85 protein-coding genes (1 of these 85 only partly in view) are annotated in these 92210 nt (G+C 70.7%); 39 read left to right on the forward strand and 46 right to left on the reverse strand.

Annotation, left to right across the window (positions count from 1 at the left end; translation table 11 throughout):
* From ASG87_RS00720 to ASG87_RS00765, 10 genes are all read right to left on the reverse strand, one after another.
* Window positions 1–136, reverse strand: partial view of a DUF2884 family protein gene (locus ASG87_RS00720; RefSeq protein ID WP_055999310.1) — the 5' end (the start) only. 680 nt of this gene lie to the left of the window's left edge; only the first 136 of its 816 coding nucleotides appear in the window; the start codon lies at window positions 134–136; its stop codon lies off the left edge, out of view.
* A gap of 116 nt (window positions 137–252) precedes the next feature.
* Window positions 253–1455 (reverse strand): low temperature requirement protein A, encoded by a 1203-nt coding sequence (locus ASG87_RS00725; RefSeq protein ID WP_055999313.1) that lies wholly within the window; start codon window positions 1453–1455, stop codon window positions 253–255.
* A gap of 47 nt (window positions 1456–1502) precedes the next feature.
* Complete coding sequence (locus ASG87_RS00730) at window positions 1503–1826, reverse strand: DUF2845 domain-containing protein (protein WP_055999316.1); 324 nt, start codon at window positions 1824–1826, stop codon at window positions 1503–1505.
* Window positions 1827–1938: 112 nt separating this feature from the next.
* Window positions 1939–2211, reverse strand: coding sequence for a DUF2845 domain-containing protein (locus ASG87_RS00735; protein WP_055999319.1), 273 nt, complete (start codon window positions 2209–2211; stop codon window positions 1939–1941).
* Window positions 2212–2251: 40 nt separating this feature from the next.
* Window positions 2252–2824 carry a DUF924 family protein gene (locus tag ASG87_RS00740; RefSeq protein ID WP_055999321.1) on the reverse strand — a complete coding sequence of 191 codons (573 nt, stop codon included), beginning with the start codon at window positions 2822–2824 and terminating at the stop codon, window positions 2252–2254.
* Window positions 2825–2839: 15 nt separating this feature from the next.
* Complete coding sequence (locus ASG87_RS00745) at window positions 2840–3274, reverse strand: PA2169 family four-helix-bundle protein (protein ID WP_055999324.1); 435 nt, start codon at window positions 3272–3274, stop codon at window positions 2840–2842.
* Between the two features lie 134 nt (window positions 3275–3408).
* Window positions 3409–4161 (reverse strand): DUF2884 family protein, encoded by a 753-nt coding sequence (locus ASG87_RS00750; protein WP_055999327.1) that lies wholly within the window; start codon window positions 4159–4161, stop codon window positions 3409–3411.
* 91 nt (window positions 4162–4252) lie between these two features.
* Entirely contained in the window at window positions 4253–4732 is a 480-nt protein-coding gene (locus ASG87_RS00755; RefSeq protein WP_055999330.1) for a hypothetical protein, read from the reverse strand.
* Window positions 4732–5262 carry a peroxiredoxin gene (locus ASG87_RS00760; protein ID WP_055999333.1) on the reverse strand — a complete coding sequence of 177 codons (531 nt, stop codon included), beginning with the start codon at window positions 5260–5262 and terminating at the stop codon, window positions 4732–4734. Before ASG87_RS00760 ends, ASG87_RS00755 begins: the two co-directional genes overlap by 1 nt.
* Before the next feature lie 97 nt (window positions 5263–5359).
* A complete protein-coding gene (locus tag ASG87_RS00765; RefSeq protein WP_055999336.1) occupies window positions 5360–5815 on the reverse strand; it encodes a hypothetical protein in 456 nt (151 codons plus the stop codon).
* Window positions 5816–6048: 233 nt separating this feature from the next.
* Here ASG87_RS00765 and ASG87_RS00770 point away from each other — a divergent pair, with 233 nt between their 5' ends.
* The 3 genes from ASG87_RS00770 (at window position 6049) to ASG87_RS00780 (ending at window position 8608) form a co-directional block, all read left to right on the forward strand.
* Entirely contained in the window at window positions 6049–6471 is a 423-nt protein-coding gene (locus ASG87_RS00770) for a universal stress protein (RefSeq protein ID WP_055999338.1), read from the forward strand.
* Window positions 6472–6609: 138 nt separating this feature from the next.
* Window positions 6610–7431 (forward strand): ferritin-like domain-containing protein, encoded by an 822-nt coding sequence (locus tag ASG87_RS00775; protein ID WP_055999341.1) that lies wholly within the window; start codon window positions 6610–6612, stop codon window positions 7429–7431.
* A gap of 118 nt (window positions 7432–7549) precedes the next feature.
* A complete protein-coding gene (locus tag ASG87_RS00780) occupies window positions 7550–8608 on the forward strand; it encodes a serine hydrolase domain-containing protein (RefSeq protein WP_162258286.1) in 1059 nt (352 codons plus the stop codon).
* Between the two features lie 33 nt (window positions 8609–8641).
* On the opposite strand, the gene ASG87_RS00785 is transcribed toward ASG87_RS00780, so the two are convergent.
* The 3 genes from ASG87_RS00785 to ASG87_RS00795 all read right to left on the reverse strand — a co-directional run bounded on the left by ASG87_RS00785 (window position 8642) and on the right by ASG87_RS00795 (window position 10461).
* Window positions 8642–9094 carry a DUF6491 family protein gene (locus ASG87_RS00785; RefSeq protein ID WP_055999349.1) on the reverse strand — a complete coding sequence of 151 codons (453 nt, stop codon included), beginning with the start codon at window positions 9092–9094 and terminating at the stop codon, window positions 8642–8644.
* A 60-nt stretch (window positions 9095–9154) separates the two neighbouring features.
* The gene (locus ASG87_RS00790; RefSeq protein ID WP_235499531.1) at window positions 9155–9889 is read right to left on the reverse strand and encodes a hypothetical protein; all 735 of its coding nucleotides are present in this window, start codon (window positions 9887–9889) and stop codon (window positions 9155–9157) included.
* A gap of 269 nt (window positions 9890–10158) precedes the next feature.
* Window positions 10159–10461 (reverse strand): DUF3247 family protein, encoded by a 303-nt coding sequence (locus tag ASG87_RS00795; RefSeq protein ID WP_055999355.1) that lies wholly within the window; start codon window positions 10459–10461, stop codon window positions 10159–10161.
* Window positions 10462–10609: 148 nt separating this feature from the next.
* On the opposite strand from ASG87_RS00795, the gene ASG87_RS00800 reads away from it, so the two are divergent.
* Complete coding sequence (locus ASG87_RS00800; RefSeq protein ID WP_055999358.1) at window positions 10610–11881, forward strand: MFS transporter; 1272 nt, start codon at window positions 10610–10612, stop codon at window positions 11879–11881.
* Between the two features lie 127 nt (window positions 11882–12008).
* Window positions 12009–12344 (forward strand): hypothetical protein, encoded by a 336-nt coding sequence (locus tag ASG87_RS00805; protein WP_055999361.1) that lies wholly within the window; start codon window positions 12009–12011, stop codon window positions 12342–12344.
* Between the two features lie 72 nt (window positions 12345–12416).
* Here ASG87_RS00805 and ASG87_RS00810 read toward each other — a convergent pair whose 3' ends face one another.
* The 7 genes from ASG87_RS00810 to rsgA all read right to left on the reverse strand — a co-directional run bounded on the left by ASG87_RS00810 (window position 12417) and on the right by rsgA (window position 22374).
* Entirely contained in the window at window positions 12417–12917 is a 501-nt protein-coding gene (locus ASG87_RS00810) for an OmpA family protein (protein WP_157510819.1), read from the reverse strand.
* 170 nt (window positions 12918–13087) lie between these two features.
* Entirely contained in the window at window positions 13088–13939 is an 852-nt protein-coding gene (locus ASG87_RS00815; RefSeq protein ID WP_162258287.1) for an OmpA family protein, read from the reverse strand.
* A 204-nt stretch (window positions 13940–14143) separates the two neighbouring features.
* The gene (gene aceE, locus ASG87_RS00820; RefSeq protein WP_055999370.1) at window positions 14144–16864 is read right to left on the reverse strand and encodes a pyruvate dehydrogenase (acetyl-transferring), homodimeric type; all 2721 of its coding nucleotides are present in this window, start codon (window positions 16862–16864) and stop codon (window positions 14144–14146) included.
* A 236-nt stretch (window positions 16865–17100) separates the two neighbouring features.
* Window positions 17101–19392 carry an NADP-dependent malic enzyme gene (locus ASG87_RS00825; protein WP_055999373.1) on the reverse strand — a complete coding sequence of 764 codons (2292 nt, stop codon included), beginning with the start codon at window positions 19390–19392 and terminating at the stop codon, window positions 17101–17103.
* A gap of 104 nt (window positions 19393–19496) precedes the next feature.
* Entirely contained in the window at window positions 19497–20771 is a 1275-nt protein-coding gene (locus tag ASG87_RS00830) for a flavohemoglobin expression-modulating QEGLA motif protein (protein WP_055999376.1), read from the reverse strand.
* The gene (locus tag ASG87_RS00835; protein ID WP_055999379.1) at window positions 20768–21256 is read right to left on the reverse strand and encodes a hypothetical protein; all 489 of its coding nucleotides are present in this window, start codon (window positions 21254–21256) and stop codon (window positions 20768–20770) included. Before ASG87_RS00835 ends, ASG87_RS00830 begins: the two co-directional genes overlap by 4 nt.
* A 62-nt stretch (window positions 21257–21318) precedes the next feature.
* Window positions 21319–22374, reverse strand: a complete 1056-nt coding sequence (gene rsgA, locus ASG87_RS00840) for a ribosome small subunit-dependent GTPase A (RefSeq protein WP_055999382.1) — start codon at window positions 22372–22374, stop codon at window positions 21319–21321.
* 163 nt (window positions 22375–22537) lie between these two features.
* Here rsgA and ASG87_RS00845 point away from each other — a divergent pair, with 163 nt between their 5' ends.
* The 5 genes from ASG87_RS00845 to ASG87_RS00865 all read left to right on the forward strand — a co-directional run bounded on the left by ASG87_RS00845 (window position 22538) and on the right by ASG87_RS00865 (window position 30254).
* Entirely contained in the window at window positions 22538–23785 is a 1248-nt protein-coding gene (locus tag ASG87_RS00845; RefSeq protein ID WP_055999385.1) for an aminotransferase class I/II-fold pyridoxal phosphate-dependent enzyme, read from the forward strand.
* Between the two features lie 169 nt (window positions 23786–23954).
* Complete coding sequence (locus ASG87_RS00850) at window positions 23955–24560, forward strand: SGNH/GDSL hydrolase family protein (RefSeq protein WP_055999388.1); 606 nt, start codon at window positions 23955–23957, stop codon at window positions 24558–24560.
* 91 nt (window positions 24561–24651) lie between these two features.
* A complete protein-coding gene (locus ASG87_RS00855; protein WP_055999391.1) occupies window positions 24652–25509 on the forward strand; it encodes a UDP-2,3-diacylglucosamine diphosphatase in 858 nt (285 codons plus the stop codon).
* Window positions 25510–25643: 134 nt separating this feature from the next.
* Window positions 25644–26567, forward strand: coding sequence for a Grx4 family monothiol glutaredoxin (gene grxD, locus ASG87_RS00860; protein WP_055999394.1), 924 nt, complete (start codon window positions 25644–25646; stop codon window positions 26565–26567).
* A gap of 603 nt (window positions 26568–27170) precedes the next feature.
* Window positions 27171–30254, forward strand: coding sequence for a TonB-dependent receptor (locus ASG87_RS00865; RefSeq protein WP_055999397.1), 3084 nt, complete (start codon window positions 27171–27173; stop codon window positions 30252–30254).
* Between the two features lie 172 nt (window positions 30255–30426).
* Here the strand turns inward: ASG87_RS00865 and ASG87_RS00870 are convergent, their stop codons facing one another.
* Complete coding sequence (locus tag ASG87_RS00870) at window positions 30427–31218, reverse strand: AMP nucleosidase (protein ID WP_055999399.1); 792 nt, start codon at window positions 31216–31218, stop codon at window positions 30427–30429.
* Window positions 31219–31404: 186 nt separating this feature from the next.
* On the opposite strand from ASG87_RS00870, the gene ASG87_RS00875 reads away from it, so the two are divergent.
* From ASG87_RS00875 to ASG87_RS00885, 3 genes are all read left to right on the forward strand, one after another.
* Entirely contained in the window at window positions 31405–33822 is a 2418-nt protein-coding gene (locus ASG87_RS00875; protein ID WP_082582668.1) for an acyl-CoA dehydrogenase, read from the forward strand.
* A gap of 69 nt (window positions 33823–33891) precedes the next feature.
* Window positions 33892–34833, forward strand: coding sequence for a DegV family protein (locus ASG87_RS00880; RefSeq protein ID WP_235499532.1), 942 nt, complete (start codon window positions 33892–33894; stop codon window positions 34831–34833).
* 43 nt (window positions 34834–34876) lie between these two features.
* On the forward strand, window positions 34877–35518 hold the full coding sequence (locus tag ASG87_RS00885; protein ID WP_055999402.1) for a DUF4124 domain-containing protein: 642 nt from the start codon (window positions 34877–34879) through the stop codon (window positions 35516–35518).
* Between the two features lie 333 nt (window positions 35519–35851).
* Here the strand turns inward: ASG87_RS00885 and ASG87_RS00890 are convergent, their stop codons facing one another.
* A complete protein-coding gene (locus ASG87_RS00890; RefSeq protein WP_055999405.1) occupies window positions 35852–36634 on the reverse strand; it encodes an SDR family oxidoreductase in 783 nt (260 codons plus the stop codon).
* 105 nt (window positions 36635–36739) lie between these two features.
* Between ASG87_RS00890 and ASG87_RS00895 the strand changes: the two genes are divergently transcribed.
* The 3 genes from ASG87_RS00895 (at window position 36740) to ASG87_RS00905 (ending at window position 38892) form a co-directional block, all read left to right on the forward strand.
* Window positions 36740–36958 carry a hypothetical protein gene (locus ASG87_RS00895; RefSeq protein ID WP_055999408.1) on the forward strand — a complete coding sequence of 73 codons (219 nt, stop codon included), beginning with the start codon at window positions 36740–36742 and terminating at the stop codon, window positions 36956–36958.
* Between the two features lie 69 nt (window positions 36959–37027).
* Window positions 37028–38062: an oxidoreductase gene (locus tag ASG87_RS00900; protein WP_055999411.1), complete on the forward strand. Its 1035-nt coding sequence runs from the start codon at window positions 37028–37030 to the stop codon at window positions 38060–38062.
* Entirely contained in the window at window positions 38059–38892 is an 834-nt protein-coding gene (locus tag ASG87_RS00905) for an ATP-binding cassette domain-containing protein (RefSeq protein ID WP_055999414.1), read from the forward strand. The genes ASG87_RS00900 and ASG87_RS00905 overlap by 4 nt, the downstream gene beginning before the upstream one ends.
* Window positions 38893–38947: 55 nt before the next feature.
* Here the strand turns inward: ASG87_RS00905 and sppA are convergent, their stop codons facing one another.
* Both sppA and ASG87_RS00915 read right to left on the reverse strand, forming a co-directional pair.
* Window positions 38948–40843: a signal peptide peptidase SppA gene (sppA, locus tag ASG87_RS00910; protein ID WP_055999417.1), complete on the reverse strand. Its 1896-nt coding sequence runs from the start codon at window positions 40841–40843 to the stop codon at window positions 38948–38950.
* Window positions 40840–42270 carry an MATE family efflux transporter gene (locus ASG87_RS00915; protein WP_056000204.1) on the reverse strand — a complete coding sequence of 477 codons (1431 nt, stop codon included), beginning with the start codon at window positions 42268–42270 and terminating at the stop codon, window positions 40840–40842. Before ASG87_RS00915 ends, sppA begins: the two co-directional genes overlap by 4 nt.
* A 125-nt stretch (window positions 42271–42395) precedes the next feature.
* On the opposite strand from ASG87_RS00915, the gene ASG87_RS00920 reads away from it, so the two are divergent.
* The 3 genes from ASG87_RS00920 (at window position 42396) to tal (ending at window position 47223) form a co-directional block, all read left to right on the forward strand.
* Window positions 42396–43610, forward strand: coding sequence for a DUF3667 domain-containing protein (locus ASG87_RS00920; protein ID WP_082582669.1), 1215 nt, complete (start codon window positions 42396–42398; stop codon window positions 43608–43610).
* A 442-nt stretch (window positions 43611–44052) separates the two neighbouring features.
* The gene (locus tag ASG87_RS00925) at window positions 44053–46221 is read left to right on the forward strand and encodes a primosomal protein N' (RefSeq protein ID WP_055999420.1); all 2169 of its coding nucleotides are present in this window, start codon (window positions 44053–44055) and stop codon (window positions 46219–46221) included.
* Window positions 46222–46269: 48 nt separating this feature from the next.
* Window positions 46270–47223: a transaldolase gene (gene tal / locus ASG87_RS00930; RefSeq protein ID WP_055999423.1), complete on the forward strand. Its 954-nt coding sequence runs from the start codon at window positions 46270–46272 to the stop codon at window positions 47221–47223.
* Between the two features lie 444 nt (window positions 47224–47667).
* Here the strand turns inward: tal and rpoH are convergent, their stop codons facing one another.
* Window positions 47668–48525: an RNA polymerase sigma factor RpoH gene (gene rpoH, locus ASG87_RS00935; RefSeq protein ID WP_055999426.1), complete on the reverse strand. Its 858-nt coding sequence runs from the start codon at window positions 48523–48525 to the stop codon at window positions 47668–47670.
* A 542-nt stretch (window positions 48526–49067) separates the two neighbouring features.
* Between rpoH and ASG87_RS00940 the strand changes: the two genes are divergently transcribed.
* Window positions 49068–49742 (forward strand): Fe2+-dependent dioxygenase, encoded by a 675-nt coding sequence (locus ASG87_RS00940; protein ID WP_055999429.1) that lies wholly within the window; start codon window positions 49068–49070, stop codon window positions 49740–49742.
* Window positions 49743–49757: 15 nt separating this feature from the next.
* On the opposite strand, the gene ung is transcribed toward ASG87_RS00940, so the two are convergent.
* From ung to ASG87_RS00965, 5 genes are all read right to left on the reverse strand, one after another.
* Window positions 49758–50471 carry a uracil-DNA glycosylase gene (ung, locus tag ASG87_RS00945; protein ID WP_055999432.1) on the reverse strand — a complete coding sequence of 238 codons (714 nt, stop codon included), beginning with the start codon at window positions 50469–50471 and terminating at the stop codon, window positions 49758–49760.
* Window positions 50468–51310: a response regulator gene (locus tag ASG87_RS00950; protein ID WP_055999434.1), complete on the reverse strand. Its 843-nt coding sequence runs from the start codon at window positions 51308–51310 to the stop codon at window positions 50468–50470. The genes ung and ASG87_RS00950 overlap by 4 nt, the downstream gene beginning before the upstream one ends.
* Before the next feature lie 141 nt (window positions 51311–51451).
* Window positions 51452–52450, reverse strand: coding sequence for a permease-like cell division protein FtsX (ftsX, locus tag ASG87_RS00955; protein ID WP_055999436.1), 999 nt, complete (start codon window positions 52448–52450; stop codon window positions 51452–51454).
* Window positions 52447–53142 (reverse strand): cell division ATP-binding protein FtsE, encoded by a 696-nt coding sequence (gene ftsE, locus ASG87_RS00960; RefSeq protein WP_200948957.1) that lies wholly within the window; start codon window positions 53140–53142, stop codon window positions 52447–52449. Before ftsE ends, ftsX begins: the two co-directional genes overlap by 4 nt.
* Before the next feature lie 98 nt (window positions 53143–53240).
* A complete protein-coding gene (locus tag ASG87_RS00965) occupies window positions 53241–54953 on the reverse strand; it encodes a DEAD/DEAH box helicase (protein ID WP_055999440.1) in 1713 nt (570 codons plus the stop codon).
* A 441-nt stretch (window positions 54954–55394) separates the two neighbouring features.
* Between ASG87_RS00965 and trxA the strand changes: the two genes are divergently transcribed.
* From trxA to ASG87_RS00980, 3 genes are all read left to right on the forward strand, one after another.
* Entirely contained in the window at window positions 55395–55721 is a 327-nt protein-coding gene (trxA, locus tag ASG87_RS00970; protein ID WP_055999442.1) for a thioredoxin TrxA, read from the forward strand.
* 152 nt (window positions 55722–55873) lie between these two features.
* Entirely contained in the window at window positions 55874–57604 is a 1731-nt protein-coding gene (gene rho / locus ASG87_RS00975) for a transcription termination factor Rho (RefSeq protein WP_055999445.1), read from the forward strand.
* Window positions 57605–57830: 226 nt separating this feature from the next.
* Window positions 57831–59198 carry a glutamate--cysteine ligase gene (locus ASG87_RS00980; protein ID WP_055999448.1) on the forward strand — a complete coding sequence of 456 codons (1368 nt, stop codon included), beginning with the start codon at window positions 57831–57833 and terminating at the stop codon, window positions 59196–59198.
* A gap of 211 nt (window positions 59199–59409) precedes the next feature.
* Here ASG87_RS00980 and dcp read toward each other — a convergent pair whose 3' ends face one another.
* The 4 genes from dcp to ASG87_RS01000 form a co-directional block, all read right to left on the reverse strand.
* Complete coding sequence (gene dcp, locus ASG87_RS00985) at window positions 59410–61614, reverse strand: peptidyl-dipeptidase Dcp (protein WP_055999451.1); 2205 nt, start codon at window positions 61612–61614, stop codon at window positions 59410–59412.
* A gap of 107 nt (window positions 61615–61721) precedes the next feature.
* A complete protein-coding gene (locus ASG87_RS00990) occupies window positions 61722–62072 on the reverse strand; it encodes a hypothetical protein (RefSeq protein WP_055999454.1) in 351 nt (116 codons plus the stop codon).
* A 44-nt stretch (window positions 62073–62116) separates the two neighbouring features.
* Complete coding sequence (gene bioD / locus ASG87_RS00995; RefSeq protein ID WP_055999457.1) at window positions 62117–62809, reverse strand: dethiobiotin synthase; 693 nt, start codon at window positions 62807–62809, stop codon at window positions 62117–62119.
* Window positions 62806–63486, reverse strand: a complete 681-nt coding sequence (locus tag ASG87_RS01000) for a TMEM175 family protein (protein WP_055999460.1) — start codon at window positions 63484–63486, stop codon at window positions 62806–62808. Before ASG87_RS01000 ends, bioD begins: the two co-directional genes overlap by 4 nt.
* A 59-nt stretch (window positions 63487–63545) precedes the next feature.
* On the opposite strand from ASG87_RS01000, the gene ASG87_RS01005 reads away from it, so the two are divergent.
* Window positions 63546–64037 (forward strand): GAF domain-containing protein, encoded by a 492-nt coding sequence (locus tag ASG87_RS01005; protein ID WP_055999463.1) that lies wholly within the window; start codon window positions 63546–63548, stop codon window positions 64035–64037.
* Between the two features lie 7 nt (window positions 64038–64044).
* Here ASG87_RS01005 and yihA read toward each other — a convergent pair whose 3' ends face one another.
* The gene (gene yihA, locus ASG87_RS01010; RefSeq protein WP_055999466.1) at window positions 64045–64674 is read right to left on the reverse strand and encodes a ribosome biogenesis GTP-binding protein YihA/YsxC; all 630 of its coding nucleotides are present in this window, start codon (window positions 64672–64674) and stop codon (window positions 64045–64047) included.
* A gap of 107 nt (window positions 64675–64781) precedes the next feature.
* Here yihA and ASG87_RS01015 point away from each other — a divergent pair, with 107 nt between their 5' ends.
* The 5 genes from ASG87_RS01015 to ASG87_RS01035 all read left to right on the forward strand — a co-directional run bounded on the left by ASG87_RS01015 (window position 64782) and on the right by ASG87_RS01035 (window position 68612).
* Window positions 64782–65576: a c-type cytochrome gene (locus tag ASG87_RS01015; RefSeq protein ID WP_055999468.1), complete on the forward strand. Its 795-nt coding sequence runs from the start codon at window positions 64782–64784 to the stop codon at window positions 65574–65576.
* 70 nt (window positions 65577–65646) lie between these two features.
* Complete coding sequence (locus ASG87_RS01020; RefSeq protein WP_055999470.1) at window positions 65647–66537, forward strand: thiol:disulfide interchange protein DsbA/DsbL; 891 nt, start codon at window positions 65647–65649, stop codon at window positions 66535–66537.
* A gap of 110 nt (window positions 66538–66647) precedes the next feature.
* The gene (locus tag ASG87_RS01025; protein WP_055999473.1) at window positions 66648–67301 is read left to right on the forward strand and encodes a thiol:disulfide interchange protein DsbA/DsbL; all 654 of its coding nucleotides are present in this window, start codon (window positions 66648–66650) and stop codon (window positions 67299–67301) included.
* 97 nt (window positions 67302–67398) lie between these two features.
* On the forward strand, window positions 67399–68205 hold the full coding sequence (locus ASG87_RS01030; RefSeq protein WP_055999476.1) for an endonuclease/exonuclease/phosphatase family protein: 807 nt from the start codon (window positions 67399–67401) through the stop codon (window positions 68203–68205).
* Window positions 68202–68612 carry a hypothetical protein gene (locus tag ASG87_RS01035; RefSeq protein WP_055999480.1) on the forward strand — a complete coding sequence of 137 codons (411 nt, stop codon included), beginning with the start codon at window positions 68202–68204 and terminating at the stop codon, window positions 68610–68612. The genes ASG87_RS01030 and ASG87_RS01035 overlap by 4 nt, the downstream gene beginning before the upstream one ends.
* Here the strand turns inward: ASG87_RS01035 and ASG87_RS01040 are convergent.
* Window positions 68526–70136: a hypothetical protein gene (locus ASG87_RS01040; protein WP_055999483.1), complete on the reverse strand. Its 1611-nt coding sequence runs from the start codon at window positions 70134–70136 to the stop codon at window positions 68526–68528. The two genes, ASG87_RS01035 and ASG87_RS01040, sit on opposite strands and share 87 nt — an antisense overlap.
* 632 nt (window positions 70137–70768) lie before the next feature.
* Between ASG87_RS01040 and ASG87_RS01045 the strand changes: the two genes are divergently transcribed.
* The 3 genes from ASG87_RS01045 (at window position 70769) to ASG87_RS01055 (ending at window position 76172) form a co-directional block, all read left to right on the forward strand.
* On the forward strand, window positions 70769–72817 hold the full coding sequence (locus tag ASG87_RS01045; protein ID WP_055999486.1) for a transglycosylase SLT domain-containing protein: 2049 nt from the start codon (window positions 70769–70771) through the stop codon (window positions 72815–72817).
* A gap of 3 nt (window positions 72818–72820) precedes the next feature.
* The gene (locus tag ASG87_RS01050) at window positions 72821–74044 is read left to right on the forward strand and encodes a multifunctional CCA addition/repair protein (protein ID WP_055999488.1); all 1224 of its coding nucleotides are present in this window, start codon (window positions 72821–72823) and stop codon (window positions 74042–74044) included.
* A 97-nt stretch (window positions 74045–74141) separates the two neighbouring features.
* Window positions 74142–76172: an LTA synthase family protein gene (locus tag ASG87_RS01055; protein ID WP_235499533.1), complete on the forward strand. Its 2031-nt coding sequence runs from the start codon at window positions 74142–74144 to the stop codon at window positions 76170–76172.
* A 54-nt stretch (window positions 76173–76226) separates the two neighbouring features.
* Here ASG87_RS01055 and ASG87_RS01060 read toward each other — a convergent pair whose 3' ends face one another.
* The 4 genes from ASG87_RS01060 to ASG87_RS01075 form a co-directional block, all read right to left on the reverse strand.
* Window positions 76227–76649 (reverse strand): VanZ family protein, encoded by a 423-nt coding sequence (locus ASG87_RS01060; RefSeq protein WP_055999490.1) that lies wholly within the window; start codon window positions 76647–76649, stop codon window positions 76227–76229.
* Window positions 76650–76651: 2 nt separating this feature from the next.
* Window positions 76652–77845 carry an SAM-dependent methyltransferase gene (locus tag ASG87_RS01065; RefSeq protein WP_055999493.1) on the reverse strand — a complete coding sequence of 398 codons (1194 nt, stop codon included), beginning with the start codon at window positions 77843–77845 and terminating at the stop codon, window positions 76652–76654.
* Window positions 77846–77951: 106 nt separating this feature from the next.
* On the reverse strand, window positions 77952–78446 hold the full coding sequence (locus tag ASG87_RS01070; protein WP_055999496.1) for a DUF2938 domain-containing protein: 495 nt from the start codon (window positions 78444–78446) through the stop codon (window positions 77952–77954).
* Window positions 78447–78556: 110 nt separating this feature from the next.
* A complete protein-coding gene (locus tag ASG87_RS01075) occupies window positions 78557–80731 on the reverse strand; it encodes a TonB-dependent receptor (protein WP_056000218.1) in 2175 nt (724 codons plus the stop codon).
* Between the two features lie 193 nt (window positions 80732–80924).
* Between ASG87_RS01075 and ASG87_RS01080 the strand changes: the two genes are divergently transcribed.
* Window positions 80925–81737: a hypothetical protein gene (locus ASG87_RS01080; protein WP_055999499.1), complete on the forward strand. Its 813-nt coding sequence runs from the start codon at window positions 80925–80927 to the stop codon at window positions 81735–81737.
* 74 nt (window positions 81738–81811) lie between these two features.
* Window positions 81812–82558 (forward strand): pteridine reductase, encoded by a 747-nt coding sequence (locus tag ASG87_RS01085; protein WP_055999502.1) that lies wholly within the window; start codon window positions 81812–81814, stop codon window positions 82556–82558.
* A gap of 61 nt (window positions 82559–82619) precedes the next feature.
* On the opposite strand, the gene ASG87_RS01090 is transcribed toward ASG87_RS01085, so the two are convergent.
* From ASG87_RS01090 to tsaD, 5 genes are all read right to left on the reverse strand, one after another.
* Window positions 82620–83468: a DUF6159 family protein gene (locus ASG87_RS01090; RefSeq protein ID WP_055999505.1), complete on the reverse strand. Its 849-nt coding sequence runs from the start codon at window positions 83466–83468 to the stop codon at window positions 82620–82622.
* A 602-nt stretch (window positions 83469–84070) separates the two neighbouring features.
* Entirely contained in the window at window positions 84071–84556 is a 486-nt protein-coding gene (folK, locus tag ASG87_RS01095) for a 2-amino-4-hydroxy-6-hydroxymethyldihydropteridine diphosphokinase (RefSeq protein ID WP_056000222.1), read from the reverse strand.
* 4 nt (window positions 84557–84560) lie between these two features.
* On the reverse strand, window positions 84561–85838 hold the full coding sequence (locus ASG87_RS01100; protein ID WP_082582670.1) for a mechanosensitive ion channel domain-containing protein: 1278 nt from the start codon (window positions 85836–85838) through the stop codon (window positions 84561–84563).
* Window positions 85839–86007: 169 nt separating this feature from the next.
* A complete protein-coding gene (gene folB, locus ASG87_RS01105; protein ID WP_055999508.1) occupies window positions 86008–86376 on the reverse strand; it encodes a dihydroneopterin aldolase in 369 nt (122 codons plus the stop codon).
* 186 nt (window positions 86377–86562) lie between these two features.
* Window positions 86563–87627 carry a tRNA (adenosine(37)-N6)-threonylcarbamoyltransferase complex transferase subunit TsaD gene (gene tsaD, locus ASG87_RS01110; protein ID WP_200948958.1) on the reverse strand — a complete coding sequence of 355 codons (1065 nt, stop codon included), beginning with the start codon at window positions 87625–87627 and terminating at the stop codon, window positions 86563–86565.
* Between the two features lie 69 nt (window positions 87628–87696).
* Between tsaD and rpsU the strand changes: the two genes are divergently transcribed.
* The 3 genes from rpsU (at window position 87697) to ASG87_RS19030 (ending at window position 88816) form a co-directional block, all read left to right on the forward strand.
* Window positions 87697–87912 carry a 30S ribosomal protein S21 gene (gene rpsU / locus ASG87_RS01115; RefSeq protein ID WP_055999514.1) on the forward strand — a complete coding sequence of 72 codons (216 nt, stop codon included), beginning with the start codon at window positions 87697–87699 and terminating at the stop codon, window positions 87910–87912.
* A 158-nt stretch (window positions 87913–88070) separates the two neighbouring features.
* Complete coding sequence (locus ASG87_RS01120) at window positions 88071–88517, forward strand: GatB/YqeY domain-containing protein (RefSeq protein ID WP_055999517.1); 447 nt, start codon at window positions 88071–88073, stop codon at window positions 88515–88517.
* 128 nt (window positions 88518–88645) lie between these two features.
* Window positions 88646–88816 carry a DUF1328 domain-containing protein gene (locus ASG87_RS19030; RefSeq protein WP_082582671.1) on the forward strand — a complete coding sequence of 57 codons (171 nt, stop codon included), beginning with the start codon at window positions 88646–88648 and terminating at the stop codon, window positions 88814–88816.
* Window positions 88817–88835: 19 nt separating this feature from the next.
* On the opposite strand, the gene ASG87_RS01125 is transcribed toward ASG87_RS19030, so the two are convergent.
* On the reverse strand, window positions 88836–89474 hold the full coding sequence (locus tag ASG87_RS01125; RefSeq protein ID WP_055999520.1) for an N-acetyltransferase: 639 nt from the start codon (window positions 89472–89474) through the stop codon (window positions 88836–88838).
* A 143-nt stretch (window positions 89475–89617) separates the two neighbouring features.
* Here ASG87_RS01125 and dnaG point away from each other — a divergent pair, with 143 nt between their 5' ends.
* Together dnaG and ASG87_RS01135 are read left to right on the forward strand one after the other, a co-directional pair.
* Entirely contained in the window at window positions 89618–91357 is a 1740-nt protein-coding gene (gene dnaG / locus ASG87_RS01130; RefSeq protein ID WP_055999522.1) for a DNA primase, read from the forward strand.
* Between the two features lie 79 nt (window positions 91358–91436).
* Entirely contained in the window at window positions 91437–92066 is a 630-nt protein-coding gene (locus tag ASG87_RS01135) for a DedA family protein (RefSeq protein ID WP_055999525.1), read from the forward strand.
* Window positions 92067–92210: the final 144 nt, after the last annotated feature.

Consider the following 92210-nt stretch of genomic DNA (forward strand, 5'->3'; position numbering starts at 1 on the left):
CGGTGACCCGCACGTCGTAGTCGGTATCGAAACCGCACTGGTCGTGGTGGATGCGGAGCTCGTGCGCCTGCAGGCCGGCGGCCATGCCCATGCCCAGCACGAGGGCGGACGCGATCGTCTTGAGGTTTCGGTGCATGGCGGTCTCCCCGGCTGACGCACCAGGGCGCGCCGAACATGGCCAAGCTTCGCGCGGCGCCGCGCGCCCGGCATGGGCCAGGCGTCATCCCCTGCCATCGGTCATGCCATGCCGCGCTATTCCGCCAGCGCCCGCCGCAACGAGCGCAGCGACAGCGTCTCCCACACCGCCACCAGCGCGAGCACCGCGCTGGAGAACAGCGCCAGGCCGAGCACCGGCAGCCGCGCCGCCGGCATCGCCGCCAGCGCCAGCAGGCCCAGCCCGACCAGGTGCGACAGCGGCCAATGGGTGTCGTTGACGGTCTTCTTGAACAGCGCGTTGCCGAGCAGGTAGAGCATCGGGCCGCCGAGCAGCACCGCCGCCGTCGCCGGCGCGGCCGGCGCCTGCGGGTGGCTCAGGCTCAGTTCGTCGGCGACCGCGCAGACGATGATCCCGCCGACGATCAGCAGGTGCAGGTAGGTATAGGCCAGCCGCGCCTTGCGGCCGGGGTCGGCCGAGGCCCTGATCGAGCGGCTGCCGCGCTCGGCGCCCAGGTCGAAATAGATCCACCACATCGCCACGCAGCCGACGAAGGCGCCCACGAACGCGCTCACCGCCGAAGCGCTCCAGCCGGCCTCGGCGAAGCTGGAGCCGGTCGCCAGTACCGACTCGCCCAGGGCGATGATCACGAACAGGCTGCAGCGCTCGGCCAGGTGGCCGCCTTCCACGTCCCAGTCGCTGGTGCGCGAGCGCCCCATCCCGGGCACCCGGAAACCCGCCGCCGGGCCGGCGTACTCCAGCACCAGCGCGGCCGCCCACAGCGGCAGTTGCAGCGCCCCCCGCAACCAGCCGCCGGCCAGCCACAGCACGCCCGACACGGCCAGCCATGCACCGATGCGCTGGAAGTTGCGCCGGTTGGCCGGCGCATGGCGGCCCAGCGCCCACAGCATGAAGACGGTGCGCCCCAGTTGCATCGACACGTAGGCGCCGGCGAACAGCAGCGCATGCGCGCCGAACGCCTCCGGCAGCGCGCTCGACAGCAGCAACCCGGCCAGCATCAGGCCCAGCAGCAGCAGGCGTACCGCGATGCGCTCCGGGTCCAGCCAGTTGGTGACCCAGCCGGTGAACACCCACACCCACCACACCGCGAGGAACAGCAGCAGCACCCGCAGCGCGCCCGCGCCGTCGAGATGGTGCAGCAAGGTATGCGACAACTGGGTCACCGCATAGACGAAGACCAGGTCGAAGAACAGCTCGATGTTGGTGACCCGGCCGCCGCCGTCGCTGCGCGAGCGCAGCAGTCCGGCAGGATGGTCGCTGCGGGAAGTGGCTTCGTCCATGGCGCGGCCCTCGCGGAATCAGCCGCCACTCTATCGCACGGCGGCGCTCAGTCGCGGCGGTCGTCGATGTCCGCCACCGCGCCGTCGACGATGGTCAGCACGACGGTATGGCCGCCGCGGCGGTACTGCCACCGTTCGCCGGCGGGCACGGCCACCGCCACGCCGCCGCGGCGTCCGCGCCGGCCCGCGCGCCGACGGGCGACGTGCGACGGCCGGCCCAGCAGCTCGACCGCCCGCGCCGCACTGTCGCCGGCCACCAGCACCCGGCTGCCGACGCGCAGCGTGCTCGACGCCTGCGCCGCCGCCCCGGCCAGCAGGCCGGCCAGCACCAGGCCCGCAAACGACAAACCCCGAAACAACGAAGAACGCATCGCGACACTCCCTGTCGATGAAGCCCCGGATCACCGAGACCCGGATCGATGAAACACCCTGGTCCGACGAAGCCCGTCCAGTGGGCGAAGCCGTCGGCGCGGCCGCGCCGGATCAGCGCACGCGGTCCTCGATCTCGCCGACCTTGCCGGCGACGATCGTCAGCGTGACCACGCGCCTGCCGCGCGGGTACTGCCAGCGTTCGCCGCGATAGGCGCCGTACGCGTTCTCCAGCGGCTCCTTGTAGGCCGGCGTACCGAGCAGTTCGAGCGCGTGCGTGGCGCTGTCGCCCACGGTGAGCACCTGGTTGCCCACGCGCAGGGTGTTGCCGGCCTGGGCGGCGAGGCTTAGCCCGAGCAGGGCGATGGCGAGCGGATAACGGCGCATGGCAGGCTCCTTGCCCGGTCGGGCGGTTCGCGCGTCGATCCTAGAACCCCGACCCCGGCTGCGCCAGGTACTCGCGCTCGTCCGCGGTATCGGCACGACCGAGCGCGGCGTTGCGGTGCGGGAAGCGGCCGTAGCGGGTGATCACTTCGCAATGGCGCTGGGCGTAGTCCAGGAAGTTGTCGTACTGGCCGCGCTCCCGCGCCGGCACGTGCGACGCCAGTGCCCGGAACAGCGCCACCGACCGCTGCTGCAACGACAGGTCCTCGGCGTGTTCCAGCGGCAGGTAGGCGAAGATGCGCTCCAGCGGCGCGAGGCGCTCGTCGTCGCCGCGCTCGATCCCCGCCAGCGCCAGCGCCTGCGCCTTCGGGTCCTGCGCCCAGGCGCGCGCATCGTTGCGATGGATGTTGCGGCTGAACTGGTCGAGCACGATCAGCAGCGCCAGCCAGCCCCGCGGCGTCGCCGCCCAGCGGTCCAGCTCACCGCGCGCGGCGGCTTCCAGCGTCGCGCCGAAACGCTCGCGGATCTGCGCGTCGAACTCGGCATCGCGGACGAACCAGCGCACCGCGCTGTCGTCGGCGAACCAGAAATCGAGCACATCCTGTGCATTCGTCATGCCGTCTCCACGTCGTCAGCAGCGCCCGGCCCGGGCCAGGCTGTGCATGTCCAGGTGGATACCTTGCAGCCTGGGCAGCTGCCGGCGCAAGACCAGGGCCGCATCCGCCGGCGCCTGCTCGATGCCGCGCTCGAAGGCTTGCAGCAGGGCCGCCTCGCTGCGCGCCAACCGGCGGATCCAGGCCTGGTCGCGGTATGGCGCCGACGGCAGCAGCCATGCCGCCAGGTGGCGCTGCGCCTGCCCGGCGAAGCGCCCGTGCGAGGCCGGCTCGGCGCCGCTGCCGCGGATCTGCGCCTGCAGCTCGCCGATCAACTGGCCCAGCGCGGCCGCGTTCTCGCCCAGGACCGCGCGCAGCCCGGGCTCCTGCGCCTGCGTCGCGGCGTCGCGGTACAACGCGCGCATGTCGATGCTGCGGCGGATCAAGGCGTTGTAAAGCGCATGCGGATCCATCTCGACCGTTCCTCCAAGGCTGGATGCCAAAGGGTGCTGGATGCAACGGCGCCCATCCTCGGCTCCCGCCACTTAGCCGCGCATTAACCTGCGCCCCCGGCGCGGCCCGCCGCTCAGCCGCGGTTGAACGAACCTCAGCCGCCCACCTGCACCAGCTCCAGCGGCCGGCCGTTGCCGCCGCGCACGCCTTGCTGCAATTCCGCCAGACGCCGGATCGAAGGGCACAGCGCCTGGATCTGCGGGCGCAGGGCCTGCATGCGCCGCTCCAGCCGCGGGCGCAACTGGGTGGAAAGGTCCGCCGCGCGATCGCGCAGGCTCGCCGCCGCCTGCATGTCTCCGCTCACCGCCGCGGTGATGGCCTGCTGGCCCAGGTCGGCCGCCAACAGCGGCAGGATGTCACTGGCGATCTGGCTGGCGTACCGGTCGGCCACATCGCCCTGCCAGTCGTGCGTACTGTTGCTGGCGGCGATCCGCTGCTTCAGCTCGGCCGCGCGCCGGTCCAGCCGGCGATCGAGTTCGGCCAGGGTATCGGCGCTCAGTTGCATGCCGGCGGCCTCCTCGCGCATCGACCTGGCCGCCAGGTCGACGCCCTGCTGGGCCACCACGCGCACCCGCGGCGCCAGCGCGCGCAGTTCGCGTTCGAACAGCGCCAGCCGGTCCTGGTCTTCGGCGTTGAGCCGCACGGCGGTGCCGTCGGTGCGCAGCGCGCCGTCGTGCAGCTCGACATGGAACGGCGCCGGCTGCGGCCGGTCGAAGCGCAGGCTGTCCGGCCGCAGCGTGAGGTCGTAGCTGCTGCTGGCGCGGCAGGTGCCGGCCAGGTCCTGGGCATGCAGGTGCGCGGCCAGCGGCAACGACAGCAGGAGGACAACCAGGGATGACGTGCGCATGGGCTTTCCGGCGGACCGCGAAAGCCTATCGATACCCGGCCGCGGACCAACCCGTGCTGAATCCGCCCGCCGGCGCGGCGCGCCCGGCGGCTCAGCGCGTGCCGCGGCGCGCGCGGAACTGCCCGCGCACCGCCGGCTGGCCGAGCCGCCAGGCCAGCCACAGCAGCAGCGGCACCAGCAGCGCCTTGAGCACCAGACCGAGCAGATAGCTGCGCCGCGCCTGCTCGATCATCGCCAGCAGGACGTCGGCGATCTGCGGCTGGGCCAACGCATGCTGGCGGGCCTGCTCGAACTGGCCCCACTGCGCCAGCATCAGGCCGCCGCTCGCCAGTGCCCACAGCACCAGCAGCACGGCGAGCACGCGCATCGGCTGCCGTGCCCAGGCCTGGCGCAGGATGCAGCCGGCGCTGACCACGATCACCGCGAAGGACGCCAGCAGGTAGGGATAGGCGGCGTGCCGCAGGTATTGCAGGCCGCCGAACGCGGCCAGCAGCAGCACGATCCAGCAGGCGATGCTCCAGCCGGCGAAGCGGTGCGCCGACGACGGGCCGCCGCGTCGTGCCGGCGGCATCAGGAGGCCGCCTTCAGCGCGGCGAGGTCGGCCAGTACCTGGGCGGCGTTCTTTTCCGGGTCGACGTCCTCGTAGACCTTCGCCACCCTGCCCTGCGGGTCGATCAGGAAGGTGGTGCGCCTGGCGTAGTGGAAGCCGAGCTTCGAGCCCAGCACGCCGTAGGCCTCGGCCGCCTTGCGATCGGTATCGGCCAGCAGCGGGAACGGCACGCGGTACTTTTCGGCGAACTTCGCGTGCGACGCCACGTCGTCCAGGCTCACGCCGACCACGTCGGCGCCGGCCTTGCGCAGCCTCAGCACGTCGTCGCGGAAGGTGCACACCTCGGTGGTGCAGCCGGGGGTGAAATCCTTCGGGTAGAAGTACAGCACCAGCCAGCGTCCATGGTGGTCGGCGGGCGACTGCCAGTGGCCGTTCTGGTCCTGCAGGCGGAAGTCGGGGGCGCGCCGGCCCACCTGCGGCGTCGCGGCGAAGGCCGCGGCAAGGCAACCGTAGAGCAGGCCTGTAGCGAGCAGTTGCAGGAAACGACGCATGGCGATACTCCGCGAAGGGAAACCGCCCCAGTGTATACGCGCCCGGTCAAGCGGAAGGCGCCTCGCGGCGCCTTCCGAAGACCCCGGCCTTCGCCGCTCAGGGCTTGGCGATGGTGAACTTGCCCACCGACACGCCCAGGTTCACGCCCTCGCCGGTGCCGGCGAGCGCCAGCGAGGTGGTGCCCTTGGTCAGCACCTGCGCGGTCGAGCTTTTCACCACGCCCGCCTCGGCGCCGGCCTGCGCGTAGTCGCCGAAGACGTCGGCGATGCCGCGCACCTTGCTGATCTCGCCCTTGCCGTTGGTGATGCGGTACTTGCCCGCGGTGAGGCCGCCGCCGACCACGCTGATCTTCACCGGCGACGACTGGCCGTTGCTGCAGGTCACCGTGCCGCGGCCCTCGGCATGCTTGTAGATCAACGACCAGCCTTCCAGGTTGAAGCGGAGGTCGCATTTCACCTGCGCGTCATCGGCGCGCGCCATCGTCGGCAGGGCGGCCGTGGCCGTGGCACATGCCAGCACCAGTGCCGCCATTCCCAAAGTACGCTTGATCATTGTGGCTTCCTCCGTAAGACCGGGTGGTCGGGTTGTGACGCGGAGCGAGTCTGGAGCGACATTCGTGAAGAAACCGCCTGCGCCCGCACGCGCGTTCAGCAAGGAAAAAACCGCGTGAAAGACAAGGCCGCGACCATTGGCCGCGGCCGCACGGGCGGACGGAACCGGCCTGCCGCGGCTCGTCCGCCGGCCGCAGGCGGCATAATCGGCGCATTCCATGCGGAGGTTGCGACATGCTCAAGTATTCACTGGTCGGCTACGACGGTTCGGAATCCTCGCGCCGCGCCTTCGAGTTCGCCACGGCGCTGGCCCGCGCCTGCGGCGGCCGCGTGCGCGTGGTGTCGGTGCTCCAGGTGATCGAGAGCGGCGCCGACGCGACCACGCTGATGATGTCCGACGCCGACGCCGGCACCCGGCGGATCGCCGAACTGACCGAGGAACTGGCCGCGCTGGCTCCCGACATGGCCAGCCTGGTCGACCTGGAAGTGGTCCACGGCAGCCCCGGCGACAGCCTGCTCAACCAGGTGCGCCAGCACGGCGTGGACCACATCGTGATCGGCCACACCGAGCGCGGCGCGCTGGCGCGCTGGCTGCTCGGCTCGGTCTCCGGCGACGTGCTGGCGCGGGCGCACGTGCCGGTCACCGTGGTGCGCTGAGCGCGGCGCGCTCAAGGCGCCGCGGACGCCCGCCGGCGGGCTGGCGTTAATCCACCGTTGCGCTCCGCCCGTATCCTGTCACCATTCCGTCATGCGGGGGTGGGCCGCCCCTGCTCCACCTGCCGCAGGAACCCGCACGTGAGTTATGCCGCATCGTTGCCCTGGACCCTGGAAAGCCTCGACCTCAGTCGCATCGACGTCGCCCGGGTCCGCCATGACGAAGACCTGTTCTTCCTGCTATGCAGCTCGTCCTTCGTCGAGAGCGGCTCGGACCTGTACACGCACAACCTGGTCGACCACTTCGCCGGCGACCAGGAGTTGCAGACCTGGCTCAGCCAGCACTGGGAACACGAGGAGCTGCAGCACGGCCGCGCGCTGGCCGCCTACGTCAAGGCGGTATGGCCCGAGTTCGACTGGGAGGCCGGCTTCCAGGCGTTCTGGAAGGAATACGGCGCGGTGTGCACCGCCGACCAGCTCGAACCCAGCCGCGGCCTGGAGCTGGCCGCGCGCTGCGTGGTGGAGACCGGCACCGCCAGCCTGTACCGCGCACTCAACGACATCACCGACGAGCCGGTGCTGAAGGAGCTCACCGGCCGCATCAAGAGCGACGAGGTGCGCCACTACAAGCACTTCTACCAGCACTACCGGCTGTACCGCGAGCGCGAGGGCTTCGGCCGCTACAAGGTGTTCCGCGCGATCCTGCGCCGGGTCAACGAGATCAAGAGCGAGGACAGCGACATCGCGCTGCGCCACGTGTTCAACCAGTGCTACCCGCAGCACCGCGGCGACGAGGCGGCGTTCCGCCGCATCAGCAACCGCGCGCAGGGCCTGCTGCGCCGGAACATCCCCGCCGAGATGACGGTGAAGATGCTGCTCAAGCCGCTGGACCTGCCGCCGCGGCTGCAGAACGCGATGGAAAAACCGCTGGCGAAGATCGCCGAGAAGCTGTTCCTGCACTGAAGCCGCCGCCCGGTCCCGGCCGGGCCATCGTTCGGCACATCCATGCCGAATGGCCCTGTTCCCGGCGCGCGGCGCCGGGCAGTTTCCACGCATCCGCCGCCAACCCGGGCAAACCGCGATGCGCATCCCTCTGCTCGGTCTGCTGCTTGCCGCCTCGGCCGCGTGCAACGCCGCGCGCGCCGGCGAATGTCCCTCCCAGGCCGGGTTGCGCAGCCACGGCGTGCCCGGCGCGGTGATCGTGTCGCTGGCCGGCCAGCGCACCGCCGTGAGCGCCTGCGGCCTCGCGGATACGGCACGGCGGCGGCCGATGTCCGGCCGCACCGTGTTCCAGGCGGCGTCGCTGAGCAAGCCGGTGGTCTCACTGATCGCGCTGAAGCTGGCCGGACAGAAACGGCTGGACCTGGACAAGCCGCTCGCCGGCTACCTGCACGGCCCCTACCGGCACGACCGGCGCCCCCTGGGCGACAGCCCGCAATGGGATAGCGACGCCGATCCGCGCCTGGCGAAGGTGACGGCGCGGATGGTGCTCAGCCATCGCAGCGGCCTGCCCAACTGGGCCTTCGGCGAACCCTTGCGGTTCGTCGCCGATCCGGGGACGCGCTGGAACTATTCCGGCGAGGGCTTCGCCTACCTGGCCGCGGCGCTGGAGGCCATCGCCGGCCAGCCGCTGCAGCCGCTGGCCGACGCGCAGGTCTTCCGGCCGCTGGGCATGCGCGACAGCAGCTTCGTATGGCGCGACGCCTACGCCGGCCGCGTCGCCACCGGCTACGACAAGCGGGGCCACGCCATCGACACCGCGCGCTTCCGCCGCCCGATCGCCGCGGCCTCGCTCTACACCACGCCGGCCGACTACGCGAAGTTCGTGCGGGCGCTGCTGCTGGCCGCGCCGGGGACCGCCCTGGCCCTGGAACGCCAGCGGCAGACCGTGGTGGATGCGAAATACGCGCTGGGCTGGGGACTGGGCGTGGGCATCGAGACGCGGCCCGACGGGGATTGCGCGTTCCACCACGGCATCAACGAGGGCTTCCAGTCGTTCTTCATGGCCTGCCCCGGCAGCGGCCGCGGCGTGCTGTGGTTCACCAACAGCGACCGCGGGCTCGAACTCGCACCGGCCATGCTGGAGGCATACGTGCCCGGCAAGCATCCGCTGCTCGGCTGGCCGGTGCTGCGTCCCTGAGGGCGGTCGGGGACGCCGCAGCCGCGTAGCGCCTCAGGACTGCGAGACAGGACGCGCGGCAGCCTCGATCCGCCGCTGCTCGTGCTGCACCGCCTTCAGCTTCGCCACGTCGACCGGACGGATCTGCCGGATCGTGCAGGGGAAGTCGCGCCGGCCGGTCAGCACCTTGTCGAAGCCCACCGAGACCTCGTGCAGGTTCGAGGTGAGTCCGATGGCCTGGGTGAATTCCAGGTCGGTGCAGCCGCCCACGTCGAGCAGCCACGCCTCGTTGGGCCGGGTATAGACGGCCAGCCGGTCCCTGCCCAGCGGCTCCCACGAGTACAGCGTGAAGAAACGGAAGCTGCGCACCGGCGCGCCGGCCGCCGCCGCATAGGCGGCCTGGCGCTGGCTGTCCTGCTGCGCCCGGGGGACGCCGGAGCAGGCGGCCAGCAGCGCGAGCAGGCCGGCAAGGCCGGCCCCGGAAAGCCACGGACGGTTGTATTTCATGGCGATGCCTCCTCGACGGACATCTGCGGGAACGCGCGAGCCGCCCGCCGGCCTACACGGTCACTTCTTCTTGCCCTTGCCGACCGGCAGCCACTTGGCCGGATCGAAGCCGCCGACCTCGTAGACCAGCTCCTGCTTCTTCTCGCCGTCCTGCAGGGTGACGTTCATGCTGATCTTCTTCGCCTTCTGCAGCATCGCGATGAAGGCCTTGTCGTCGCGGATCATCAGCGCCGGCTCGCCGGTGGTGGGCGCGAAGGCCTTGATCCCCACCGGCTTGCCGTCGACCGTGCTGGCGATGGTGCAGTTGCCCTTGCACACGAAGCCGTGGCCGTTGCCGTAGAGAAAGGCGTTCTGGCCCCACTCGGTGTGCCGGCGCAGCACCAGCCGCACGCGGTCGTTGCCGGACGGCTTGCTGCTGTAGATCGTCGCGGTGGACTGCGTGCCGCCCTGCATCGGCGAGACCTGGTACAGCCACAGCGCGGCGAGGCGGTTCTTCTCGCTGTTTTCCTTCCAGCGCTGCTCGATCGGCGGCAGGCTCTGCTGCACCTCCTTCGCCGCGGCCGTGCCCGGATAGCGGTCCAGGATGTCGTGGCCCATGGTCACCGCCATCTCGTCGTTCTTGATGCGCAGCAGTTGGCGGTAGGTCTCCAGCTTCTGCACGGCCTCGGCCTCCTTGCCCGGCGGCTGGCCCGGCGCCGCCGCAGGCGCGGCGGCCTGGTCGGCCTGGCCGGCCTGCTGCGAGCAGCCGGCGAGCGCGAGGGCGCCGCACAGCAGCACGGCGAAGGAACATGGCATCGGGCGTTTCATCGGCAGGCACCTCGAAAGGACAGGCGGCTAGAGTGGAACGAGCCGGCCGTGACGCGCAACCCGGCGTCAGGCGAGGCGCCGGCCGGCGCCTCGCCGAAACGCTCGCGCAACTGGGCGCGGTAGCGGCGGCTGCATGGGTGCGTGATCCGTCGCGTGCACTGGCGGCGGTCGCTGTTCGGGCTGGATGCGGCGCCCGCCCGCACCTCGCCCGGACCCGTCGCGGCGATGTAGCGGCTGGCCGACGACCTGGCCTGAACTCAGCTCTCGCTGCCCAGGGTGGAGTCGAAGTGCTCGATCCGGGCGACCTGGTCGAGCCAGACGAAGCGGCTCCAGTCCGGCTCGTCCGGCCGCTCCAGGCGGACCACGCCGTTGATGCCCTCGTTCCCGTCGGGGTCGAGGAACAACTGCACGTTCGGCCGCTCGCTGACGAAGCCGTCGCAGACGTCGCCGTTCTCCAGCGTGAGCGCGACGTGGCCGTTGGTGGGCAGGACGCCGACCAGCGCCTCCAGTCGCCGGATGGCGGCCGGATCGGTGACGACGCGTTCGGCATGGCGACCCATGGCGATCTCCCGTGGCGATGCGATGCCCCGAACCTAGCGCGCCGCCGGGCAAGCCGGGGTGAAGCGAACGGCACGCAAGCGCATGGACCGCCATGGCGCGACAAGCGCCGCCGCGACGACCGATAATGCCGGACCCGCAAGGATTCCCATGCCGCCTTCCACTCCTCCCGCCCCTGCCGACTCGCTGCTCGGGCATCGCGCGTTCGTCCAGTTCTGGTTCGCCAGGACCGCGTCCGGCTTCGGCTTCCAGATGCTGTCGGTGGCGGTCGGCTGGCAGATCTACGCGATCACCGGCCGCGCGCTGGACCTGGGCCTGATCGGCCTGGTGCAGTTCGTTCCCTCGGTGCTGCTGGCGCTGCCGGCCGGCCACGTCGCCGACCAGTTCGAGCGGCGGCGCATCGTGCTGCTCGGGCAGGTGATCGAATGGATCGCGATCGCGCTGCTGGCCGCGCTGACCCTGCTCGGCGGCATCCACGAGGCCGGTATCCTGCTGCTGGTGTTCGCGATCGGCGTGGCCAAGGCGTTCGAGTTCCCCGCCCTGCAGTCGATGCTGCCAGCCCTGGTGCCGCCCAGGATCCTGCCGCGCGCGATGGCGGTGAACGCCTCGGCCGGCCAGGCGGCGATGATCATGGGCCCGGCGATCGGCGGCTTCCTGTACGTGGCCGGCCCCGGCGTAGTGTATGCGGTGTGCGGCGCGCTGTACCTGGTCTCGGTGGCGCTGATGGCCCGGCTGCGCTACGAGCAGGCGCCGCCGAAGCGCGAGCCGGCGACGCTGAAGACGCTGTTCGCCGGCGTGCACTTCATCCGCGCGCGCAAGGACGTGCTCGGGGTGATCTCGCTGGACCTGTTCGCCGTGCTGCTGGGCGGAGCCACCGCGCTGCTGCCGATCTTCGCCAAGGACGTCCTGCACACCGGCCCGTGGGGGCTGGGCCTGCTGCGCGCGGCGCCGGCGGTGGGCGCGCTGCTGATGTCGCTTTGGCTGGCGCGGCACAACATGGAGCGCCGGGTGGGCGCGATCATGTTCGCCTCGGTGGCCGGCTTCGGCGTCGCCACGCTGGTGTTCGCCTTCTCCACCGTGCTGTGGCTGTCGCTGGCCGCGCTGTTCGCGCTGGGCGCGTTCGACATGGTCAGCATGGTGATCCGCGGCGCGCTGGTGCAACTGGACACGCCCGACGACATGCGCGGCCGGGTCAGCGCGGTGAACGCGATCTTCATCAACACCTCCAACCAGCTGGGCGAGTTCGAGTCCGGCCTGCTGGCGGCCTGGCTCGGCGCGGTGGGGGCCACCGCGGTCGGCGGGATCGGCACGCTGGTGGTGGTGGGCCTGTGGATGGCGATGTTCCCCACCCTGCGCCGGCGCCAGCGCCTGCATGCGGAACCCGAGCCCATCCAGGAGGCGCCGGCGGCCGACACCCTCTAGCCAGGCCGCCCGCATCCCACCCCCCTGCCGGCAACTGAACCGCGGCCGCGCCGCGGCCCGGCATCCACGTCCCGCTCACGCCCGGCACGCCAAGCTCCTTAGCCCTGCAAGCCCAAGGAGCCTCCCGATGAACAGAAACCGTGACCTCGAGCGCCAGCTCAACGGTGTCAGCGAGCGCGTGCGGGAACGCGTGCGCCACTACGCCGACGAAACCGCCGATGCCGCCGGCGACCTGATCGAGCGCGGCCGCCGCGCCACCAGCCGGTTCGGCCGCAGGGCGCCAAGCTACGGCCGGCAGTTGTCGCGCTTCGCCGAGGACATGAGCGACGAGGCCGCGTACCAGTACCGCCGCGCGCGCCGGCACGTCAGCCGGCACCCGGTGGCCGCCGCCGCGATCGTGGCCGGCACGATCGGCGCCTTCCTGCTGCTGCGCCGCGCGTTCCGCAGCGACGACGACGAGTAGTCGCCCATCCGGCTAAAAACGCCAAGGGCCGGACGGTCGCCCGCCCGGCCCTTGCAGCTTGCCCGGCGGACGTCAGTCGATCGTCGAGATGTTCACCTCCACGCGGCGGTTCGGCGCCAGGCAGGCGATCAGCTTCCTGCCCTTGAGGTCGGGGCAGTCCGCCACCGGGTCGGCGGCGCCGCGGCCTTCCACCTTGATCGCGTCGGCCGGCACGCCGTGCCCGACCAGGTAGTCGCGCACCGCTTCGGCACGCTTGAGCGAGAGCCTTTCGTTGGCCTTGTCGCCGCCGATGCGGTCGGTATAGCCCAGTAGCTGGACCGATTCGATCCGGCTGGCCTGCTTGAGCTTCTCCGCCAGGCCGTCCAGCTCGCTGTTGGCGTCGCCGGTCTTGAGGGTCGCCTTGCCGAAGGCGAACAGCGCATCGGCGGACAGGGTCTGGTGGGCCTGCTCCACGACGGGCGCGGCAGGCGCCGGCGCGGGCGCCGGCTTGCTGGCTTCCCTGTGGCAACCGGCAAGCGCCAGGGCGATGCCGCCCATGGCCGTATAGACGTACAGACGAACGGTTTTCTGCATGGCACTTTCCTTGGACTGACGGGCGGCTTCCACGAGGGCGCCGGGCCGGCCGGAATGCGGCCGGCGGCCGGGCGACGCGCAGCATAGTGGTACGCCGCGGCTCTCGGGATGATGCAGTTCCCGCAAACGCGAACGGCCTGCCCGCCAGGCACGGGTCCGGGTAGGGTGGCTCAACGCCCGGCGTGCGGACGCTGGCTCACCACGTGGTCGAGCACCCACACCACGAACGGCCCCCGGTCGTTCGAGAACACGTAGCGCGAGGCCGGGTCCTTGGACGGGTTCTCCATCTTCACGTCCGAGCTGTAGGCCTTGACCACCAGCTCGTAGTCGTTGCCCTCGACGTAGTCGAAGCCCTGGATGCGTCCCTGCCACAGCTTCCACGGCCCGTCCTCGCTCTCGCGCACGCGGTAGCAGCGGCCCGAGCCGTCGGAATCGCACGGCACCGTGTACGGGCCGACCCATACCGTGCGGGTCACGCTGCGCCGGCCCGCGGGAATCGCCGCGACCGGCGCCGCGCCGCCATCGCGCAGGGCGGCCTCGACGACGACGCGGCGGTTCGGCGCCAGGCAGGCGACCAGCGCCTTGCCCTTCTCGTCCGGGCAGTCGGCCACCGGGTCGGCGGCGCCGCGGCCTTCGGTCCGGATCAGGCCGGCCGGCACGCCATGCGCCACCAGGTAGTCGCGCACCGCTTCGGCGCGCTGCCCGGAGAGCTTCCGGTTGGCCTGCTCGCTGCCGATCCGGTCGGTGTAGCCCACCAGCCGTACCGAGTCGACCTGCGGCGCGGCGCGCAACTGGCCGGCCAGCGCATCCAGCTCGGCATTGTCCGCGGATTTGAGCTGCGCCTTGCCGAACGCGAACAGCGCGTCGGCCGACAGGCTCTGCTTCTGCATGGGGGCGGCGCGAGCCGCGGCCGGTTCCGGCGCCGGCCGCGGCTCGGGCTGGACGGCCGCCTTGTGGCAGCCGGCCAATGCCAGGGCGACGGCCCCACCGAAAAGACAGACGTACGGACGGACGGTTTGCATGGCCCTCTCCTTGTGTCTCGACGGCTGGCGCCTCCCTGCCCGTGGCAGGCATCGCGCCGCCGTCGCCGCCATCGCCGGATCCCCCGTCCCGCGCAGGATAGTGACTGGACGCCGCGCCGGGTATAGCGCAGGTGAAGAAGCCGTGTCCCAAGAAAAAACCCCGCCGGGGCGGGGTTTTCTCGTGGCGCCCTGACGGCGGCGGACTTACCGGGTCATCGGGTTGGGCCGTTCCGGGTCGAGCTTGTACTCCTTGATCGCCCGGCTGACGTCCTTGGCGTTGACCTTGCCTTCCTTCGCCAGCGCGGCCAGCGCCGCGTGCGCGATCCAGTAACGGTCCACCTCGAAGAAATCGCGCAGATGGGCGCGAGTGTCCGAACGGCCGAAGCCGTCGGTGCCCAGCACGGTGTAGTGCATGCCGTCGGGCAGGAAGGCGCGGATCTGGTCGGCGTACTCGCGCACGTAGTCGGTGGCGGCGACCGCCGGGCCGGCGCGGCCCTGCAGCAGGCCGGTGACGTACGGCACCCGCTGCTCGGCTTCCGGATGCAGGCGGTTCCAGCGCTCGGCGTCGAAGCCGTCGCGGCGCAGCTCGACGAAGCTGGGGCAGGACCAGATGTCGGACTTCACGCCGAAGTCCTTCTCCAGCAGCTCGGCCGCCGCGATCACCTCGCGCAGGATCGTGCCCGAGCCAAGCAACTGCACGCACGGCGCCGTTGCCTTGCTCTTGCCTTTAGCCGAATCCCGAATCCCCAATCCCGAATCCCGGAACAGGTACATCCCCTTGATGATGCCTTCCTCGCTGCCCTTGGGCAGGTCCGGATGGCTGTAGTTCTCGTTCATCACGGTGATGTAGTAGTACACGTCCTCCTGCTCCTGCATCATCCGGCGGGTGCCGTCCTGCAGGATCACCGCCACCTCGTAGGAGAAGGTCGGGTCGTACGACTTCACGTTCGGGATCGCACCGGCCATCAGGTGCGAATGGCCGTCCTCGTGCTGCAGGCCCTCGCCGTTGAGCGTGGTGCGGCCGGAGGTGCCGCCGATCAGGAAGCCGCGCGCGCGCATGTCGCCGGCGGCCCAGCACAGGTCGCCGATGCGCTGGAAGCCGAACATCGAGTAGTAGATGAAGAACGGCAGCATCGCCTGGTTGCTGATGCTGTAGCTGGTCGCCGCGGCCATCCACGAGGCCATGCCGCCGGCCTCGCTGATGCCCTGCTGCAGCACCTGGCCCTTCTGGTCCTCGCGGTAGTACAGCAACTGGTCGGCGTCCTGCGGGCGGTACTTCTGGCCGAACGGCGCGTAGATGCCGATCTGGCGGAACATGCCTTCCATGCCGAAGGTGCGCGCCTCGTCGGCGACGATCGGCACCACGCGGTCGCCGATCTGCTTGTCGCGCAGCAGCAGGTTCATGCCGCGCACCAGCGCCATGGTGGTGCTGATCTCGCGGTCGCCGGTGCCCTTGGTGATCTGCTCGAACGCGGCCAGTTCCGGCGCCTTCAGCGTCGCCTCGGCCTTGCGCCGGCGCTGCGGCAGCGCGCCGCCGAGCGCCTTGCGGCGCTCGAGCATGTACTGCACTTCCGGCGAGTCCTTGCCCGGGTGGTAGTACGGCACGTCCTTCAGGCGGTCGTCGCCGATCGGGATCTGGAAGCGGTCGCGGAAGTGGCGCACCGCTTCCTCGTCCAGCTTCTTCTGCTGGTGGGTCGGGTTCTGCGACTCGCCGGCCGCGCCCATGCCGTAGCCCTTCACCGTCTTGGCCAGGATCACCGTGGGCATGCCCTTGGTGTTCACCGCCGCGTTGTAGGCCGCATAGACCTTGTGCGGGTCGTGGCCGCCGCGGTTCAGGCGCCAGATGTCGTCGTCGCTGAGGTTGGCGACCATCTCGCGCGTCTGCGGGTACTTGCCGAAGAAATGCTCGCGCGTGTACGCGCCGCCGAACGCCTTGCAGGCCTGGTACTCGCCGTCGACGGTTTCCATCATCAGCTTGCGCAGCACGCCGTCCTTGTCGCGCGCCAGGAGCGGATCCCAGTAGCTGCCCCAGACCACCTTGATCGCGTTCCAGCCGGCGCCGCGGAACACGCCTTCCAGTTCCTGGATGATCTTGCCGTTGCCGCGCACCGGGCCGTCCAGGCGCTGCAGGTTGCAGTTGATGACGAAGATCAGGTTGTCCAGGCCCTCGCGGCCGGCCAGCGAGATCGCGCCCAGCGACTCCGGCTCGTCCGTCTCGCCGTCGCCCATGAAGCACCAGACCTTGCGGTCGCTCTTGGGCACCAGCCCGCGGTGCTCCAGGTACTTCCAGAACTGCGCCTGGTAGATCGCCTGGATCGGACCCAGGCCCATCGACACGGTAGGCACCTGCCAGTAGTCCGGCATCAGCCACGGGTGCGGGTAGGAGGACAGGCCGCGGCCCTTGCCGGCCACCTCCATGCGGAACAGGTCCAGTTGCTCCTCGCTGATGCGTCCTTCCAGGAAGGAGCGAGCGTAGATGCCCGGGCTGGAATGGCCCTGGTGGAACACCAGGTCGCCCGGATGCTCGGCGCTGGGCGCGCGCCAGAAATGGTTGAAGCCGACGTCGTACAGCGTCGCGCTGGAGGCGAAGCTGGCGATGTGGCCGCCCAGCTCGCCAGGCTTGCGGTTGGCGCGCACCACCATCGCCATCGCGTTCCAGCGGATCAGCGTGCGGATGCGCCACTCCATCGCCGCGTCGCCCGGGCTCTTCGCCTCCAGGTTCGGCGGGATGGTGTTGACGTATTCGGTGGTCGGGTTGAACGGCAGGTGGCCGCCGGCGCGCCGGGTCGAGTCGACCATCCGCTCCAGCAGGTAGTGCGCGCGCTCGGTGCCGTCGTGGTTGATGACGGCGTCGAGCGACTCGACCCACTCCTGGGTTTCGGTAGGGTCGATGTCCTGGTGGAGGATGTCGTCGAGCTGATCCATGAAGATTCTCCGCAGCGCCGGGCGCCGGCTTGAAGTGGATACGCGTCGCCGGGGAATGCGACGGGACCGGGTTCGTCGGCCGGCCGGACCGGGCTCCCGGGCGGCGGCCCGGCATGGAGCGGGGCGGCTGGCCCGGGCGACGAGCTTATTCGCCCGATTCTAGCCGCCACGCGCCGCCGCCGCCATTGGACGGCCCCGTGCGCCGGCGCATGGAGCCCCGGAGGACCGGCGGCGCGTCAGCCGCGCCGCTCGCCCTGGGCCGCGCGGATCTGCGCATCGACCGCGGCGATCGCGGTCATGTTGACCACGCGGCGCACGGTCGAAGCCGGGGTGAGGATGTGCGCCGACTTGTCCACGCCCATCAGGATCGGGCCGATCGCCACGCCGTCGGTCATCACCCGCACCATGTTGTAGACGATGTTGGCCGCGTCCAGGTTCGGCAGCACGAACAGGTTGGCGCGGCCGCCGAGCGTGGTGTTGGGGAAGATCCGCTGGCGCAGCCCCTCGCTCCACGCGGTGTCGGCCTGCATCTCGCCGTCGATCTCCAGCTTCGGCGCGCGCGCGCGGATCAACTGGTAGGCCTTGCGCATCTTCGCCGCGCTGGCGTTGTCGTGGCTGCCGAAGTTGGAATGCGACAGCAGCGCCACCTTCGGCTCGATGCCGAACAGCTTCAGGCGGTAGCTGGCCTGCAGCGTGGCCTCGGCGATCTGCTCGGCCGTGGGGTCGACCTGCACGTGGGTGTCGACGAAGAACCACGCGCCCTGGTCGTTGATCACGCCGGTCATCGCCGAGGTGCACTGCACGCCGGGGTCGAGGTCGAACACGCTGCGCAGGTAGCCGAGCTTCTTGTGGTAGCGCCCGACCAGGCCGCAGATCATCGCGTCCGCCTCGCCGCGCTCGACCATCAGCGCGGAGATCAGGGTGGGCCGCGAGCGCAGCAGGTTCTTCGCCGCCGCCGGGGTGACGCCGCGGCGCTCGGTCAGCGCGTGGTACTGCTGCCAGTACTCGTTGAAGCGCGGGTCGTCGTTGATGTTGGTCAGCTCGAAATCGACGCCCTCGCGCATGCGCAGGCCGAGGCGCTGGATGCGCGACTCGATCACGTCCGGCCGGCCGATCAGGATCGGGAAGGCGAGCTTCTCGTCGATCACCGTCTGCACCGCGCGCAGCACGGTCTCCTCCTCGCCCTCGGCGTAGACCACGCGCTTCCTGTCGGCGCGCGCGCGCTCGTACACCGGCTTCATCAGCAGGCTGGTGCGGTAGATGAACTGGCCGAGCTTCTCGCGGTAGGCGTCCATGTCCTCGATGGGGCGGACGGCCACGCCCGAGTCCATCGCCGCCTGCGCCACCGCCGGCGCCAGCATCACCAGCAGGCGCGGATCGAACGGGCGCGGGATCAGGTACTCGGCGCCGAACGAGGGCACCTCGCCGCCATAGGCGCCGGCCAGGTCCGAGGCCTCCATGCGGGCCAGCTCGGCGATCGCCCGCACGCAGGCCAGCTTCATCGCCTCGTTGATGCCGGTGGCGCCCACGTCCAGCGCGCCGCGGAAGATGTACGGGAAGCACAGCGCGTTGTTGACCTGGTTCGGGTAGTCCGAGCGGCCGGTGGCGACGATGCAGTCAGGCCGCACGCGCTTGGCGTCTTCCGGCAGGATTTCCGGGTTCGGGTTGGCCAGCGCCAGGATGACCGGTCTGTCGGCCATCGTCGCGACCATCTCCGGCTTGAGGATGCCGCCGGCCGAGAGGCCCAGGAACACGTCTGCGCCGGCCACGATCTCGGCCAGGGTGCGCTTGTCGGTGTCGCGCGCGTAGCGCGCCTTGTCCGGGTCGAGGTTGGGCCGCCCCTGGTAGATCACGCCCTCGCGGTCGAACGCGACGATGTTCTGCGGCTTCACCCCCAGCGCCACCAGCATGTCCAGGCAGGCGATGCCGGCCGCGCCGGCGCCGGTGGTGGCGACCTTCACGTCCTCGATGTCCTTGCCGACCACTTCGAGCGCGTTGAGCACGGCGGCGCCCACGATGATCGCGGTGCCGTGCTGGTCGTCGTGGAACACCGGGATCTTCATCCGCTCGCGCAGCTTGCGCTCGACGATGAAGCACTCCGGCGCCTTGATGTCCTCCAGGTTGATGCCGCCGAAGGTCGGCTCCATCGCGGCGATGATCTCGACCAGCTTGTCCGGGTCGCGCTCGGCCAGCTCGATGTCGAACACGTCGATGCCGGCGAACTTCTGGAACAGCACGCCCTTGCCTTCCATCACCGGCTTGCCGGCCAGCGGGCCGATGTCGCCCAGGCCGAGCACCGCGGTGCCGTTGGTGATCACCGCCACCAGGTTGGCTCGCGCGGTCATCTCGCTGGCGGCGTTGGGATCCTCGACGATCGCCTCGCAGGCGTAGGCCACGCCGGGCGAGTAGGCCAGGGCGAGATCGCGCTGGGTCACCATCGCCTTGGTCGCGGAGACCTTGATCTTGCCCGGGCGGGGATGGCGGTGGTACTCGAGCGCGGCGAGGCGCAGATCTTCGGAGTGGGCCATGGGATCGCTTGAAAGTGGTTGGGAACGGGCCGGAAAGGCGAAGCGGCATGTTAGCACCGGGCCCCGCGCCACCGAACCGCCGACGGCACGGCTGCGACAGTCTGCTACAGGCTCAGCGACAGCTCGTCGGCCTGCACCTTGCCCATGTGGATGCGGTTGACGAACAGCGAGAACGCCAGCTTGCCGGCCAGCCCGTGCACGTGCTGCATCCACGGCGGCAGCCAGCGCGGCGGCTGGATCGCGCCGGAGGCGAAATGCGGCTCCAGGCTGATCACGTCGTGCAGGGCCAGCTTGCCGGCGAACAGGTGGCGCAGCAGGTCCATCCGCCGCTGCTTCAGCGCCCAGCGGAAGAAGGTGTGCACCGCGAGCAGGCCGGACAGGTAGACGTTGTCCTTGGCGAACGCCGCGCCGCCGGTCAGCGGCACCCCGCGGAACACCCGCTGCGCCGAGTGGAAGCTGTCCGCCCCGGTCTGCCCGCGGTCGCGGAAGAACCGGTACACCTCGACGAAGTCGGCGCCACCGAGCGCCATGTCGATCGCCAGGATGCGCAGGCTGATGCGCTTGAGCCGGGCGATGTCGATCGCGCCGGACATCAGCTCGGCGAACACCGCCAGCCCCTCCTGGGTGGCGGTGACCCGCGGCGAGGTGCGCGCCAGCGAGGCCAGCAGCGGCTGCGCGCGGCCGTTCAGCGCGGTCAGCGAGTGCACGAAGGCCTCGTGCGCGAGCAACTGGTGGCGATCGTATTCGCTGAACGAGGTGCCGCCGCGCAGGCGGATGCGGGTGGCGCCGGCGGCGGCCTTGGCGGTCAGCTCGGGGTCCACTTCCACGCTGATCACGCCGGTGCCGAAGAAGGCGTCCAGCGTCTTGCCCAGGTCGGTGCGCAGGGTCTCGGCGGAGATGTCCACGCTGACGTCGTCGGCGAGCAGGTCGGCGCCCAGCTCGTCGGACAGCTCGACGAAGTAGCGCGCCGCGTCGAGGTTGCTGCGGCTGCTGCCGGGGATCGGGTCGCCCGGCCGGCCGTACAGCACGATCGACGGCGCGGTGACGCCGGCCGTGCCGACCGCCTCCAGCATCTCCGCGGCGATCCGCCACGATTCGGCGGTGCGGCACAGGTACTCGCCCAGCGGGTCGTCGTGCCCGGCCTCGCGCTCGATCGCCGCCAGCTCGGCGCGGGTGGCGGACAGGTCCGGCCGCACGTAGCCCACCTCCGGCAGGGTGAACCGACCCTGGGCATAGGCCGCGATCATGCGGTCCTCCAGCGAGGCCGGCCACGCCACCGTGGGCAGGATGTTGATGCCGCGCGCCGCCGCCAGCAGGCGCTGGTCGAGCGCGGCGTAGCGTTGCAGTCCGGGCGCCACGGCAGCCGGAGGCGCGCTCATCGGTCGACTCCGCGTAAGGCTTCTACCCGCTTGGTTAACGCGGTCGCCACCGGGTCGGGCCGGAACGCGGCGAATAAATGAAACGAGGCAACCGGCATGAAGGTGAAATTGCTACCGAAGCGCGATGGCCTGCGCAGCATCACCGTAACCCGCCTCGGACTGGTCGAGCTAGTGGCCGTGACGTTCACCACGTCCAGCAAAGGGATACGGCACTGCGCGCTGCGATTCCTCACCATCAGCCAGTCACCCTCCAGCCAGACCTCGTCCATCAGGTCGAAGATCAAGTAGCGGAATAGCACATAGCCAAAACCGGCCATCAGCAGCGGAATCAGCACGGCCATACCATCAGGCCGCTCTCCGCCGAACTTGTCCGGTTGTACCCAGTTCCATATCAAAAAAACCAGGAACAACGAAAGGAAGCCAAACCACAGCATCGGAGAGGTTCGTTTGTAGAACCTTGTCAACGACGACGACAACCTCTGCATGCCTGTGCTCCCCACCGATGGCCAATCTCGGCGTATCTGAAACCGGATGTCCTTGCCGCTTATCAATCCCGCTCGCGCTGGCCGCGGTGGCCGTGCGGCCGCTCGCTCGGGCGGCCGCCGCGCTGGCGGCGCAGGCGCGCCTCCAGGGTGGCGGCCTGGTCCTCGCGCTCGTCGCGCAGCTTCAGGTAGTTGCGCCAGCGCTCGGCGGCCAGTTCGCCGCTGTCCAGCGCCTCCTGCACCGCGCAGCCCGGCTCGCTGCCGTGGCCGCAGTCGGCGAAGCGGCACCGCTCGGCCAGCGCCTCGATGTCGGCGAACAGGTCGAGGTTCTCCTCGCCGGTGAGCTTCAGCTCGCGCATGCCGGGGGTGTCGATCAGGCAGCCGCCGCTGGGCAGTTGCAGCAGGGCGCGGTGGGTGGTGGTGTGGCGGCCGCGGCTGTCGCTGCCGCGCACCTCGCCGGTAGCCATGCGCTCGGTGCCGAGCAGGGTGTTGGTGAGGGTGGACTTGCCCGCGCCGGAGGAGCCGACCAGCACCGCGCTGTCGCCCGGCTGCAGGTAGGGCGCCAGCAGGGCCGCGCTGGCCGGGTCCTTGCCGTTGATCGCATGGATCGGCGTGCTCGCCGGCAGCCGCCCGCGCAGGGCCGCCAGCACGGCGCCGGCATCGTCGCGGGTGTCGAGCTTGCTCAGCAGCACCACCGGCTGCGCGCCGGAATCCTCGATCAGGCTGAGGTAGCGCTCGATCCGCGCCGGGTTGAAGTCGCCGTCCAGCCCGGTCAGCACCAGCACGTAGTCGATGTTGGTGGCGATCAACTGGCGCTCGTAGCGCTCGCCGGCGGCCGCGCGCGACAGCACGCTGCGCCGTGGCAACACCTGGACGATGTGCGGCGGCTTGCCTTCCTCCAGTTCGACGAAATCGCCCACCGCCGGCCGCGCGGCCGGGTCCAGCCCGCGCTTGAGGAAGCGCCCGTCCGGCTGCGCGCCGAACAGTTGTTCGCCGTCGTGCAGCTCGTAGCCGGCGCGGTGCTGCGCCACCACCCGGGCCAGCCGGCGCCCGCCGGCCGGCAGCGCGTCGCCGCGCCAGCCGATGCGGCGCAGGCGTTCGATCGTTTCGGCATCGCTCATGGATGGCTTCGGTGGCGTGGCTCGGCCGATTATGCCCTGCCCGCGGCCCTGCCCGTAAAGGCCCGCCGCCGGCCATGCCACGGGCGCCGCCGCGCTGCTAGCATGCGGCGCTACCGGTGGCCGGCTGCGGCCCGGCCGGCTTTTCCATTCCGAGGAACCAGCGTTGGCTTCGATCAGACCCAGTGCGCACCTGGCGGACGTGCGTTACGAGATCCGCGGTGCGTTGACCCGCCGCGCGCGCGAGCTGGAGGCCGCCGGCCTCGACATCATCAAGCTCAACATCGGCAATCCCGGCCGCTACGGCTTCGAGACCCCGGCGCACCTGCGCGAGGCGGTCGCCGCCAACCTGCACGACAGCGAGGCCTACGGCCACGAACAGGGCATGGAGGCGGCGCGCGAGGCGATCGCCGCGCAGCAGCGCGCCCGCGGCGCGCGCCACGTGGAGGTCGAGCGCATCTTCGTCGGCAACGGCGTCAGCGAGCTGATCGACCTGAGCCTGCGCGCGCTGCTGCAGCCGGGCGACGAGGTGCTGCTGCCCAGCCCCGACTACCCGCTGTGGAGCGCCGCCACCATCCTCAACGACGGCGTGCCGCGCTATTACCGCTGCCTCGCCGAGCACGGCCACCTGCCCGACCCGGACGAGATCGAGGCGCTGGTCACCCCGCGCACCCGCGCCCTGGTGCTGATCAACCCGAACAACCCGACCGGCGCGGTGTACCCGCGCGCGCTGCTGGAACGGCTGGCCGCGATCGCCGCGCGCCACCGCCTGCTGCTGCTCAGCGACGAGATCTACGACGAGATCCTCTACGACGGCACGCCGTTCCAGCCGCTGGCCGAGGTGGCCGGCGAGCTGCCGTGCATCAGCTTCGGCGGCCTGTCCAAGGTGCATCGCGCCTGCGGCTACCGGGTCGGCTGGATGAGCCTGTCCGGCGATCCGGCGCGCAGCGCGGAGTACCGCGACGCCCTGCAACTGCTGGCCGCGCTGCGGCTGTGCGCGAACGTGACCGCGCAGTGGGCGGTGCAGCCGGCCTTGCAGGGCGCGCCCACGATCGGCGCGCTGATCGCGCCCGGCGGCCGCCTGCACGAGGCGCGCCGCGCCGTCGCCGAGGGCGTCGCCGCCAGCGCCTACCTGGACCTGGTGGTGCCCGGCGGCGCGCTGTACGCGTTCCCTTCCGTGCGCGCCGACCGGCTCGCCGGCTTCGACGACAACGCCTTCGCCCTGCGACTGCTCGAGGAGGAATCGGTGCTGGTGGTGCCGGGCTCCAGCTTCAACGTGCCCGCCAGCCGCCATTTCCGGCTGACCCTGCTGCCGCCGCCGGCCCAGCTCGCCGAGGTATTCGTGCGGATCGAGCGCACGCTCGCGCGGATGGCCGCCGGGCAGCAGGCACGCCCCGTCGCCGCCCACGCCTGAGGAAGCTCTGATTTTGTCCGTCATCCCAGCCCAGGCTGGGATCCAGTGCCTCCAGACCATTGAATGGACGACCAGCCCTTCGGCTGTTGAAAAGCGCCTCCTGCTTGCGCAGGAGTGACGAACAAAGATCCAGTTATTCAGACCATCCCTGAGAGCCCCGGAGCCGCCGATGCCTGCGCCGCTGTCCTACCTCGCCCTCGGCGATTCCTACACGATCGGCGAGGCGGTGCCGGCCGAGGCGCGCTGGCCGGCCGTGCTGGCGCGGCGGCTGCGCGAGGGCGGCGTGGCGCTCGGCGACCCGCGGATCGTCGCCGTCACCGGCTGGAGCACCGAGGAACTGGCCGCCGGAATGGACGCGGCCGGCCTCGCGCCGCCGTACGATCTGGTCAGCCTGCTGATCGGCGTCAACGACCAGTACCGCCAGCGCCCCGCCGAGGGCTACCGCGAACCGTTCCGGCAACTGCTGCAACGCGCGGTCGCGCTGGCCGGCGGCCGCCCGGCGCGGGTCGTGGCGGTCTCGATCCCGGACTGGGGCGCGACCCGCTTCGGCCTCGGCGACGCGCGCGGCGCGGCGCGGATCGCGCGCGAGCTGGACGAATACAACGCCATCGCCCGCGACGAGACACGGCAGGCGGGCGCGCACTGGGTCGACATCACCCCGCTCTCGCGCCGGCATCCGGACCTCGTCGCCGACGACGGCCTGCACCCGTCGGCGCAGCAGTACGAGCTGTGGACCGGGCTGATCCTCCCGGCCGCACGCGACGCGCTGGGCTGAGCGCCGCGCGCAACCGCGCTGCAACGATTCCGCCATCCGGCGGAGACCTGCGCCCCCCATGCTGTGCTCCCGGCCACCCCGGAGACACGTCATGGCGACCTTCCACTGCCGCAGCGCCTTCATCTCCGACGTGCACCTGGGCACGCCCGACTGCAAGGCCGCCTACCTGCTCGACTTCCTGCGCAGGCTGCGCTGCGAGAAGCTCTACCTGGTCGGCGACATCATCGACATGGAGGCGCTGGCGAAGCGCCGCTGGTGGCATGCCGACCACGGCGCGGTGATCGCCGAGCTGCTCGACCTGGCACGGCGCGGCGTCGAGGTAACCTACATCCCCGGCAACCACGACGCACCGATGCGCGGCCTGGCCGGGCAGCGCATCGGCGGCATCCGGATCGAGCTGGACGCGGAGCACCAGGGCATCGACGGCCGCCGCTACCGGGTCAGCCACGGCGACGAGTTCGACCCGGAGCACGTCGGCCGCGGCTGGATGCTGCACCTGGGCGAGGCGATGCACCGCTTCATCTGCTGGGGCAACCGCCGCGTGCACGCCGTGCGGCGGCGGCTGGAGCTGCCCTACCTGCCGCTGTCGATCATCGTGAAGTCGCATGTCCGCAAGGCGCTGGCCTACATCCGCGCCTACGAGGAGCGGGTGGCGCGCGACGCCCGCGAACGCGGCCTGGACGGCCACATCTGCGGCCACATCCACTACGGCCACGTGCGCGACCTGGACGGCGTGCTCTACCTCAACGACGGCGACTGGGTCGAGCACTGCACCGCCCTGGTCGAAGACCACACCGGCGCGATGGAGCTGATCCACTGGAGCGAGCAGCCCGCCGCGCTCGGCCGCGCCAGCCGCGAGCTGGTGCTGCCCTCGCCCGCCGCCGCGCTGGCGCTGGCGCCCCTGGGCGCGCGCCGGCGCAGCCTCGCCGGGCTGCGCACGGCCGCGTGAGCGCCGCACCGAGAAACCCCGGTACGCGGGTCGCGGGACGATACCGGGCCGGCTCCCGGGGCGCCGCCGTCGCTTGAACCGCTCCCGCGCCGGCGCCATATGGGATGATTGCCCTCTTTGCCGGAGCCTTCCCCATGTCGCTCGACCCCGCCACCCGCGAACGTATCGAAACCCTGCTCAAGGACCACCGCGTGGTGCTGTTCATGAAGGGCAACCGCCAGCAGCCGATGTGCGGCTTCTCCGCCGCCGCCGTCAACACGCTGAACGAGCTGCTGCCGGACTACCAAACGGTCAACGTGCTGGACGACCCGGAGATCCGCGAGGGCATCAAGCTGTACGGCGAGTGGCCCACGATCCCGCAGTTGTACGTGGAAGGCGAACTGGTCGGCGGCTCGGACATCATCCGCCAGATGTACACCAGCGGCGAGCTGCACCAGTTGTTCGGCGCCGCCGCGCCGGACCGCACGCCGCCCGCGATCACCATCACCGACAAGGCTGCCGAGGCGATCCGCCAGGGCACCGCCAATGCGCAGGGCCTGGCCCTGCACCTGGAGATCGGCCCGGACCACAGCGCCGGCTTCCAGCTCGCCCCGGCCGGCGAGCACGACATCGTGGCCAGCTCGAACGGCCTGGACGTGCACTTCGACCCGGCCAGCGCGCAGCGCGCGAAGGGCATCGTGATCGACTGGGTCTCCACCGTGCAGGGCGAGGGCCTCAGCCTGAAGTTCCCCGGCGCGCAGGAGATCGGCTCGCTGACCGTGCAGCAGTTGCAGCAGCGCCTGGCCGCCGGCGACATCACCCTGGTCGACGTGCGCCCGGCCCACGGCCGCGCCCAGGCGGCTCCCCTCGCGCAGGCGCGCATCCTGGAGGAAGAAGGCTACGACGCCCTCGCCTCCCTGCCCAAGGACACCGCGCTGGCCTTCATCTGCCACCACGGCATGTCCAGCCGCGGCGTCGCCGAACGCTTCGCCGCCCACGGCTTCAGCAACGTCCACAACGTGGAAGGCGGCATGGACGCCTGGGCCGCCGAGATCGACCCGAGCGTGCCGCGCTACTGACCGCGGCACACGCACGGAGAACGAACGAAAAGCGCCCTTCGGGGCGCTTTTCGTTTCCGCGCCATCGCGCCCGGCCGGCGGGGACACATTAGCTCTCCCGCTTTCCGATCGGCAGCCATTGCCGGCAAGCCTCCCGGCGCCTCCGGCGTTTATTGGAAGTTAATAAAAAGAGCGCAAAGAAAGACCGTTCTTCCGCATTGCGAAAAATCCCTTTTCGCAATTAATTTCGTCGCCGCCTCAATCACGACGGTTGATATGCAAATCGCGTCACGGATCATGGCGCATGGATCGAAAAATCTTTCTCCATCCGCATGAAAAAACAGCCTCGCCATCGCTTTTTCCTGCGCCACGGCGAACCCCACCGGGGCCTGCAGCTAACCGTTGTGTAACGTTTTTCCGCAGCGTAACGTCGCTGCTGCCCGCTGGCGGGATCCAAGCGGGCAATGCATGCCGGGGAGGCAAGCCGCTCGTCCGCGTTCGCGGCAATCGTGCAGGCCACGCATCGGGAATTCCGGAATAAAAGCAAGCAGCTTGCAATCGCAATGCTGCGTTTCGGCGGGTGCGCCGCTCGGTCGCGCCCGTCGCTCAATGGAGGGTGGGGTAATGCGAGTTCGTCGCCAGGGTTCCGTATCCGATTTACGCAAGATCACTTTCGCCGTCGCGCTGGCGCTCGGCCTGGGCAGCGGCAACGCCCTGGCGCAGAGCAACGCCACCGGCGTCATTTTCGGCCAGGCCGCGCCCGGCGCCACGGTGCACATAGAAAACACCGGCACCGGCCTCAAGCGCGACCTCACCGTCGACGCCTCCGGCCGCTACCGCGCCGCGGCCCTGCCGATCGGCGTCTACAAGGTGACCCTGCTGCAGAACGGCTCGACGGTGGGCGAGCGCGACAACGTGCAGACCCAGATCAGCCAGGGCACCGAGGTGAGCTTCGCCGCGCCGAACGCGGCCAATGCGCAGAACCTGGGCGCGGTGGAAGTGGTCGGCAACGCACTGCCCGCCATCGACGTCTCCTCGGTCGACTCGCGCACCGTGGTCAGCGCCGACCAGCTCGCCAAGCTGCCGATCGCGCGCACCTCGATCAGCTCGATCGCCCTGCTCGCCCCGGGCACCACGCCGGCGGCCCGCGGCTACGGCAACGCGCTGTCGTTCGGCGGCTCGTCCGCGGCGGAGAACGCCTACTACGTCAACGGCTTCTCGGTCACCAACCCGCTGACCGGCGTCAGCTCGCGCCAGTTGCCGTACGACGCGATCGACCAGGAGCAGGTGCTGATCGGCGGCTACGGCGCCGAATACGGTCGCTCCACCGGCGGCGTCATCAACGTGGTGACCAAGCGCGGCTCCAACCAGTGGAAGGGCGACATCCAGGCGTTCTGGTCGCCCAGCAAGCTCGCCCAGGAACCGCGCAGCATCTACCGCGTCAGCGACACGTCGCAGAAGGGCACGCTGTACCAGAAGGGCAACACCTGGGCGCCGCGCGACAACGGCGGCATGCAGTACTCCGGCTCGATCGGCGGCCCGCTGGTGAAGGACAAGCTGTACTTCTTCGCCGCCGCCGACTGGATCCACTCGTCCGGCCAGATCACCGGCCCCAGCGACAGCGTCATCCGCAACCTGCCGGTGCTGTCGGGCAACCAGGACAACATCACCAACAAGACCACCCGCTGGCTGACCAAGCTCGACTGGAACATCAACGACTCCAACATCCTGGAGTTCACCGGCATCGGCGACACCGAGTCCACCGACTCGCAGATCTACCAGTACGACTACGCCACCGGCCAGGGCCCCTACCTCGGCCACCAGTACACCAAGAACTACAACGGCACGCAGACCAACGGCACGCCGGGCGGCCACGTCTACATCGCCAACTACACCGGCTACATCACCGACAACCTGACCGTGACGGCGATGTACGGCAAGAGCAACTCCGACCACCAGCAGACCGTCACCGGCGGCAGCGGCGCGCCCTGCCCGAGCATTTCCGACTCGCGCGTGGGCTACTCGCAGCAGGGCTGCACCGTCGGCAGCGCCACCGTGCTGATGCCCGGCTCGAAGGACCGCACCAACGGCTGGAACTTCAACATCGAATACCGCCTGGGCGACCACGTGCTGAAGGCCGGCATGGACAACTACGTGCTGCGCGCCACCTGGGGCGCCTCGCCCGTCGGCGGCACCGGCTACATCTACAGCGACGTGGGCGACGGCTCGGTCATCCGGCAGCGCCTGATCAACCTCGGCCTCGATCCGGGCCTGTACAACCCGTCGCAGTTCCCCGGCGGCTGGTACGTGGAATCGACCGGCCTCACCACCGGCACCTCGGCGCGCACCAACCAGCGCTCGCAGTTCGTCGAGGACCACTGGCAGATCAACGACCGCTGGCTGGGCTACATCGGCCTGCGCAACGAGCAGTTCACCAACTACAACGGCGTGGGCGTGCCCTACGCCAGCTCGCGCCACCAGCTCGACCCGCGCCTGGGCCTGACCTGGGACGTGTACGGCGACAGCACGCTGAAGATCTACGCCAACGCCGCGCGCTACCACCTCGGCCTGCCGACCAGCGTGGCGATCCGCGGCGCCGGCCCCTCGCTGTTCCCGTCGCAGTACTTCGGCTTCACCGGCATCGACCCGACCACCGGCGTGCCGACCGGCCTGATCAACACCTCGGCGTCCGGCGTGTACTACGTCAACAACGAGAACGGCGTGCCGCCCGACGGCAAGACCGTGGCCGCGCAGAAGCTGCACTCCTACTACCAGGACGAATACATCCTGGGCTTCGACAAGCAGCTGGACGGCAACTGGACGGTGGGCGCCAAGGCGATGTACCGCCGGCTGCGCAGCCTGATCGACGACACCTGCGACGCCGCCCCGCTGCAGGCATGGGGCGACAGCCACGGCCTGGGCGCCCAGGTGGCCGCCGGCATCGCGCGCAGCACCGGCTGCTGGCTGTACAACCCCGGCCGCGCCAACACCTTCACCCTGTCGCCCGCGCCGGGCGAATACCTGAGCGTGCCGCTGAACGCCGCCGCCATCGGCGAGCCCAAGCCCAAGCGATCCTACTACATGCTCGACCTGTACGCGCTGCACCAGTTCAGCGACAACTGGTACGGCAAGGTGGAGTACACCTTCTCGCGCAGCTACGGCAACTCCGAGGGCCAGCTCGATTCGGACATCGTGCAGGCCGACGTGTCGACCACCGAGAGCTGGGACTTCCCGCAGATCATGGAGAACACCAACGGCCCGCTGGCCAGCGACCAGACGCACCAGTTGCGCATCACCGGCACCTGGACGCCGACCCCGGAATGGTCGCTGTCGACGGTGACGCGGATCGCCTCGGGCTACCCGATCAGTTGCCTGGGCGTGCGGCCGCTGTCGGCCGGCGGCGACCCGTACAACTACAACCCCAACTACTTCTGGTGCGACGGCAAGCCCTCGCCCCGCGGCTCGCTGGGCCGCACCCCGTGGACCTACACGATCGACCTGAGCGGCGCCTGGAAGCCCGCCTTCCTCGACCATCGCCTGACCCTCACCGCCGACGTGTTCAACCTGCTCGGCAAGCAGCGGGTGACCCAGGAATACGAAGGCGGCGAACTGTCCAACGGCAGCGTGCACCCGGACTTCCGCATCGCGCGCTCCTATCAGGATCCCCGCTACGTCCGCCTGGGCGCCCGCTACGACTTCTCGCTGTAGCGGACGACGCGACGAAAAGCGCCCGGCCATCCACGGCTGCGCCGGGCGCGCTCTCCCCCGAACTGGCCGCCGGACCTCCGGCGGCCTTTTTTTGCGCCAGCCCGCGTGCCGGGCCCGATACGACCCGGCACGCGGGCCGGCGCGATGCGCGGGAGCCGCGCCCCCGCCGGGCTCACTCGCCGTCGATCTCGTCCTCGAAGCGCAGGTGCTTCACGCTGCGCCCGTTGCGACGCACCAGCTTGAGCGCCTCGATGCCGATCCGGATGTGCGACTCGACGTACTGCGAGGTGACGCTGCGGTCGCTCGCCTCGGTCTTCACGCCCTCGGGGATCATCGGCTGGTCGGACACCAGCAGCAGCGCGCCGCAGGGGATCTTGTTGGCGAAGCCGGCGGCGAAGATCGTCGCGGTCTCCATGTCCACCGCCATGCAGCGGGTGCGCCGCAGGTAGTCCTTGAACCCCTCGTCGTGCTCCCACACGCGGCGGTTGGTGGTGTACACCGTGCCGGTCCAGTAGTCATGGCCGAGGTCGCGGATCATGGTCGAGACCGCGCGCTGCAACTGGAACGCCGGCAGCGCCGGCACCTCCGGCAGCAGATAGTCGCCCGAGGTGCCCTCGCCGCGGATCGCCGCGATCGGCAGCACCAGGTCGCCGAGCTGGTTCTTCTTCTTCAGCCCGCCGCACTTGCCGAGGAACAGCGCGGCCTTCGGCCGGATCGCGCTGAGCAGGTCCATCACGGTCGCCGCGTTGGGGCTGCCCATGCCGAAGTTGATGAGGGTGATGCCGTCGGCGGTGGCATTGGGCATCGGCCGGTCGCGGCCGTTCACTTCCACGCCGTGCCATTGCGCGAACAGTTCCACGTAATGGCCGAAATTGGTGAGCAGCACGTGCTCGCCGAACTGCTCCAGCGGCGTGCCGGTATAGCGCGGCAGCCAGTTGGAGACGATCTCCTGCTTGTCTTTCATGGGACCCCGTAAGGCCGAGGGCCGCGTTGTCGCGCGGCGCGTTACCGGCGACGCCACGCCGGCACGATGCCAAACATTTGCGCCATTCTAGAGGGCGGCCGATGAATCCCGCCACACGCACGTTCCGTTGAGGTGGCGTGCGGCACCATCGGCCGTCATGCTGGGAGCGATCGCAAGGAGAACGCCATGCTGCTGCTCGGTTTCGTCGTCGCCCTGATCGTCCTGCTCGGGTTCGCCTTCGCCGGCCGCGGCTGGCTCGCCTGGGTCGCCGCGCTGGGCGTGCTGTTCGCGGCCTGGGCCGCGCACGGCATCGGCTCGCCCGTCGCCTTCGCCGTCCTGCTGCTGGCCGCCGCCGCGCTGGCCGCGGTCACCGGCTTCGCGCCGCTGCGCCGCGCGCTGTTCGCCTCCGCCCTGCTGCCTCCGATGGCGAAGGTGATGCCGAAGCTGGGCGACACCGAGCGCATCGCGCTGGAGGCCGGCACGGTGTGGTGGGACGCGCAGATATTTTCCGGCATGCCTGACTGGAACTACCTGGCCAACTTCAAGTGCCGGCCCCTGAGCGCGAAGGAGCAGGCCTTCATCGACGGCCCGGTGACCCGCCTGTGCGCCATGCTGGACGACTGGCAGATCGAGCAGGACCGCGACCTGCCGCCGGACGTGTGGGATTTCCTCAGGCGCGAGCGCTTCTTCGGCATGGTGATCCCCGAACGGTACGGCGGCCTGGGCATGTCCGAGATCGGCCATTCGCGGGTGGTCACGCGCATCGCCAGCCGCTCGATCGCCGCGGCGGTGACGGTGATGGTGCCCAACTCGCTGGGCCCCGGCGAACTGCTGGTGCACTACGGCACCGACGCGCAGAAGGATGCGTACTTGCCGCGGCTCGCCGACGGCCGCGAGATCCCCTGCTTCGCGCTGACCGGCCCGGAGGCCGGCTCCGACGCGGCCGCCACGCAGTCCACCGGCATCGTCGAGCGCGGCATGTGGAACGGCGAGGAAGTGCTCGGCCTGCGGCTCAACTGGAACAAGCGCTACATCACCCTGGCGCCGGTGGCGACGCTGATCGGCCTGGCGTTCCAGCTCAAGGATCCGCACGGCCTGCTCGGCGGCGCACAGAACCGCGGCATCACCTGCGCGCTGATCCCGCGCGACCTGCCCGGCATCGAGATCGGCCGCCACCACGATCCGATGGGGGTGCCGTTCGCCAACGGCCCGATCGTCGGCACCGATGTGTTCGTGCCGCTGGACGCGATCATCGGCGGCCCCGAACAGATCGGCCACGGCTGGCGCATGCTGATGGAAAGCCTCGCCGCCGGCCGCTCGATCTCGCTGCCGGCGCTGGCGGTGGGCGCGGCGCAGATGTCGACGCGCATCTGCGGCGCCTATGCCACCGTGCGCGAGCAGTTCGACACGCCGATCGGCCGCTTCGAAGGCATCGAGGAACCGCTGGCGCGGATCGCCGGCCTCACCTACCTGATGACCGCCACCCGCACGCTCACCTGCGGCGCGCTCGATGCTGGCGAGAAGCCCGCCGTACTCGGCTCGGTCGCCAAGGCCTACCTCACCGACGCGATGCGCGAGGTGGTCAGCGACGCGATGGACATCCGCGCCGGCGCGGCGATCCAGCGCGGCCCGCGCAACGCGCTGTCGCGGATGTGGATGTCGGTGCCGATCGGCATCACGGTGGAAGGCGCCAACATCCTCACCCGCTCGATGATCGTCTACGGCCAAGGCGCGATCCGCTGCCACCCGTGGGTGCAGAAGCTGATCGACGCGATCGCCGCGAAGGACCTGGCCGCGTTCGACAGGGCCGTCTTCGGCTACGCCGGCTTCGTGTTCACCCGCGGCGTGCGCGCCCTGCTGCTGGGGCTGAGCGGCAGCCGGCTGGCGGCGGTGCCGTTCGACACCGAGCTGAAGCGCCAGTACCAGCAGCTCACCCGCTTCGCCTCGGCGTTCGCCTTCGTCTCCGACCTGTGCATGGCCACCCTGGGCGGCTCGCTGAAGCGGCGCGAGAAGATCTCCGGCCGGCTGGCCGACGCGCTGGCCTGGCAGTACCTCGCCGCCGCCACGCTCAAGCGCTACCACGACGAGCCCAAGCTGGCCTCCAACTACGACCTGGCCCGCTGGGGCGTGGCGCTGGCGCTGTACCGCACCCAGCAGGCGCTGCGCGGCGCGCTCGACAACCTGCCCTCGCCGCTGGCGGCCGGGCTCGCCCGGCTGCTGGTGTTCCCGCTCGGCGCGCGGCTGCGGCCGCCGTCGGACGCGCTCGGCCAGCGCGCCGCGCGGGCCATCCTGGAAGACCGCGAGGCACGCATCCACCTCACCGAAGACATCCACGTGCCCGGCCCGCACGAGCCCGGCCTGGGCGAGCTGGAGGCCGCGCTGGACAAGGCGGTGCGCGCCCTCCCCGTGGAAACCAAGCTGCGCGATGCGGTGCGCGCCGGGCGGCTGGACCGGGCGGCCAAGAGCGACCTGGACGAGCACGGCCTCGCCGCGGGCATCATCACGCCCGCCGAATACGCCGCGCTCAACGACGCCGAGGCGGCCCGCGACGCGGTCGTCCAGGTGGACGCCTACGATGCCCAGACCTACCGCCAACTGCGCTGAAGCGGCCCCGAACCATGGCGCCACGGCGCATGCTATGTTCGGCGCGCCATTCGGTGAGGGGATGACGTGATGCGCATGGGACTTGCGATCGATGCGTCCTGCGACCTGCCGCAGGCCTACCTGCAGGAACACCGGATCGCGGTGATGCCGGTCACCGTGAAGCTGGACGGCAAGCAGTTCAAGGACGACCGCGACCCGGCCGAGATCCGCCGCTTCCTCGACATGAAGCACGCCGAGACCCACGCGGCGGAAACCGAGCCGTGCTCGGTCGAGGACGTGCAGAAGCTGTTCCTCGAGAAGCTGGTGCTGGAATACGACTGCGTGTTCTGCCTCACCATCACCGCCACCCGCAGCCCGATCAACGAACACGTGGTCAAGGCCAGCTTCGCCGTGCTGCGGCAGTACCGCGAGGTGCGCGAACCGGCCGGCATCAACGGCCCCTTCCTGATGCGGGTGATCGACACGCGCAACGTGTTCGCCGGCGAGGCGCCGGCGGTGACCGAGGCGGTGCGGCTGATCCAGGCGGGCGAAACGCCGTCGGCGATCCGCGAACGGCTCGCCATGATCGCCAACAACACCTACGCCTACATGCTGCCGCGCGACCTCTACCACCTGCGCAACCGCACCAAGAAGAGGGGCGACCGCAGCGTCAGCCTGTTCAGCGCGCTGGTGGGCACGGCGCTGGACATCAAGCCGCTGCTGCGCTGCTACCGCGGCGACACCGGCCCGGTCGGCAAGGTGCGCGGCTTCGAGCACGGCGCCGAGACGCTGTTCGGCTACGCCGCCAGGCGCGTGCGCGCCGGCCTGCTGGCGCCGGTGGTGTGCGTCAGCTACGGCGGCGACCTGGCCGAACTGGACGCGCTGCCCGGCTACCCCGAACTGCGCGGTGCCTGCGCGGAATGCGGGGTGACGCTGCTGGAGGCGCCCATGAGCATCACCGGCATGGTCAACGTCGGCGCCGGCGCGGTGACCCTGGGCTTCGCCGCCGAGGAGCACGTCGCCGAGTTCTGAGCCCGCGCGGCCGGCCCATGCGATCGCCACTGGAATCCGCACCATGTACCGCTCCGCCTTCCTGCTGCTGTTGTCGTGCTGCGGCCTGCCGGCCGCGGCGACCACGGTGTTCAAGTGCCAGGGCGCCGACCGCCGGGTGATCTACCAGGACCACCCGTGCGCCCGCGACCAGCGGCAGCAAGCGCTGCAGCTTCCCGAAGCGCCCTTGCCCGCACCGCCGCCGACCGCGCCCGCGGCGGCGCCCGCCTCGCCGCCGCCGGTCGCCCAGGCAGCGCCGCCACCGGCCGCGCCCGGCGCACCGCTGCCGCTGATGTACCGCTGCATCCGCGCCACCGACGGCAAGACCTACCTGAGCCGCCAGGGCGACCCGGCTCCCTACCTCGCGCCGCTCGGCATGCTCGGGGTGATCCAGCGCCCGCTGTCGCAGGTATACGGCCCCACCCACGGCAGGGCCGGCATCTCCGCGCCCGAGGCCAACCATGGCCGGGTCACCTCCGACCTGGTCGCCAACAACTATGTGTGGGTGCAGGACGCCTGCGACAAACTGGGCCCGGAAGAAACCTGCCGCGCGCTGCGCGACGCCTACGAGGAAAACGCGCGCAAGCTGCAGCGCGCCTTCAAGAGCGACCGCCCGCCGCTGCAGCGGCGCGACGACGAACTGCGCGCGCAGCTCCAGCAGTGCTGATCAGAAGCTAAGCAGTGCGTGGCAAGCCCTTGCCGGCCAAGGCTTGCTCGAACTTTTCCACAGGCTTGCCACCAGGCTTTCCCCAGCCGCTGTGGACAACTGCTCGGAGCCTGCTCACGATCTCCAGGCATCCCCCAGAAATGTCGTCCCAGCGGACGCTGGGATCCAGCGCCTGCAGGCCATTGAACGCAAAGGCACCGGATGACCAGCCATCGGCTGTTGAAAAGCGCCTCCTGCTTGATCGGCCCTGCGGCCGTTGAAAAGCGCCTCGCAGGAATGACGAGCGGGGAGCATGAGGGATTCCAGTCCGGCAGGGAGACTTTGAACAGGCTCTCAGAACCCGTAGTTGAGGAAGCCGCCGTCCACCGCCAGCACCTGGCCGGTGATGTAGCTCGCCGCGGGCAGGCACAGGAAGGCGATCGCCGCGGCCACTTCCTCCGGCTCGCCGATGCGCCTGAGCGGCGTGTGGTCGAGCACTTCGTCGAGATAGTCCGTGTCGGCCAGCGCCGGTTCCGAACGCTGCGTGCGGATGTACCACGGCGCCACCGCGTTGACGCGGATGCCGTCCACCGCCCACTCCGCCGCGAGGTTGCGGGTGAGCTGGTGCAGGGCGGCCTTGGTCATGCCGTAGGGCGAGCCGGTGCGCACGTGGGTGGCGCCCGACACCGAGCCGACGTTGACGATCGCCGCGTTTCCATGCTGCGCGAGCTGCGGATGCGCCAGCCGGCACATCTCGTAGGCGGAGAACAGGTTCTGCTCGAAGATCGCGCGGTACTCCGCCTCGCGGTAATCCAGCGTCGGCTTCGGCTGGTTGCCGCCGGCGTTGTTGACCAGCAGCGACAGCGGCGCGCCGAGGTCGGCGATCCAGTCGAACACCGCCAGCCGCTCCTCCGCCTCGGCCAGGTCGGCGCCGAACGCCAGCACCTCCACGCCGGGGTAGTCGTCGACCAGTTCCACACGGACCTGTTCGAGGTAATCCTCGTCGCGCGCCACCAGCAGCAGGTTCGCCCCCAGCCCGGCCAGCTCGCGTGCGGCGGCGTAGCCGATGCCCTTGCTGGCGCCGGTGATCAATGCGGTATGGCCCTGCAACTGCCAGGCGTCGATGCGGCTGTTCATGCCGCCGAGCTTAGCCGATCCGGTCACGCCAGCGAGACGCACCGCTTGCCCGCTCCGCCGCATGGCGGGACACTTCCCGCCCTGATCCGCCGGGGGAGCGCCGCCATGAAGATCCTGCCGCCGCTGCTGTGCGCGCTTGCGCTCGGCGCGTGTTCGCACAAGGTGCCCGAGCCGCAGGCGGCCGCCGCCAAGGCCGACGCCGCCCGCGTCGCCACGCCGTGGGACGACCTGAAGAAGCAGGAGCAGCGCGCGAAGGACGTGCAGAAGGTGGTCGACCAGCAGGCCGAACAGCAGCGCAAGCAGATCGAAGCCGCCGAGCAATAGGCATCGCCGCGCTTGCCATCGCTAGCGCAAGCCGTAGTCTGGGCGTCCCCTTCGCCATCGCGGATGCCCATGTCGCCCATCCAGACGGGACTGATCGGCTACGGCCTGGCCGGCTCGGTCTTCCACGCGCCGCTGCTGCTGGCCGAACCGTGCCTGCGGCTGGCCGCCATCGCCACGAGCCGCGCCGGGCAGGTGCGCAGCGACGTCCCGTCGGCCCGCGCCTGCGAGGTGGATGCGCTGCTGGACGACCCCGCCATCGAGCTGGTGGTGGTCGCCACCCCGAACGACAGCCACGTGCCGCTCGCCGCGCGCGCCCTGCGCGCCGGCAAGCATGTCGTGGTGGACAAGCCGCTGGCCGTCCGCAGCGCCGAGGCGCAGCAGTTGATCGACCTGGCTTCCCGCCACGGCCGCCTGCTCAGCGTGTTCCAGAACCGGCGCTGGGATGCCGGCTTTCTCGCCCTGCGGCGCGCCATCGAAGAAGACAGGCTGGGCGACATCGCCAGCTACGAGGCGCGCTTCGACCGCTTCCGGCCGCAGCCGAAGACCGGCTGGCGCGAACGCGACGAGCCCGGCGCGGGCGTGCTGTACGACCTCGGCGCGCACCTGATCGACCAGGCGCTGGCCCTGTTCGGCCTGCCCGAGTTGGTCGATGCCGACGTCGCCGTGCAGCGTGCGCAGGCGCGCGTGCCCGACTGGTTCCAGCTGCGCCTGCACTACGGCCGCCGGCGCGTGCTGCTGGGCGCGTCCACGCTGATGGCGCGGCCCGGGCCGCAGCTTGCCGTGCACGGCGAGCGCGGCAGCTTCCTTCAATTCGGCCTGGACGGCCAGGAAGCCGCGCTGAAGTCCGGCCTGCGGCCGGGCCAGCCGGGCTGGGGCGCGCTCGCCGCGGGCGGCACGCTGCGCCTGTACGACGCCGACGGTGCCGAGCACGTGCTGGACGACGCGCGCGGCGCCTACGAGCAGTACTACCGCGGCATCGCCGCCAGCCTCCGCGACGGCGCGCCGCCGCCGGTGCGCGCGGAAGACGCCCGCGACACGCTGCGCGTGATCGAGGCGGCCATGCGCAGCTCGGCGGAGCGCCGCAGCGTGGCGGTGCTGCCATGAACCGGCCGCACGAGAACCTGCTGCCGATGCCGGGCACCGAGCCGCTGCTGGAACTGGACGAGGCCAGCGTGATGCTGGGCGCGCGGCACGTGCTCGACCGGCTCAGCCTGCGCATCCGGCTGGGCGAGCACACCGCCCTGCTCGGCGCCAACGGCAGCGGCAAGTCGACCCTGGTGAAGCTGATCGACCGCCAGCTCTATCCGCTCGCACGCGACGACGGCCGCCCTTCCGTGCGCATCTTCGGGCGCGACCGCTGGTCGGTGGCCGAGCTGCGCGGCCTGCTCGGCATCGTCTCGCCGGCACAGCAGGCGGACTATGCCGGCGAGCACGGGCTGACCGCGTACGACGCCGTGGTCTCGGCCTTCTTCGCCGCCCGCGTCCCGGGACTGGACCAGCGCATCGACGCGGCCATGGCCGCGCGTGCCGGCGAGGCGCTGGCGCGGATGCACGTCGCGCATCTGGCCGAACGCCCGCTGGCCAGCCTGTCCACCGGCGAGGCGAGGCGCGTGCTGATCGCGCGGGCGCTGGTGCACCGGCCGCGGGCGCTGCTGCTGGACGAGCCCTGCTCGGGCCTGGACCTGGTCAGCCGCCGCCACTTCCTCGACGCGCTGCGCGAGCTGGCGCAGGCCGGCACCACCCTGCTGCTAGTGACCCACCACATCGAGGAGATCGTTCCCGAGATCGGCCACGTGGCGATGCTGCGCCACGGCCGCCTGCTGCACCACGGCGCCAAGCACGCCCTGCTCGACGAGGCGCGGCTGGGCGAGACCTTCGGCCAGCCGGTCCAGGTCGAGCGGCGCGGCGAGTGGTACTGGGCGACGCTGCGCTAGGCGCCGGGCCGCGGCCCTTCCCCGCGCGGCGGGGCGAGGGCCGCCTTGCCCCGCGTCAGAGCGGGCTGCAGAAGCAGTAGGCGTAGACGTTCGGCTGGCCGGCGCGCGCACGGCGCAGCAGTCCCAGCTCCGGCGCCAGGTTCGGCAACTGCCCGAGCCACGACGGCAGGTGCAGGCCGTAGGCCTGCGCCGCCTGCACCATCGCGGTCTGGTTCATGTTGACCAGGAACTGCTCGAAGCCGCCCAGCGGCGCCTCGACGTAGCGCACCGGGTAGTCCGCGCCCAGCTTGGCGCGATCCGCCGCGTCGGCGATCGCCGCGTCGAGGCCGCCGAGCTGGTCGACCAGGCCGCGCTCCAGCGCCTGCTGCCCGGTCCACACGCGGCCCTGCGCGATCGCGTCGATCGCCTCGAAGCTCTTGCCGCGCGCCTTGGCGACGTTGCCGACGAAGTCGCGGTAGCCCTTGTCGATGATCGCCTGGATCACCTGGCCGGTCTTCGGGTCGAGCGGGCGTGTGATGTCGAAGGCGCCGGCCATCGGGCCGGTGCCCACGCCGTCGCTCTGCACGCCGAGCTTGGCCAGCGTGTTGGGCACCGTGTAGAACATGCCGAAGATGCCGATCGAGCCGGTGATGGTGTTCGGCTCGGCGTAGATGCGGTCGGCGTTCATCGAGATCCAGTAGCCGCCGCTGGCCGCCACGTTGCCCATCGACACCACCACCGGGATGCCGGCCGCGCGGGTCAGAGCGACCTCGCGGCGCACCTGCTCGGCGGCGTACACCTCGCCGCCCGGCGAGTTGACGCGCAGCACCAGCGCCTTGGTCTTGCGGTCCTCGCGCGCGGTGCGGATCAGCGCCGCGGTGGATTCGCCGCCTACCGTGCCCTGCGGCTGCTTGCCGCCGGTGATCTCGCCCTCGGCCACCACCACCGCCACGCCCGGCGCGAACAGGTCGCCGCGCGCGGGCAGGTTCGCCGCGTAGCGCGCCAGCGACACCTGGCGGAAGCCCTCGCCCGGCTTGCTGCCGGCCGGCACGCCTTCCTTGCGCAGCATCGCGTCGAGCTCGGCGCGGGTGGCGGTGCCGTCGATCAGGTGCTGGTCGAGCGCGAGCCGGGCCAGGTCGCCCTGGGTCTCGGCGATGTGCTCCGGCAGGCCGTCGATGTCGGCGCGCAGCGCATCGGGCGCCAGCTTGCGCAGCTTCGCCACCTCGTCGATGTAGCCGTTCCACAGGCCGCCCATCCAGTAGCCGTCGGCCTCCTTCGAGGCCTGCGAGGCATGGTCCAGGATGTACGGCTCGGCGGCGCTCTTGAACTGGCCGACGCGGAACAGGTGCACGTCCACGCCGAGCTTGTCGAGCAGGTTCTTGTAGAACAGCCGGTAGTTCGCCAGGCCGGTGATCATCACCCCGCCCTCGGGATCGAGCAGCACGCGGTCGGCATGCGCGGCCAGGTAGTACTGGCCCTGGTCCAGTTGCACGCCCCACACGATCACCGGCTTGCCGCTGGCGCGGAAGCGGTCCAGCGCGGCGCCGACCTCGCGCAGCGCGGCGAAGCCGCCGCCCTGCAACTGGTCCGGCAGCAGCAGGATGCGCGTGATGCGCGCGTCCTTCGCGGCGGCGTCGATCGCGCCGACCAGGTCGCGCAGTTGCACCTGCTTGGGCGGGTTGCCGGACAGCGTCGCCAGCGCGCGCTGCATCGGCTCGATGCTGTACTGCTCGACCAGCTGCCCTTCGGGCTTGAGCACCAGCACGCTGTCGCTCCTCACGACGTTGGCCGCGCGGTTGCCGGCGATGCCGCCGAACACCAGCAGCAGCACGACGGCCAGGACGGCGAAGAACACCAGGTTGACGATCAGCAGCCGCACCACGTTGATGCCGCGGCCGACCACCCGCAGGAAGGCCCAGAAGCCGTTGGGACGGCGGCGCAGCGGCGGCGGGTTCATCGGGGGCGGCGTCATGCGCGATAGTCCTCAAGGTGGTCCGGCTGCACGTCCGGCAATGGCGCGATCATGTCAGCGGCGGGCGGGCTCCGCCAGCGCTCCTTCCAGGCGCTGCGCCAGAAGCGCACGAACAGCAGCACCGCCGCCACCGACAGCCCGGCGATCAGCCCCATCCACATGCCGCGCGCGCCGTGCCCGTGCCGGAACGCCAGCCACCAGCCCACCGGCATGCCCACGCCCCAGTAGGCGAACAGGGTGATCGCCATCGGCACGCGGGTGTCCTTCAGACCGCGCAGCGCGCCGTTGGAGGCGACCTGGATGCCGTCGGAGAACTGGAACAGGCCGGCCAGCACCAGCAGTTGCGAGGCCAGCGCGATCACCGTGTCGTTGCGCGTGTACAGCCCGGCGATCAGGTGCGGCAGGCCGAGCATCACGCCGGCCGACAGCAACTGGGTGGCCAGGGTCAGGCCGATGCCGCAGAAGCCGGCATAGCGCACGCCGCGCGCGTCGCCGCGGCCGACCGCGTTGCCCACGCGCACGGTGATCGCCATCGCCAGCCCCAGCGGGATCATGAAGAACAGCGAGGCGACGTTGATCGCCACCTGGTGGCTGGCCACGATGTCCTCGCCCATGCTGCCGATCAGCAGCGCGGTGGCCACGAACAGCCCGGCCTCGGCCAGCAGGGTCACCGCCATCGGCAGGCCGATGTGCAGCAGGCCGCCGATGCGGCGAAGGTGCGGCCACTCGAAGCGGTCGAGCAGGCCCAGCCCGCGGTAGTTGCGGTGGCACAGCACGTACGTGGCGAAGCCGAGCATCTCCAGCCACAGCACGATCGCGGTGGCGATACCGCAGCCGCGCGCGCCCTGCGGCGGCAGGCCGAGCTTGCCGAACATGAAGACGTAGCCCAGCGGCGCCAGCACCGCCAATCCGCCGAGGCTGAAGAACATCGACGGCCGGGTCATCGACAGCCCTTCGGACAGGCCGCGCAGGGCGAAATAGCAGGTCAGCGCCGGCGCGCCCCAACTGATCGCCAGCAGGAACTGGTCGACGTCGTGGCGCAGGGTCGGCGTGACGCCGATCAGGTCGACCAGCGGTGCCGCGTGGCGCACGCCGAACCACAGCAGCAGGCCCAGCCCCAGCGCCAGCCACAGCGCCTGGCGGAACACCGCGCCCACCTCGTGTCGGCGGCCGGCGCCGTCGAGCTGCGCCACCGACGGCGGCACCGACATCATCGTGCCGATGCCGCTGACGATCGCCAGCGACCATACGCTGGTGCCCACCGCCACCGCACCGAGTACGTGCGCGCTGAAATGGCCCGACAGCACCGCGTCGACCACGTTGGTGCCCACCGCCGCCAGTTGCGCCAGCACCAGCGGCAGGGCCAGGCGCACGGTGGCGCCGACCTCGTGCGCCACCCGGGCGCGATCAGGGCGGAATGAATGCATGGGGGCCATCGCGGACTCGGGGCGGACCATTCTACCCGAGCCGATGGCCGGGGCTGCCCGGGACCACGCCTTGTGCCAAGATCGGCGGCTTCCAGCCAGGGGCCGCCGATCATGAAGGCATGGGGATGAACGATACGGGCGATACGGGGATCAAGGGCACGGGCACGAACGAACTGGCCGAGGCCGGCACGCTGCATTGCGCCAACTGCGGCGAAACGATGCACGGCGAGTTCTGCCACCACTGCGGCCAGTCCATCCACAGCGTGCTCAAGCCCATGCACCACATGGTGGAAGACACCCTGGACATGGTGCTGCACGTCGACGGCCGCATCGTGCACACGCTGCCGCCGCTGCTGCTCAAGCCCGGCTTCCTCACCCTGGAATACTTCAGCGGCCGCCGGCAGCGCTACGTCGCGCCGTTCCGCCTGATGTTCGTGCTGTGCCTGCTGTCGTTCTTCCTGCTGCACCTGGCGGTGGACTGGGCGGCGGCCAAGGCCGACGCGAACACCGCCGCAGCCGTGGCGCGGGCGACGAACGACTTCGCCCATGCCGACGATGCCGGCGAAGTGCGCGACGTGCTGCGCGAAAAGACGGACGAACTGGAGAAGCAGCGCGCCACCGCGAGGGCGCGCACGGCGGAACTGGACGCCACCGAAATGCAACTGCGCACCCAGGCGAACCAGCGGCTGCACGACCTCGGCGCGGCGCCGCTGCCGCTGCCCACCGGCCTCGCCCCGGCCGCCGCGGCCAGCACGGCCTCGCCCCCGGCCGCGAAGGCCGAGAACAAGCACCAGCCGGTCAACATCAACGTCGCCTGGCTGCCCGACATCGCCAACGCGCGCCTCAGCCTCATGATGACGCACGTCGTGGACAACATGCGCGCGGCCCGGCGCGGCGACACGGAAGCCAGGCGGCAGGCCAGGGAACGGATGATCGGCGGCATCTTCGCCGTGCTGCCGCAGACCATGTTCGTGCTGATCCCGGTGTTCGCCCTGCTGCTCAAGCTGTTCTACGTGTTCCGCCGGCGGCTCTACATGGAACACCTGATCGTGGCGCTGCACAGCCACGCCTTCCTGTTCCTGAACCTCTTGCTGATCGCCCTGGTCGGCATGCTGTCGACCTGGCTGAAGCCGCATGCCGCGTGGACCGGCTACCTGTTCGGATGGATCCAGGCCGCGCTGCTCCTGTGGCAGCCGGTCTACCTGCTGCTGATGCAGAAGCGCATCTACCGGCAGGGCTGGCTCCTGACCCTGGTGAAGTACTGGTTCATTGGCTGGTTCTACCTGTGGCTGCTGGGCTTCACCCTCACCGTCGCCTTCGTGCTGGGCCTGGCGCACTGATCGCCGGAAAATGTGACGGCCTTGTCATTCGCCTGGCCGTCCCAGGCCCCCGCAAACGGGGTTTTGCACAGCGTCACGAGCCTGTCAAGGCGCCCCGGCCGGCGATGGCGGTTTGGTGAAATCCTGCTCGCATGAAATTTCAACCACTTGATTTCGTTTTGTATTTTTACGTGGCTAAAACTTGAGCATGGCGTCATGAAGGGCGTCCCGATGGGCCTGAAGGGCCGCCCTACCCAGCGCATCCACAGACTTATCCACAGGCTTTGTGGATAAGCGAAAATTCCGCCCGGGGAGAGCGACTTACCCGCCTTTCCTAGATGACAGGGCAGCAGGCGTCCCCCAGCCCGCGCCGGTGGGGCGGACGCCATCGGCAAGCCTTGTGCGGCCGGCCTTCCACAGCCGGACAAGCGGGGTTGCTACACTGGCCCGCCACGAGGTCGCCATGCCTGCCGTCCTGCGCGTAGCCCTTCCGGTTCCCCTGCCGTCCCTGTTCGACTACCTGCCGCCCGCCACGGGCTCGGCGGTGGCCGGCAGCCGCGTGCTGGTACCGTTCGGCCGCGGCCGGCTGGTCGGGGTGGTGGTACAGGCCGGCGTGGAGAGCGCCGTCGCCGGCAACCGGCTGAAAGCGGCGCTGCGCGTCCTCGACGACGCCCCATTGCTGGACGCCGAGCTGCTGCACAGCGTCGCCCGCGCCGCCGACTACTGGCTGGGCGCGCCGGGCGAAGCCTTCGCCAACGCGTTGCCGCTGGCCCTGCGCGAGCCGCGACCCTTGCCCGACATCCACGACGAGGCCTGGGCGCTGACTCCGGCCGGCCGCAGCGCGCTCGACGCCGGCAGCCGCCGCGGCGGCAGCCGCGCGCTGCTCCAGGCGCTGGCCGCGGCGCCACTGACGGCTACCGAACTGGGCGAACGGCTGCCCGACTGGCGCGCGGCGGCGCGGCGGCTGGCCGCCGCCGGCCTGATCGAACGCGCCGCCGCGCCCGCGCCGGTCCGGCCGGGTCCGCTTCCGCTCGCGCTGAGCGAGGAGCAGCAGGCCGCCGTCGCCGGCATCGCCGCCAGTGCCGGCCGCTTCCAGCCCTTCCTGCTCGACGGCGTCACCGGCAGCGGCAAGACCGAGGTGTACCTGGCGCTGATCGAACAGATGCTGGCACAGGGCCGCCAGTCGCTGCTGCTGGTGCCGGAGATCGGCCTGGCGCCGCAGACCGTGCGCCGGCTGCGCGAGCGCCTGGGCGTGGCGGTGGAAGTGCTGCACTCCAACCTCGCCGAGGGCGAACGCGCGCGCGCCTGGCTGCGCGCCCGCTCGGGCGAGGCCAAGGTGATCCTGGGCACCCGCTCGGCGGTGTTCACGCCGCTGCCGCAGGCCGGGTTGATCGTGGTGGACGAGGAGCACGACGGCGCCTACAAGCAGCAGGAAGGCTTCCGCTACCACGCGCGCGACCTGGCCCTGCTGCGCGGCCACGCGCTCGGCGTGCCGGTGGTACTCGGCTCGGCCACGCCGTCGCTGGAAACGCTCGCCAACGTCGCCGCCGGGCGCTACCGCGCCGTGCACCTGCGCGCGCGGCCGGGCGCGAGCCAGCCGACCCGGGTGCAGATCGTCGACATGCGCGCGCAGCGGCTCGACCACGGCCTGTCGCCGACCCTGCTGGCGGCGCTCGCCGAGACGGTCGGCCGCGGCGAACAGGCGCTGGTGTTCCGCAACCGCCGCGGCTACGCGCCGGTGCTGCTGTGCCACCAGTGCGGCTGGCACGCCGAATGTCCGCGCTGCGAGCATCCGCTGACCCTGCACGCCGCGCGCCACCGGTTGATCTGCCACCACTGCGACCACCAGCAGGCTCAGCCCGCCGCCTGCCCCGCCTGCGGCGCGCCCGAGCTGAAGGCGCAGGGCCAGGGCACCGAGCGGCTGGAAGAAGCGCTCTCGGCGCAGTTCCCGGACGTGCCGGTGCTGCGCATCGACCGCGAGACGACGCGCCGGCGCGATGCCTTCGAGCACCTGCTCGACGGCCTACGCGAGGATGCGCCGGCGATCCTGGTCGGCACCCAGATGCTGGCCAAGGGACACGACCTGCCCAACCTCACCCTGGTCGCCATCGTCGGCGTGGACGAAGGGCTGCACAGCGTGGATTTCCGCGCCGGCGAACGGCTGGCGCAACTGGTGGTCCAGGTCGCCGGGCGCGCCGGGCGCGCGCGCAAGCCCGGGCGCGTGCTGCTGCAGACCCACCATCCCGACCACCCGCTGCTGCGCACCCTGCTCGCCCGCGGCTACGCCGCCGCGGCGCAGGAACTGCTGGCCGAACGGCAACAGGCCGGCCTGCCGCCGTTCGGCTACCAGGCGCTGCTGCGCGCCGACGCGCACCAGCGCGCGGCGGTCGATGCCTTCCTCGCCGAAGCCTGCGCCGCGCTCCCCGCCGGCCATGCCCTGCAGATCGCCGGACCGATGCCCGCGCCGATGCCGCTGCGCGCCGGCCGCCAGCGCGGCCAGTTGCTGCTCGAGGCGGCCACCCGCGGCCAGTTGCACGCGGTGCTGCGGCCGTGGGCGGCCGGCCTTTCCTCGCTCGCCGGCGCGCGCAAGGTACGATGGTCGCTTGATGTCGACCCGGTCGACCTGTACTGAACTCCCCCCGGACGCCAAGACGCCCGGACCGTCCCCTCCGGAGAACCCATGGCCTCGCAACTCGAGCAACTGCGCCAGATCACCACCGTCGTCGCCGACACCGGCGACATCGAGGCGATCGCCCGCTACCGTCCGGTCGATGCGACCACCAACCCCTCGCTGCTGCTGAAAGTCGCCGGCCAGCCGTCCTACGCCCCCCTGCTCGACGAGTCGGTGGCGTGGGCCAGGTCGCAGGGCAACGCACGCGAGCGGCAGCTCGCCGACGCCTGCGACCACCTCGCCGTCGCGGTGGGCCGCAGGATCCTCGAGCTGGTGCCCGGGCGCATCTCCACCGAGGTCGATGCGCGATTGTCGTTCGACACCGCCGCCAGCATCGCCAAGGCCGAGCGGCTGGTAGAGCTGTACCAGGACGCCGGCATCGCGCGCGACCGCGTGCTGATCAAGCTCGCCTCCACCTGGGAAGGCATCCGCGCCGCCGAGGAGCTGGAACGCCGCGGCATCCAGTGCAACCTCACCCTGCTGTTCTCGTTCGAGCAGGCGGTGGCCTGCGCCGAGGCCGGCGTGTTCCTGATCTCGCCGTTCGTCGGGCGCATCATGGACTGGTACGTCGCCAACACCGATACCAAGCAGTACGCGCCCGACGACGATCCGGGCGTGCGCTCGGTGCGGCGCATCTACGACTACTACAAGCGCCACGGCTACGACACCGTGGTGATGGGCGCCAGCTTCCGCAACATCGGCCAGATCCAGGCGCTGGCCGGCTGCGACCGGCTCACCATCAGCCCGGACCTGCTCGAACAGCTCGACGCCACGCACGAACCGCTGCCGCGCGCGCTGGCCGACACGGGCGCGCGGCAGGGCAGGCCGATGCCGCTCGACGAACCGACCTTCCGCTGGGGCCTCAACGAGGACGCCATGGCCACCGACAAGCTGGCCGATGGCATCCGCAAGTTCGCCGTCGACCAGCGCAAGCTGGAAAAGCTGCTCGATAGCCGGCTGTAAAAAACTGCTCAAAGTCTCCCTGGCATCCCCTACGAAGCGTCATCCCAGCGGATGCTGGGATCCAGTGCATCTAGGTTTTGGGGAAGGGAAGTCGCCTGGATTCCTGCTTTCGCAGGAATGACGAGCGGAGCGTGAGGGGATTCCAGTCCGGCAGCGAGACTTTGAACAGGCGGTAAGAGCCTCTTTGGGCATTCCCCATGAAACGTCATCCCAGCGGCTTCAACAGCCGCAGGGGTTGGTCAAGCTGCGATCCAGCGTCGTTGAGCTTCGAAGCATCAAGTCACTCCCTGGGCTGTTGAAAAGCGCCTCGCAGGAATGACGAGGCGGCGGCTAGACCGACGGTTGGATCGTGAACGGGCTCTATGGCCGCCAGAGTCTTCGCACCGCAACGAAAAACGGCCCCGAAGGGCCGTTTTGCCGTCATGCCGCAATGGAGCCAAACGCTCAGGCGGCGAACAGGCCGCGCATCTTCTTCATCGCGTTCGCCTCGACCTGGCGGATGCGCTCGGCCGACACGCCGTACTCGTCGGCCAGGTCCTGCAGGGTGGCCTTCTCGTCGTTCAGCCAGCGACGCTGGATGATGTCGCGCGAACGCTCGTCCAGCTTCTGCAGCGCGGCCGACAGCGTTTCCATCTGGTTGTCGGCCTGGTCGGCGTCGGCAACGTTCTCGTAGGGATCGGCGCCCTCGTCGATCAGGAACGCCGCCGGCGCCGGCTTGGCGTCGTCATCGGCGTCCACCGGGGCCTCGAAACCGATGTCGCGGCCGGACAGGCGCGACTCCATCTCGCGCACGGTCGCTTCAGGCACGCCCAGGTCCTTCGCCACCACGCGCACTTCCTCGGCGTTCATCCAGCCCAGGCGCTTCTTGCTCTTGCGCAGGTTGAAGAACAGCTTGCGCTGCGCCTTGGTGGTGGCGACCTTGACGATGCGCCAGTTGCGCAGGATGAACTCGTGCATCTCGGCACGGATCCAGTGCACCGCGAAGCTGACCAGGCGCACGCCCTGGTCCGGGTCGAAGCGCTTCACCGCCTTCATCAGGCCGATGTTGCCTTCCTGGATCAGGTCGGCCAGCTGCAGGCCGTAGCCCGAGTAGCCGCGCGCCACGTGGACCACGAAGCGCAGGTGCGACATCACCAGCTTCTTCGCCGAAGCCAGGTCCTCGTTCTCGTTGTAGCGACGCGACAGCGCCTGCTCCTCGTCCTGGCTGAGGACGGGAATCCGGTGCACGGCGGAGATGTAGGCATCCAGGCTGCCGACAACGCTGGGGACGGGCAGACTGGCTGTCACCAAAGCTTGAGACATGGATGGAACCTCCTGAAGTTGGGTCAGCTTAGCACTCTCGTACTATGAGTGCTAAAGCCTGCAGAAGTTCGGCAGGAATTTAATGTACCGGATCGTACATTATTGAAGAGGGATTGTCCACTCCCCCCCCGGGAAGCTGCCGGAGGCGTCGTGTCCCCAGTCGCTCTCGACCCCTCTCGCCGACGGGCGCGCCTGCCACAGGACGTCCCACGCCACCTTGCGCGGCATCGGGAGCCAGGAATCAAGGGTGGCGACCCGGCGGCCTGACCCGCTGGCGGGAGCGACCCTGCCTATCCCGACCCCATGGTTTCCGCGCATGCATGTTTCCGCGCATGGCGGACGGCCACCCTTTAGCCGCCGACGTTTCCCCTTGCAAAGACGCCTTGCCAACCGGCACTGGAATCCATCGCGCCGGCCCGGCCGGTGTGGCCGCCCGCGTCCGTTTCCGGCAAGCTTGGGGCCTAACTACAATCGACGGAACGGCCATCAGTCCCATGCGGCCGCTTCATGTCGCTGGATCGATTTCCCAGGGGGAGCCCGTCTTGATCATCTGTGCACCGAACGTGTTGACCGGCGAAGAGCTCGGTGCGATACGCCGCGAACTCCAGAATGCGCCGTTCATCGATGGCGCCAAGACGGCCGGCTGGTCGGCGCGCGAGGTCAAGCGGAACCAGCAGGTCGACACCAGCACCGAAAGCCAGGCCAGGATGATCCAGATCGTGCGCGCCGCCTTCCTGCGCAACGCGCTGCTGCAACGGGCGCTGCTGCCGGCGGCGATGACGCAGGTGATGTTCAACCGCTACGCCCCGGGCATGGAGTACGGGCTGCACGTCGACTCGCCGCTGATGGGAAGCATGGACAGCGCGGTGCGCAGCGACGTGGCGATCACGGTCTTCCTGTCCGACCCGAATACCTATGCCGGCGGCGAGCTTGAAGTGAACACCAGCGGCCTGGGCTACGAGTTCAAGCTGGAGGCGGGGGCCGCCATCGCCTACCCGGCCAATTCGCTGCACCGGGTCACCCCGGTCACCCAGGGCACGCGCCATGCGGCGATCATCTGGGTGCAGAGCCACGTGCGCGACCCGGCCAGGCGCGAACTGCTGTGGGACCTGGACAACGCGCAGCGGCAGGTCTTCGGCCGCGAGGGCAAGAGCGAGACCTTCGACGCCATCAGCAGATCGCATGCGAACCTGCTGCGGATGTGGGCGGAAGTGTAGGAGGCCGCCTGCGCGCTACGCAGGCACGTCCTTGAGCAGGGCCCGCGGGGGGAGGGACCAGTCGATCGGCTCCTGGCCGTGCTCGGCCAAGTAGCGGTTGGCGGCCGAGAAATGGCCGCAGCCGATGAAGCCGCGATGGGCGGACAACGGCGAGGGATGCACCGACTTGAGCACGCGGTGGCGGCGCGTGTCGATCAGTTGCCCCTTGCGCTGGGCGTAGCTGCCCCATAGCAGGAACACGATGCCTTCGCGCTCGCGGTTGAGCGCATCGATGGCCGCGTCGGTGAAGCCTTCCCAGCCCTTGCCCTGGTGCGACCCGGCCCGGCCGCGCTCGACCGTGAGCACGCTGTTGAGCAGCAGCACGCCGCGGTCGGCCCAGGGCGTGAGGCAGCCGTGGTCCGGCGGCGCCAGGTCCAGGTCGCGCTGGATCTCCTTGAAGATGTTCTGCAGCGACGGCGGCACCGGCACGCCCGGGCGCACCGAGAAGCACAGCCCGTGCGCCTGCCCCGGGCCGTGGTAGGGATCCTGGCCCAGGATCACCACGCGCACCGCGTCGAACGGCGTGTGGTCGAACGCGGCGAAGATTTCCGGGCCGGGCGGGTAGATCACCTTGCCCTTCTGCTTCTCGGCGCGCAGGAACGCGGACAGCGCCTGCATCGGCGGACTGGCTAGGCAATCGCCCAGGCGCTCCTTCCAGGACGCCTCCAGCCTGATCCGGTCCGCGTTCATGCCGTGGCTCCGCGTTCGCGCAGGTGCCGCGCCACGCGCAATTGGAACAGCAGCTTGGTGATCAACAGCTTCTCCTCCACCGGTTTCTCGACCAGGTCGTTGGCGCCGGCCCTGAGCAAGGCCGCCTGGTTGGCGGGATTCTCGTCGCCGGTCATCACCAGCACCGGCAGCCTGCCCTTGCCGTAGGCGAACTCGCCGCGGATGCGCTCGAGCAGGTCGCCGCCGGTCAGCTCGCCCTTCAGGCTGACGTCGGTGAGCACCACGTCGGCGCCGACCCGGCCCTGCACGCGCTCGGTCTCCAGCAGCGCCAGGGCGTCCTCCACGCTGACCACGTGCCGCACGGTGAGGCCGATCTTCTCCAGCATGCGCCGGGTCGCCAGCGCGACGACCCGGCTGTCCTCCACGTACAGCACGGTGCCCTCGGCCGCGCTTTCCGGGCGCACGTAGCCGCGGATGAACTCGGCCAGCGCCTGGAAGCCGAGCGACTTGTCGAAGTAGTCGGTGACGTGCTCGCCCAGCGCGCGCCGGTGCAGGCGGTCGTCCACGTCGCCGGACACCACCACGATCGGCACGTAGATCTGCGGCGCGGACTCGCGCACGTAGCGCGCCAGCTCCAGCCCGTCCATGTCGGGCAGGCGCAGCGCGATCGTGATGAAGTCGAACACGCCGCCGTCGAGCAGCCGGTGCGCCTCGGCGCCGCTGCCGCAGCCGATCACCTCGGCCTCCGGCAGTTCGCCCTGCAGCACCCGCTGGATCAACTGGCGCACCACCCGCGAGCCGTCCACCACCAGCACCCGGGGTGCGGTGCCGACGCTACGGCTGCCGATACTTGCATTCATTCCCACCCATCCACTTGGCTCCGAGGCATCCCGGCCACTGAGTTGGCGAACGCCCCCTGCGTCCGCCGGCACGACCCTATCTTGCCCGAAGCCGGCCGCAACGCCTGCGAAGGCGGTCACTCCCTTCCCGCGGGAACCGGCTCAGGCCGCCTGCCGCAATTGCCAGGCACTGACCAGGCGCGCGCCGAGCCAGCCCAGCACCGCCGTGGCCAGCGGCACCGCCAGCAGCAGCCACGGCGGCAGCCCGGCCAGCACCAGCTTGCCGTCGTAGGCCTGCACCAGCCGCGCCACCGGCTCGGCCAGGGCCAGCTCGATCAGCACGGCCAGTCCCGCCGCCAACGCGCCGCCGAACAGCCCGTACCAGATGCCCGCATACAGATAAGGGCGCCGCACGAAGGCGCGGCTGGCACCGATCAGCATCAGCACGCCGATTTCCTCGCTGCGGCTGGCGATGTCCACCCGCACCGTGTTGCCGACCACCAGGAGGGCCGCCAGCGCCAGCAGCAGGGCCAGCACCAGCACCGCGCGATGGCCGACGCCCAGCAGCGCGTCCAGCCGCTGCCGCCAATGGCCGGCGTCCTGCACCAGGTCCACCGCGCGCTGCTCGCGCAGCTCCGCGGCAAGGCGGTCCACCGCCGCGGCGTCGAGGCCGGCGCGCGGCAGCACGTCGAGCACGTAGGGCAGCGGATTGCGGTCGTCCAGCGCGTGCAGGGCACCGGAGAAGCCCTGCATCGCGGCCAGTTCGTCGATGCCTTCCTGCGGCGTCTTCACCGTGACCGCGCTGACGTCGGCGCGGCTGCGCCACTCGGTCGCCAGCAGCATCGCCTGCGCGCCGGACTGGCCCGGCTTCAGGAACACGCTGACGGTCTGGTTGCGGCCCAGCGCGTCGCCCAGCGACTGCACGTTGGCGAGCAGCAGGTAGAACGCCAGCGGCAAGGCCAGCGCCAGCCCCATCACCGCGATGGTGAGCAGGGTGCCGAGCGGGCGCCCGGCCAGCCGGCGCAGGCTGGCCGCGGCGCTCCAGCCGTGGTGTTCGCGCCAGTTGCCGAAGCGGCTGACGTGGCTGCGCCCGCTGCGCGGCGCGTTGGCGGCGTCCGCGGCGGGCGCGTCGGCGGAACGGGTTTCGGACGGGCTGTTCACAGCACCTCCTGCGATGCGACGTCCGCCACCAGCCGGCCATGGTCGAGCACCACCACGCGCTTCTTCATGCGCTTGATCAGCGGCAGGTCGTGGCTGGCCACCAGCACGGTGGTGCCGACCTGCTGGAATTCGGCGAACAGGCCCATGATCTCCACCGCCAGTTGCGGATCGAGGTTGCCGGTGGGCTCGTCGGCGATCAGCAGCGCCGGCCTGGCGACGATCGCGCGCGCGATGCCGACGCGCTGCTGCTCGCCGGCGGACAGCGAATCGGGCCGCTGGCGCTCGTAGGCCAGCAGGCCGACCTTCTCCAGCGCCGCGCGCACGCGCCTGGCGCGCTCGCCCGCGGCGATGCCGCCGATCAGCAGCGGCAGCTCGACGTTGGCGAATACCGTGCGCTCGACCAGCAGGCGGTGGTCCTGGAACACCATGCCGATGCGCCGGCGCAGCCTGGGAATGCCGCTGCGGCCGATCTTCGCAAGGCTCTGCCCGTCCATCGTGATCACGCCGTGCGAGGGACGCTCGATCAGCGCCAGCAGCTTCAGCAGGGTGCTCTTGCCGGCGCCGGAGTGGCCGGTGACGAAGGCCATCTCGCCTGTCGCCACCTCGAAGGAAAGCTGCGAGAGCGCCTCGTGGCCCCCCTCGTAGCGCTTGCTGACTTGTTCGAAGCGGATCACCGCGTATCCCCGGCCCATGGATGCCGCACCAGCGGCAAGGATAAGGGATGCGCGCGCGCAGGTGCGCACGGATCGCGCGATGCAGGCGCGAAACGCGCCTGCATCCGCACGCCGGTTCAGCGGCCGGTGAACAGCCGGGTCAGCCGGCGGAACAGCCCGGGCTTCTTCGCCGCCTCGGCGGCCACGCCGGATTTCACCGCGACCTGGCGCGAGGGCCGCGAAGGCTCCGCCGCACGCTCGCGCGGCGGCTTGCGTTCGCCGCGCGGGGGGCGGTCGCCGCTGTCGGCGGCATTCGTCGCCGTATTGGCCGTCGCGTTCGCCACCGCCTCGCCGCCCTCGCGGCGGCGGTTGCGGCCGCCCCGGCGGCGACGGCGCTTGCGCTCGCCCTCGGCCGCGGCGGCCGCCGGCGCGGCGCTGTCGGCCGCCGCCTCGATCGGCGTCTCGGCCGGCGCCGAGGCTGCGACGCGAGGCTCGCGCGGCGGACGGCCTTCGCCGGACCGCTCCTCGCGCGGCGGCCGCTCGCCGCTGCGGCTGCGCGAACGGCTGCGCGGCGGTTTCTTCTTCTCGTCGCCGCGCGGCTCCACCTTGTCGCCGAACGCGGCGCTGTCGGCGGCCGCCTCCGCGGCGTACTGCGCGTCGATCTCGCGCGGCTTGGGCATCACCAGCAGCTCCGGCTCGACCGTCGCCACCGGGATCTTCTGCCCGATGTAGTCCTCGATCTCCGGCAGGCTCATCGCGTACAGGTCGCAGGCGAAGCTGATCGCGTCGCCCTCTGCGCCAAGCCGCGCGGTGCGGCCGATGCGGTGCACGTAGTCCTCGGCGTCCTGCGGCAGGTCGTAGTTGAAGACGTGGCTGACCGCCGGGATGTGCAGGCCGCGCGCGGCCACGTCGGTGCACACCAGCATGTCGAGCTGGCCGTCCTGGAAGCGCTGCAGCAGCTTCTGGCGCTTGAGCTGCGGCACGTCGCCGGAGAGCGCGCCGACGCGGTAGCCCTGGCGCTTCACCCGCTCGGTGATGCGTTCGGCGGCGGCCTTGGTGTTGACGAAGATGATGCTGCGCTCGGCCTGGGTGCGCTCGAGCAGGTTGAGCAGCAGCGGCATCTTCTCTTCCTTGGCCGGGAAGTAGACCACCTGGCGCACCCGGTCGGCGGTGACGTTGTCGGTCTCCACCACCAGCTTCTCGGCCTCGTGCATGTGCTCGTAGGCCAGCTCGAGCACGCGGTGGCTCAGCGTGGCGGAGAACAGCAGCACCTGGCGCTGCTCGCGCGCCGGCAGGCGGCGGAAGATGAAGCGCACGTCCTTGATGAAGCCGAGGTCGAACATGCGGTCGGCCTCGTCCACCACCATCACCTCGACGCCGTCCAGGCCGAACACGTGCTGCTTGTAGTAGTCGAGCAGGCGGCCGGGCGTGGCGATGATGATGTCGCAGCCGTCCTTGAGCTGCTGGCGCTGCTTGTCGTAGTCCACGCCGCCGTAGATCAGGGCGATGCGCAGGCCGGTGTGGCGGCCGATCGAGCGGGCGTCCTTCTCGATCTGGATCGCCAGTTCGCGGGTCGGCGCGATCACCAGCGCGCGCGGGTCGCTGTCCTTGCGCTCGGCCACCGCGGGGGTGGTCAGCAGGCGGTTCATCAGCGCGACCAGGAAGGCGCAGGTCTTGCCGGTGCCGGTCTGCGCCTGGCCGGCGACGTCGCGGCCGGACAGCGCCACCGGCAGGGTCAGCGCCTGGATCGGCGTGCAGCGGGTGAAGCCGGCCTCGTCGAGGCCCTGCTGCAGCAGCGGATGGAGATCGAAGTTGGTGAAAAAGGTATCGGTAAGTACGGTCTGTGACATTGAGGTATCGGATGAAAGTACAGGCGGCCGCCGGGCGGCGCCTGGCCCCGCGGCCGTGGCGGCGACGCGGGAAGGTGGATGGATGCGGCACGGCGCGGTGCGCGGGCCGGCGGACCTTCGAAAGGCCGCCTGGCCGCCCGCGCAAGCCGCAGCCGGCGCCGCCATGGATGGCGGTAACGAGCGGCGGCCCCGCTGGCATAGGCGAGCGGGCTAGGCACCGGAAACGCCCGCCGGAACCCGCTCGCCTATGTCAACGGAACCATCCGCTGCTGCCCTTGAATCGCTTGAATCGCGCCCCGAGTTACGATGCAATGGAGGCCTGCCGCAACGGCATTCCTCCGCAGTTACCCGGTTCGGACCCGCGCAACATGGGCGCCTGAGTGTAGCCGATGCCGGCCGCGCGGTCCTCAACCCCCTTTCACGCCATCCACGGAGACACCGGTGAGCGACCTGATTACCCATGTGAACGACGACGCCTTCCAGCAGCAGGTGCTGGAGTCGGAAGTGCCGGTGCTGCTGGACTTCTGGGCCGAATGGTGCGGCCCGTGCAAGGCCATCGCGCCGATGCTCGACGAGCTGGCCAGGCAGTACGAAGGCAAGCTGCGCATCGTCAAGCTCAACATCGACCACAACCAGCAGACCCCCCGCACCTACGGCGTGCGCGGCATCCCGACGCTGATGGTGTTCAAGAACGGCAAGGTCGAGGCGACCCAGATCGGCGCCGTCGGCAAGGGCCAGCTTACCCAGATGATCGACAAGGCCATCTGACCTCGTCGCACCCGCTCGCCGCCGCGCTTTACGGCGCCGCGCGGCGGGTGTTAGATTCGTTCCCGACCGTCGGGGGCGTCCTGCCTCCGAGCGCGCTCCGCGCAACGCTCACCCTCCCTCCTGTACTCAACGGCGCCCCACGAGGTTTGCCCGTGTCCGATATCGAAAGCAAAGAACCCAACGACGCCAAGGGCGCCGACACCAAGCCTGTCGCCGAGCCGAAGCCGCGCGCGCCGCGCAAGACGGCTGCGGCCAAGGCCGACAAGCCGGCGCCCGACGCCCCGGCCAGCGAACCGGCCCGGCCCGCGCCCGTGCAGGCCAGCCTGCCGGTCGATGCGCCCGCGCCGGCCCCGGCCGCCTCCCCGGCGCCCGCACCGGCACAGCCGCAGGCGACCTCGAACGACGGCCCGCGGCCGCCGCAGGAACCGGCCCAGGCCGGCAACGGCGGCCAGCAGGGCGGCAACAACGAGCGTCGCAACGACCGCAACGACCGCGGCCGCCGCCGGCGCCACGAGCGCGGCCAGCGTCCCCAGGGCGGACCGGGCGGCGGCGGCCACCCACGCAACCCGAACGGCCTGCCGGTGGACGACGACAACGCCGATCCGGGCAGCAACGACCGCCTGATCAACCTCACCGAGCTCAAGCGCAAGAACTCGATCCAGTTGCTCGAGTTCGCCGAGTCGCTCGGCATCCAGGAAGGCGTCGCCCGCCAGCGCAAGCAGGACGTGGTGTTCAACATCCTCAAGGCGCACGCCCGCTCCGGCGGCGGCATCTGGGCCGAGGGCGTGCTGGAGATCCTGCAGGACGGCTTCGGCTTCCTGCGCTCGGCCGACGAGAGCTACCTGGCCGGCCCCGACGACATCTACGTCTCGCCCAGCCAGATCCGCCGCTTCAACCTGCGCACCGGCGACTACATCACCGGCCGCGTGCGCCATCCGAAGGAAGGCGAGCGCTACTTCGCGATGCTCAAGGTCGACGACATCAACGGCGACCCGCCGGAAGCGTCGAAGAACAAGCTGCTGTTCGAGAACCTCACCCCGCTGTTCCCGCGCAAGGCGTTCAAGCTCGAGCGCGGCAACGGCTCCAGCGAGGACATCACCGGCCGCATCCTCGACCTGGTCGCGCCGATCGGCCGCGGCCAACGCGGCCTGATCGTCTCCCAGCCGAAGTCCGGCAAGACGATGATGCTGCAGAACATCGCTCAGGCGATCACCTACAACCACCCCGACGCGCACCTGATCATGCTGCTGATCGACGAGCGCCCGGAGGAAGTCACCGAGATCGCCCGCACCGTGCGCGCCGAGGTCATCTCCTCGACCTTCGACGAGCCGGCGGTGCGCCACGTGCAGGTGGCCGAGATGGTGATCGAGCGCGCCAAGCGCCTGGTCGAGCACAAGAAGGACGTGGTGATCCTGCTCGACTCGATCACCCGCCTGGCCCGCGCCTACAACACCGTGGTACCCAGCTCCGGCAAGGTGCTCACCGGCGGCGTGGACGCCAACGCGCTGCAGCGCCCGAAGCGCTTCTTCGGCGCGGCGCGCAACGTCGAGGAAGGCGGCTCGCTGACCATCATCGCCACCGCGCTGACCGACACCGGCAGCAAGATGGACGAGGTGATCTACGAGGAGTTCAAGGGCACCGGCAACATGGAAGTGCACCTGTCCCGCCGCATCTCCGAGAAGCGCGTCTACCCCGCGATCGACATCAACCGCTCCGGCACCCGCCGCGAGGACCTGCTGATCGACCCGGACCTGCTCGCCAAGATCTGGATCCTGCGCAAGCTGCTGCATCCGATGGACGAGCTGGCGGCGATGGAGTTCATGCTGGACAAGATGAAGAACACCAAGTCCAACGACGAGTTCTTCAACTCGATGAAGCGCTGAACGCCGCCGCCCTCCCCGGTCGCCGGGGAGGGCGGACCGCCTGCGCAGGCGCGCCCGCCGAAGCCGGGCGGATCGCCGGCCGCTCCCGCCTTCGGCCGACCCGCGGCGCCACGCGCCGGCGCGGCCCGGCGGCCGACCTCGCGCCGCTCCTGGATTTGCCGGCGCCCCCTTTTCGTCGCGGCCCGACACCCCCATAGTGACCCGCTCCCCCTGCGAGGTCATGCCCGTGTCCATACCCAGTGCCGTCAAGAGCACCCCGATCGGGGGACGCCAGCAACTGGTCGACTACCTCGCGGCCGGCGAAAAGCCGCGCGAGGCGTGGCGCATCGGCACCGAGCACGAGAAGTTCGGCTTCCGCACGGACGACCTCGCGCCACCCACCTTCGAGGGCGAGCGCGGCATCCGCGCCCTGCTCGAAGGGATCGCCTCGCGCTACGGCTGGGACATCGCGCGCGAAGGCGAGACGCCTGTCGCGCTGACCCGCGGCATGGCCAACATCACGCTGGAGCCGGCCGGCCAGCTGGAGCTTTCCGGCGCGCCGCTGGAAACCATCCACCAGACCTGCTGCGAGGTGAACTCGCACCTGGAGGAAGTGCGCTCGGTGGCCGACGCGATGGGCCTGGGCTTCCTCGGCATGGGCTTCCAGCCGAAGTGGCGGCGCGACCAGATGCCGTGGATGCCGAAGGGCCGCTACAAGATCATGCGCGAATACATGCCCAAGGTCGGCTCGCTCGGCCTGGACATGATGACGCGCACCTGCACCGTGCAGGTGAACCTGGATTTTTCCAGCGAGGCGGACATGGTGAAGAAATTCCGCACCAGCCTCGCGCTGCAGCCGGTCGCCACCGCGCTGTTCGCCGATTCGCCGTTCACCGACGGACGTCCGAACGGCTACCTGTCCTACCGCTCGCACGTATGGGAGGACACCGACGCGGACCGCACCGGCATGCTCGACTTCGTGTTCGCCGACGGCTTCGGCTACGAGCGCTACGTCGACTACATCCTCGGCGTGCCGATGTACTTCAGCTACCAGGACGGCCGGTACATCGACCTCGCCGGCCAGGATTTCCGGCGCTTCATGGACGGCACGCTGGCCGCCCTGCCCGGCACCCGCGCCACCATGAAGGACTGGGCCGACCACCTCACCACCGCCTTCCCCGAGGTGCGCCTGAAGCAGTACCTGGAGATGCGCGGCGCCGACGGCGGTCCTTGGAACCGGCTGTGCGCCCTGCCCGCGCTGTGGGTGGGCCTGCTGTACGACGACGAGGCGCTCGACGCGGCCTGGGACCTCGTCAAGGATTTCACGATGGCCGAGCGCCACGCGCTGCGCGACGGCGTGCCCCGGCAGGCGCTGAAGCTACCGTTCCGCGGCGGCACGGTGCGCGACCTCGCCCGCGAGGTGCTGAAGATCGCAGCGCACGGCCTCCGGCGCCGCGCCCGCCTCAACCGGAACGGCGCCGACGAGAGCATCTTCCTTGAGCCGCTGATCGAGATCGTCGAGGCCGACCAGACCCCGGCCGAGCGCAAGCTGGAGCTGTTCCACGGCGCCTGGGGCGGCAGCGTGGACCCAGTGTTCCGCGAATTCGCGTATTGAACTCAGGCCGCCCACGGCGGCCTGCGAACCATCCTGGGACGATGCGGTCGTAGGCTGGTCGCCGAGTGCATCGGCGGCCGCGCGGATCGCCGTGCACCGCGCCCGCACCGGCGCCCTCCTCCGGCCACGACGGCAGCGGATCCCGGGCATGCACAACGAAAACGGGCCGGCATCGCGCCGGCCCGTTCCGTTTCCGTGCCGCCGCGGCGGCTTACTGCTTCGGCGCGTCCTTCAGGCCGCGGCCGATCAGCATCGGTTCCACGCTCGGGTCCTTGCCGCGCCAGTCCCTGTACATCTTGGCCAGGTCCTCGGTATTGCCCCGCGACAGCACCATCGCGCGGAAGCGGTCGCCGTTCTCGCGGGTCAGGCCGCCGTGCTCCTTGAACCATTCGAAGCCGTCGTCGGCCAGCATCTCGGTCCACAGGTAGGCGTAGTAGCCGGCGGCGTAGCCGTTGCCCCAGATGTGCTGGAAATAGCTGGAGCGGTAGCGCGGCGGCACGTAGTCGAGGTTGATCTTGTCCTTGGTCAGCGCGGCCTGCTCGAACTTGTCCGCGTCCTGCTTCGGCGCGTCGGCGCCGAGCATGTGCCAGTCCATGTCCAGCAGGGCGGCGGCGACCAGCTCGGTCATGTCGTAGCCCTTGTTGAAGGTGCCGGCCTTCTTGATCTTGTCCACCAGCGCCTGCGGCATCGGCTCGCCGGTCTGGTAGTGCTTGGCGTAGTGGGCGAAGACCTTCGGGTCGGTCGCCCAGTGCTCGTTGAACTGCGACGGGAACTCCACGAAATCGCGCGCGGTGTTGGCGCCGGACAGCGACGGGTACTGCGAGTCGGCGAACATGCCGTGCAGCGCGTGGCCGAACTCGTGGAACATCGTGGTCACGTCGTCGAACGACAGCAGCGCCGGCTGGCCCGCTGCCGGCTTGGTGAAGTTGGCCACGTTGTAGACCACCGGCCTGGCGCCCAGCAGCTTCGACTGGTCGACGAAGTTGCTCATCCAGGCGCCGCCGTTCTTGTTGTCGCGCTTGAAGTAGTCGCAGTAGAACAGCGCCATCGAGCTGCCGTCCTTGTCGAACACCTCGAACACGCGCACGTCCGGCTGGTACACCGGGATGTCGTGGCGCTCCTTGAAGGTCAGCCCGTACAACTGGTTGGCGGCGTAGAACACGCCGTTCTGCAGCACGTTGTCCAGCTCGAAGTACGGCTTGATCTGGCCCTCGTCGAGGTCGAACTTCGCCTTGCGCACCTGCTCGGCGTAATGCTGCCAGTCCCACGCGGCGAGCTTGAAGCCGCCCTTCTCGCGGTCGATCACCGCCTGGATGTCCTGCGCCTCGCGTGCGGCCCGCGCGGTGACGGCCGGCACCAGGTCCTGCATGAACTTCAGCGCGGTCTCCGGCTTCTTCGCCATCTGGTCTTCCAGCGTCCACGCGGCGTAGTTCGGGAACCCGATCAGCTTGGCCTGCTCGGCGCGGATCTGCGCGATGCGCTCGATCAGGTCGCGGGTGTCGTTGGCGCCGCCGTGCTCGGCGCGGTCCCACGAGGCCTTGAACAGCGCCTCGCGGGTGGCGCGGTCGGTCAGGTCCTTCAGGGCCGGCTGCTGGGTGGTGTTCTGCAGCGGCAGCAGCCACTTGCCGTCGAGGTTGCGACCCTTGGCGTCCTGCGCGGCGGCGGCGAGGTCGCCCTCGGACAGGCCGGCCAGCTTGGCCTTGTCGTCCACCACCAGCGCGCCGTCCTTGGTGGCGGCCAGCAGCTTGTTGGTGAACTGCGTGCTGAGCGTGGACTCTTCCTTGTTGAGCTCCTTCAGCCTGGCCTTGTCGGCATCGCTGAGCTTGGCGCCGGCACGCACGAAATCCTTGTAGGTCACCTCGACGAGGCGCAGCGACTCCGGGTCGAGCTTGAGCGATTCGCGCTGGTTGTAGACCGCCTCGACGCGGGCGAACAGCTTGTCGTTGAGGTGGATCGCGTCCTCGTGCGCCGCCAGCTTGGGCGCCTCCTCCTCCTGCACCTTCTGCAGGGCATCGGAGGTGTTGGCGCCGGTGACGGCGTCGAAGGCCGCCCTTGCGCGCTTGAGCAGGGCGCCGGACTTCTCCATCGCCACGTAGGTGTTCTCGAAGGTCGGCGGCTCGGCGTTGTCGGCGATCTTTTCGATCTCCGCCAGGTGCTGCTTCATGCCTTCCTCGAGCGCGGGCTGGTAGTCGCCCTCCTTGATCTTGTCGAACGGCGGCGCCTGGAACGGCAGCGTGCTGGCGGCGAAGAACGGGTTGGCCGCGTTCGCGTCGGCGCTCGCTGCGGCGGTCTGCGCGGATGCGCTGCCGGCCGGGGCGGCCGCGCCGTCGGCGGACTTGGCGGCGTCGCCGGAAGGCTGCGAGCAGGCGGCGAGGGCGATCGAGGTGGCGATCACGAGCATACGGAGACGAGGCATCGAGGGGTTCCCTGGTGGTGCATCCGCACGGCGGACGCGGTGAGTCGACAGCCTTCGACTCTAACCACTCCAGGGGCCATGTTCCAAGGGCCGGACGGCCTGCCCGCTCAGGCGGCGCGCATGTCGCGAAGCTGCCAGGCCGACCCGATCAACAGGTTCAGGCGGTGGCGCACCACGCGCATCGGCAGGCTGGTGACCAGGTCGACGTCGGTGCGCAGGTCGGACACGGCCGCCTTGGCCTCGGCCGAGGGGTCGGTGCCGCCGAGGCTCATGTCGACCTCGTCCGGATCGGGCTGCATGGCGCGCCAGCGCTCGAACAGCGCCGGGCCGCGCAGGGCCTCCTGCAGCGCCGCGGCGAAATCGCCGGGGCCGGCGCCGTCGTAGGACAGCGCGGGCTCGCTGCCGTGCGCGCGCGACAGGTCGTCGATGGACAGGTAGTAGTGGTTGCGCTGACTCATGGGGTCCTCCTGGGGAACGCGGCGGAATCCTGCATTGCCGCCCATCATGCCCGATGTGAAAGCCCAAGCAGCGGGCCGAGGTCCAGCCCGGACGCGGCCTCGGCAGGCGAAAGCCCATGCGGCAGCACGCCCAGGCAGGGCGCCGGCAGGCGCTCGCGCAGCGTGGCGAGATTGTCCTCCAGCGCCATCATCGCCGGGTCGATGCGGTTGCCGATCCAGCCAAGCAGTTGGCAGCCGTCGGCGGCGATCGCCTCGGCGCTGAGCAGCGCGTGGTTGAGGCAGCCCAGGCGCAGGCCGACCACCAGCACCACCGGCAGCCGCCATTGCCGCGGGATGTCCGACGCCAGAAGGTCCGGCGCCAGCGGCACGCGCCAGCCCCCGACGCCTTCGACCACCACCCAGTCGTGCGCCGCGCGCAGCCGCTCGAAGGCGTCGCGCAGCGGCGGCATGCGCACCGTCACGCCCTCGTACGCCGCCGCCAGGTGCGGCGACAGCGGCTCGCGCAGGGCCACCGGATTGACCGCCGCATACGGCAGCGGCGCGCCGCCGGCGGCCAGCAGCGCCAGCGCGTCCTCGTTGCGCAGACCCTCCGGCGTCTCCAGGCTGCCGCTCGCCACCGGCTTCATGCCGCAGGCGCGCTGCCCGGCCGCCTGCAAGGCGTGCAGCAGCGTGCAGGCGGCATGGGTCTTGCCGATGCCGGTGTCGGTGCCGGCGACGAACAGCGCGCGGCCGCTCACGACGCGTAGCGCCGCCGGAAGCCCGAGACCACCGGCCCGGTCAGGAACATCAGCATGTAGACCATGCCTGGCAGGGCCGTGAGCAGCCCCCCGGTGGTGTCCGGCAGCAGCAGGGTCAGCACGACCGAGACCAGCCCGATCGCCACCGGCAGGCTCCAGCCCACCGCCTCGACGCGGGCCTGGAGGCGGGTGGCGCCGGCCAGCCCGGGCTGGCGCGCCGCGTGCCGGAACAGCAGCACCAGCGTGCCCGACATGCAGGCGAAGGCCAGGCCGAAGCAGACGTACACGGCCTTGATGTCCAGCCACGACTTCATGGTGAACTCGGGCGACAGCAGGCCGCCGCTGAAGCCGCAGAACGCGCTCGCGTAGACCATGTGCAGGGGATACACGAAGACCAGCGCGAGGAATACCAGCACCAGCGAGAACAGCAGCCCGGGCGTCGTGCTGCGCGGGCACAGGCGCCGCCAGCGCACGTGGCCGTGCCACATCATCGCGATCTGCGCGAAGCAGCAGGCCGCCGCGGGAATCCCGCGCAGCAGCGCCACCAGCCGGGAGCCGCTGTCCGGGATGGTCTCCCCGCCGATCGCCAGCAGGGTCAGGGTGAATGCGAACGCGCCGTCCACGAACATGTCCAGCCGGCCCGCCTCGATGCCTTCGCGCTGCTCGGTGACGCTCATGCCGCTCCTCCCCGTGATGGCACGGCGCATAATACGGGCTTTGCCGCCGGTTTCCCGCGATGTTCGAACTGAGCCAGACCATCTACGCCGACAAGCGCGAGCACTATGCCGACCTGCTGGAGCAGGCGCGCGGGCTGCTCGCCGGCGAGCGCGACCTGATCGCCAACGCCGCCAATTTCGGCGCCCTGCTGTTCCACAGCCTGCCCGACCTGAACTGGGCCGGCTTCTACCTCTACGACGGCAGCGAGCTGGTGGTCGGGCCGTTCCAGGGCAAGCCGGCGTGCATCCGCATCGCGCTAGGCCGCGGCGTCTGCGGCACCGCGGCGCAGACGCGCCGGACCCAACTGGTGCGCGACGTCAACGCGTTCGACGGGCACATCGCCTGCGACGCCGCCTCGCAGTCGGAGATCGTGGTGCCGCTGGTCAGGGCCGACGGCAGCCTGCTCGGCGTGTGGGACGTGGACAGCCCGGTCGTCGCCCGCTTCGACGAGGACGACCGCGCCGGCATGGAAGCGCTGTGCGCGGCGTTCATGGCCGCCGTGCAGGGCTGACGCCGCGTCAATCCCCGCGCGGGCGCCGCAGCAGCGCCACCACCGCCTCGCGCGCCTCGTCCACGCCGGTGCCGGCGGTGGACGAGAACACCTGCGCGGTAGCGTGCAGGCCGTCGGGAAAACTCTTGCGCATCGCCGCCAGCGCCTGCATGGACTGGTTGCGCGACAGCTTGTCGGCCTTGGTCAGCAGCAGGTGGCAGGGCAGCCCGGTGGCGAAGCAGAAATCCAGCATCATCCGGTCGAACTCCTTCAGCGGATGGCGGATGTCGGCGATCAGCACCACCCCGCGCAGGCTGCGCCGCTGGTGCAGGTAGCGGTCGATCTCCTGCTTCCAGTGCTCGCGCATCTCCAGCGGCACCTTGGCGTAGCCGTAGCCGGGCAGGTCGACCAGCCGCGCGTCGAGCGCGCCGCCGTCCGCCGCCAGCGGCGGCAGCGAGAACACCACCATCTGCTGGGTGCGGCCCGGGGTCTTGGAGGTGCGCGCCAAGCCCTTATGGCTGGTCAGCGCGTTGAGCGCGCTGGACTTGCCCGCATTGGAGCGGCCGGCGAACGCCACCTCGGCGCCGTGGTCGGCAGGCAACTGGCTGATGCGGTGGGCGGCGAGCACGAACTGCGCACCCTGGAGCGGATTGGACATGGTTTGACCGGTTGCGGTGGTGCGGGGATAATTCTGCGGTTTCTGCCCGCCGCCGGCTTCGCGCGGCGGCCTGCGGCAGTCTTTGCGGTCTTTCTGGAGACAAGTGTATGAGTTTTCGGCCTGCTGGTTTTCGACCGGCTGTTATCGGGGCTGCCGTAGCCCTCGTCTTCGCGCTGTCCGCCGGCACGGCCGTGGCGAAGGACGCCGAGCAGGCCGCCACCACGGCACCGGCCGCCGCCAGCACCGCCGCACCGGCCAGCGGCGCTTCCGCAGCCGCCGCACCGGCCGCCGCCGAAACCGCCACCGCCGCGGTCAAGCCGGGCGACGCCGCCGCGGGCCAGGGCAAGGCCGCCGCCTGCGGCGCCTGCCACGGCATGGACGGCAACTCCACCGACCCGCAGTACCCGAAGCTGGCCGGCCAGCACGAGTCGTACATCGCCCGCCAGTTGACCGACTTCAAGAGCGGCAAGCGGCAGAACCCGATCATGCTCGGCATGTCCGCGGCGCTGTCCGAGCAGGACATGCACGACATCGGCGCCTACTTCGCCGGCAAGACCTCGCTGCCCGGCGTGGCCGACGAGGCGCTGGTCGAGCAGGGCCAGAAGCTGTTCCGCGAAGGCGACACCGAGCGCGGCATCCCGGCCTGCATGGCCTGCCACAGCATCGACGGCCGCGGCAACCCGGGCGCCATGTACCCGCAGCTCACCAGCCAGCACGCGCAGTACATCGAAGCCACGCTGAAGGCCTGGCACGACGGCACCACCTGGGGCGACGACGCCCACGCGAAGATCATGCCGGGCATCGCGCAAAAGCTCGACGCCAAGGACATCGCCGCCCTGGCCAGCTACATCGAGGGCCTGCACGTGGCCGACGGCGCCGAAGCCAAGCCGGCCACGCCCTGATCGACTCCCTTCACGCCGACGTCCGTCGGCGTGATCGTTTCGCCTCCTCCCGTTTCGTGCCGAGGTCCCCATGTTGAAGCGTTTGCCGATCCTGTGCGCCGCCCTGCTCGCGCTCGCCGCCTGCAGCAACAACAGCGATACCGGCAGCGCCGCGCAGCAGGCGGAAACCGCGCCGCCCGCGACGGCTGCCAGCGCCACTGCGCCGGCGGCCGCCGGCACGGCGACGACCGAACCCGCCCCGGCGCCGGCATCGGCCGGCACCGCGGCGGACGCCACCGCACCGGCGCCGGCGCAGACGGCGGCCGCCACGCCGGCGGCCGCAGCCGACGCGCAGCCCTTCGTCGACGACGGCAAGTGGGTCGAGGGCAAGGACTACCAGCGCATCGAGCCGGCCCAGCCGAAGGTGAGCGGCACCGACAAGATCGAGGTGGTCGAGGTGTTCTCCTACGGTTGCCCCGCCTGCAACCAGTTCCACCCGGTCGTCTCGCAGCTCGCCAAGAGCCTGCCGGCGAGCGCGCAGATGGTCTACCTGCCGGCCTCGTTCATCCCGCAGGAGAACTGGCCCACGCTGCAGCGCGCCTACCTCACCGCACAGGTGCTCGGCGTGGCCGACAAGGCCAACGACGCGATGTACGACGCGGTGTGGAAGTCGCAGGAGATCAGCGCGATGAAGCCCACCGGCGGGCTCAAGCCGAAGGCGGCGCTGCCGACCATCGACGACATCGCCAAGGTCTACGCCAAGTTCGGCGCCGATCCCAAGGAATTCGCCGCCGTCGCCAACTCGTTCAGCATCAACACCAAGATGAAGCGCTCGGACGAACTGGTGAAGGCCTACGGCGTCGACGGCACGCCGACCATCGTGATCGACGGCAAGTACCGCTTCGCGCCGACCGAGGTGGGCTACGGCCGGAGCATCGAGCTGGCCCAGTGGCTGGTGGCCAAGGAAGCGGCCGGCAAGTGAGTTCCCGCGTGCCGGCCCGCCGGCCGGCGCGCGCCATCCACCTGGCATCCGCGGCAGTCCTGCCCGGCCGACCGGCCGGCGTGCCTGCCGCGAAAGCGGAGTAGACATCCATGTTCAAGCGTCTCGCCCCCCTGCGCATCCTGGCCGTGATCGGCGGCCTGCTGCTGGCCACCGCCTGCACCGCCTCGAACTCCGACGGCCCGGCGCCGTACACCGAGGGCCAGGAATACGTCACCCTGCCCGGCCCGCACCAGCGCTACAGCAGCGAGGGCAAGGTGGAAGTGGTCGAGGTGTTCTCCTACGGCTGCATCCACTGCGCGCACTTCGCGCCCATCGCCGAACAACTGCGCAAGTCGCTGCCACCGGGCGTCGTGTTCAAGCTGGTGCCGGCCCCGTTCAGCGCGGAATGGCTGCCCTACGCGCGCGCCTACTACGCGGCGAAGAAGCTCGGCGTGGTCGAGAAGAGCCACCTGGAGCTGTTCGCCGAGAAGTTCGCCCAGCACTACCCGATCAACTCGCTGGACGAACTGGCCGACTTCTACGCCAAGCACGGCGTGGACCGCGCCGAGTTCATGCGCATCGCCACCTCCGACGAGGTGACCGCGCAGATGAAGAAGGATCTCGCACTGATCCAGAAGTGGCAGGTGACCGGCACGCCGACCATCGTGGTCGACGGCAAGTACCGCAGCGAGAACGTGCATACGCTGGACGAGCTGTCCGCCCTGACGCAGTGGCTGGCCAAGCGCGAGCTGGCCGGCAAGTAAGTCCGCCTCGCGTTCACGTGCCGCGGGCCATGCTTGCGCCCGCGGCAGGCGCCCCGAAGCTGGCGGCTGACGCGTTTCCCCGCTACCGTCCAGCCCGATGACCCGCGCCGATCCAGCCCCGCCCGCCACCGAACGTCGCCTGCGCCTGCTCAGTTGCAACATCCTGGCCGGCGCCAGCGTGCAACGCTACCGCGAGTACCTCACCCGCAGCATCAACGCGGTGCTGCCCGGGCGCAACAAGCTGGACAACCTCGACCGCCTCGCCGAGGTGCTGTCGCAGTTCGACGTGATCGGGCTGCAGGAGGCCGACGCCGGCAGCCTGCGCTCGGGCTTCCTCAACCAGACCCGCTACCTGGCCGAGGCGGCCGGCCTGCCGTTCTGGAGCCACCAGCCGAACCGGCCGATGGCGCGCCTGGCGCACTCGGCCAACGGCCTGATCAGCCGGATCGAGCCGCACAGCGTGCTGGACTATCCGCTGCCCAGCCGCATCCCCGGCCGCGGCGCCCTGCTGGTGCGCTTCGGCGAGGCGCGCGAGGCGCTGACCGTGCTGATCGCCCACCTGTCGCTGAGCGCGCCGGCGCGCGCGAAGCAGCTCGGTTTCATCGCCGAGCTGCTGCACGACTACCCGAACGCCGTGCTGATGGGCGACCTCAACACCGACGCCGCCAGCCCGGAGATGCGCCACCTGTTCCACCGCAGCAGCCTGCAGCCGCCGGCCCAGCCCACGCCGACCTTCCCGAGCTGGAAGCCGCGCCGCGCGCTGGACCACATCCTCACCTCTGAATCGGTCCAACTGGAAAAAGTGTGGACCCTGCCGCAGGCGTTCTCCGACCACCTGCCGCTGGCGGCCGAGATCCGCCTGCCGGCCCACCTCGCGCCGCGGGCGCAGCGGCTGCGCCGATGACCGGCAAGATGCGCCTGGCCCTGCCGTGGCTGCTGCTGGTGCCGGTGCTGCTGGCCGCCCTCGCGCTGCGCTACCTGCTGATCGAGCCGGCCGACATGATCCACCGCTGCGACGGAACCGGCCCGTGGTGGTGCGCCTGGCGCCAGCAGGCGGTGCTGGCCTTCCTCGGCTATGGCTACGGCTACGCGGCGCTCGCCGCCGCCGCGCTCGCGCTGGCGTGGAAGCACCGCTTCAGCGCCTGGCTGGCGATCGCCTGCGGGCTGGTCGCGCTGCAGTTGTACTGCGTCGATGCCGGCGCGTTCGCCGTGCTGCTCGGCAGCCTACGCCTGCTGCGGCTGCAGGCCGCGGGCGTCGCGCCAGGCAAGCAGCAGCGGCGCGGCGAGCGCGAGGTTCAGCCCCAGCCATAGCCAGGCGACCGTGTTCAGCCCGGCCTCCTGCGCCACCACGACGGCTCCCAGCAGCGGCAGGCACAGCGCCAGGAAGCGCTGTTCCAGCGCCGGCTGCGCGCCGCGCACCGCACCCGCCCAGGCGGCCAGCGCATAGCCCGCGCACGGCAAGGCGAACAGGCCCAGCGGGAAATCGCGGTAGCGCCCGTCGAAGACCAGCAGCAGGTCGAACCAGGCCAGCGCGAACAGCCAGCCCAGCCGCAGCCGCTGCAGCCAGGGCCGCCCCGGCTCGGCATGCGCGCCGCCGCAAAGGCGGGCGGCCAGCGAGCGCGCCAACAGGATCGCCGTCGCCAGCGCGAGCAGGCAGGCCAGCAGCGACACGCCCCATTCGAACGGACTGCGGCAGGCATACAGCATCTGCCGGTACTGCCACGCCAGCGCGCTGCCGCTGGCGAAACCCGCGAGTTTCAGCGCGGCCCAGCCCGGCATGCCGCGCCATGCGCGGCGCCACGTCCCGGCAAGCGCGAACAGCAGCGAGCCGCCGATGCCGGCGAGCCAGCCCAGCCACCAGCGCGGCACCTCCGTCACCGGACCCTGCATCGAAAACTTCGGCCGGGCCTCGACGTCGAAGATGCCCCAGTAGCCGCCGACGGTGCCTTCCTGCAGGCGCTTCCACGGCTGGTCGAACGCCTCGATCACGTTGTACGGCATGTCCACGCGGCCGGCGTAGGCGAGGAACTCGCGCAGGTAGCGCGCCTCGTTCACCACGCTGGCGCGCGCGGCGCGGCGCGGGCGGCCTGCGCTGGGCCAGCCGGTCTCGCCGATCATCACGCGCCTGCCGGGAAACGCCTGCCGCATCCGCGCGTAGACGTCGGCCACGTGGCGCACCGCATGCTCGGGCGGCACCGGCTGGTCTTCCCAGTAGGGCAGGATGTGGATGGTGAGGTAGTCCACCGCCGAGGCCATCTGCGGATAGCGCAGCCAGAACTCCCACACGTCGGCGTAGCTCACCGGCACCGCCGCCGGGATCGCCGCGCGCACCTCGCGCGCGTAGGCCGCCAGCGCAGCGGCCGACAGCTCGCCGCGCAGCAGCACCTCGTTGCCGACGATCACCCCGCGCAGCGCCTCCGGATGCGCCTTCGCGGTGGCGATGCCCAGTTGCACCTCGCGCGCGTTCGCCGCCGGATCGCGGCCGAGCCAGATCCCCATCAGCACCTTCATGCCGTAGCGCCCGGCGATCGCCGGCACCGCGGCCAGGCCCTGGCCCTGCGAGTAGGTGCGCACGCAGTCGAACCGCTGCGACAGCGCGCGCAGGTCGGCGTCGATGCGCTCGGGGCTGATGAAGGCGTTCGGGTCGAACGGCGTCTCGTCCGGCTCGCGGTACGGCGCGTAGGACACGCAGGCGATGCGCGACGACGGCGCGTCCGGCAGGGCGACCGGCCGACCCGCCTGCCACCACCACCAGGCCCCGGCCAGCGCCAGCAGGCTCAGCACGATCCACAGCGGCCGGTACGGCGGACGAGACTGCGTGGACGTGGACGACATGCCGTTCCCGGGGTTGAGCGCGTAGCGCGCGAGTTTAGCAGGGGAGGCCCGGCGGCCTGGCTTGGAGCCCGCTCACGATCTCCAGGTATCCCCACATGAATCTCCAGACATCCCCCCATGAAACGTCATCCCAGCGAACCCCGAAAAGGGGGCAAGAGCTGGGATCCAGCGTCTTTGGGCTTTGGAGCATCAAGTCACTGGATTCCTGCCTCCGCAGGAATGACGACAAGGCAGTTAGACCGACTGATAGATCGTAAACACCCGTTCACGATCTCCGGATACCCCACAAACGTCATCCCAGCGAAGGCTGGGATCCAGCGCCTTTGAGCTTTGGAACATCAAGTCACTGGATTCCTGCCTGACCAGCCCTTCGGCTGTTGAAAAGCGCCTCGCAGGAATGACGAGGAGGCGGCTGGACCGACGATCGGGATCCTGGGTCATTGCAAGCTCGTCGTTCCTGCGCTCGCAAGGACAACGCCTCGATGCGAGACGCCTTCACGATGTCGAGCAGGCTCTTAACGCCTTGCTCAGCACCGCTTGCGCACCCTCCTCCGCGGCCCGCCGTCACGGGAGCCGCCACGGCCTTGAATTACACTGCGGCGCAATCGGCATTCGACAGCCAGGGAGATTCCATGCCTCAGCACGCGGCGCCGCGGCGCCTTACCTCTCGCCTGCTCGTGGTCGTCGCGGGCTGGTGGCTGCTCGGCGGCAGCGTCGCCGCCGATCCGCAGCAGGACCAGCGCATCGCGTTCAAGCAGGCTTGGGCGGTGGCGCAGCAGGGCGGCGACGGCTGGCGCAGTTGGGCGAAGACGCTGGCCGACTATCCGCTGTACCCGTACCTGGAGGCGGCCGCGCTCAGCCACGACCTGCGGCAGCTCGACCGGCCCGCAGTGGAAAGCTACCTGCAGCGCTATCCCGGGATGATCCCGGCCAACGACCTGCGCCGCGACTTCCTGCTGGAACTGGCCCGGCGGCAGGACTGGAACGACTTCCTCGCGCTGTACCGCCCCGGCCTCGGCGACGCGCTGAGCTGCGACGCGCTGCAGGCGCGGCTGGCCCAGGGCGGCACGCTCGACTTCGAGCGCGACCTCGCCACGCTGTGGACCCGCCCGAGCCTTCCCAATGCCTGCGATCCGGTGCTGGAAGCCGCGCGCAGCCAGGGCCTGCTGACCCCCACGCGGCTGTGGACGCGCATCGACCGCGCGATCGGCGCCGGCCAGGCCGGCACGGTGGCCGCGCTGGCGGCATGGCTGCCGGCCGGCGAAACGCAGGCCGGCCAGCGCCTGGCGCTGGCCCTGCGCGATCCGGCCGGCGCCGCTGCCGAAGCGAAGAAGTGGCCGGACACCCCGCGCCACCGCCAGGCCGCCGCGCTGGCCGTGCAGCGCCTGGCGCGACGCCAGTCCGCCAGCGCCGACGCCGCGTGGCAGGCGCTGCAACCGCGCTTCGCCTTCAGCACGCGGCAGCGCGACGACGTGCTGTACGCGCTGGCGCTCTACCACGCCACCGACTTCGACGAGAACGCGCTGGCGCGGCTGGCCGCGCTGCCCGAGGCCGCGCGCACCGACGCCAGCCGCGAGTGGCGCGTCCGCGTGGCGCTGGCGCGGCAGGACTGGCCGGCGGTGCTGGCGGCGATCCAGGCGATGCCCGCCGGGCAGCGGCAGGAGGGCGAATGGCGCTACTTCCGCGCGCGTGCGCTGGCCGCCACCGGGCACGACGCCGAGGCGCAGGCGCTGTACGCCGACCTGGCGGACGAGGCGAGCTACTTCGGCTTCATGGCCGCCGACCGCCTCGGCCGCGACTACGCTATCTGCCCGCTCGAACCGGCCGCGGACCCGCAGCGCGAACAGGCGCTGCTGGCCGACCCCGGCCTGCAGCGCGCGTTCGAACTGTATGCTGTGGACTTGCCGAAACTGGCGCGGCGCGAATGGGCGCAGGCGCTCGACGGCAGCGACCCGGCCACCCTGCGGCTCGCCGCCGACCTGGCCTACCGCCGCGGCTGGTACGACCGCGCCGTGTTCGCCTTCAGCAGCGGCGAGGCCCTGCGCTACTACGAGCAGCGCTTCCCGCTGGCCAGCCAGGACGGCGTGGTGCCGCAGGCCGAGCAGGCCGGCATCGACCCGGCCTGGGCCTATGCGATCGCCCGCGCCGAGAGCGCCTGGGTGACCGATGCGCGCTCCGGCGCCGACGCGCGCGGCCTGATGCAACTGGTGCCGGCCACCGCCGCGCTGGTGGCCAGGCGCAACGGCCTGGACTGGAACGGCGGCGACTCGCTGTACGACCCGGCCACCAACATCCGCCTCGGCACGCGCTACCTGGCGCAGGTGGCGGCGCGGTTCGACGGCGCGCCGTGGCTGGCCAGCGCCGCCTACAACGCCGGCCCGGCCAAGGTCGACCAGTGGCTGGCCGCGCGCGGCACGCTCGATCCGGACCTGTTCGTCGCCAGCATGCCGTACAAGGAAACCCGCGAGTACGTGGCGCGGGTGATGGCCTTCGCGGTGATCTACGACTGGCGGCTGTCCGGCAAGGCGCTGCCCATGAGCACTCGCATGACCGCCATCGGCCAGCCCTATGGGCTGCCCGACGGCCGCACGCCGCGCCGCCAGGTCGCCTGCCCCGCCGTTGTGGTGCCTGCGCCCGCCGAGAGCGTGGCGCCGGCGTCCGCCGGCACCGCGGTGCGCTGACCGATGCGCAGCTACCTCGTCGGCGGCGCGGTGCGCGACCGGCTGCTCGGGCGGCCGGTGGTCGACCGCGACCACGTCGTCGTCGGCGCCGCGCCTGAGCAGATGCTGGCGCTCGGCTACAAGCCGGTCGGCAAGGATTTCCCGGTGTTCCTGCACCCGCGCAGCAACGAGGAATACGCGCTGGCCCGCACCGAGCGCAAGACCGGCCGCGGCTACCACGGCTTCGCCTTCCACGCCGACCCCACGGTGACGCTGGAGCAGGACCTGGCCCGGCGCGACCTCACCATCAACGCCATCGCCGAGGACGAGCACGGCACGCTGGTGGACCCCTACCACGGCGTGCGCGACATCGAGCGGCGCGTGCTGCGCCACGTCTCGCCGGCCTTCGCCGAGGACCCGGTGCGCCTGCTGCGGGTGGCGCGCTTCGCCGCGCGCTTCGCGCCGCTCGGCTTCCGCGTGGCCGACGAGACGATGGCGCTGCTGCGGCAGATGGTGGCCGACGGCGAGGTGGACCACCTGGTGCCCGAGCGGGTCTGGGCCGAGACCCGCAAGGCATTGGCCGAGGCGCAGCCGTCGGCCTTCCTGCAGGTGCTGCGCGCGAGCGGCGCGCTGGCCGTGCTGTTTCCCGAGGTCGATGCGCTGTACGGCGTACCGCAGCGCGCGGAGTTCCACCCGGAGATCGACACCGGCACGCACCTGGAACTGGTGCTGGACATGGCGGCGAAGCTCGCCCCCGGCGACGACCTGGTCGGCTTCTGCGCGCTCTGCCACGACCTGGGCAAGGCGCTGACTCCGGCCGACGTGCTGCCGCGGCACATCGGCCACGAGCATGCCGGCGTGGCGCCGCTGCGCGTGCTCGCCGCGCGGCTGAAGGTGCCGGCCGAGCACGCCGCGCTGGCCGAGCTGGTCTGCCGCGAGCACCTCAACGCACACCGCGCGTTCGAGCTGAAGCCGGCGACCGTGCTGAAGCTGCTGCTCGCGCTGGACGCCCTGCGCCGGCCCGCCCGGCTGGACGCCTTCCTCACTGCCTGCGAGGCCGACAAGCGCGGCCGCGCCGGCCATGCCGACGACGACTATCCGCAGGCCGCCTGGCTGCGCGCCGCGCGGGACGCGGCCGCGGCGGTCGACGCCGCCGGCTTCGTCGCGCAGGGCCTGCAGGGTCCGGCGATCGGCGCGGCGCTGGGGCAGGCGCGGGCCGCGGCAATCGCTAAACTAAGCAAACCGTAGGCGGCGCACCGTATACCTCGTCATCCGGTTCGCCGTGGAACGGCGGCTCCGTTCCCATGCACCCGCGACATCGCACCGTTTCCGTCTGGAGCTTCCCGTGACCGCAACCGCCGCCCCTTCGAACCCGCCGCTGCGCGAGCGCTTCCGTCCGCTGTGGTGGCTGGGCGTCGGCTACCTGCTGATCGGCGCGCTGACCCGGGTGGTGCTGCTGTACATGACCGGCGCCGGCGTGCCGCCTCATCCGGGCTACTGGCTGTACGCGTTCGGCGTCGGCGCGGCCTACGACCTGGTCACCTTCCTCTACGTGGCCTGGCCGATGGTGCTGTTCCTGTGGCTGGTGCCGCGCCGCGCCTACGTGTCGCGCGCCGGGCAATGGGCGCTGTATGCGCTGGGCGCGGCGATGCTGTACGGCCTGCTGTTCGTCGCCGCCTCGGAATTCGTGTTCTGGGACGAGTTCGGGGTGCGCTTCAACTTCATCGCGGTGGACTACCTCGTCTACACCACCGAGGTGATCGGCAACATCCGCGAGTCCTATCCGATCGGAACCTGGCTCAGCCTGCTGCTGCTGCTGACCGTGGCGATCGTATGGCTGAGCCGGCGCGGCCTGCGCGCGGCCGACGGCGGCACCCGCTTCTGGCAGCGCGGCAAGCTGGTGCTGGTGTGGCTGCTGCTCACGGTGGCCTCGGTGGCGGCGGTGAAGGGCACGCTGAAGAACCACAGCGACAACGCCTACGTGAACGAGCTGGCCGGCAACGGCATCTACGAATTCTTCGCCGCCTTCCGCAGCAGCCACCTGGACTACGCGCACTTCTACCGCACCCTGCCCGAGCAAGCGGCCTTCGGCCGCGTCCGGCAGATGCTGAAGACGTCCGAGGCCGCCTACGTCAGCGACGATCCGCGCGACCTCACCCGCGAAATCCGCCACGCCGGCGCCGAGAAACACCTCAACGTGGTGCTGATCAGCGTGGAGAGCCTGTCTGCCGAGTTCATCAAGGCGTTCGGCGCCAGCCACGGCGAGATCACCCCGAACCTCGACGCGCTGGCCTCGCAGAGCCTGTTCTTCGACCGCGTCTACGCCAACGGCACGCGCACCGTGCGCGGCCTGGAGGCGCTGTCGCTGTCGATCCCGCCGACGCCGGGCGATTCGGTGATCAAGATGCACAACAACGAGAACCTGTTCTCGCTGGCCGACATCTTCAACGATCGCGGCTACGTGTCGGAGTTCGTCTACGGCGGCTACGGCTACTTCGACAACATGAACTACTTCTTCGCCCACAACGGCTACGCCGCGGTGGACCGTAACGACATCCCCAAGGGCGCGACGATCCACAGCGAGAACGTCTGGGGCGTGGCCGACGAGGATCTCTATACCCTGGCACTGGGCCAGATGGACAAGATCCACGCCGAAGGCAAGCCGTTCTTCCTGCACATCATGACCACCTCCAACCACCGGCCGTTCACCTTCCCCGAAGGCCGCGTGACTCAACCCAACGGCACCCGCCGCGGCGCGATCGCGTACACCGACTGGTCGATCGGCGACTTCCTCAAGCGCGCCAAGGACAAACCGTACTTCGACGACACCGTGTTCGTGATCACCGCCGACCACGACGCCTCCAGCGCCGGCAAGACCAGCGTGCCGATCAACCGCTACCACATCCCGCTGTGGATCTATGCGCCCAGGCACATCCAGCCGCACCGCGAGACGCGCCTGATGAGCCAGATCGACATCCCGCCCACCCTGCTCGGCCTGCTCAACTTCAGCTATCGCAGCCGCTTCTTCGGCTACGACCTGTTCCAGCTCGAACCCGGCCGCGAGCGCGCCTTCCCGGCCACCTACGAAAAGCTCGGCTACCTGAAGGGCGACGTGCTGACCGTGCTCGAACCGCAGAAGAAACTGGAGCAGTTGCACCCCGACTTCGAGACCGGCGACGCGACCCCGGTGAAGCCGGTCGATCGTGCGCAGGTGGACGAGGCGACCGCGTACTACCAGGTGGCGGCCGACCTGTTCAAGCACGGCGGCCTGGCGCGGCGTCCGGAAGACAACACGCCGGTGGCGCCCGCGGCTTCTTCCGGGGCGCCCGCGGCAGCCTCCTCGGCCGGTGCCGCCGGCGGCCAGGCCACGCCCTAGGCGCGCCGGCGCTGAGGTTCAGGGCACTGCGGGGCGGCGCCTGCGCGACCGCCGTCAACGCGCGCCGCGCGCCGCGCGCCGTCCCAGCCACGCCTCGACGCCCGCCAGCACGCGGGCCAGTGGCGTGCGCAGCAGGAGCAGCGCGAGCGCGATGCCGGCAGCGTCGGCCAGCACGTCGAAGGCATCCGCGTCGCGCGGCGGGCACAGCCACTGCGCGAACTCGATGAAGATGCCGAAGGCCAGGCACAGCAGCGCCGCGCCGCCGCGTGCGCGCCGGCTGCGGTAGACGTTGCCCCACCAGCCCATCAGGCAGGCGAAGGTGAGCGCGTGCAGCAGCTTGTCGCCATAGGCGAAGCGCAGCGCCAGCTCCGGGTCGGGGCGCAGCGCCATCCACAGTACCCAGGCCATGATCGACATGCCCACGCCGACCCACAGCGGATGCCAGCGCAGGCGCATGGCGGCGCGGGGCGCGGCCATGCCTACAGCCGCCCGCCCTGGTCGGCGGCGAGCAGTTCCGCCGCCAGCGGCACCGCGTCCAGCCCGCGCGCGAACAGCATCGCCTGGAAGCGCTCGCCCATCTGGTCGGGCAGGGTGAGCTTCTTCACCTGCTGCGCCAGCCGGTAGCGCGCCGGCTCGTCGGCGGCCGACTCGTAGGCATGCTCGAACGCCTGCTGCAGGCCGCTGGCGATCAGGAACTGCGCCTGCGGCAGATAGGCCGCCACGCCGAAGCCGGCGCTGTTGCCGGCCTCGGCCAGTGCGGTGAAGTCCACCGAGGCGGTGAGGTCGTTCAGGCCCGGCAGGTGCAGCGGATCGTTGTGCGCATGGTGGCGGTAGTGCGCCATCAGGGTGCCGTCGCGGCGCTCGGGCAGGTAGAACTCGCGGCGCACGTAGCCGTAGTCGACGAACAGCATCAGCCCGGCGACCAGCGAACCGGCCACCGCCTGCATCCAGTACGGCAACTGCGGCAGGATCTCCGAGCGGTAGCCCGTGGCGAAGTCGCCGCCCAGGTCGCGCTCGACGTGGCGCACCGCGCCGCCCACCAGGGCGTCGGCCGGGCGGTCGATGCGCGCTAGGCGGCCCTCGCCGTCGAGCGCCACGTATTCCTCGTAGACCTCGCCGTCGCGCATGGCGAAGCGCGTCGCGGGCAGCGCGTCGATCACCTCGTTGGCGAACAGCACGCCGCGCCAGTCCTGCTCGGGCGGGCGGTCGAGCCAGTGCACGCGCGCGTGCAGGGCCGCCGGCAGCGCGGCGGCGAGCCGCTCGCGCTGGCGTTCGCGCAGGTCGGCGCTGGGTTCGAGGATCAGGTAGCGCCGCGGCAGCGTGCCTGCCGCCGCCATCGCCAGCAACGCCGCTTCGGCGAAGCTGCCGCTGCCGCCGCCGAGCTCGAGGAAATCCGCCCCGTCGCCCAGCATCGCCAGCACGGGCTGCACCGCGTTGACCACGCAGCGCGCGAACAGCCCGCCCAGTTCCGGCGCGGTGACGAAGTCGCCGGCCTCGCCGAACTTGGTCTTGCCAGCGCTGTAGTAGCCCAGCCCCGGCGCGTACAGGCAGCGCTCCATGTACTGCGAGAACGGCATCGGCCCGTGCGACGCGATCTGTTCGCGCAGCAGTTGCAGCAGGCGGTCGGAGTGGGCGCGCTCGTCGGCGCCGGGTTCGGGAAGTCGGGTCTGCATTGCGTGCGGCCGTGGAGATCGGTAGGAAGATCGGCGGCCGCAAGGATAGCGGATGGGGCGAAATGCCCGGCGCGGAGATCCTGCGCTGCCGGCGCCGCGCGCCGCGCTAGAACCGCGCGGCGAGCGCGGCGGAGCCGTACAGGCCGATGCCGAACACGGCGTGGGTGAGCACGCTGCGCAGGCGTGCCCGGGCCGGGTCCGGCGTCCGCGAGGCGGCGAACCCGGCACCCATGCCCGGCTGCATCACCAGGAAGGGAAACAGCACCGTGGCCACGCCGAAGGCCAGGGCCGGCGGAAAGGTCGGCTGGCGCGCCCAGGCCAGCCCTTCGACGGCGATCAGCCCGGCGGCGAAGGCGACGCCGATCGCGTAATGGGCGATCCAGCCGACGGCCAGCTCGCCGCGCACCGGCGCCGCCTGCGCGATGGCCGCGTGCCGGAAGCGGCCGCCCGCCAGGTGGCCGAGCCAGCGGCCGACCATGCCGAAGTTCAGCGACTGGATGCCGAACAGGCGCTTCAAGAGCAGCGCCCACGCATCGATCAGCAGCGTCGCGCCGATGCCGATCGCGGTCGCGCGCGCGGCGAACTCCAGGCCGTCACTCATGCTTCATGCCTCTGTGTTGCGCGGTCGCCTGCGCAGAGCCCCACGATGATTATCCGTCGGTCCAACCGAATGACGTTTCGTGGAGGTATCCGGACCTCGTCAACAAGCTTTCAGAAATCCTTCTGCAGGCTCAGATACACCCCGCGGCGCGGCCCGAACTGCGGCGCGCCGACGCCGATGCCGCTGCCGTCGCGCAGCTCGTAGGTGCGGTCGAGCGCGTTGAGCACCGCCAACTGCGTGTGCAGCTTGCCGAAGCCGCTGAAGTCGAAGTCGTGCGCCACGCTGAGGTTCAACTGGAAGTACGCCGGCAGCGAGGCGCCGTTCGGCACGCTCCCGTCCTTGCGCAGGCCGCTGCCGAACAGGTAGTTGGCGCCGACCCGGGTGCGCTCGTCGAGCGCGTAGCTGACGCCGCCGGACGAGGAAAGCCGCTGGTCGTGGTCGAGGAAGATGGCGTGGTCGTTGACGTAGGCCAGGTCTTCCGGAGCGAAATTGTACTGGCTGGTGACGATGCGCTGGCCCATCGCCTGGCTCAGCGCCGCGTTGAAGTAGACCGACAGCGGCCCCTGCTCGTAGTTGGCGGTGAACTCCAGCCCCCTCACCCGGCCCTTGGCGTAGTTGAAGGTGGAATAGACCAGGGCCGAGCCGAACTGGCCTTCGTCCTGCAGGCGGCGCACCTTGCGGTAGTACGCGTCCAGGCCCAGCGTCCAGGCGGTGCCGAAGTTCTGCGAGATGCCGGCGTCGAAGTAGTCCGAGCGCTCGGCCAGCGGCGTGTTGTTGCCGTTGTCCGCCACCGCGTTGGTGGTGCCGTCGAACTTGGCGATGTTGGAGCTGGTGATCATCTCCGTCGCCGGCGGGGTGAAGTAGCGCGAGTAGCCGGCGTGCACGGTGGTGTCGTCGGCCGCCTGCCACACCAGGCCCACGCGCGGGCTCAGCTGGCTCTCGGTGCGCGCCAGCTGGTAGCGGTCGCCGCGCAGGCCGTAGTTGAGCGTCCACTTCTCGCCGATGCTCCACTCGTCCTGCACGTAGGCGGACCACGTGCGGGCGACGTTGCGGCTGTCGTCGAGGATGTTGACCGGCGTGGTGCTGGCCTGGTTGCCGTCGGCGTCCACCGGGAACACCCAGGCGTCGTTGCCGCTGGCGGCGCGCTCGAAGCTGCCGTAGACGCCGTAGCGCAGCGTGTGGCTGTCGCCCAGCGGGGTGGCGAAGTCCGCCTGCAGCGTGCTGGCGCGATTGCTGCGGGTGACGCCGGAGGCGACGCCGTTGAACATCAGCTCGCCGATCCGGTCCGGCGTGTAGGTGACGCCGGTGTAGCGCTGGCCGAGCGACACCTGGTAGTCGGTGCGGCCCAGCTTGCCCTGCAGCGCGAGCACGCCGAAGCGGGTGTTCTCGCGCTGGCGCTCGTCGAGGTCGGCGGAATCGAAGTCCACCGTGTCGAGGTAGCCGAACCGAGGCTGCTGGCCCGGGTTGTTGGGGATCTGGAAGCGGTTGTTGGTGATGCCGAACAGGAAGCTCAGGCGGGTGTCGTCGTCGATCAGGTAGCTGACGTCGCCGAAGCCCTTCACCTGGTTGGTGTGGTCGTGGACCGGCTTGCGGCTGGCTGTCGGGTTCTCGATGCCGACGTCGCTCTCCAGGTAGTTCGCGGTGATGAAGGCGCTCCAGCGGTCGCTGCTGCCCCACAGCGAAGCGTTCGGATTGAGCGCGCCGAACGAGCCACCGGTGATGCCGACGCTGCCGCCGTTGCCGAGCTCGTGGCCGTTCTTGGTGGTGATGTCCACCACCGCCGCGGTGCGCAGGCCGTACTGCGCCGGCAGCGCGCCGTCGAGCAGCTTCACGTTCTGGATGGTGCGCGCGTCCAGCGCCTGGCCGAAGCCGGAGATCGACTCGGGAATCATCACGCCGTTGATGCGGTACTGCAGGTTGGCGTGGTCGCCGCGCACGTGCAGGCCGCCGTAGGAATCCTGCACCACGCCGGGCGCCTGCAGCAGCACCTGGTTCATCGGCGTGGCGTCGCCCAGCGGCAGTTGCTTGATCGCCTTCTGGTCGATCACGTACTGGCTGCTGCCGGTGTCCGGCGACAGGCCGTTGCGCGCCTGGTCCAGCGCCGCGGTGACGTCCACCGCGCCGAGCTCCTGCACCTTCGCCGGCGGCTTGTTGCGGGTGCCCGACTGCGCATCGTCGGCACCGGCCGGGGGCGCACCGGCGGACGGCGGAATGGCGGCGGCATAGGCCGCGGGAACGGCGCCAAGCGCGCAGGCAAGGCTCAGGGCAAGCAGGGTACGGGACATCGGCATTCCGTGGACGGCAAGGGGGGGAAGGAGAAGGCTTTGAATTGAAATGTTATAACATTTCCAGTTTCGAAGACCTGCCATAAGTCATGCCCTGCCGCAGGTCCTCGCCCCCGCGCCATCGTTAGGCCATCTTCACGGACCGGCGGCGACACTCGCCGCTCTTCCTGCGACGACCCGCGCGAGGCACTGCATGGCCGATTCATCCCGTCATACCCCGTCCCGCCACATTCCGGCCGACCGGCTGCCGGCGACGATCGACGATGCCGAACAGAGCAGGGCTGCCCGCGCGATCCTCGACTTCGTCAGCCAGATTCCCGCCAGCAAGGTCGGCAGCAGCCGGCATCCCGAGACGGAAGCGCGCCATCTCGCGCGGCGCGCCGCCCAGCGCGCCGCGCTCACCGCCGGTTCGCTGGCCCTGCCGCCCGGGCCGCTGGGCTGGCTGACCGTGCTGCCGGAGCTGATCGCGATCTGGCGCATCCAGGCGCAACTGGTCAGCGACATCGCCGCCGTCTACGGCAAGCACGCGGAGCTGGGCCGCGAGCAGATGCTGTGGTGCCTGTTCCGCCACACCGCGGCGCAAGCCTTCCGCGACCTGGTGGTGCGCATGGGCGACCGCCTGCTGTTCCGGCGCATGTCGGCCACCGTCGCGCAGCGCGTGGCGCAGCGGATCGGCATGAAGATCTCGCAGCGCGCCGTCGGCAAGGGCGTGTCGCGCTGGCTGCCGGTGATCGGCGCGCTCGGCGTCGGCGCCTATGCGTATTACGACACCGGCCACGTCGCCAGCACCGCCATCGAGATGTTCAGCGGCGCCATCGACACCGAGGGCGAGGACGGCGACGCCGCGCCGCCGCCCGCCGCGAAGAAGGCGGGCAGCGCACGCAAGGCCGTGCGCAAGGCGGTCGACAAGACCCTCGACAAGGCCATTGCCGGTACCGCGCGCAAGGTGGCCGGCGCCGCGCGCAAGGCTGCGGCCCGCAAGCGCGCGAAGCCGAAAGCGGAATGAATCCCCGCCTGCGCGGATGACGCACCGCCTGCTTTGCGGCAAGCTGCCCGCGTGCCGCCGCGAGGAAACGACGAATGAACCCAGCCCGTGAATCCGGCGTCGCCCTGGTCACCGGCGCCGGCAAGCGCGTCGGCGCGGTGATCGCGCGCAGGCTGCACGCGGCGGGCTACGACCTGGCCCTGCACTACCGCCGCTCGGCCGGCGAGGCCGAGGCGCTGGCCGCCGAGCTAGAACGGCAACGCGGCGGCAGCGTCCTGCTGGTGCAGGCGGAACTGGCCGAGACCGCGCACCTGCCCGGCCTGGTGTCTCGCGTGCTCGACCGCTACGGCCGGCTCGACGCGCTGGTCAACAACGCCTCCGCGTTCTATCCGACCCCGCTCGGCGAGGCGAGCGTGGCGCAGTGGAACGAGCTGTTCGCCTCCAACGCGCAGGCGCCGTTCTTCCTCGCCCAGGCGGCGATGCCGGCGCTGCGCGCGGCGCGCGGCGCCATCGTCAACCTGGTCGACATCTACGCCGAGCGCCCGCTGGCCGGCCATCCGCTGTACTGCATGGCCAAGGCCGCCCTGCTGGCGATGACCCGCTCGCTGGCGCTGGAGCTGGCTCCCGAGGTGCGCGTCAACGGCGTGGCGCCCGGCGCGGTGCTGTGGCCCAGCGACGGCAAGAGCTACGATGACCAGCAGGCCCTGCTGGCGCGCACTCCGCTCGGGCGCGCCGGCTCGCCCGACGACGTGGCCGGCGCGGTGCTGTGGCTGCTGCGCGACGCGCCGTTCGTGACCGGGCAGATCCTGCACGTGGACGGCGGCCGCACGCTGTCGGTATGACGGCCGGAAACGACGAAGGCGGCCTCGCGGCCGCCCTCGCCCCATCCTGCAAAAACCTGCCTCATGCCTTGGTACGGAACGCCTGCTCCAGCAGCGCCTGGTCGAAGCCCGCGCCGACCTCGCCGGTTTCCGCGTAGCGGTACAGCGCGGCGGCGTAGATGCCCTGCAGCGAAGCCTGCACCAGCGCCAGCAGGACCAGCCCGACCACCACCAGCGCAACCGCCACGGCGATCAGGGCCACCGAGTGGGTCGCCGCCGCGCCGCCGATGATCGCCACCGACAGCAGCGCGGCCAGGAAGGTCAGCAGGCCGAACACGATGCCGATGCCGCCGTTGCCGATCAGGTTCTCGCCCCAACTGCGCTTGAGCAGTTCCACGCTGCGCTTCACCGCATCGACCGGGCCGATGTCCTGGCTTGCCAGCACCGGCACCACCAGGAAGGTCGCCACCGTCCAGGCCAGGCCGAGGAAGCCGACCACCAGCCGCCCGATCAGCCCCAGCCGCTCCTGCAGCGCGCGCAGGAACAAACCCACCGTGGCCGAGATCAGCGCATAGCCCAGGATGCTGACCCAGCGCGAACGCGCCACCGCGATGCCCTCGCCGAGGCTGGTCGGCTCGCCGCGCAGCCGCTGCAGCGCCGAACCGGCCAGCGCGGTGTTGAAGAAGATGATCACGAAGTACTGCACCAGGTAGAACGCGAACAGCAGCACGTAGGCGCCCGGCGTCAGGCCCTCGCGGCCGGCGCGCTCGCCGGCCACCGCCAGCACTGCCACCGGAATCAGGAAGCTCGCCATCACCAGCAGCGAACACAGCACCGAGATCAGCGGAAACATCAGCAGCGACTTGTCCGAGCGCAGGATGGCGGCGCTCGCCTTCATCAACGCCCAGCTACGGGAAAACTTGCCTGCCATACGCCCCCCATCCTTAGTGTGTGAAGCGCCCTTTCTAGCATCCGCTGCACCGCGGCGGTAGTGCGCGGCGCAGGTTCGGGGCCTGCCAAACCCCCGGGCATCTCCGATCAAAGCGCCGTCCCTGCGACTTGCAACGGCCGCGGGGCCGGTCAGGCATAAGGCGTTTTTCAACAGACGAAGGGTTGGTCATCCAGTGTCTTCGCCTCTGGGCATCGAGTCGCTGGGTACCCGACATCACAGGCACTGGATCCCAGCCTTCGCTGGGGTGACGGGCCATGGAGTTGCCGGAAGGCTGGGCAGGTCCAGTCCAGTCGCTCGGCGACGAACTGCCCGCTGCCCGCCAGGAATGCCGCCCGCGGATTTGCGATGCAGGCCCAGGGTGCTTCCCCTCCGGGCACCTCCGACCGAAGCGTCGTCCCTGCGGCTTTCAACGGCCGCAGGGCCAGTCAAGCAGAAGGCGCTTTTCGACAGCCGGAGGGCTGGTCATCCAGTGCCTTCGCCTCTGGGCATCGGGTCGCTGGATGCCCCACACCCACAGGCACTGGATCCCAGCCTCCGCTGGGATGACGGGCCATGGAGTCGCCGGAAGGTTCGGGCAGGCATCAGTCCAGCGGCTCGACGACGAGCGGCTCGCTGTCCGCCGGGAACGCGGCCCACAGCGCGGCCATCGTCTCGCCGCCCAGCGGGTGGCGCAGTTCCGGCGCGATGTCGGCGACAGGCTTGAGCACGAAGGCGTGCTTCAGTTCCTTGCGCGGGATCTGCAGGTGGCCGGGGCCGTCGATGACGCGGTCGTCGTACAGCACGATGTCGACGTCCAGCGTGCGGTCGGAGTAGCGCGGCACGTCGCGGCGGCGGCCGTGCCGGTCCTCCAGCGCGTGCAGCCAGTCGTTCAGCGCCTGCGGTTCCAGCGACGTGTCCAGCCCCACCGCCAGGTTGACGAAATCGGCGCCGTCAAAGCCCACCGCCTTGCTGCGGTAGGCCGGCGACACCGCGATCTCGCCGAAGCGTTCGCGCAATTCGGCCAGCGCCGCACGCAGGTAGCGGTGCGGCTCCTGGTTGGACCCCAGGCTCAGGTAGGCTCGCGCCACGTCGTCATGCCCCGGTTGCACCGGCGATCCGGCCGGCGTGCGATTCTGCCTGCCGCGGGGCCAGCGCCGCCAGCCCCGCGCGCACGTCCTGGCCGGACGGCTGCTGGTACAGCGCCAGCCCGAACTCCGGCAGCAGCGCGATCAGGTGGTCGAAGATGTCGCCCTGGATGTTCTCGTAATCCGCCCATGCCGTCGTTGCCGTGAAGCAGTACAGCTCCAGCGGGATGCCCTGCGCGCCGCCGGCGAGCTGGCGCACCATGCAGGTCATCGTCCGATGCACTCGCGGATGCTGCTTCAGGTAGGCGGTGACGTAAGCGCGGAACGTGCCCAGGTTGGTCAGCCTGCGACGGTTGAACGACTCCTCGGCCGCGTCGCCGAGTTGGCGGTTCCATTGCTCGATCTCGCCATGCTTGCCGGCAAGGTAGTCCTGCAGCACGCGCAGGCGCGACAGGTGCGCAAGTTCCGCCTCGCTGAGGAAATGCACGCTGGACGCATCGATCATCAAGGCGCGCTTGATCCGTCGCCCGCCCGACTCGCTCATCCCGCGCCAGTTCTGGTAGCTCTCCGCGATCAGCTTCCAGGTCGGGATGGTGACGATGGTCTGGTCGAAGTTGCGCACCTTCACCGTGTACAGGGTGATGTCCAGCACGTCGCCATCCGCGCCGGCGCCAGGCATGGTGATCCAGTCGCCGACCCGCAGCATGTCGTTGGACGACAGCTGCACGCCGGCCACGAAACCCAGGATGGTGTCCTTGAAGATCAGCATCAGCACCGCCGACATCGCGCCCAGGCCCGACAGCAACAGCCCGATCTGCTTGCCGGTGACCGCCGCGATGATCACCAGCGCGGCGACGACGAACAGCCCCAGCTTGACCAACTGCAGCAGGCCCTTGAGCGAGCGCTGCTGGCCGTTCGGCGTCTGCCGGTACAGGTCCTCCACCGCCGACAGCGCCGCGCTGATCGCCATCACCACGAAGAACACCATCAGCGCCGACATCAGGTTGCCGACCAGCCGCTCGGTATCGTCCGGCACGCCCGGCACCAGCACGATGCCGAACTGCACCACCACGGTGGGCACCATCCGCGCCAGCCAGCGGAACATGCCGTGGCGGAACAGCGCCTCGTCCCATTGCCATGCCGTGCGGCGGGCGATGCCGCGCACCACCCGGAACAGCACGAAGCGGGTCAGCGCACCGGCCAGCCAGGCCGTTGCCAGCAGGATCGCCGCACCCAGCGCGGTATGCATCCAGGGGGAATTCATCAGTTCGTGCCATGTCGGCATGGGTCGCCTCCTTGTCGGCGCATGATCCGCGCGACTTCGGAGCCAGCACGGATCGCGGGGCGCGGCCGCTGGCCGCGCGGGGCGGGCCGGCGGGCCCGCGGCGGACGGCGCCATGGCGGCGCCGGTGGTGCCGGCCGATGCCGGCGCGGGACGGTACGTCCCTCGATGGTTACGGACTTAACTGCGGGCGCGTGCCGCGCTCGATGCGCACGCCGACCGCGCGCGCGCCGCGCACCGCGCCCGGCTTGGACAGCTTCAGCCGCACCCAGCCCACGCCGAACTCCTCGCGGATGATCGCGGCGCAACGCTCGGCCAGCGTCTCGACCAGGCCGAAGCTCGAACCGCCGACGTAGTCGATCAGCCGCTTGGACACGTCCTTGTAGTTGAGCGTCCGGGCGATGTCGTCGCTGGCGGCGGGCACGGTGTTGTCGAATGCCATCTCGATGTCCAGCGACAGCGTCTGGCGCACCCGCCGCTCCCAGTCGTAGATGCCGATCACGGCATCGATGCGCAGGTCTTCGATGAAAACGATATCCATGCGGCTAGGGTCGGCGACCGCGCCCGGCGATGCAAGCGGCGATGCCTGCGCCGCCCCGGGACTGTCATGGACCGCGACCGCCTTTCCGCCCGCTCCCGCCGTCCGCGGGAGCGGTTCCGGTTGCAGCGGCGCACGCCGCCTGGAAACATGCCGCGACCGCTCCGGCGGCGGCGACCGCCAGCCGCGTCACGCCGCCGGCGGCAGCGTTTCCAGGTCCCAGCGCGGGAACACCTGCACGGTCTCGTCCTGCGACTGCCCGGCCGCCAGCCGGATCGCGCCGGCCAGCGCGATCATCGCGCCGTTGTCGGTGCAGAACGCCAGGCGCGGGAAGTACGCCTTGAAGCCGTCCTTCGCGCCCGCCGCGGCCAGTTCCGCGCGCAGGCGCTGGTTGGCGCCGACGCCGCCGGCGATCACCAGCCGGCGCGCGCCGGCGGCCTCCAGCGCGCGCCGGCACTTGATCACCAGGGTGTCGACGATCGCCTCCTCGAAGCCACGGGCGATGTCGGCGCGGGTCTGCTCCGACTGGTCGGACTTCTGCCAGGCCAGCAGCACCTGGGTCTTCAGCCCGGAAAAGCTGAAATCCAGCCCCGGCCGGTCGGTCATCGGGCGCGAGAACCGGTAGCCGCCGGCCCGCCCCTGCATCGCCAGCTTCGCCAGCGCCGGGCCGCCGGGGTACGGCAGGCCCATCAGCTTGGCGGTCTTGTCGAACGCCTCGCCGGCGGCATCGTCCAGGGTGTCGCCGAGGATGCGGTACTCGCCGATCGCCCTCACCTCGACCAGCAGCGAATGGCCGCCGGACACCAGCAGGGCCACGAACGGCGGCGCCGGCGGGTCGTCCTCCAGCAGCGGGGCCAGCAGGTGGCCCTCCATGTGGTGCACGCCGATCGCCGGCACGCCCAGCGCCCAGGCCATCGCCCGCGCCGCCGAGGCGCCCACCAGCAGGGCGCCGACCAGCCCCGGCCCGGCGGTATAGGCCACCCCGCCCAGGTCGGCCGGGGCCAGCCCGGCCTGGGCCAGCGCCTCGCGCACCAGCGGCAGCAGCTTGCGCACGTGGTCGCGGCTGGCCAGTTCCGGCACCACGCCGCCGTAGTCGGCGTGCAGCTTGATCTGGCTGTACAGGGTATGGGCCAGCAGGCCGCGGCCAGGCGCGTCGGGCTCCCAGCGCAGCAGGGCCACGCCGGTCTCGTCGCAGGAGGTCTCGATGCCCAGCACGGGCTTGCCGACCGGCTTTGAAATCTGTGTGGTGTCCACGCTATACTTCGCGGCTCGCCCTATCCAACAGGCTCGTATGTGCGGGCCAGTCTACCACTCGGAGTCTTCATGCCCAGCGTAAAAGTTCGCGAGAACGAGCCGTTCGAGCTTGCCCTGCGCCGTTTCAAGCGTACCTGCGAAAAGGCCGGCGTCCTGGCCGAAACCCGCAAGCGCGAGTTCTACGAAAAGCCGACCCAGGAACGCAAGCGCAAGCGCGCCGCCGCGGTGAAGCGCCACCTGCGCCGCCTGTCGCGCGACGTTTCCCGCAAGACCCGGATGTACTGAGTTTCCCTTCCGCCCCGGCGGAAGCGGCCGCGCCCAGGCGCGGCGGACGGAACGACCGGCAGGCGCGGGTTCTCGCAGCCGCCGTCAGCGCACACGAGGTTCCACGAGCCGGTGTTGTCCCGCGACAACGCCGGCTTCGTGCTTTTCCGGAGACAGCCATGACGCTCAAGCAGCAGCTCACCGAAGACATGAAGACCGCCATGCGTGGCGGCGACAAGCACCGCCTGGGCGTGGTCCGGCTGATGCTGGCCGCGATCAAGCAGCGCGAGGTCGATGAACGCATCGAGCTGGACGACGCGCAGGTCCTGGCCGTGCTGGAGAAGATGCTCAAGCAGCGCAAGGATTCGGTCGGCCAGTACGCCGCCGCCGGCCGCGAGGACCTGGCCGAGGTCGAGCGCGCCGAGATGGCGATCATCGAGACCTACCTGCCGGCCAAGCTGGACGAGGCCGAGATCGACGCCCTGATCGACGCGGCCATCGCCGCCACCGGCGCCAGCTCCGCCCGCGACATGGGCAAGGTGGTGGCCGCGGTGAAGGAAAAGGCCGCCGGCCGCGCCGACATGGCCGTGGTCTCCGGCCGCATCAAGGCCCGCCTGGCCGGCTGATCCCGGGCCGCCGCCGGGACGCCGCACCGGGCGTCCCGATTGCAAAGCCTTCACGCCCGATCGCCTACAACGGCACTCCTCCGCAGGGCCGTCCGTCCATGGACGGCCCGCGTCATCGGGAGTAGCGCATGCTCAAGTGGGCCATCATCTTCGCCATCGTTTCGCTGGTTTCCGGCTGGCTCGGCTTCGGCAACCTTTCCGGCGCCACCGCGACCATCGCCAAGGTGCTGTTCGCGATCTTCGTGATCCTGTTCCTGTTCGCCCTGCTGGCCTTGATCGGCGTCTTCCACGTCCTGTGACGCCGCGCTTTCCCGCCCGCTAGCCCGCCGCCGGCCGCCGCATGCGCCGGTGGTCCGGCACCCGTCCCTGCGCGTTGACCAGGGACGAGGCCCGCTCGCCGGTCACCACGAAGCCCAGCCGCTCGTACAGCCGCTGCGCCAGCGGGTTGCCGGCGGCCACGTCCAGCACCGCCGGGCAGCCGGCCGGTGCGAGGGCAAGCAGGTGGCCGACCAGCGCCGAGCCGAAGCCCTGCCCGCGCCACGCCGGGGCCACCGCCAGGTGCGCCAGGTAGTGCATGTCGCCGCTCGGCGGCGGGATCACCGCCTCCACCCGCAACCCGCGCGCGATCGCCCCGCCGGCATGGCGCCAGCCGTAGTGGCCGAGGATCTGCCGCGCCGCCGCCAGCGTGAACGGCCACTTGGAGTCGCCGCCGTAGCCCGCGCCGACCGCCACCACCTCGCCGTCGAGCACGCCCACCACGTGGTTGCGCCAGCCGAACTCGCCCGCGCCGTCGACGAAGGCCCGCCGCAGGAATGCCTGCGCATCGCTGCGCCCCGGCACCGCGAAGACGTAGTCGAACGCCGCCGGGCCGGAGCTGTGGATCAGCGGCACGGCGGCCGCCGCGTCCTCCGGCGCGGCCGGGCGGAAGACCGGCGCCGCGGCGGCCCCGGCGATCATCGCGCCCCGCCCCGATGGGCGCGGCGGCTACCGCCCTCGCCGGACCCGGCCCCGCACCGCCCCGCCATCGCCATCCATCCCATCGCCCGCTCCCCGTCGCCGGCCCCGACGCCGGCTTGCGCAACCGTTAGACTAGCCGTTCTATGCGCGGCCGTATCCCCGACAGCTTCATCGATGAATTGCTCGCCCGCGTCGACATCGTCGACGTGATCGAGCGGCGGGTGCCGCTGAAGAAGGCCGGGCGCGAGTGGACCGCCTGCTGCCCCTTCCACGACGAGCGCACGCCGTCGTTCTACGTGAGCCCGGCCAAGCAGTTCTTCCACTGCTTCGGCTGCGGCGCGCACGGCAGCGCGGTGAAGTTCCTGATGGACTACGAGCGGCTGGAATTCCCCGACGCGGTGGAGGAACTGGCGCAGTCGGTAGGCATGACGGTGCCGCGCGAAGGCGGCGGCCGCGACGAGCGCCCGCGCGAGGACAAGACCGACCTCTACGCCCTGCTCGACGCCGCCGCGCGCTGGTACCAGGACCAGTTGCCCGGCAACGCCGAGGCGCAGGCGTACTGCCGCAGGCGCGGGCTGGACGCGGACACCGTCGCGCGGTTCCGCCTCGGCTGGGCGCCGGCCGGCTACGACGGCGTGATCAAGGCACTGGGCGGCAGCGAGCGGCGCATGCAGCTGCTCAACGAGGCCGGCATGGTCGCCAGCAGCGAGCGCGGCAGCAAGTACGACCGTTTCCGCGAGCGGTTGATGTTCCCGATCCTGGACCGCCGCGGGCGGGTGATCGCCTTCGGCGGAAGGGTGTTGAGCGCGGAGCAATCCCCCAAGTACCTCAATTCGCCCGAAACCCCGCTGTTCCACAAGGGCCGCGAGCTGTTCGCGCTGTGGCAGGTGAAGCAGGCCAATACGCAGTTGCAGCGCATCGTGGTGGTCGAGGGCTACATGGACGTGATCGCGCTGCACCAGGCCGGCCTGCCGATCGCGGTGGCCACGCTGGGCACGGCGACCACCCCGGAACACACCGAGGTGCTGTTCCGCGCCGCGCCCGACGTGGTGTTCTGCTTCGACGGCGACCGCGCCGGCCGCGCCGCCGCCTGGAAGGCGCTGGAATCGGCGCTGCCGCGCCTGCGCGACGGCCGCCAGGCGTACTTCCTGTTCCTGCCCGACGGCGAGGACCCGGACTCGCTGGTGCGCAAGGAAGGCAAGGACGGCTTCGAGCAGCGGATCAGGCAGGCCACGCCGCTGTCGGACTATTTCTTCAGCGAGCTGTCGCGCGACGTCGACATGGCCAGCCTCGACGGCCGCGCGCGCCTGGCCGAGCGGGCCCGGCCGCTGATCGCCCGCCTGCCCGACGGCGCCTTCCGCGACCTCATGGCGCAGGAACTGGAGCGGCGCAGCGGCGCGCGCGCGGTGCTGCCGGCGGAGCCCTCCGCGCACCGCGCGGTGCAGCGCCCGGTCGCGGTGCAGCGCTCGCTGGTGCGCAGCGCGATCGCCCTGCTGCTGGCCCAGCCCGGCGTGGCCGACGAGGTGGAACGGCCCTATCGCTTCCTGCGCCTGGACAAGCCGGGCGTCGGCCTGCTGGCCGAACTGCTCGACCTGGCCCGCGCGCGCCCCGGCATCAACCCGGCGATGCTGGTGGAGCACTTCGCGGAACGGCCCGAATACCCGTCGCTGCAGAAGCTGATGGCGGCGATGTCGGTGGGCGAGCCGGAGGCGCAGCGCATCGAATTCCACGAAGCCCTGGCGCGGATGGAGCAGCAGGCGATCGCGCTGCGCCGCGAGGCCCTGCACGCCAAGATGCGCGAAGGCGCGCTGGACAGCGCCGAGAAGGCCGAACTGCGCGAGCTGCTGGCCGCCCGCCACCCGCCGCCGGCCGCCGCGCCGTGATCGCGCCCGCCTTCCATGCGTGGGATCATGCAGGGCTCGCCCGGCGCCGCGTGCGCCATGCGGCAGACTAAGGACGTCGATGGACCTGCTCGAACACCTGATCACGCTTTTTGCCCAGAACGGCTATGTCGCGGTGTTCGTGGCGCTGCTGCTGTGCGGCGCCGGCGCGCCGCTGCCAGAGGACATCACCCTGGTCGCCGGCGGCGTGATCGCCGGGCTCGGCTACGCCAACGCGCACACGATGGCGGCGGTGGCGATGGTGGGCGTGCTGGCCGGCGACGCCGGCATGTTCCTGCTAGGCCACCACTACGGCGCGCGCATGCTGAAATGGCGGCTGATCGCGTGGCTGCTGCCGCCGGAACGCTACGCCAAGGTGCAGCACAAGTTCGAGCGCTACGGCAACCGGCTGATGTTCTTCGCGCGCTTCCTGCCCGGCATGCGCACCGCGGTGTACATCACCGCCGGCGCCACCCACCGGGTGTCGTTCCTGCGCTTCTTCCTGCTGGACGGGCTGGCCGCGCTGATCAGCGTGCCGATCTGGGTCTACCTGGGCTATTTCGGCGCGGACAACCACGAATGGCTGGTGATGTGGATACGCCGCGGCCAGAGCAGCCTGTGGGTACTCGGTGGCCTGCTGGTGCTGGTGGTGCTGGTGCTGTGGTGGCGCCACCGCCGCCGCATCGCCTGCGCGCAGCGGTCCGGCGACTGACGGATCCCTCGGGATTCCCAGCTCTCCCGCCCCCCGCTCGTCACCCCAGCGAAAGCCGGGGCCAGCGCCTTCGAGCCCCTGAAACCCAAGGCGCTGGATTCCTGCCTTCGCAGGAATGACGGGCGGAAGGGCGGCGCTTCGAAT

It is taken from the genome of Frateuria sp. Soil773, from assembly GCF_001428405.1.
Lineage (GTDB): Bacteria > Pseudomonadota > Gammaproteobacteria > Xanthomonadales > Rhodanobacteraceae > LMSL01.

Excerpts from the sequence above, each read along its gene's own strand:
- ASG87_RS01070 (WP_055999496.1), bottom strand. The coding sequence starts at position 78,446 with ATGAGTGACGGCCTGGAGTTCGCCGCGCGCGCGACCGCGATCGGCATC.
- ASG87_RS00755 (WP_055999330.1), bottom strand. The coding sequence starts at position 4,732 with ATGCCGCCGGCACGACGCGGCGGCCCGTCGTCGGCGCACCGCTTCGCC.
- ASG87_RS00800 (WP_055999358.1), top strand. The coding sequence starts at position 10,610 with ATGCCGCCTTCCACTCCTCCCGCCCCTGCCGACTCGCTGCTCGGGCAT.
- ASG87_RS01000 (WP_055999460.1), bottom strand. The coding sequence starts at position 63,486 with ATGAGCGTCACCGAGCAGCGCGAAGGCATCGAGGCGGGCCGGCTGGAC.
- ASG87_RS00905 (WP_055999414.1), top strand. The coding sequence starts at position 38,059 with ATGAACCGGCCGCACGAGAACCTGCTGCCGATGCCGGGCACCGAGCCG.
- ung (WP_055999432.1), bottom strand. The coding sequence starts at position 50,471 with ATGAACGCGGACCGGATCAGGCTGGAGGCGTCCTGGAAGGAGCGCCTG.
- ftsE (WP_200948957.1), bottom strand. The coding sequence starts at position 53,142 with ATGGGCCGGGGATACGCGGTGATCCGCTTCGAACAAGTCAGCAAGCGC.
- ASG87_RS00855 (WP_055999391.1), top strand. The coding sequence starts at position 24,652 with ATGGCGACCTTCCACTGCCGCAGCGCCTTCATCTCCGACGTGCACCTG.
- rpoH (WP_055999426.1), bottom strand. The coding sequence starts at position 48,525 with ATGTCTCAAGCTTTGGTGACAGCCAGTCTGCCCGTCCCCAGCGTTGTC.
- ASG87_RS01120 (WP_055999517.1), top strand. The coding sequence starts at position 88,071 with ATGACGCTCAAGCAGCAGCTCACCGAAGACATGAAGACCGCCATGCGT.
- ASG87_RS00805 (WP_055999361.1), top strand. The coding sequence starts at position 12,009 with ATGAACAGAAACCGTGACCTCGAGCGCCAGCTCAACGGTGTCAGCGAG.
- ASG87_RS00915 (WP_056000204.1), bottom strand. The coding sequence starts at position 42,270 with ATGCATTCATTCCGCCCTGATCGCGCCCGGGTGGCGCACGAGGTCGGC.
- ASG87_RS01100 (WP_082582670.1), bottom strand. The coding sequence starts at position 85,838 with ATGCCGACATGGCACGAACTGATGAATTCCCCCTGGATGCATACCGCG.
- ASG87_RS00950 (WP_055999434.1), bottom strand. The coding sequence starts at position 51,310 with ATGAATGCAAGTATCGGCAGCCGTAGCGTCGGCACCGCACCCCGGGTG.
- ASG87_RS00880 (WP_235499532.1), top strand. The coding sequence starts at position 33,892 with ATGCGCATGGGACTTGCGATCGATGCGTCCTGCGACCTGCCGCAGGCC.
- ASG87_RS00765 (WP_055999336.1), bottom strand. The coding sequence starts at position 5,815 with ATGATCAAGCGTACTTTGGGAATGGCGGCACTGGTGCTGGCATGTGCC.
- ASG87_RS01025 (WP_055999473.1), top strand. The coding sequence starts at position 66,648 with ATGTTCAAGCGTCTCGCCCCCCTGCGCATCCTGGCCGTGATCGGCGGC.
- ASG87_RS01060 (WP_055999490.1), bottom strand. The coding sequence starts at position 76,649 with ATGGCCGCGCCCCGCGCCGCCATGCGCCTGCGCTGGCATCCGCTGTGG.
- ASG87_RS00900 (WP_055999411.1), top strand. The coding sequence starts at position 37,028 with ATGTCGCCCATCCAGACGGGACTGATCGGCTACGGCCTGGCCGGCTCG.
- ASG87_RS00760 (WP_055999333.1), bottom strand. The coding sequence starts at position 5,262 with ATGCGTCGTTTCCTGCAACTGCTCGCTACAGGCCTGCTCTACGGTTGC.
- ASG87_RS00740 (WP_055999321.1), bottom strand. The coding sequence starts at position 2,824 with ATGACGAATGCACAGGATGTGCTCGATTTCTGGTTCGCCGACGACAGC.
- ASG87_RS00925 (WP_055999420.1), top strand. The coding sequence starts at position 44,053 with ATGCCTGCCGTCCTGCGCGTAGCCCTTCCGGTTCCCCTGCCGTCCCTG.
- ASG87_RS00795 (WP_055999355.1), bottom strand. The coding sequence starts at position 10,461 with ATGGGTCGCCATGCCGAACGCGTCGTCACCGATCCGGCCGCCATCCGG.
- ASG87_RS01075 (WP_056000218.1), bottom strand. The coding sequence starts at position 80,731 with ATGTCCCGTACCCTGCTTGCCCTGAGCCTTGCCTGCGCGCTTGGCGCC.
- ASG87_RS01020 (WP_055999470.1), top strand. The coding sequence starts at position 65,647 with ATGTTGAAGCGTTTGCCGATCCTGTGCGCCGCCCTGCTCGCGCTCGCC.
- ASG87_RS00735 (WP_055999319.1), bottom strand. The coding sequence starts at position 2,211 with ATGCGCCGTTATCCGCTCGCCATCGCCCTGCTCGGGCTAAGCCTCGCC.
- ASG87_RS00815 (WP_162258287.1), bottom strand. The coding sequence starts at position 13,939 with ATGCAAACCGTCCGTCCGTACGTCTGTCTTTTCGGTGGGGCCGTCGCC.
- ASG87_RS00790 (WP_235499531.1), bottom strand. The coding sequence starts at position 9,889 with ATGCCATGTTCCTTCGCCGTGCTGCTGTGCGGCGCCCTCGCGCTCGCC.
- ASG87_RS00920 (WP_082582669.1), top strand. The coding sequence starts at position 42,396 with ATGAACGATACGGGCGATACGGGGATCAAGGGCACGGGCACGAACGAA.
- ASG87_RS01085 (WP_055999502.1), top strand. The coding sequence starts at position 81,812 with ATGAACCCAGCCCGTGAATCCGGCGTCGCCCTGGTCACCGGCGCCGGC.
- ASG87_RS00770 (WP_055999338.1), top strand. The coding sequence starts at position 6,049 with ATGCTCAAGTATTCACTGGTCGGCTACGACGGTTCGGAATCCTCGCGC.
- ASG87_RS00730 (WP_055999316.1), bottom strand. The coding sequence starts at position 1,826 with ATGCGTTCTTCGTTGTTTCGGGGTTTGTCGTTTGCGGGCCTGGTGCTG.
- ASG87_RS00885 (WP_055999402.1), top strand. The coding sequence starts at position 34,877 with ATGTACCGCTCCGCCTTCCTGCTGCTGTTGTCGTGCTGCGGCCTGCCG.
- ASG87_RS00785 (WP_055999349.1), bottom strand. The coding sequence starts at position 9,094 with ATGAAATACAACCGTCCGTGGCTTTCCGGGGCCGGCCTTGCCGGCCTG.
- aceE (WP_055999370.1), bottom strand. The coding sequence starts at position 16,864 with ATGGATCAGCTCGACGACATCCTCCACCAGGACATCGACCCTACCGAA.
- ASG87_RS00870 (WP_055999399.1), bottom strand. The coding sequence starts at position 31,218 with ATGAAAGACAAGCAGGAGATCGTCTCCAACTGGCTGCCGCGCTATACC.
- ASG87_RS19030 (WP_082582671.1), top strand. The coding sequence starts at position 88,646 with ATGCTCAAGTGGGCCATCATCTTCGCCATCGTTTCGCTGGTTTCCGGC.
- ASG87_RS00965 (WP_055999440.1), bottom strand. The coding sequence starts at position 54,953 with ATGTCACAGACCGTACTTACCGATACCTTTTTCACCAACTTCGATCTC.
- ASG87_RS01125 (WP_055999520.1), bottom strand. The coding sequence starts at position 89,474 with ATGATCGCCGGGGCCGCCGCGGCGCCGGTCTTCCGCCCGGCCGCGCCG.
- ASG87_RS00725 (WP_055999313.1), bottom strand. The coding sequence starts at position 1,455 with ATGGACGAAGCCACTTCCCGCAGCGACCATCCTGCCGGACTGCTGCGC.
- ASG87_RS01030 (WP_055999476.1), top strand. The coding sequence starts at position 67,399 with ATGACCCGCGCCGATCCAGCCCCGCCCGCCACCGAACGTCGCCTGCGC.
- ASG87_RS00865 (WP_055999397.1), top strand. The coding sequence starts at position 27,171 with ATGCGAGTTCGTCGCCAGGGTTCCGTATCCGATTTACGCAAGATCACT.
- ASG87_RS00825 (WP_055999373.1), bottom strand. The coding sequence starts at position 19,392 with ATGGCCCACTCCGAAGATCTGCGCCTCGCCGCGCTCGAGTACCACCGC.
- ASG87_RS00895 (WP_055999408.1), top strand. The coding sequence starts at position 36,740 with ATGAAGATCCTGCCGCCGCTGCTGTGCGCGCTTGCGCTCGGCGCGTGT.
- ASG87_RS00810 (WP_157510819.1), bottom strand. The coding sequence starts at position 12,917 with ATGCAGAAAACCGTTCGTCTGTACGTCTATACGGCCATGGGCGGCATC.
- ASG87_RS00890 (WP_055999405.1), bottom strand. The coding sequence starts at position 36,634 with ATGAACAGCCGCATCGACGCCTGGCAGTTGCAGGGCCATACCGCATTG.
- ASG87_RS01050 (WP_055999488.1), top strand. The coding sequence starts at position 72,821 with ATGCGCAGCTACCTCGTCGGCGGCGCGGTGCGCGACCGGCTGCTCGGG.
- ASG87_RS01015 (WP_055999468.1), top strand. The coding sequence starts at position 64,782 with ATGAGTTTTCGGCCTGCTGGTTTTCGACCGGCTGTTATCGGGGCTGCC.
- ASG87_RS01005 (WP_055999463.1), top strand. The coding sequence starts at position 63,546 with ATGTTCGAACTGAGCCAGACCATCTACGCCGACAAGCGCGAGCACTAT.
- ASG87_RS01090 (WP_055999505.1), bottom strand. The coding sequence starts at position 83,468 with ATGGCAGGCAAGTTTTCCCGTAGCTGGGCGTTGATGAAGGCGAGCGCC.
- folB (WP_055999508.1), bottom strand. The coding sequence starts at position 86,376 with ATGGATATCGTTTTCATCGAAGACCTGCGCATCGATGCCGTGATCGGC.
- rpsU (WP_055999514.1), top strand. The coding sequence starts at position 87,697 with ATGCCCAGCGTAAAAGTTCGCGAGAACGAGCCGTTCGAGCTTGCCCTG.
- grxD (WP_055999394.1), top strand. The coding sequence starts at position 25,644 with ATGTCGCTCGACCCCGCCACCCGCGAACGTATCGAAACCCTGCTCAAG.
- rsgA (WP_055999382.1), bottom strand. The coding sequence starts at position 22,374 with ATGAGCGATGCCGAAACGATCGAACGCCTGCGCCGCATCGGCTGGCGC.
- ASG87_RS00835 (WP_055999379.1), bottom strand. The coding sequence starts at position 21,256 with ATGCAGAGGTTGTCGTCGTCGTTGACAAGGTTCTACAAACGAACCTCT.
- tal (WP_055999423.1), top strand. The coding sequence starts at position 46,270 with ATGGCCTCGCAACTCGAGCAACTGCGCCAGATCACCACCGTCGTCGCC.
- ASG87_RS00830 (WP_055999376.1), bottom strand. The coding sequence starts at position 20,771 with ATGAGCGCGCCTCCGGCTGCCGTGGCGCCCGGACTGCAACGCTACGCC.
- sppA (WP_055999417.1), bottom strand. The coding sequence starts at position 40,843 with ATGACGCCGCCCCCGATGAACCCGCCGCCGCTGCGCCGCCGTCCCAAC.
- ASG87_RS00745 (WP_055999324.1), bottom strand. The coding sequence starts at position 3,274 with ATGGATCCGCATGCGCTTTACAACGCCTTGATCCGCCGCAGCATCGAC.
- ASG87_RS01040 (WP_055999483.1), bottom strand. The coding sequence starts at position 70,136 with ATGTCGTCCACGTCCACGCAGTCTCGTCCGCCGTACCGGCCGCTGTGG.
- ASG87_RS01035 (WP_055999480.1), top strand. The coding sequence starts at position 68,202 with ATGACCGGCAAGATGCGCCTGGCCCTGCCGTGGCTGCTGCTGGTGCCG.
- ASG87_RS00780 (WP_162258286.1), top strand. The coding sequence starts at position 7,550 with ATGCGCATCCCTCTGCTCGGTCTGCTGCTTGCCGCCTCGGCCGCGTGC.
- ASG87_RS01135 (WP_055999525.1), top strand. The coding sequence starts at position 91,437 with ATGGACCTGCTCGAACACCTGATCACGCTTTTTGCCCAGAACGGCTAT.
- dcp (WP_055999451.1), bottom strand. The coding sequence starts at position 61,614 with ATGCCTCGTCTCCGTATGCTCGTGATCGCCACCTCGATCGCCCTCGCC.
- ASG87_RS00990 (WP_055999454.1), bottom strand. The coding sequence starts at position 62,072 with ATGAGTCAGCGCAACCACTACTACCTGTCCATCGACGACCTGTCGCGC.
- ASG87_RS01080 (WP_055999499.1), top strand. The coding sequence starts at position 80,925 with ATGGCCGATTCATCCCGTCATACCCCGTCCCGCCACATTCCGGCCGAC.
- yihA (WP_055999466.1), bottom strand. The coding sequence starts at position 64,674 with ATGTCCAATCCGCTCCAGGGTGCGCAGTTCGTGCTCGCCGCCCACCGC.
- ASG87_RS01065 (WP_055999493.1), bottom strand. The coding sequence starts at position 77,845 with ATGCAGACCCGACTTCCCGAACCCGGCGCCGACGAGCGCGCCCACTCC.
- ASG87_RS00850 (WP_055999388.1), top strand. The coding sequence starts at position 23,955 with ATGCCTGCGCCGCTGTCCTACCTCGCCCTCGGCGATTCCTACACGATC.
- ASG87_RS01045 (WP_055999486.1), top strand. The coding sequence starts at position 70,769 with ATGCCTCAGCACGCGGCGCCGCGGCGCCTTACCTCTCGCCTGCTCGTG.
- ASG87_RS00750 (WP_055999327.1), bottom strand. The coding sequence starts at position 4,161 with ATGCGCACGTCATCCCTGGTTGTCCTCCTGCTGTCGTTGCCGCTGGCC.
- dnaG (WP_055999522.1), top strand. The coding sequence starts at position 89,618 with ATGCGCGGCCGTATCCCCGACAGCTTCATCGATGAATTGCTCGCCCGC.
- ASG87_RS00875 (WP_082582668.1), top strand. The coding sequence starts at position 31,405 with ATGCTGCTGCTCGGTTTCGTCGTCGCCCTGATCGTCCTGCTCGGGTTC.